This is a genomic window from Staphylococcus sp. AntiMn-1, assembly GCF_001663395.1.
In the GTDB taxonomy this organism is placed as follows: domain Bacteria; phylum Bacillota; class Bacilli; order Staphylococcales; family Staphylococcaceae; genus Staphylococcus; species Staphylococcus equorum.
On sequence record NZ_CP012968.1, the window covers coordinates 346,029 to 461,371 of the forward strand.

The 115,343-nt window shown below is 32.4% G+C and carries 119 protein-coding genes, 4 pseudogenes and 1 riboswitch (2 of these 124 cut by a window edge); of the genes and pseudogenes, 112 read left to right on the top strand and 11 right to left on the bottom strand.

Annotated elements, in window-relative coordinates:
• The 30 genes and pseudogenes from recD2 to holA all read left to right on the top strand — a co-directional run.
• Positions 1-1,728, top strand: the 3' portion of a protein-coding gene (recD2, locus tag AOB58_RS01760; RefSeq protein WP_064782872.1) for an SF1B family DNA helicase RecD2. Its footprint begins 669 nt before the window's first position; 1,728 of the gene's 2,397 nt are visible here — the last part of the coding sequence; the start codon falls outside the window, past its left edge; it ends in the stop codon at positions 1,726-1,728.
• 353 nt (positions 1,729-2,081) lie between these two features.
• Complete coding sequence (alaS, locus tag AOB58_RS01765; RefSeq protein WP_064782873.1) at positions 2,082-4,712, top strand: alanine--tRNA ligase; 2,631 nt, start codon at positions 2,082-2,084, stop codon at positions 4,710-4,712.
• 95 nt (positions 4,713-4,807) lie between these two features.
• Positions 4,808-5,068, top strand: coding sequence for an IreB family regulatory phosphoprotein (locus tag AOB58_RS01770; RefSeq protein WP_002507438.1), 261 nt, complete (start codon positions 4,808-4,810; stop codon positions 5,066-5,068).
• A gap of 3 nt (positions 5,069-5,071) precedes the next feature.
• A complete protein-coding gene (gene ruvX / locus AOB58_RS01775) occupies positions 5,072-5,500 on the top strand; it encodes a Holliday junction resolvase RuvX (protein ID WP_002507439.1) in 429 nt (142 codons plus the stop codon).
• A 16-nt stretch (positions 5,501-5,516) separates the two neighbouring features.
• Positions 5,517-5,849 (top strand): DUF1292 domain-containing protein, encoded by a 333-nt coding sequence (locus AOB58_RS01780; protein WP_002507440.1) that lies wholly within the window; start codon positions 5,517-5,519, stop codon positions 5,847-5,849.
• Positions 5,850-6,294: 445 nt separating this feature from the next.
• The gene (locus AOB58_RS01785; protein WP_021339132.1) at positions 6,295-6,936 is read left to right on the top strand and encodes an O-methyltransferase; all 642 of its coding nucleotides are present in this window, start codon (positions 6,295-6,297) and stop codon (positions 6,934-6,936) included.
• Positions 6,933-7,856: a peptidase U32 family protein gene (locus AOB58_RS01790; RefSeq protein WP_021339133.1), complete on the top strand. Its 924-nt coding sequence runs from the start codon at positions 6,933-6,935 to the stop codon at positions 7,854-7,856. The genes AOB58_RS01785 and AOB58_RS01790 overlap by 4 nt, the downstream gene beginning before the upstream one ends.
• Before the next feature lie 13 nt (positions 7,857-7,869).
• The gene (locus AOB58_RS01795; protein ID WP_064782874.1) at positions 7,870-9,138 is read left to right on the top strand and encodes a peptidase U32 family protein; all 1,269 of its coding nucleotides are present in this window, start codon (positions 7,870-7,872) and stop codon (positions 9,136-9,138) included.
• Entirely contained in the window at positions 9,138-9,761 is a 624-nt protein-coding gene (gene udk / locus AOB58_RS01800) for a uridine kinase (RefSeq protein WP_002507444.1), read from the top strand. Before AOB58_RS01795 ends, udk begins: the two co-directional genes overlap by 1 nt.
• A 27-nt stretch (positions 9,762-9,788) precedes the next feature.
• The gene (greA, locus tag AOB58_RS01805; RefSeq protein WP_064782875.1) at positions 9,789-10,265 is read left to right on the top strand and encodes a transcription elongation factor GreA; all 477 of its coding nucleotides are present in this window, start codon (positions 9,789-9,791) and stop codon (positions 10,263-10,265) included.
• A 291-nt stretch (positions 10,266-10,556) separates the two neighbouring features.
• On the top strand, positions 10,557-11,279 hold the full coding sequence (pxpB, locus tag AOB58_RS01810; RefSeq protein WP_071561810.1) for a 5-oxoprolinase subunit PxpB: 723 nt from the start codon (positions 10,557-10,559) through the stop codon (positions 11,277-11,279).
• 1 nt (position 11,280) lies between these two features.
• Positions 11,281-12,290, top strand: a pseudogene (locus AOB58_RS01815) (biotin-dependent carboxyltransferase family protein).
• Positions 12,287-12,739, top strand: a complete 453-nt coding sequence (locus AOB58_RS01820; RefSeq protein WP_064782876.1) for an acetyl-CoA carboxylase biotin carboxyl carrier protein — start codon at positions 12,287-12,289, stop codon at positions 12,737-12,739. The pseudogene AOB58_RS01815 and the gene AOB58_RS01820 overlap by 4 nt, the downstream one beginning before the upstream one ends.
• Before the next feature lie 22 nt (positions 12,740-12,761).
• Positions 12,762-14,141, top strand: coding sequence for an acetyl-CoA carboxylase biotin carboxylase subunit (locus AOB58_RS01825; RefSeq protein WP_064782877.1), 1,380 nt, complete (start codon positions 12,762-12,764; stop codon positions 14,139-14,141).
• Positions 14,119-14,904 carry a 5-oxoprolinase subunit PxpA gene (pxpA, locus tag AOB58_RS01830; protein ID WP_064782878.1) on the top strand — a complete coding sequence of 262 codons (786 nt, stop codon included), beginning with the start codon at positions 14,119-14,121 and terminating at the stop codon, positions 14,902-14,904. The genes AOB58_RS01825 and pxpA overlap by 23 nt, the downstream gene beginning before the upstream one ends.
• Positions 14,882-16,114, top strand: a complete 1,233-nt coding sequence (locus AOB58_RS01835) for an NRAMP family divalent metal transporter (protein ID WP_021339140.1) — start codon at positions 14,882-14,884, stop codon at positions 16,112-16,114. The genes pxpA and AOB58_RS01835 overlap by 23 nt, the downstream gene beginning before the upstream one ends.
• Before the next feature lie 230 nt (positions 16,115-16,344).
• Complete coding sequence (gene mtnN, locus AOB58_RS01840; RefSeq protein ID WP_021339141.1) at positions 16,345-17,031, top strand: 5'-methylthioadenosine/S-adenosylhomocysteine nucleosidase; 687 nt, start codon at positions 16,345-16,347, stop codon at positions 17,029-17,031.
• 17 nt (positions 17,032-17,048) lie between these two features.
• The gene (locus AOB58_RS01845) at positions 17,049-17,576 is read left to right on the top strand and encodes a YqeG family HAD IIIA-type phosphatase (RefSeq protein WP_064782879.1); all 528 of its coding nucleotides are present in this window, start codon (positions 17,049-17,051) and stop codon (positions 17,574-17,576) included.
• On the top strand, positions 17,577-18,677 hold the full coding sequence (yqeH, locus tag AOB58_RS01850) for a ribosome biogenesis GTPase YqeH (RefSeq protein WP_002507453.1): 1,101 nt from the start codon (positions 17,577-17,579) through the stop codon (positions 18,675-18,677).
• Between the two features lie 12 nt (positions 18,678-18,689).
• Positions 18,690-19,487, top strand: a complete 798-nt coding sequence (aroE, locus tag AOB58_RS01855; RefSeq protein WP_021339143.1) for a shikimate dehydrogenase — start codon at positions 18,690-18,692, stop codon at positions 19,485-19,487.
• A gap of 12 nt (positions 19,488-19,499) precedes the next feature.
• Positions 19,500-19,790, top strand: a complete 291-nt coding sequence (yhbY, locus tag AOB58_RS01860) for a ribosome assembly RNA-binding protein YhbY (protein WP_002507455.1) — start codon at positions 19,500-19,502, stop codon at positions 19,788-19,790.
• Positions 19,790-20,362, top strand: coding sequence for a nicotinate-nucleotide adenylyltransferase (locus AOB58_RS01865; RefSeq protein WP_002507456.1), 573 nt, complete (start codon positions 19,790-19,792; stop codon positions 20,360-20,362). Before yhbY ends, AOB58_RS01865 begins: the two co-directional genes overlap by 1 nt.
• Entirely contained in the window at positions 20,352-20,936 is a 585-nt protein-coding gene (yqeK, locus tag AOB58_RS01870) for a bis(5'-nucleosyl)-tetraphosphatase (symmetrical) YqeK (protein WP_002507457.1), read from the top strand. The genes AOB58_RS01865 and yqeK overlap by 11 nt, the downstream gene beginning before the upstream one ends.
• A complete protein-coding gene (gene rsfS / locus AOB58_RS01875) occupies positions 20,937-21,290 on the top strand; it encodes a ribosome silencing factor (protein ID WP_002507458.1) in 354 nt (117 codons plus the stop codon). It abuts the gene before it with no gap.
• Between the two features lie 2 nt (positions 21,291-21,292).
• On the top strand, positions 21,293-22,009 hold the full coding sequence (locus AOB58_RS01880) for a class I SAM-dependent DNA methyltransferase (protein ID WP_064782880.1): 717 nt from the start codon (positions 21,293-21,295) through the stop codon (positions 22,007-22,009).
• A gap of 50 nt (positions 22,010-22,059) precedes the next feature.
• Positions 22,060-22,773 carry a helix-hairpin-helix domain-containing protein gene (locus AOB58_RS01885; protein ID WP_021339146.1) on the top strand — a complete coding sequence of 238 codons (714 nt, stop codon included), beginning with the start codon at positions 22,060-22,062 and terminating at the stop codon, positions 22,771-22,773.
• Between the two features lie 84 nt (positions 22,774-22,857).
• On the top strand, positions 22,858-23,319 hold the full coding sequence (locus tag AOB58_RS01890; protein ID WP_002507461.1) for a ComE operon protein 2: 462 nt from the start codon (positions 22,858-22,860) through the stop codon (positions 23,317-23,319).
• A gap of 246 nt (positions 23,320-23,565) precedes the next feature.
• Positions 23,566-25,035, top strand: a complete 1,470-nt coding sequence (locus tag AOB58_RS01895; RefSeq protein ID WP_237283164.1) for a ComEC/Rec2 family competence protein — start codon at positions 23,566-23,568, stop codon at positions 25,033-25,035.
• 65 nt (positions 25,036-25,100) lie between these two features.
• On the top strand, positions 25,101-25,532 hold the full coding sequence (locus tag AOB58_RS13715) for a ComEC/Rec2 family competence protein (RefSeq protein ID WP_233640457.1): 432 nt from the start codon (positions 25,101-25,103) through the stop codon (positions 25,530-25,532).
• Between the two features lie 72 nt (positions 25,533-25,604).
• The gene (gene holA / locus AOB58_RS01900) at positions 25,605-26,579 is read left to right on the top strand and encodes a DNA polymerase III subunit delta (protein WP_002507463.1); all 975 of its coding nucleotides are present in this window, start codon (positions 25,605-25,607) and stop codon (positions 26,577-26,579) included.
• A gap of 157 nt (positions 26,580-26,736) precedes the next feature.
• Here the strand turns inward: holA and rpsT are convergent, their stop codons facing one another.
• Positions 26,737-26,988 (bottom strand): 30S ribosomal protein S20, encoded by a 252-nt coding sequence (gene rpsT, locus AOB58_RS01905; protein ID WP_002507464.1) that lies wholly within the window; start codon positions 26,986-26,988, stop codon positions 26,737-26,739.
• Positions 26,989-27,309: 321 nt separating this feature from the next.
• On the opposite strand from rpsT, the gene lepA reads away from it, so the two are divergent.
• The 18 genes and pseudogenes from lepA to recO all read left to right on the top strand — a co-directional run bounded on the left by lepA (position 27,310) and on the right by recO (position 44,257).
• The gene (gene lepA, locus AOB58_RS01910; protein WP_021339276.1) at positions 27,310-29,133 is read left to right on the top strand and encodes a translation elongation factor 4; all 1,824 of its coding nucleotides are present in this window, start codon (positions 27,310-27,312) and stop codon (positions 29,131-29,133) included.
• Positions 29,134-29,231: 98 nt separating this feature from the next.
• Positions 29,232-30,356, top strand: a complete 1,125-nt coding sequence (gene hemW, locus AOB58_RS01915; protein WP_064782881.1) for a radical SAM family heme chaperone HemW — start codon at positions 29,232-29,234, stop codon at positions 30,354-30,356.
• 99 nt (positions 30,357-30,455) lie between these two features.
• On the top strand, positions 30,456-31,436 hold the full coding sequence (hrcA, locus tag AOB58_RS01920; protein WP_021339274.1) for a heat-inducible transcriptional repressor HrcA: 981 nt from the start codon (positions 30,456-30,458) through the stop codon (positions 31,434-31,436).
• Between the two features lie 26 nt (positions 31,437-31,462).
• Complete coding sequence (gene grpE / locus AOB58_RS01925; RefSeq protein ID WP_021339273.1) at positions 31,463-32,077, top strand: nucleotide exchange factor GrpE; 615 nt, start codon at positions 31,463-31,465, stop codon at positions 32,075-32,077.
• 55 nt (positions 32,078-32,132) lie between these two features.
• Complete coding sequence (dnaK, locus tag AOB58_RS01930) at positions 32,133-33,977, top strand: molecular chaperone DnaK (RefSeq protein ID WP_064782882.1); 1,845 nt, start codon at positions 32,133-32,135, stop codon at positions 33,975-33,977.
• Between the two features lie 146 nt (positions 33,978-34,123).
• Positions 34,124-35,260, top strand: coding sequence for a molecular chaperone DnaJ (dnaJ, locus tag AOB58_RS01935; protein ID WP_002507470.1), 1,137 nt, complete (start codon positions 34,124-34,126; stop codon positions 35,258-35,260).
• A gap of 3 nt (positions 35,261-35,263) precedes the next feature.
• The gene (gene prmA, locus AOB58_RS01940) at positions 35,264-36,202 is read left to right on the top strand and encodes a 50S ribosomal protein L11 methyltransferase (RefSeq protein ID WP_064782883.1); all 939 of its coding nucleotides are present in this window, start codon (positions 35,264-35,266) and stop codon (positions 36,200-36,202) included.
• Between the two features lie 2 nt (positions 36,203-36,204).
• A pseudogene (locus AOB58_RS01945) lies at positions 36,205-36,956 on the top strand (16S rRNA (uracil(1498)-N(3))-methyltransferase).
• A 188-nt stretch (positions 36,957-37,144) separates the two neighbouring features.
• A complete protein-coding gene (gene rpsU / locus AOB58_RS01950) occupies positions 37,145-37,315 on the top strand; it encodes a 30S ribosomal protein S21 (RefSeq protein ID WP_002507473.1) in 171 nt (56 codons plus the stop codon).
• Positions 37,316-37,558: 243 nt separating this feature from the next.
• Positions 37,559-38,269: an NfeD family protein gene (locus tag AOB58_RS01955; RefSeq protein ID WP_002507474.1), complete on the top strand. Its 711-nt coding sequence runs from the start codon at positions 37,559-37,561 to the stop codon at positions 38,267-38,269.
• 12 nt (positions 38,270-38,281) lie between these two features.
• Positions 38,282-39,265 (top strand): flotillin-like protein FloA, encoded by a 984-nt coding sequence (floA, locus tag AOB58_RS01960; protein WP_002507475.1) that lies wholly within the window; start codon positions 38,282-38,284, stop codon positions 39,263-39,265.
• Between the two features lie 14 nt (positions 39,266-39,279).
• Positions 39,280-39,951 carry a hypothetical protein gene (locus AOB58_RS01965; protein ID WP_064782884.1) on the top strand — a complete coding sequence of 224 codons (672 nt, stop codon included), beginning with the start codon at positions 39,280-39,282 and terminating at the stop codon, positions 39,949-39,951.
• A gap of 356 nt (positions 39,952-40,307) precedes the next feature.
• Positions 40,308-41,255 carry a PhoH family protein gene (locus AOB58_RS01970; protein ID WP_002507477.1) on the top strand — a complete coding sequence of 316 codons (948 nt, stop codon included), beginning with the start codon at positions 40,308-40,310 and terminating at the stop codon, positions 41,253-41,255.
• Positions 41,256-41,717, top strand: coding sequence for an rRNA maturation RNase YbeY (ybeY, locus tag AOB58_RS01975; protein WP_021339268.1), 462 nt, complete (start codon positions 41,256-41,258; stop codon positions 41,715-41,717). It begins immediately after the preceding gene.
• 8 nt (positions 41,718-41,725) lie between these two features.
• Positions 41,726-42,061 carry a diacylglycerol kinase family protein gene (locus AOB58_RS01980; protein ID WP_021339267.1) on the top strand — a complete coding sequence of 112 codons (336 nt, stop codon included), beginning with the start codon at positions 41,726-41,728 and terminating at the stop codon, positions 42,059-42,061.
• 112 nt (positions 42,062-42,173) lie between these two features.
• A complete protein-coding gene (gene cdd, locus AOB58_RS01985; RefSeq protein ID WP_021339266.1) occupies positions 42,174-42,578 on the top strand; it encodes a cytidine deaminase in 405 nt (134 codons plus the stop codon).
• Complete coding sequence (gene era, locus AOB58_RS01990) at positions 42,578-43,477, top strand: GTPase Era (RefSeq protein WP_002507481.1); 900 nt, start codon at positions 42,578-42,580, stop codon at positions 43,475-43,477. Before cdd ends, era begins: the two co-directional genes overlap by 1 nt.
• Before the next feature lie 21 nt (positions 43,478-43,498).
• Entirely contained in the window at positions 43,499-44,257 is a 759-nt protein-coding gene (recO, locus tag AOB58_RS01995) for a DNA repair protein RecO (RefSeq protein WP_021339265.1), read from the top strand.
• Between the two features lie 202 nt (positions 44,258-44,459).
• Here the strand turns inward: recO and AOB58_RS02000 are convergent, their stop codons facing one another.
• A complete protein-coding gene (locus tag AOB58_RS02000) occupies positions 44,460-45,851 on the bottom strand; it encodes a glycine--tRNA ligase (protein WP_002507483.1) in 1,392 nt (463 codons plus the stop codon).
• A gap of 345 nt (positions 45,852-46,196) precedes the next feature.
• Here AOB58_RS02000 and AOB58_RS02005 point away from each other — a divergent pair, with 345 nt between their 5' ends.
• The 30 genes from AOB58_RS02005 to gcvPB all read left to right on the top strand — a co-directional run bounded on the left by AOB58_RS02005 (position 46,197) and on the right by gcvPB (position 73,867).
• Positions 46,197-46,820 (top strand): transcriptional regulator CcpN, encoded by a 624-nt coding sequence (locus AOB58_RS02005; RefSeq protein WP_071561808.1) that lies wholly within the window; start codon positions 46,197-46,199, stop codon positions 46,818-46,820.
• 14 nt (positions 46,821-46,834) lie between these two features.
• Complete coding sequence (locus AOB58_RS02010) at positions 46,835-47,659, top strand: pyruvate, water dikinase regulatory protein (protein WP_021339264.1); 825 nt, start codon at positions 46,835-46,837, stop codon at positions 47,657-47,659.
• 43 nt (positions 47,660-47,702) lie between these two features.
• A complete protein-coding gene (dnaG, locus tag AOB58_RS02015) occupies positions 47,703-49,487 on the top strand; it encodes a DNA primase (RefSeq protein ID WP_064782885.1) in 1,785 nt (594 codons plus the stop codon).
• Between the two features lie 137 nt (positions 49,488-49,624).
• Complete coding sequence (gene rpoD, locus AOB58_RS02020) at positions 49,625-50,731, top strand: RNA polymerase sigma factor RpoD (protein ID WP_002507487.1); 1,107 nt, start codon at positions 49,625-49,627, stop codon at positions 50,729-50,731.
• Between the two features lie 67 nt (positions 50,732-50,798).
• Positions 50,799-51,476: a tRNA (adenine(22)-N(1))-methyltransferase gene (locus AOB58_RS02025; protein ID WP_002507488.1), complete on the top strand. Its 678-nt coding sequence runs from the start codon at positions 50,799-50,801 to the stop codon at positions 51,474-51,476.
• Positions 51,477-52,580, top strand: a complete 1,104-nt coding sequence (locus AOB58_RS02030; RefSeq protein ID WP_021339263.1) for a Nif3-like dinuclear metal center hexameric protein — start codon at positions 51,477-51,479, stop codon at positions 52,578-52,580.
• 156 nt (positions 52,581-52,736) lie between these two features.
• Positions 52,737-54,077 carry a DEAD/DEAH box helicase gene (locus AOB58_RS02035; protein WP_021339262.1) on the top strand — a complete coding sequence of 447 codons (1,341 nt, stop codon included), beginning with the start codon at positions 52,737-52,739 and terminating at the stop codon, positions 54,075-54,077.
• A 9-nt stretch (positions 54,078-54,086) separates the two neighbouring features.
• Positions 54,087-54,977: a deoxyribonuclease IV gene (locus tag AOB58_RS02040; RefSeq protein ID WP_064782886.1), complete on the top strand. Its 891-nt coding sequence runs from the start codon at positions 54,087-54,089 to the stop codon at positions 54,975-54,977.
• Between the two features lie 120 nt (positions 54,978-55,097).
• Positions 55,098-55,871, top strand: a complete 774-nt coding sequence (locus AOB58_RS02045) for a metal ABC transporter ATP-binding protein (RefSeq protein WP_021339260.1) — start codon at positions 55,098-55,100, stop codon at positions 55,869-55,871.
• The gene (locus AOB58_RS02050; RefSeq protein WP_021339259.1) at positions 55,868-56,728 is read left to right on the top strand and encodes a metal ABC transporter permease; all 861 of its coding nucleotides are present in this window, start codon (positions 55,868-55,870) and stop codon (positions 56,726-56,728) included. Before AOB58_RS02045 ends, AOB58_RS02050 begins: the two co-directional genes overlap by 4 nt.
• A complete protein-coding gene (locus AOB58_RS02055; protein ID WP_002507494.1) occupies positions 56,718-57,131 on the top strand; it encodes a Fur family transcriptional regulator in 414 nt (137 codons plus the stop codon). The genes AOB58_RS02050 and AOB58_RS02055 overlap by 11 nt, the downstream gene beginning before the upstream one ends.
• Positions 57,132-57,581: 450 nt before the next feature.
• Positions 57,582-58,181: a superoxide dismutase gene (locus AOB58_RS02060; RefSeq protein ID WP_002507495.1), complete on the top strand. Its 600-nt coding sequence runs from the start codon at positions 57,582-57,584 to the stop codon at positions 58,179-58,181.
• A 122-nt stretch (positions 58,182-58,303) separates the two neighbouring features.
• A complete protein-coding gene (locus AOB58_RS02065) occupies positions 58,304-60,355 on the top strand; it encodes a peptidoglycan D,D-transpeptidase FtsI family protein (RefSeq protein ID WP_064782887.1) in 2,052 nt (683 codons plus the stop codon).
• 130 nt (positions 60,356-60,485) lie between these two features.
• Entirely contained in the window at positions 60,486-60,635 is a 150-nt protein-coding gene (gene rpmG, locus AOB58_RS02070; protein WP_002483181.1) for a 50S ribosomal protein L33, read from the top strand.
• A 149-nt stretch (positions 60,636-60,784) separates the two neighbouring features.
• The gene (locus AOB58_RS02075) at positions 60,785-61,324 is read left to right on the top strand and encodes a 5-formyltetrahydrofolate cyclo-ligase (protein ID WP_021339257.1); all 540 of its coding nucleotides are present in this window, start codon (positions 60,785-60,787) and stop codon (positions 61,322-61,324) included.
• 14 nt (positions 61,325-61,338) lie between these two features.
• Complete coding sequence (locus AOB58_RS02080; protein WP_021339256.1) at positions 61,339-62,796, top strand: rhomboid family protein; 1,458 nt, start codon at positions 61,339-61,341, stop codon at positions 62,794-62,796.
• Complete coding sequence (locus tag AOB58_RS02085) at positions 62,780-62,980, top strand: YqgQ family protein (RefSeq protein WP_002512453.1); 201 nt, start codon at positions 62,780-62,782, stop codon at positions 62,978-62,980. Before AOB58_RS02080 ends, AOB58_RS02085 begins: the two co-directional genes overlap by 17 nt.
• 589 nt (positions 62,981-63,569) lie before the next feature.
• Positions 63,570-64,556 (top strand): glucokinase, encoded by a 987-nt coding sequence (locus AOB58_RS02090; protein WP_021339255.1) that lies wholly within the window; start codon positions 63,570-63,572, stop codon positions 64,554-64,556.
• Positions 64,556-64,879, top strand: a complete 324-nt coding sequence (locus AOB58_RS02095; RefSeq protein WP_021339254.1) for an MTH1187 family thiamine-binding protein — start codon at positions 64,556-64,558, stop codon at positions 64,877-64,879. Before AOB58_RS02090 ends, AOB58_RS02095 begins: the two co-directional genes overlap by 1 nt.
• A gap of 1 nt (position 64,880) precedes the next feature.
• The gene (locus AOB58_RS02100) at positions 64,881-65,504 is read left to right on the top strand and encodes an MBL fold metallo-hydrolase (RefSeq protein ID WP_002507502.1); all 624 of its coding nucleotides are present in this window, start codon (positions 64,881-64,883) and stop codon (positions 65,502-65,504) included.
• Between the two features lie 99 nt (positions 65,505-65,603).
• Positions 65,604-66,578 (top strand): competence type IV pilus ATPase ComGA, encoded by a 975-nt coding sequence (gene comGA / locus AOB58_RS02105; protein WP_021339253.1) that lies wholly within the window; start codon positions 65,604-65,606, stop codon positions 66,576-66,578.
• A complete protein-coding gene (gene comGB, locus AOB58_RS02110; protein ID WP_021339252.1) occupies positions 66,550-67,617 on the top strand; it encodes a competence type IV pilus assembly protein ComGB in 1,068 nt (355 codons plus the stop codon). The genes comGA and comGB overlap by 29 nt, the downstream gene beginning before the upstream one ends.
• Positions 67,618-67,641: 24 nt before the next feature.
• Positions 67,642-67,959: a competence type IV pilus major pilin ComGC gene (gene comGC / locus AOB58_RS02115; RefSeq protein ID WP_031265988.1), complete on the top strand. Its 318-nt coding sequence runs from the start codon at positions 67,642-67,644 to the stop codon at positions 67,957-67,959.
• Positions 67,937-68,383 (top strand): competence type IV pilus minor pilin ComGD, encoded by a 447-nt coding sequence (comGD, locus tag AOB58_RS02120; RefSeq protein ID WP_064782888.1) that lies wholly within the window; start codon positions 67,937-67,939, stop codon positions 68,381-68,383. The genes comGC and comGD overlap by 23 nt, the downstream gene beginning before the upstream one ends.
• Positions 68,370-68,852 carry a hypothetical protein gene (locus tag AOB58_RS13720; RefSeq protein ID WP_237283165.1) on the top strand — a complete coding sequence of 161 codons (483 nt, stop codon included), beginning with the start codon at positions 68,370-68,372 and terminating at the stop codon, positions 68,850-68,852. Before comGD ends, AOB58_RS13720 begins: the two co-directional genes overlap by 14 nt.
• Complete coding sequence (locus AOB58_RS13725) at positions 68,852-69,082, top strand: ComGF family competence protein (protein ID WP_237283166.1); 231 nt, start codon at positions 68,852-68,854, stop codon at positions 69,080-69,082. The genes AOB58_RS13720 and AOB58_RS13725 overlap by 1 nt, the downstream gene beginning before the upstream one ends.
• A 206-nt stretch (positions 69,083-69,288) precedes the next feature.
• Positions 69,289-69,762, top strand: a complete 474-nt coding sequence (locus AOB58_RS02140; RefSeq protein WP_236593604.1) for a shikimate kinase — start codon at positions 69,289-69,291, stop codon at positions 69,760-69,762.
• Positions 69,759-69,865: riboswitch (glycine riboswitch) on the top strand. Its footprint overlaps the gene before it by 4 nt.
• A 75-nt stretch (positions 69,866-69,940) precedes the next feature.
• On the top strand, positions 69,941-71,032 hold the full coding sequence (gene gcvT / locus AOB58_RS02145) for a glycine cleavage system aminomethyltransferase GcvT (RefSeq protein ID WP_064782889.1): 1,092 nt from the start codon (positions 69,941-69,943) through the stop codon (positions 71,030-71,032).
• 17 nt (positions 71,033-71,049) lie between these two features.
• Complete coding sequence (gene gcvPA / locus AOB58_RS02150) at positions 71,050-72,402, top strand: aminomethyl-transferring glycine dehydrogenase subunit GcvPA (RefSeq protein WP_021339245.1); 1,353 nt, start codon at positions 71,050-71,052, stop codon at positions 72,400-72,402.
• Entirely contained in the window at positions 72,389-73,867 is a 1,479-nt protein-coding gene (gene gcvPB / locus AOB58_RS02155) for an aminomethyl-transferring glycine dehydrogenase subunit GcvPB (RefSeq protein ID WP_002507512.1), read from the top strand. The genes gcvPA and gcvPB overlap by 14 nt, the downstream gene beginning before the upstream one ends.
• A gap of 325 nt (positions 73,868-74,192) precedes the next feature.
• Here gcvPB and AOB58_RS02160 read toward each other — a convergent pair whose 3' ends face one another.
• Positions 74,193-74,579 (bottom strand): rhodanese-like domain-containing protein, encoded by a 387-nt coding sequence (locus tag AOB58_RS02160; protein ID WP_002507513.1) that lies wholly within the window; start codon positions 74,577-74,579, stop codon positions 74,193-74,195.
• 171 nt (positions 74,580-74,750) lie between these two features.
• Here AOB58_RS02160 and AOB58_RS02165 point away from each other — a divergent pair, with 171 nt between their 5' ends.
• The gene (locus AOB58_RS02165; RefSeq protein WP_064782890.1) at positions 74,751-75,581 is read left to right on the top strand and encodes a lipoate--protein ligase family protein; all 831 of its coding nucleotides are present in this window, start codon (positions 74,751-74,753) and stop codon (positions 75,579-75,581) included.
• Positions 75,582-75,702: 121 nt separating this feature from the next.
• Here the strand turns inward: AOB58_RS02165 and AOB58_RS02170 are convergent, their stop codons facing one another.
• Together AOB58_RS02170 and AOB58_RS02175 are read right to left on the bottom strand one after the other, a co-directional pair.
• Positions 75,703-75,921: an SA1362 family protein gene (locus tag AOB58_RS02170; protein ID WP_002507515.1), complete on the bottom strand. Its 219-nt coding sequence runs from the start codon at positions 75,919-75,921 to the stop codon at positions 75,703-75,705.
• A gap of 23 nt (positions 75,922-75,944) precedes the next feature.
• Positions 75,945-76,532 carry a hypothetical protein gene (locus tag AOB58_RS02175; RefSeq protein WP_021339244.1) on the bottom strand — a complete coding sequence of 196 codons (588 nt, stop codon included), beginning with the start codon at positions 76,530-76,532 and terminating at the stop codon, positions 75,945-75,947.
• A 103-nt stretch (positions 76,533-76,635) separates the two neighbouring features.
• On the opposite strand from AOB58_RS02175, the gene AOB58_RS02180 reads away from it, so the two are divergent.
• From AOB58_RS02180 to AOB58_RS02270, 19 genes and pseudogenes are all read left to right on the top strand, one after another.
• Positions 76,636-77,694, top strand: a complete 1,059-nt coding sequence (locus tag AOB58_RS02180) for a M24 family metallopeptidase (protein ID WP_064782891.1) — start codon at positions 76,636-76,638, stop codon at positions 77,692-77,694.
• Between the two features lie 28 nt (positions 77,695-77,722).
• Complete coding sequence (gene efp, locus AOB58_RS02185; RefSeq protein ID WP_002507518.1) at positions 77,723-78,280, top strand: elongation factor P; 558 nt, start codon at positions 77,723-77,725, stop codon at positions 78,278-78,280.
• 359 nt (positions 78,281-78,639) lie between these two features.
• Entirely contained in the window at positions 78,640-79,107 is a 468-nt protein-coding gene (accB, locus tag AOB58_RS02190; RefSeq protein WP_064782892.1) for an acetyl-CoA carboxylase biotin carboxyl carrier protein, read from the top strand.
• Entirely contained in the window at positions 79,107-80,465 is a 1,359-nt protein-coding gene (accC, locus tag AOB58_RS02195) for an acetyl-CoA carboxylase biotin carboxylase subunit (RefSeq protein WP_002512447.1), read from the top strand. The genes accB and accC overlap by 1 nt, the downstream gene beginning before the upstream one ends.
• 12 nt (positions 80,466-80,477) lie before the next feature.
• Positions 80,478-80,840 (top strand): Asp23/Gls24 family envelope stress response protein, encoded by a 363-nt coding sequence (locus tag AOB58_RS02200; protein WP_021339240.1) that lies wholly within the window; start codon positions 80,478-80,480, stop codon positions 80,838-80,840.
• A gap of 122 nt (positions 80,841-80,962) precedes the next feature.
• Positions 80,963-81,349: a transcription antitermination factor NusB gene (gene nusB, locus AOB58_RS02205; protein ID WP_002507522.1), complete on the top strand. Its 387-nt coding sequence runs from the start codon at positions 80,963-80,965 to the stop codon at positions 81,347-81,349.
• 14 nt (positions 81,350-81,363) lie between these two features.
• Positions 81,364-82,700: pseudogene (gene xseA, locus AOB58_RS02210) on the top strand (exodeoxyribonuclease VII large subunit).
• Positions 82,693-82,929: an exodeoxyribonuclease VII small subunit gene (locus AOB58_RS02215; RefSeq protein WP_002507524.1), complete on the top strand. Its 237-nt coding sequence runs from the start codon at positions 82,693-82,695 to the stop codon at positions 82,927-82,929. Before xseA ends, AOB58_RS02215 begins: the two are co-directional and overlap by 8 nt.
• Entirely contained in the window at positions 82,919-83,800 is an 882-nt protein-coding gene (locus tag AOB58_RS02220) for a polyprenyl synthetase family protein (protein WP_021339238.1), read from the top strand. Before AOB58_RS02215 ends, AOB58_RS02220 begins: the two co-directional genes overlap by 11 nt.
• Before the next feature lie 342 nt (positions 83,801-84,142).
• Positions 84,143-84,595 (top strand): transcriptional regulator AhrC/ArgR, encoded by a 453-nt coding sequence (gene ahrC / locus AOB58_RS02225; RefSeq protein ID WP_002507526.1) that lies wholly within the window; start codon positions 84,143-84,145, stop codon positions 84,593-84,595.
• 21 nt (positions 84,596-84,616) lie between these two features.
• Positions 84,617-86,296, top strand: coding sequence for a DNA repair protein RecN (gene recN / locus AOB58_RS02230; RefSeq protein ID WP_064782893.1), 1,680 nt, complete (start codon positions 84,617-84,619; stop codon positions 86,294-86,296).
• A gap of 52 nt (positions 86,297-86,348) precedes the next feature.
• Entirely contained in the window at positions 86,349-87,245 is an 897-nt protein-coding gene (locus AOB58_RS02235; RefSeq protein ID WP_021339236.1) for a phosphate acyltransferase, read from the top strand.
• Between the two features lie 263 nt (positions 87,246-87,508).
• A pseudogene (gene buk / locus AOB58_RS02240) lies at positions 87,509-88,569 on the top strand (butyrate kinase).
• Positions 88,570-88,579: 10 nt separating this feature from the next.
• Positions 88,580-90,001, top strand: coding sequence for a dihydrolipoyl dehydrogenase (gene lpdA, locus AOB58_RS02245; RefSeq protein ID WP_064782894.1), 1,422 nt, complete (start codon positions 88,580-88,582; stop codon positions 89,999-90,001).
• Between the two features lie 15 nt (positions 90,002-90,016).
• Positions 90,017-91,015, top strand: coding sequence for a thiamine pyrophosphate-dependent dehydrogenase E1 component subunit alpha (locus AOB58_RS02250; RefSeq protein ID WP_002507531.1), 999 nt, complete (start codon positions 90,017-90,019; stop codon positions 91,013-91,015).
• Positions 91,008-91,991, top strand: a complete 984-nt coding sequence (locus tag AOB58_RS02255; RefSeq protein ID WP_064782895.1) for an alpha-ketoacid dehydrogenase subunit beta — start codon at positions 91,008-91,010, stop codon at positions 91,989-91,991. The genes AOB58_RS02250 and AOB58_RS02255 overlap by 8 nt, the downstream gene beginning before the upstream one ends.
• Before the next feature lie 12 nt (positions 91,992-92,003).
• The gene (locus AOB58_RS02260) at positions 92,004-93,272 is read left to right on the top strand and encodes a dihydrolipoamide acetyltransferase family protein (RefSeq protein ID WP_064782896.1); all 1,269 of its coding nucleotides are present in this window, start codon (positions 92,004-92,006) and stop codon (positions 93,270-93,272) included.
• A 213-nt stretch (positions 93,273-93,485) separates the two neighbouring features.
• On the top strand, positions 93,486-93,923 hold the full coding sequence (gene brxB, locus AOB58_RS02265) for a bacilliredoxin BrxB (RefSeq protein WP_002507534.1): 438 nt from the start codon (positions 93,486-93,488) through the stop codon (positions 93,921-93,923).
• Positions 93,924-93,935: 12 nt separating this feature from the next.
• Positions 93,936-94,928 carry an aromatic acid exporter family protein gene (locus AOB58_RS02270; protein ID WP_021339231.1) on the top strand — a complete coding sequence of 331 codons (993 nt, stop codon included), beginning with the start codon at positions 93,936-93,938 and terminating at the stop codon, positions 94,926-94,928.
• A 160-nt stretch (positions 94,929-95,088) separates the two neighbouring features.
• On the opposite strand, the gene prli42 is transcribed toward AOB58_RS02270, so the two are convergent.
• A complete protein-coding gene (prli42, locus tag AOB58_RS13520; RefSeq protein WP_002512439.1) occupies positions 95,089-95,187 on the bottom strand; it encodes a stressosome-associated protein Prli42 in 99 nt (32 codons plus the stop codon).
• A 219-nt stretch (positions 95,188-95,406) separates the two neighbouring features.
• Between prli42 and AOB58_RS02275 the strand changes: the two genes are divergently transcribed.
• The 4 genes from AOB58_RS02275 (at position 95,407) to AOB58_RS02290 (ending at position 100,988) form a co-directional block, all read left to right on the top strand.
• A complete protein-coding gene (locus AOB58_RS02275) occupies positions 95,407-96,543 on the top strand; it encodes a M20/M25/M40 family metallo-hydrolase (protein WP_064782897.1) in 1,137 nt (378 codons plus the stop codon).
• A 68-nt stretch (positions 96,544-96,611) separates the two neighbouring features.
• A complete protein-coding gene (gene gndA / locus AOB58_RS02280) occupies positions 96,612-98,021 on the top strand; it encodes an NADP-dependent phosphogluconate dehydrogenase (RefSeq protein WP_021339229.1) in 1,410 nt (469 codons plus the stop codon).
• 299 nt (positions 98,022-98,320) lie between these two features.
• Positions 98,321-99,337 (top strand): LacI family DNA-binding transcriptional regulator, encoded by a 1,017-nt coding sequence (locus tag AOB58_RS02285; protein WP_064782898.1) that lies wholly within the window; start codon positions 98,321-98,323, stop codon positions 99,335-99,337.
• Position 99,338: 1 nt separating this feature from the next.
• Positions 99,339-100,988, top strand: coding sequence for a glycoside hydrolase family 13 protein (locus tag AOB58_RS02290; RefSeq protein WP_064782899.1), 1,650 nt, complete (start codon positions 99,339-99,341; stop codon positions 100,986-100,988).
• Positions 100,989-101,066: 78 nt separating this feature from the next.
• Here the strand turns inward: AOB58_RS02290 and AOB58_RS02295 are convergent, their stop codons facing one another.
• Both AOB58_RS02295 and zwf read right to left on the bottom strand, forming a co-directional pair.
• On the bottom strand, positions 101,067-101,939 hold the full coding sequence (locus AOB58_RS02295) for an AraC family transcriptional regulator (protein ID WP_002507540.1): 873 nt from the start codon (positions 101,937-101,939) through the stop codon (positions 101,067-101,069).
• 290 nt (positions 101,940-102,229) lie between these two features.
• Positions 102,230-103,714 (bottom strand): glucose-6-phosphate dehydrogenase, encoded by a 1,485-nt coding sequence (gene zwf / locus AOB58_RS02300; protein WP_002507541.1) that lies wholly within the window; start codon positions 103,712-103,714, stop codon positions 102,230-102,232.
• Between the two features lie 150 nt (positions 103,715-103,864).
• On the opposite strand from zwf, the gene rnz reads away from it, so the two are divergent.
• Entirely contained in the window at positions 103,865-104,785 is a 921-nt protein-coding gene (gene rnz, locus AOB58_RS02305) for a ribonuclease Z (protein ID WP_002507542.1), read from the top strand.
• A gap of 283 nt (positions 104,786-105,068) precedes the next feature.
• Here the strand turns inward: rnz and proC are convergent, their stop codons facing one another.
• Positions 105,069-105,884: a pyrroline-5-carboxylate reductase gene (proC, locus tag AOB58_RS02310; RefSeq protein WP_002507543.1), complete on the bottom strand. Its 816-nt coding sequence runs from the start codon at positions 105,882-105,884 to the stop codon at positions 105,069-105,071.
• Between the two features lie 142 nt (positions 105,885-106,026).
• Between proC and AOB58_RS02315 the strand changes: the two genes are divergently transcribed.
• Positions 106,027-106,785: an SDR family NAD(P)-dependent oxidoreductase gene (locus AOB58_RS02315; RefSeq protein WP_021339226.1), complete on the top strand. Its 759-nt coding sequence runs from the start codon at positions 106,027-106,029 to the stop codon at positions 106,783-106,785.
• Positions 106,786-106,923: 138 nt separating this feature from the next.
• On the opposite strand, the gene AOB58_RS02320 is transcribed toward AOB58_RS02315, so the two are convergent.
• The gene (locus tag AOB58_RS02320; protein ID WP_021339225.1) at positions 106,924-107,838 is read right to left on the bottom strand and encodes an aldo/keto reductase; all 915 of its coding nucleotides are present in this window, start codon (positions 107,836-107,838) and stop codon (positions 106,924-106,926) included.
• Positions 107,839-108,057: 219 nt separating this feature from the next.
• Between AOB58_RS02320 and AOB58_RS02325 the strand changes: the two genes are divergently transcribed.
• The 3 genes from AOB58_RS02325 (at position 108,058) to xerD (ending at position 110,080) form a co-directional block, all read left to right on the top strand.
• Positions 108,058-108,600, top strand: coding sequence for an NUDIX hydrolase (locus tag AOB58_RS02325; protein WP_064782900.1), 543 nt, complete (start codon positions 108,058-108,060; stop codon positions 108,598-108,600).
• A gap of 104 nt (positions 108,601-108,704) precedes the next feature.
• Positions 108,705-109,151, top strand: coding sequence for a ferric iron uptake transcriptional regulator (gene fur / locus AOB58_RS02330; RefSeq protein WP_002507547.1), 447 nt, complete (start codon positions 108,705-108,707; stop codon positions 109,149-109,151).
• Between the two features lie 41 nt (positions 109,152-109,192).
• Positions 109,193-110,080: a site-specific tyrosine recombinase XerD gene (gene xerD / locus AOB58_RS02335; RefSeq protein ID WP_002507548.1), complete on the top strand. Its 888-nt coding sequence runs from the start codon at positions 109,193-109,195 to the stop codon at positions 110,078-110,080.
• Positions 110,081-110,173: 93 nt separating this feature from the next.
• Here the strand turns inward: xerD and AOB58_RS02340 are convergent, their stop codons facing one another.
• Entirely contained in the window at positions 110,174-110,680 is a 507-nt protein-coding gene (locus AOB58_RS02340) for a DUF309 domain-containing protein (protein WP_021339223.1), read from the bottom strand.
• Positions 110,681-110,773: 93 nt separating this feature from the next.
• Here AOB58_RS02340 and AOB58_RS02345 point away from each other — a divergent pair, with 93 nt between their 5' ends.
• The 5 genes from AOB58_RS02345 to AOB58_RS02365 all read left to right on the top strand — a co-directional run.
• Positions 110,774-111,508, top strand: a complete 735-nt coding sequence (locus AOB58_RS02345; RefSeq protein ID WP_002507550.1) for a segregation and condensation protein A — start codon at positions 110,774-110,776, stop codon at positions 111,506-111,508.
• Positions 111,498-112,040 (top strand): SMC-Scp complex subunit ScpB, encoded by a 543-nt coding sequence (gene scpB, locus AOB58_RS02350; RefSeq protein WP_031265982.1) that lies wholly within the window; start codon positions 111,498-111,500, stop codon positions 112,038-112,040. The genes AOB58_RS02345 and scpB overlap by 11 nt, the downstream gene beginning before the upstream one ends.
• Positions 112,033-112,770, top strand: coding sequence for a pseudouridine synthase (locus AOB58_RS02355; RefSeq protein WP_002507552.1), 738 nt, complete (start codon positions 112,033-112,035; stop codon positions 112,768-112,770). The genes scpB and AOB58_RS02355 overlap by 8 nt, the downstream gene beginning before the upstream one ends.
• Positions 112,771-112,903: 133 nt before the next feature.
• Entirely contained in the window at positions 112,904-113,629 is a 726-nt protein-coding gene (locus AOB58_RS02360; RefSeq protein ID WP_021339222.1) for a response regulator, read from the top strand.
• A protein-coding gene (locus tag AOB58_RS02365; protein WP_064783577.1) for an ATP-binding protein crosses the window boundary here: on the top strand, positions 113,613-115,343 show its 5' portion. The gene runs 45 nt beyond the window's last position; the window shows 1,731 of its 1,776 coding nt (coding positions 1-1,731); its start codon is at positions 113,613-113,615; the stop codon falls past the right edge of the window. Before AOB58_RS02360 ends, AOB58_RS02365 begins: the two co-directional genes overlap by 17 nt.

The following is a 115,343-nucleotide window of genomic DNA, read 5'->3' on the forward strand; positions in this document are numbered from 1 at the left end:
CTGAAAGCTGGTTTGTTATATGTTTTAGAAGAAGAATGTATTAAACAAGGCCATACATATTTACCTACAAATAATGTTATGGAAATGACACAAGATATGTTGTCTCAACCACCAGCAGAAATGGTTGATGCACAACAACTTATAAATGTATTGCAAGATTTAGTAAATGATACGAAATTAATCCAACAAGAAAATGAAGTTGCTATACCAAGTTTGTATTATTCAGAGTTGAAAAGTGTTCAAAACTTATATCGCAATTTTACGCATACAAATAAATTAAAAGAAATTGAGCAATCAGAATTATTGCTTGAAATTGGTGAAATAGAGAACCGTAATGAAGTAACATATGCCGACTCACAAAGAGACGCGCTACAAACTGCAATCAATACTAAAATCATGTTACTAACTGGTGGTCCAGGTACTGGTAAAACGACAGTAATCAAAGGTATCGTAGAGCTATATGCAGAGATTCATGGTTTATCGTTAGACTATGATGATTACCAAAATGACGATTACCCTGTTGTGCTTGCGGCACCTACCGGCAGAGCATCAAAGCGGCTTGCAGAATCTACAGGATTAGAAGCAATGACGATACATCGGCTCATTGGTTGGAATCAAGATACACAACCTGAAGATATTTTAGAAAATGAAATATCTGCAAAACTTATTATTATAGATGAGATGTCGATGGTTGATACATGGCTTTTTCATCAGTTTTTGAGTGCAGTACCTATAGACGCACAAGTTATATTAGTAGGTGATGAAGATCAATTACCATCTGTTGGTCCTGGACAAGTGTTTAAAGATTTAATCGATTCAAAAGTTATCCCACGTGTCAATTTAACTGAAGTATACCGCCAACAATACGGTTCTAGTATTATTGAGTTGGCACATAGAATGAAATTGGGCGAAGCAATTGATATTACACAGCGTTTCCATGATCGTAACTTTATCAAATGTACGACTGAACAAATACCCACAGTAGTTGAAAAAGTAGTGACAAGTGCAGTAAATAAAGGATATGACATGAGTGATATTCAGGTATTAGCACCTATGTATAAAGGTTCCGCAGGTATTAAAAAACTAAATACGGTCTTGCAAGATATATTGAACCCTAAAGACAAAGATACTCGAGAAATTGAGTTTGGTGATGTTGTTTTTAGAAAAGGAGATAAGGTTTTACAACTTGTGAACCGACCAAGTGATAATATTTTTAATGGTGATATCGGTGTAATCGTAGGTATATTTTGGGCGAAAGAAAATGCATTAAATAAAGACATACTTGTCGTTGATTTTGAGGGCAATGAAATAACGTTTGTTCGAAAAGATTTATTAGAATTAACACATGCATATTGCACATCTATTCATAAGTCTCAGGGTTCTGAGTTTCCTATAGTCATCATGCCAATGGTCAAGCAATATTTTAGAATGTTACAAAAACCTATTTTATATACAGGGCTTACTCGAGCGAAGCAGTCGCTCATATTTTTAGGTGACCCACAAGCATTTGATATTGGATTGAAAACACACGGTCAAGTGAGAATGACACAATTATGTACATTTCTGAAAACTTATTTCAATAACGAAGTAACTGAAGATGCTGAAGATAGTATTGCAATCAGTAAAACAATTGATGCAGATATCATATTGACTGAAGATACTATCTTTAAAATTAACCCTATGATCAACATGGGAGACATTTCACCATATGACTTTGTAGAAGATTGACATTAGTAACGAAAGTAAATACAATATAATTAACTTAGCATAAAGGTGAGTAGACTGTGTTAGACAACAAGAGATGTACTGGTTGGTGGAAAGTACAGATAATACAGTTGAACGCTGCTTTATGTCAGTATAAATAATAACTAATTAAGTGATAAGTGTGAGTTAGTAAATTTTAAGAATAACTATCGTCTGATATGTAAATCTTTAAAATTTAGATAGAAATAGATTTACTAATGCTTATAACCAGGGTGGTACCGCGAAACGTTCGTCCCTTTTATGAGGATGGGCGTTTTTTATTTTCAATTTTTTCTTATAACTGTTATAACTTGATTTGAGATGGAGGAATTTTAAGGATGAAAAACTTAAAAGCTAGTGAAATTAGACAAAGTTTTATTGATTATTTCGTTGAACAGGGACACATGGTTGAACCTTCAGCGCCGTTAGTGCCTATTGATGATGATTCTTTACTATGGATTAACTCTGGTGTTGCGACATTGAAAAAATATTTTGATGGTAGAGAAACACCGAGAAAACCTCGTATCGTGAATTCACAAAAAGCGATTCGTACCAATGACATTGAAAACGTAGGCTTTACTGCACGACACCATACGTTCTTTGAAATGTTAGGAAACTTCTCAATTGGCGATTATTTTAAAAAAGAAGCAATCCAATTTGCATGGGAATTTTTAACAAGTGAGCAATGGATGGCAATGGATCCGAAATTACTTTATGTCACAGTTCATCCTGAAGATGTGGAAGCATATAGAATCTGGAATGAAGAAATGGGATTAGAAGAAAGTAGAATTATCCGAATTGAAGGTAATTTCTGGGATATAGGTGAAGGTCCTTCTGGTCCCAACACTGAAATATTCTATGATCGTGGCGATCAATTTGGTCATGATGATCCTGAAGAAGAAATGTATCCAGGTGGAGAAAATGAACGCTTTTTAGAAGTGTGGAATCTAGTGTTTAGCGAGTTTAATCATAATAAAGATCACACTTATACACCATTACCAAACCAAAATATTGATACTGGCATGGGTCTAGAAAGAATGGCTTCTATCGCCCAAAATGTACGTACAAATTATGAAACTGACTTATTTATGCCTATTATTCATGAAGTTGAAGCAGTTTCTGGCAAAAAATACTTAGAAAAAGATACGTATGATGTTGCCTTTAAAGTGATTTCTGATCATATACGTACAATTGCGTTTGCCATTGCTGACGGTGCTTTACCTGCTAATGAAGGCAGAGGTTATGTATTGCGTAGATTGTTACGACGTGCTGTAAGATTCAGTCAATCTCTAGAAATTAATGAACCATTTATGTATCAGTTGGTTGATATCGTTGCGGATATTATGGAACCTTATTATCCAAACGTAAAAGAAAAATCAGATTTTATTAAACGTGTTATTAAATCAGAGGAAGAACGTTTCCACGAAACTTTAGAAGAAGGGCTTGCGATATTAAATAATTTAGTTGCAAAAGCTAAAGATTCAACTCAGGAAATCAATGGTAAAGATGCGTTTAAATTATATGATACTTATGGTTTCCCAGTTGAATTAACTGAAGAAATCGCAACACAAGAAAACCTTTCTGTTGATATGCAGACTTTTGAAATTGAAATGGAACAACAAAGGAATAGAGCAAGACAAGCACGTCAAAGTTCTCAATCTATGCAGATTCAAAGTGAAGTATTGAAAAAAATAACTACTGAAAGTAAGTTTGTGGGTTACGACATCATGGATCAAGCAACAACGATTACTGATATTATCTATAACGGAGAATTAGTAGATACAGTTGAAGCTGGAGAAACAATTCATTTTGTATTAAGTGAAACACCTTTCTACGCTGTAAGTGGTGGACAAGTTGCAGACCAAGGCATAATCAGTAACGAACAATTTGAAGTTGCCGTGACTGAAGTAACGAAAGCACCAAATGGACAGAACTTACATACAGGTGAAGTTCAGTTTGGAACAGTTAGAAAAGATGCTGAAGTTTCTGCAAGCGTGAATCACGAAGAACGCCGTGCAATCAAGAAAAACCATAGTGCCACACACTTATTACATGCTGCTTTAAAAGAAGTGTTAGGTGATCATGTGAATCAAGCTGGTTCATTGGTTGAAGCAGACCGTTTAAGATTTGATTTCTCACATTTCGGACCTATGAGCCAGGCAGAGATTGATCGTGTTGAACAACGTGTTAATGAAGAGATTTGGAATAGCATCGATGTTAATATCCAAGAAATGCCAATTGATGAGGCTAAGCAAATAGGTGCTATGGCACTATTTGGTGAAAAATATGGTGATGTAGTAAGAGTTGTAAATATGGCACCATACTCTATTGAGTTATGTGGTGGCATCCATGTGAATAACACTTCTGAAATTGGATTGTTTAAAATTGTTAGTGAATCAGGTACAGGTGCAGGCGTGCGTCGTATCGAAGCATTTACAAGTAAATCAGCATTTCTATATTTAGAATCTGTACAAGAGAAATTTAATGCTGTTAAGACTCAAGTTAAAGTTAAAACAGATGAGCAAGTATTAGAAAAAATAGTGCAAATGCAATCTGATGAAAAAGAACTTACAAAACAATTAGAGCAAAAAAACAAGGAAGTTACAGCCTTAAAAATGGGTGATATCACTGACCAAGTTGAAGATATAAATGGCTTGAAAGTTTTAGCGACAGAAGTTGAAGTTGCAAATGCCAAAGCAATTCGTGAAACGATGGATGACTTTAAATCGAAATTACAAGATACAGTAATCGTATTAGTAAGTAACGTAGATGGAAAAGTATCATTGGTTGCCACTGTACCAAAAGAATTAACTGCTAAAGTGAAAGCAGGAGATATTATTAAAAACATGGCACCTATTGTAGGTGGAAAAGGCGGTGGCCGTCCTGACATGGCTCAGGGTGGAGGTACTCAACCTGAAAACATCACAGAATCATTACGTTTCATTAAAGATTACATTAAATCTCTATAACTTCAGTGCATAGTAATGTAGAATGTAAATAAGAACTTTTTTTACTTGATACGAAGGAGTGCTAATTTTACTTGATACGAAGGAGTGCTAAAAGAATGGAAAATTTTGATAAAACAATGAAGTTTAATTACGATGAAATTCCAAAAGAAGATGTCAAAACAGTATTGAAAAATGTCTATAATACGTTGGAAGAAAGAGGATATAACCCTGTAAATCAAATCGTAGGTTATTTACTATCAGGTGATCCAGCTTATATACCTCGTAATAACGAGGCTAGAAACCAAATACGCCGCATAGATCGTGACGATATTATGGAAGAACTTGTTTCGAATTATTTACAAGAGAATTCAAAATAATATATGTTAAAGCATAAGATATTAGGTTTAGACGTTGGAAGTAAGACTGTAGGCATTGCAGTAAGTGATTTAATGGGTTGGACAGCCCAAGGATTAGACACACTCCGTATAGACGAAGAAAACAATGAACTAGGTATTGAACAATTAGTAAAAATTATAAAAAAAGAGAATGTTGGCTCTGTTGTTATAGGTTTACCTAAAAATATGAACAATTCTATTGGATTTCGAGGCGAGGCTTCGTTACAATACAAGGAGCAACTTCAAGAAGCACTGCCATCTGTAGAGATAATTATGTGGGATGAACGATTAAGTACCATGGCTGCAGAACGTTCTTTACTGGAAGCAGATGTTTCTAGACAGAAACGAAAAAAAGTAATAGACAAAATGGCAGCTGTTTTTATATTGCAAGGCTATTTAGACTCTATTCAATAAAAAGGAGCGTTTAATAATGACAGAACAGAATAAAGATGCAGAATTAGAAATTAACAACGAAGAGGAATTATTAACACTATATGATGAAGAAGGTAATGAAGTTTTATACCGTAAAGTCCTAGAATTTTTCCACCCAGAATTCAAAAAAGAATATGTCATTCTTGCTGAAGAAGGCGCTGAATCTGATGATGAAGATTTAATTGAATTAGTACCAATGATCAACGAGCCAGACGAAAATGGTGAAGGCGGTAAATTCTTACCTGTTGAAACAGATGAGGAGTGGGATATGATTGAAGAAGTAGTTAATACTGAAATGGACGATCATGACCACGATCACGACCACGAATAAAATAACTATAAAAGCCACATATAGTCTCGTATAGGACTAATAAATAACTAAAGGATGATTTCATTAGAAATCATCCTTTCTTGCTGTCAACAAACGTGTGAAGTTTTGTTGACAGTTTTTTTTATCGTTGGCATAAGTCCCCGTCCAGTTCATATTCTAAACAGAGACTTCCATTTTGGTAAACACAACATAAAGCTCACCACAGCTTCAAAGCACAATTTACACTTATATTTTATGCTAGTTTATGGTAAAATATATAAAGTTAATTTCAATCGTACGTTATGTATATTTATGATATATCTCTGTATCAATACTTGAACGTGTACCCTTATAAAAAGCGAGTAACCAATTACTTTTATTAAAGACAATCAGTCAATTTATTCTGACTGATTTATTTTATTATTTAAATCGAAAGTATCATTTTACAACAAAGGAAGTTATGAAAATGGATAATAATCAATTATATTTGTTAAATTTGCATAAGCAAACTGATAAAGATATTGAATCATTAAGAACCTATGCAGAGGAAAATCAAGTGCCCATCGTTGATAAGCTCACTTTAGAAATGATAAAACAAATTATTAGATTACATAAACCTATTAATATTTTAGAAATTGGAACTGCAATTGGTTATAGCGCTATGCAATTTGCTTCTATTTCTGAAAAAATTAATGTGACTACAATTGAACGTAATGTAGAAATGCAAGATAAAGCGAAAGAAAATATTGAGTTATTTCAATATTATAACCAAATTAGATTAATTGAAGGCGATGCATTGGAGCAAGTTGAAAATGTGGATGATCGCAGCTATGATATGATATTTATTGATGCAGCGAAGGCACAATCCAAAAAGTTTTTTGAACTTTATACGCCTTTATTAAAAGTAGGGGGCATCGTAGTTACTGACAACGTACTTTATCACGGTTTTGTATCTGATATTTCTGTCGTTCGTAATAGAAATGTCCGACAAATGGTAAAGAAAGTACAAGATTACAATGAATGGCTAATGAACCACACGGATTATACTACTAATTTTTTAAACATGGATGATGGTTTGGCAATTTCAATTAAAGGGGAATCAAAATGACAGAATTATTAGTAACACCAAAATCTGTTGCACATATTGAAACATTAATTGGAAAAGGTGCTGATGCTTTTGTAATTGGCGAACAAAAATTCGGCTTAAGGCTTGCAGGTGAATTTAATAAAGATGACATGATAAAAGCTGTGAATTTAATACATAGTCAAGGTAAAAAAGCTTATGCTGCTGTTAATGGCATTTTTCATAATTATCATCTGAACGCATTAGCGTCTTATATTAATTTTTTGCATGAAATTAAAGTAGACCGAATTATATTTGGTGACCCGGCAGTGGTTATGTTTGTAAAAGAACAAGCACATCCAATCCCATTAAATTGGGATGCTGAAGCACTTGTTACCAATTATTTTCAATGTAATTATTGGGGAAAAAAAGGTGCTCAACGTGCTCAATTAGCTAGAGAGCTTAGTTTAGAAGAGATTATTAATATTAAGGAAAATGCTGATGTTGAGATTGAAGTTCAAGTGCATGGAATGACTTGCATGTTCCAATCTAAACGTATGCTATTAGGCAATTATTATACATTTCAAGAACGACAAATGAAAATTGAAAGAAATAAACAAGCAAATGAATTATTATTATACGATGAAGAACGTGATAATAAATATCCGGTGTATGAGGATTATAATGGTACACATATCATGTCACCTAATGATATATGTCTCATTGAAGAGTTAGAGCCACTTTTAGCAGCAGGTATAGATGCATTGAAAATAGATGGTGTATTACAATCAGAAACCTATATTAATGTATGTACAGAACAATATAGAGAAGCCATTGATTTATATAACGAAGATCCTGAAGTTTATGAAGATGAAAAATTTATGCTTGTCGACCCAATTGAAGCTATACAACCAGAACATCGTCCGTTTGACGAAGGCTTTTTATTTAAACAAACAGTATATTGATGGAGGTTTAACAGTGAAAGTTTTAGAAGAAGTTAAATTACATAATAAACCTAAAATGAATAAACCTGAACTTCTGGCTCCGGCTGGTAATTTAGAAAAATTAAAAATTGCAGTACACTATGGAGCAGATGCTGTGTTCCTCGGTGGACAAGAATACGGTTTAAGATCAAATGCAGATAATTTTACAATGGATGAAATTAAAGAAGGCGTTGAATTTGCACAACGCTATGGTGCTAAAATTTATGTTACTACCAATATCATTGCGCATGATGAAAATATAAATGGATTAGATGATTATTTGCGTAATTTAGCCTTAACTGGTGCAACAGGCATTATCGTTGCTGACCCTCTTATTATTGAAACATGTAAACGTGTGGCACCTAAATTAGAGATACATTTATCTACACAGCAATCTCTTTCAAATTATAAAGCCGTTGAATTTTGGAAAGAAGAAGGCTTAGATCGAGTGGTATTAGCTCGTGAAACTGGAGCAATGGAAATGAAAGAGATGAAGGAAAAAGTACATATTGAAATCGAATCTTTTATACATGGTGCGATGTGTATTGCTTATTCAGGAAGATGTACTTTAAGCAATCATATGACAGCGCGTGATTCCAATAGGGGTGGTTGTTGTCAAAGTTGTCGTTGGGATTATGACTTGTTACAAGTAGATCAACACGGCGAGTTAGATTTGTTCTATGACGATGATGAAGTTGCGCCATTTGCAATGAGTCCTAAAGATTTAAAACTAATCGAAGCTATACCAAAAATGATGGATATTGGCGTTGATTCTTTAAAAATTGAAGGACGTATGAAATCTATTCATTATATTGCAACAGTTGTTTCTGTGTATCGCAAAGTCATCGATGCTTATGCGGAGGATCCAGAACATTTTAAAATCAAGCCAGAATGGTTAATCGAATTAGATAAATGTGCCAATAGAGATACGGCCTCAGCGTTTATTGAAGGCACGCCAGGCTATGAAGAACAAATGTTTGGGCAACAAAATAAAAAGAATGCATCATTTGACTTTTGTGGTTTAGTATTAGACTATGATAGTTCTACCCATATAGCCACAGTGCAACAACGTAATAAATTTGAACCTGGACAAGAAATCGAATTTTTTGGCCCTGAAATTGAAACATTTAGACAAGTTGTGGATACAATTTATGATGAAGAAGGTAATGAACTTGATGCTGCACGCCACCCATTGCAAATCGTGCAAATCAAAGTCGATCATCCAATTTATACCAACAACATGATGAGAAAGGAAATTGGATAATGAATAGTACGACAATTATAGGAATTGCAGGCGGCTCCGGATCGGGGAAAACATCAGTAACAAATGAAATTATGAAGAATTTAGAAGGTCATAGTGTTGCACTATTGGCTCAAGACTATTATTATAAAGACCAATCGCATTTAACTTTTGATGAACGCTTGGAAACCAATTATGACCATCCGTTTGCATTTGATAATGATTTGTTAATCGAGAATTTAAATGATTTGAGAAATGGGAAACAAATTGAAGTTCCAACGTATGATTATTCAAATCATACGAGAAGTGATAAAACGATTGCATTTAAGCCAAAAGATGTTATTATCGTGGAAGGTATATTTGCGCTTGAAAACAAAACATTAAGAGATTTAATGGATGTCAAAATTTATGTTGATACTGATGCTGATTTGCGTATCTTAAGGCGGTTACTTCGAGATACTGAAGAAAGAGGCCGTACTATGGATTCTGTTATAAATCAGTATTTAAATGTGGTGCGACCAATGCATAATCAATTTATAGAGCCAACTAAAAGATATGCAGATATTATTATTCCAGAAGGTGGCAGTAATAAAGTAGCAATCGATATAATGACGACAAAGATTCAAACTTTAGTAAGTAAACAATAGTATGTATATGTAAAGGAAGATGACATAATGGAAAATCAAAAGCAATATCCAATGACTCGAGAGGGTTTTGAGAAGCTAGAACATGAGTTAGAAGAATTAAAAACAGTTAAACGACCAGAAGTCGTTGAAAAAATTAAAGTAGCACGTTCTTTTGGTGACTTATCTGAGAACTCAGAGTACGATGCTGCAAAAGACGAACAAGGATTTATCGAACAAGATATTCAACGTGTAGAACATATGTTACGTAATGCACAGATTATCGAAGATACTGGTGATAACAATGAAGTTAAAATTGGTAAAACAGTAACAATTGTTGAATTACCAGGCGAAGAAGAAGAAGAATACCAAATTGTTGGTTCGGCTGAATCTGATGCATTCAATGGTAAAATTTCTAATGAATCACCAATGGCTAAAAGTTTAATTGGTAAAAAATTAGAAGAAGAAGTACGTGTACCGTTACCTAATGGTGGCGAAATAAACGTTATTATTAAAAATATTAAATAAAAAAATCCCCTTAAACATATATATGTTTAAGGGGATTTTACACTATATAAAAGTAATTATATACTTGATGGTAACATTTTGTTAACTTAATGATAAGAATCAAGTTTTAGAATAATATTGCTATTTTATTTACTAATATACTTTGTTTAATAAACGTTTACTTATTATTAGTAATAACTTTTTGTATTAAACACAATTTTAAAATAAATGATATATTATCAATAGCATGTGCGCAATATAGTTTATTTGAAGATAAACTATATTGTAAATGTAATAAAGGGGGCATAATCTTTGAATTATAAATTAATTAATGAACAAACGATTATGATATATTTTGAAGAGCGTATTGATCCTGATACGTTTCAAAAGGTACAACGCGTTGAACAATATATTAAAGCACAAAACAATCCAGCGATTATTGAAGTAGTCTCTTCGTATCGCGCAATTATGTTAACCATTGATATCACTAAAAGTGATTTAACCTATATAATTAAAGCGCTTAATTTAAATCAAATGGACATAACAAAATTTAATGATACAGCTACACCAACACAAACAATTAATATACCAGTGTTATATGGTGGAAGTTATGGACAAGATATTCAAGAGGTAGCATCGCATAATAATTTAACTACTAAAGAGGTTATACGAATACATACTGAAAATACTTATTTAATTTATATGCTAGGTTTTATACCTGGCTTTCCTTTTTTAGGAGGATTAGATACGCAATTACATACGCCAAGACGTCAAGAACCGAGGACAAGCATTCATGCAGGTTCTGTAGGTATTGCTAATAATCAAACAGGTCTCTATCCAAAACAATCGCCTGGTGGTTGGCAAATTATAGGACGTACGCCTATTAGAGTGTTTGATATTCATAGAGAACCTATGTGTTTATATGGCGCAGGAGACTATATAAAATTTTATGCTATTGAAGAAGAAACATACCATCGTATATTAGATGAACAACAATATGACGATTTTGATATAGAAAAGTGGGTGAAAATTTAATATGTCTATAAAAATTTTAAATCCTGGACTATTTAGCACAATACAAGATCAAGGTAGAATTGGTTTTCAAAATCAAGGCTTTTCAAATGCAGGCGTGTTAGATCAATATGCATATAGATTAGGTCAAACACTTATTGGAAATAATGGACCTGCAATTGAATGCACAATTATTGGGCCAACACTTCAATTTTTAGAAGATAATTCTTTTATTATCACTGGTGCGCAATTTAATGCCAAGATAAATGATGAAGTGATTGATGTTCAAACAGTAACTTCAGTGAAAAAAGGGGATGTATTGGAACTAGGTGCTGTAGTTAATGGTGCAAGAGGTTATATTTTGTTTGGTAAACCGATAGATGTTCCAATTGTAGCTGGTAGTTATGCAACGCATACACGTAGTCATATCGGAGGATATAAAGGACGTGCCTTAAAAGGATACGATGTAATTTTGTGTAAACAAGACGATACATACCTTTCCCAAATAGGGTACAGTTTAGAATTAAATACTGAATCATTTAATAAAGATACAATTCAAATAATCGAAGGACCACAAATAAATCGATTCACTCAAGATGCGCAAGATAAATTAACAACAGTTGATTTTAAAATTTCAGAAAAATCAGACCGCATGGGATATCGATTACAAGGTGAGATAATTTCACCAATTAATTCTGCGGATATCATTTCTGAACCAGTAGCTTTAGGTAGCATTCAAGTTCCGAACGATGGCAATCCAATTATTCTATTGAATGATAAACAAACAGTTGGTGGTTATACAAAAATTGCTACTGTATGTGCTTCAGATTTACATATTTTAGCACAGAAACAACCGGGGACGTGCTACATTTTGAATGGACAACGATTGAAGAAGCAACAAATAAATTAAAACAACAAGAATTAGATTTCAAGAAAGTATTAGAAAATACAATCGATACACCTATTTATAATACGGCGCAATTCAGACCAACGGCTTCACGTATCAAAAAATTATTAAAAGGGGAATTAAAATGAATCTTGAAAAAATCGAGCAATTAATAAAATTAGTAAAAGAAAACGAAGTTAAAAAATTTGAATACAAAGATAGCAAAAGTGAAATATCTATAGATTTTAATGACAATAAATTACATTCATTTTCTTCCGATCATAGTTCACAAACTTTAGCCAACCAAGCATTCAATCAAAATCAAAGTGTAGCGGACGGCCAAACAAAGGAGCATGACAACTTTAAAGAAGTTAAATCACCAATGGTAGGTACGTTCTTCCAACAAGATGAAAAGGAGCTTACTGAGCCAATCATTCGTGTTGGTGATGAAATAAATAAAGGTGATACGATTGGTTTTATTGAAGCGATGAAAGTAATGAATGAAGTGAAAAGTGACATAGATGGTGTAGTGGAGGAAATCGTAGTAGCACATGGTGAGAATGTCGAATATAATCAGACGATTATTAAAATAAAATAAGTGAAAGAAAGGGGCGTTTGCTGTGTATCGTTGTTTAATAGCAAACAGAGGAGAGATAGCTGTTAGAATTATCCGAGCATGTAGAGAGATGGATGTTGAAACAGTAGCTATATATGCATTAGGGGATGAAACGAGTTTACATGTGAGTTTAGCTGATCAAGCTATTTGCATAGGTGAGGCAAATCCACTAGAGAGTTATTTGAATCAAGATCGAATTATTAGCGCCGCCAAAATCAGTGGGGCTACTGCAATACATCCAGGGTATGGCTTTTTATCAGAGAGTACTTCTTTTGCACAAAAAGTAGAAGAAAATAATATTGATTTCATTGGCCCAACACAATTGACGATGGAAATGATGGGTGATAAAATCACCGCTCGTCAAACAGTTGATGATGCGGGCGTGCCAATTATTCCTGGTTCTACGAATGCTGTGGAGTCAATTGAAGAAGTGAAGAAAATATCAAAAGATATTGGTTTCCCTCTAGTTTTAAAAGCTGCTAGCGGTGGCGGTGGTAAAGGTATTAGAATTGTTAAAACAGTTGGTGAATTAGCTAAAGCTTTTAAAGAAGCCAAGAGTGAGGGAGAAAAGTATTTTGGTGATGATCGTATTTATGTTGAATCGTTCATTCCCGTAGCGAAACATGTAGAAGTTCAAGTCATTGGTGATGGTAAGAATAATTACATACATTTAGGGGAAAGAGATTGTTCTGTACAAAGAAAAAACCAAAAATTAATTGAAGAATCACCATGTGCAGCAATAACAGAAGAGACTAGAAATGCAATGTGTACTGATGCTGTCAAAGTCGCAAATGCTTCTAATTATAGAAGTGCAGGCACAATCGAATTTTTAGTAACAGACGAAGCATATTATTTCATTGAAATGAATGCGCGTATTCAAGTAGAACATACGGTGACTGAAATGAGAGCGAATAGGGATTTACTACAAGCTCAACTATACTTGATGATAAATGGTGAATTGCCTTTTACACAGGAAGATATAGTTTTTGATGGACATGTAATCGAAGCACGAATTAATGCAGAGAACCCAGAACGACAATTCCAACCTTCACCAGGTAAAGTAGAAGCATTACACTTACCACAAGGATTTAACGTACGTGTAGATAGTTTACTTTACCAAGGTTATACTGTTTCTCCTTACTATGATTCTTTAGTAGCAAAAGTGATTGTAAAAGCACCCGACAGACAACGTGCAATCAATAAATTAAAAGTCACTTTAGATGAAATGGTGATAGACGGTTTTACAACAACTGCTGACTTTTTATACGCAGTATTATCATATCCATTGTATGCAGATGGAGATGCAAAAGAAGTAGATATAAAATTTTTAGATAGACATCAAATTATCAAGGGGTATCTTAATGCAAGTAGACTTAAATTGTGATCTCGGTGAAGCATTCGGTAATTACTCATTTGGAGGGGATGAACAAATCATCCCACTAATTACTTCAGCAAATATCGCTTGTGGTTTTCACGCTGGTGACCAACATGTAATGAATGAAACAATTAAATTAGCCAAAGCACATGGTGTAGGAATCGGTGCTCATCCAGGATTGCCAGATTTACAAGGATTTGGACGTAGAAATATGGATTTATCACCAAATGAAATTTATGATATTGTTGTTTATCAAATTGGTGCATTAAGTGGATTTTGTAAAATTCATAACGTGAAGATTAATCACGTAAAACCGCATGGTGCCCTTTATCAAATGGGAGCTAGAAATAAAGATATAGCTCGTGCAATCGCACAAGCAGTATTTGATATTGACAAGACCCTAATATATGTGGGATTATCTAACACGTCATTAATTTCTGAAGCTAAATTAGTTGGTTTAACAACAGCTTCAGAAGTCTTTGCAGATAGACGTTACGAAGACGATGGCCAACTTGTAAGTAGGAAAGAACACGATGCACTAATTACGGATACAAATGAAGCAATTGAGCAAGTAGTTAACATGGTGAAATCTCAAACCGTTGTCGCAAAAAGCCAAAAGACCATCAGCATAGAAGCTGATACAATTTGTGTGCATGGCGATGGTGCACATGCTCTCGAGTTTGTAACACAAATTAGAGAAAGATTAACGAAAGAAGGCGTTTCTATAAAAAGTCTAGGGGGGCTAACCTATGAAAGAAAGATTAAGTTCTGAAGAAAAAGGTTTTGAGTTCACAAAAAACCATAAAAGGTTATTATTAGGTTCGGTATTTTTAATGGCAACATCTGCTATAGGACCAGCATTTTTAACTCAAACCGCAGTATTTACTGCACAATTTACTTCAAGTTTCGCATTTGCTATTCTATTATCTATTATTATAGATATTGGAGCGCAAATAAATATTTGGAGAGTATTAGTAGTTACCGGTAAACGTGGTCAAGAAGTAGCAAATGAGATATTCAATGGGCTAGGTACAATTATTTCAATACTGATAGCCATTGGAGGATTAGCTTTCAATATCGGTAATATAGCAGGCGCTGGGCTTGGTTTAAATGCCATTTTCGGTTTAGATGTGAAGATTGGTGCTGCGATTACAGCAGTTCTAGCGATCGGTATCTTTATTAGTAAAAGTGGTCAAAAGATTATGGACTTTGTCACAATGTGTTTAGGTATGCTCATGATTGTAGTCATAGCATTCGTAATGTTCAAGGCCAATCCGCCATATGCAGAAGCGGCTAAACATTTAGTTATGCCAGAACAACCATTGGCGCTTGTATTACCGATTATTACTTTGGTAGGTGGAACAGTTGGTGGTTATATTACTTTTGCAGGGGCGCATAGAATTTTAGACTCTGGAATTAAAGGCAAAGAATATTTACCATTTATTAACAAAGCCGCCATCTCTGGCATATTGACTACCGGCGTTTTAAGAGCTTTATTATTCTTAGCGGTACTGGGTGTAGTTGTTACAGGTGTTACTTTAAGTTCAGAAAACCCACCAGCTTCAGTCTTTGAACATGTACTTGGACCAGTTGGACGTAGTATCTTTGGTGTCGTATTATTCGCAGCTGCAATGTCATCTGTAATTGGTTCTGCTTATACGAGTGCGACATTTTTAAAAACACTACATAAATCGATATACAATAAAACCAATATAATCGTAATTAGTTTTATTGTTGTTTCTTCACTAGTATTTTTATTCATAGGTCAACCAGTCACTTTATTAATTGTTGCTGGCGCACTTAACGGTTTTATTCTACCAATTACGTTAGGTACGATTTTAATAGCTAGTAAACGAAAATCAATTGTCGGAGATTATCATCATCCAACGTGGATGTTACTCTTTGGTATATTGGCAGTAATAGTTACCATTGCTGCAGCATTATTCTCTCTACAAAGCTTATCAGGTTTATTTGGTAGTTAATATATCAATATTTTAATACTCTGAACGATACATACTGCTAATGTATTGTTCAGAGTTTTTATATGGAAAAAAATAAAGAATTCAAATGTATAAAAAAATTAATATTACTAACTTAAAAATAGGGAAAATAACATATAGAATTTAATATAAAAAGTTGAACAATGATCGAGCTCTGAACATAAATGTGGTAGAATAACTAAGGCTAGGATTTTAATATGAGGTGAATTATAATGATAGGTATTATAGGTGCTATGGAAGAAGAAGTAGCAATCTTAAAAGATAAACTTGAAACATTAGAAGAAATAAAAATTGCGCATGTAATATTCTATAAAGGTCGTCTACATGATAAAGAGATAGTACTTACACAAAGTGGTATTGGTAAAGTGAATGTTGCAATTTCTACGACATTATTAATTGAGAAATTTAAACCTGATGTAATTATTAATACAGGCTCTGCAGGAGCTTTAGACAAAACATTAAATGTTGGTGATGTTGTTGTCAGTGATATGGTTGCTTATCATGATGCAGATGCAAGAGCGTTTGGTTATCAGTTAGGACAAATACCGCAAATGCCAGCACAATTTATTGCTGATGAGCATTTAATTAAAAAGGCAACAGATGCAATAAATGAACAACAACTTGTAGCTAAAACTGGGTTAATTGTGAGTGGAGATAGCTTTATTGGTACAACTGAGCAACGTACGACGATTAAAACGAACTTCCCACAAGCAATGGCTGCAGAAATGGAAGCTACTGCAATTGCACAAACCTGCTATCAATTTAATTTGCCATTCATAATTACGCGTGCAATTTCAGATTTAGCTGACGGCGATGCTGGTATTACGTTCGATGTATTTTTAGAAAAAGCAGCAATATCTTCTAGTGAAATTGTTGAGCGTTTAATTAAAACTATATAAAAAGGTGAAAATAAATAATGGGTATAATAAAAAGCTATTTTATGCCAAATGAATATGTGCAGTCCGTTTTTCAAATAGATATTGATAAACTAGCAGCATCTGGCGTGAAAGGAATTATTACAGATTTAGATAATACACTTGTAGGATGGGACGAAGCAGACCCGACTGCAGCAGTAAAACAATGGTTTGAGAAAGCAAATGCATTAGGTATCACAATTACGATTGTTTCTAATAATAATGAAAAACGTGTTGGTAGTTTTTCAAAATCATTGAATGTTGATTATATTTTCAAAGCAAAAAAACCAAGAGGTCGTGCTTTTAATCAAGCCGCACAATTAATGCACTTAAAACCTTCTGAAATTGTTGTGATTGGTGACCAAATCCTTACAGATGTATTTGGAGGTAATAGACGTGGCCTCTTCACAATTATGGTGGTACCCGTGAAACAAACGGATGGTTTTATTACGAAATTCAACCGAATGATAGAACGAAGATTATTACAACACTTTAGAAAAAAAGGCTATATCAAATGGGAGGAAAATTGATTGACTGAAATTTTAAAATGTATCGGATGCGGTGCGCCACTTCAATCTGAAGATCCAGATGCGGCAGGCTATGTGCCAGAACATAATTTACATCGTGAAGATGTCATATGTAAAAGATGCTTTAGACTAAAAAATTACAATGAAGTTCAAGATGTTGGTTTAGATAGTGAAGACTTTTTAAATTTATTGAACGGTTTAGCAGATGAAAAAGGAATTGTAGTAAATGTTGTAGATGTCTTTGATTTTGAAGGATCTTTCATTAATGCAATCAAACGTATTGTAGGTAATAAAAAAATCATTTTAGTAGCCAATAAGTTAGATTTATTGCCTAAACAGATTAATAAACGTCGAGTTAAAGAATGGTTGAAGAAAACAGCAAGAAAATATGGTTTAGAAACTGAAGATGTTGTATTGATATCTGCAGAAAAAAATGAAGGAATAGATGATTTATTAGCATCTATTAACACATTACGTAATAACGACAATGTTTATATTGTAGGAACTACAAATGTTGGTAAATCTACGCTTATAAATAAATTAATTGAACGCAGTGTTGGTGAAAAAGATGTTGTTACTACATCTAGATTCCCAGGAACAACGCTAGACATGATTGACATACCGTTAGATGATACATCATTTATGTTTGATACTCCAGGCGTGATTCAAGAACATCAAATGACACATGTGGTAACGGACGATGAACTTAAAACGATTATGCCTAAAAAAGAAGTTAAGCAACGTGTATATCAATTGAATGAAGGTCAAACTTTATTCTTTGGTGGTATAGCGCGTATTGACTATGTTAGTGGTGGCAGACGTTCATTAGTATGTCATTTTTCAAACGAACTCAATATTCATAGAACTAAAACTGAAAATGCTAATGAATTGTGGAAAAATCAGTTAGGTGCATTATTGTCACCACCTCATAATCCTGATAATTTTGATTTACAAAATGTTAAAGCAGTAAGATTAGAAACAGGTAAAGAGAAGCGAGATGTGATGATTTCTGGATTAGGTTTTATCACGATTGATGAAGGTGCCAAAGTTATAGTTCGAGTACCTAAAAATGTAGATGTTGTATTAAGAAATTCAATAATGTAAGGTGTGTTTAGTATGAAATATGCAGTAATAGGCAATCCTATTGATCATTCTTTGTCACCAGTTATGCATAATGCGAACTTTGAGACTTTAAATGATGATTCAACATATGAAGCGATTAATATTCCTGAAGCACATTTTCATCTTATTAAAGAAATCATAGAAGACAAAGCGCTCTCTGGATTTAATGTTACAATACCTCATAAAGAACGTATTTTACCTTATTTAGATGAAATTGATGACCAATCTAAAACAGTTGGTGCAGTTAATACAGTGAAAATTGAAGGCGGAAAATGGATAGGCTACAATACAGATGGCATAGGCTATGTTACAGGACTTAAACAGGCTTATCCGGATTTACAAAATGCGTATATACTCATTTTAGGTGCAGGCGGTGCCAGTAAAGGTATTGTAAACGAACTGAATAAACACGTTCGACCTAAATTAACTGTTGCTAATAGAACTATGAGTCGCTTTGATAACTGGGATTTAGATATCAATAAGATTAGTTTATCAGACGCAGAAAAATCATTGGCTGAATTTGATATTATTATTAATACTACACCTGCAGGTATGAATCAAAACAAAGATGTAGCCATAAGTCTCGACCAATTAGCTTCACATACATTAGTGAGTGATATTGTTTATATTCCTTTTAAAACGCCAATTTTAGAAATAGCAGAAGAAAAAGGCAATCCTATACACAATGGATTGGACATGTTTGTTTACCAAGGCGCAGAAAGTTTTGAGATTTGGACCGAACAAACACCAGACATTCAAGTAATGAAAGAAGCAGTACTAAAACATTTATAAAAGGAGCATATTATGCTAACAGGTAAACAAAAAAGATTTTTAAGAAGTAAAGCAAATAACGTAGACCCAACTTTCCAAATTGGGAAATCAGGTATAAATGATAACATGGTTAGTCAAATTAACGATATTTTAGAAAATAGAGAGTTAATTAAAGTACATGTTTTACAAAATAATTATGAAGATAAAAATGATTTAGCACAAAGCTTAAGTGATGCGACGAGAAGTGATGTCGTACAAGTAATCGGGTCTATGATTGTATTGTACAAAGAATCTCAAGATAACAAACAAATACAATTACCATAATGACTAAGTCAATTGTATTATATGGTGGGCAGTTTAACCCGATTCATACAGCTCACATGGTTGTTGCAAGTGAAGTGAATAACGTAATAAAACCTGAGAAGTTCTATTTTATACCGAGCTATATGTCTCCATTAAAAGAGCATAATGATTTTTTAGACGTGCAGTATAGAATAGATATGATTCAGTGTGCGATTAATGAACTTGGATTTGGAACAATTTGTCTTGATGAAATTGAACGAAAAGGGCAAAGCTACACTTATGATACAGTAGAGCATATTTTAAAGCAGCATCCTCAATCTAAGCTATACTTTGTTATAGGTACTGACCAATACAATCAACTTGAAAAGTGGTATAAAATTGATGAGTTAAAATCATTAATTACTTTTGTAATTGTTAATAGAGATAAATCAGCTCAAGAAGTAGAGCCTGGTATGTTAGCGATAAATATACCGCGTATTGATATTAGTTCAACATTAATCAGAGATAGAATTAAAAACGACGAAAATATTCAAGTTTTAGTTCCTCCTAGTGTAGAACAATATATCCGAGAGGAAGGTTTATATGAAAATTGATCAAGCAGTTAGTTTAGTTAAAGATAAATTACCCGAGAAAAGGTTTAACCATTCATTGAGAGTTGCTGAAACAGCTGTGAAATTAGCAGAAATCTATGATGGCGACAAAGACAAGGCTGAACTTGCAGGTATATTACATGATTACTGTAAATATGATGATTTAGGATCAATGTATCAAATCGTTACACAGAATGAATTAGATAGTAATTTACTGAGTTATGGTTCCGAAATATTACATGGACCAGTAGCAGCTATAATAATGAATCAACAGTTTGATGTCACTGATGAAGAAGTCTTATTAGCGATTAAAAATCATACAACTGGACGCGCTCAAATGACAAAAACTGAGAAATTGATATTCATAGCTGATTATATAGAGCCAGGTCGTCAGACCCCAGGCGTTGAAGAAATTAGAGATTTAGCATACAATCAAGGTAGCTTAGATAAAACCATTTATGAAATTTCTAAGCGAACAGTTCTATATTTAATTAATAAAGATATTAATGTTTATGATGCCACGATTGCATGCTTGAATTATTACAATTACAGTGACGAAAGAGTAAAGGATGATTAAATGAATTCAGATCAATTATTAAACATTGCTGTCGAAGCAACAGAGAATAAAAAAGCAGAAGATATTATTTCTTTAAAAATGAAAGGCATTAGTGACATGACTGATTATTTTGTAGTTTGTCATGGTAATAACGAAAAACAAGTTCAAGCTATAGCTCGTTCGGTAAAAGATGCAGCAAGCGAAGCTGAAATCGAAGTAAAACGAATGGAAGGCTTTAATGATGCCAGATGGATTCTTATTGATCTATCTAATGTAGTTGTTCACGTATTCCATAAAGATGAACGTGATTACTATAATATTGAGAAATTATATCGTGATGCGCCTCTTGAGAGTTATAGACAGGTTGTTTATTAATTATGGTGCAATATGAAGAAATGAGCTTGTTCTATGATCAACTAACGTTAGATCAACCCTATGAATCATGGTTAGAAATTGTAAACCATTTTGCTGAAAATAAGACGTCTATATTAGATATTGGTTGTGGCACAGGCAGCTTAACATCATTGCTAACAGACTTTGACCAAATCACAGGTATGGATTTAAGTGTTGATATGCTTTCAATAGCAACTCAGAAATCTAACAAAGTGAATTGGATAGAAGGTGATATGACTGAATTTGAATTGAATCAGAAATTTGATGTAATTACGATTTTTTGTGATTCTTTAAATTATTTACCTGAAAAAGATAATGTCTTCACCACATTTAGTCATGTTTTTAACCATTTAGAAACAGAAGGTGTGTTTATGTTTGATGTTCATACACCTTTTAAAATGAATACATTATTTAATAACCAAAGTTATATCGATGAATCTGAAAAGGTTTTTCTTGCTTGGGAAGCTGTACAAGGCGAGGAACCACTGAGCGTTTGGCATGATATGTCATTCTTTATTAAACAAGACGACAATCAATATGCAAGGTTCGATGAATCTCATTATCAACGCACATACGCAGAAGCAGATTATATTGAAATGCTTAATAATGTAGGGTTTAGCCAAATTACTACGTTTGTCGATTTTGATATTAAGAATAATAGTCATGAAGGACATCGATTGTTTTTCATTGTCAAAAAATAAAAGTAAAATCACTCCTTTATACGTGTATAGTATAAAGGAGTGATTTTTTATTGCTAGATCAGTGGAATAATCTAAAAGAAATCATTTGTAAATACAAAGCAGTAGCTATAGCAATTTTAATTATCGTGGTCATTTTAATCGCTTGGTTGCTACAAAGTACTTTTACAAACGAAAATGATCATAAAATAGTAAATTCGAATGATGATATTACCACAAATACAGAAACACAACTAGAAACCAATGCAAAGCATACAAAAAATAGTACTGAACAAGCTAAAAAGATTAAAACAGAAGATATTTTTGTGGACATCAAAGGTGCTGTGAAGCATCCTGATATTTATATGATGAAATCTTCTGATAGAATTAAGCAACTTTTAGATAGAGCAATCGTTACTGAGGATGCTGATTTGTCAAAAATAAATTTAGCTGAAAAGTTGGTGGATCAAAAGTTGATTTATATTCCAAAGAAAGAGGAAACGATAAATTCAAATCAACAAATCAATGAAACTAATACCACAAATAAAAATGTAAGTTCAAATTCAACAAAAGTTACTGACAATAGCGCTAATCAGGAAAAAATAAATATTAACACTGCTTCAGAACCAGAGCTATTAACAGTTCCTGGCATCGGTCCTTCAAAAGCTAAATCTATTTTAGAATATAGAGAGCAAAATGGTGCTTTTGAATCTATCGAACAATTAACTGAAGTTAAAGGAATTGGAGCAAAGACGCTTGAAAAATTAGGCTCATATTTTACAACATAGATTTTTATTGCAATATAACTCAATACAAATTAACCTATAGTTACTCATAAAATAAATAATTACTATTAACGGAGGTATAACATCATGGATCGCATTAAATGGGAAGAATACTTTATGGCTCAAAGTCATTTATTGGCGTTACGTTCCACTTGTCAACGTTTATCTGTTGGCGCAACAATTGTTAAAGATAATAGAATCATTGCTGGTGGTTACAATGGCTCAGTTTCGGGCGAAGTTCATTGTATTGATGAGGATTGTTTGTTAGAGGATGGTCATTGTATACGTACAATACATGCTGAAATGAATGCATTACTACAATGTGCCAAACAAGGGGTGTCAACAGACGGAGCAACGATATATGTCACACATTTCCCTTGCCTAAATTGTACGAAATCAATCATCCAAGCTGGTATTCAAACAATTTATTACGCTGAAGACTATCACAATCATTCATATGCATTAAAGTTACTAGACCAATCAGGTATCGATTATAAAAAAATAGCATTTAATCAAGAGCATGTAGCACAATACCTTACCAATAAATAGGCACTGATTTACTATGCAATTGCTTATTTAGTTGGTCTTTTATGGCTACATGTTAAATTATTATCGATATTTTTATGTGGTATCTTAATTTTTTTAGTGATACTTAAAAGGTTAAAGTGGTTCCAAATTTTATTTGTTTTAATCATACCATTCATTAGTTATATGATGTTTCAGAGTAATTTAATAAGTGAGAATAAAGCACGTGCAGCCTACTTAAATCAAAATATCGAAGTAGGTGCACAATTTGTGACTAAACCTATTCTGGAACATCAAAAGCTACATGGTAAAGTTAAAATTAATAATAAAAAATATAACTATTACTTTTATGTTAATAACAACATTAACAGTAATAAATACATACAGCTATATCAAAAGACATGTAACGTGAAAGCAATATTAAAACCATTAAATCAGTCCTCATATAGCCCGGTTTCACTTTTTATTAATACAATTGATTTTGAAAGTTGCAAAGTAAACAATTCGAATTGTCATGCTATTTTAGATAGGCATAAACAATATATTTTCGAACGTTTAAGTCACACCAAGATCAAACATCCAGAGAAAATTATTGCATTAATTAGTGGAGATACCTCAAAAATTAATAATAATGAATTAGATAAATTCAAAGAAATTGGTATATATCATTTATTAGCAGTAAGTGGCACTCATATTGCAGCGATCATAGGCATTTTAATATACGTATTAAATATTTTTAAGTGTCCGTTAGCCTATATCAAGATGATATTATTTATTATTCTCCCGATATATGCTCTTTATACTGATTTAGCTCCTAGTGCTGTGAGATCAATTTTAGCAGCCTTAATAATTATTATAATTCCTAAAGCAATTATAAAAAATCCAATGAATGTACTCGCACTTTTATTTATAATCTTAACGATTATTTCTTATGCTTACGCCTATAATATAGGCTTCCAATTTTCTTTTTTAATTACATTCTTCATACTTTTTACATTGCCATTAATATCTCAATCCTCACCGATAAAATCGCTACTAATTATTACTATAATAGCTCAGTTAGGCTCATTTATGATTAGCGCTATTTATTTTAACCAGATTCAATGGCTTGGTTTTTTAGCAAATCTTATTTTTGTTCCTTTTTACACTATTGTACTATTTCCACTTGTAATTTTCTTTTTTATTATAAGCCACTTTCCATTTGAAATAATGACTTTAACTTATTTGCTTAATTTAATTTTAAAGTTACATGATTTTCTTTTGGAAATATTTATTAATTTAAGTTCATACAAATGGTATATACCAGAGTTAAATGATTTAAATATCACTTTAGGATTTGTGCTCATATTTGGGTGTTTAATATTATTTGCACATAAATTTTATAGTCTATTTATTTGTTCATTTGTTTTATTGTATATAGTCGTTACGATATTGCCATTATCTAATGATTATAAATTGACAATGCTTGATGTTGGGCAGGGAGATGCTATTTTATTTGAGACAAATAGACAAGAGAGTTTATTGATTGATACGGGTGGCAAGTTATTGCAAGAAGGAGAGTCAAGCCAACACAATATCTCAAAGTTTCATATACTACCGACTTTGAAAAAACATGGTATTAAAAAAATAGATTATTTAATTGTTACTCACCCACATATAGATCATATGGGAGAACTTAATTTTTTGATTGAAAAATACCCTGTAAAAAATATAATAATTAATAAAAAAGTTACCATTTGAAAGAACTAAAATCATTAGTTAATATATGCAAAAGCTATAACATAAAATTATTGGACTTTAAATCAATGCAAAGTTTTTCACTTAACAAAGCGAAAATTAAATTATTAGATGCCACAATTACAACATCGAATGATCTAAATGAACAATCAATTATTACATTAATTGAATATGATAAATTCAAGATTTTACTTATGGGTGATGCTTCAAAAAATAACGAACAGTTATTGTTAAATAAGTATCACCTTGAAAATATTGATATTTTAAAAGTAGGACACCATGGTAGTAAAACAAGTTCTAGCGCATCTTTTATAGATACACTTCAGCCGAAAATAAGTCTGATTTCTGTTGGTCGAAATAATAGATATAAATTACCCAACAAAGAAATAGTAGAATGCTTAAAAAGCATTAATTCTCAAGTTCTACAAACAAGTGAAAATGGAGAAATTTCTATTACATTAAATCCTAATTTTGAACTTAGTGCTAATCTGAAACAATGATTTTATGTAGAGAGATAAAGCACTGCATGATATAATGATTAAATGTGTAATAGTGATGAAAGGGTGCTACATATGAGCAATAATATAATTACAATATACGGAGAAGTGCCTGAATTAATTGAAAAGAAATCTACAGAAGTAATTGAAAAATATTTAGATACTCCAAAAGATGATTTCAATTTTGTTAAATACAACCTATATGAAAGCGATTTATCGCCAATTATAGAAGAAGCTTTAACGATGCCATTTTTCTCAGATAAAAAGGCAGTATTAGTTCAAAATGCATATGTATTTACTGGTGAAAAAGCGCCTAAAGATGTAAATCATAATATAGATCAACTCATGGAATTTATAGAAAAATACGATGGTGAGAGCATGATTGTCTTCGAAGTTTATCATTCTAAACTTGATGAACGAAAAAAATTAGTGAAGTCTCTGAAGAAGCATGCTCAATTAAAAAAAATTGAACAAATGTCTGAAGATGAAATTAAAAATTGGATTAAAAATGAATTGCATGGAAATTATAAAGATATAAAACAAGATGCTTTAGATTTATTTATAGAATTAACTGGTATTAATTTCAATATAGTAAAGCAAGAAATTGAAAAATTGATTCTTTTTCTAGGAGATAGACCAACGATAAACAAACAAGATGTCCAACAAATTGTAAACAGGAGTCTTGAACAGAATGTGTTTTTACTGACAGAATACATCCAAAAAAATAATAAGGCCAAAGCAATACGATTAGTAAAAGATTTAATTGCAATGAAGGAAGAACCTATTAAATTATTAGCACTTATTACGAGTAATTATCGTTTATTTTATCAAAGTAAAATATTGAGTCAAAAGGGTTATAGTGGACAACAAATTGCAAAAACAATAAATGTACACCCTTATAGAGTGAAATTAGCATTAAATCAGGCAAGACATTATCAATTAGAAGGTTTATTGAATATTATTGATAATTGTGCGGAGACAGACTATAAATTAAAATCTTCTTATATGGATAAACATTTAATATTAGAATTATTTATTCTATCACTTTAATTTTAAATGTTTGAGCTAATATTATTTGAAAGTTAATACAAGTTTAAATTCTTTAATAATACAAAAAAGCCTGAAGCCACAGTGGCTCAGACTTCTTTGTTATTCGTATATTTATTTACGCAAATAAAAAGTTCAAGCCATGGCTTGAGCTTTTTTATTATTTAGCAGCTGTCATAAGTGAAGATTTGATACGATCAGCTTTGTTTGAGTGGATTAAGTTGCGTTGAGCAGCTTTATCTACTTTTTTCAAAGCGAAGTTTACTAAGTCAGCTTTGTTGTCAGCATTTGATTCAATTGCTGTGTGTGCTCTTTTAACTGCTGTACGCATTTCATTTTTTTGTGAAATGTTACGCTCTTCAGCAGTACGGTTTGTATTAACACGTTTAATTGCAGATTTGATGTTTGGCATGTGTGTCACCTCCTAATAATGATTTCGCTATCAAAATGAATTTGATTACAACAAGAAATATTTTATCAAAATGAGCGCCTTTCTGCAATCATTTATTTATCGCAGGCGCATAGAATCGATGAAAATGGTACAATACTATTTGGAAAAGAAGAACATTCACTCTATAATGCAAAGTAGAATACAATATCAAGTATATCAATTATTTACGGAAAATAGTAAAAAATCGTAGTAAATTTGCAATTACCTACTAAAAACGTTATTATATCAAAGAATGTCATACATATTTACGGGCTAGAATTATGAAAGTGAGAAGGATAATACATGGATAAACAAGACCGTTTCAATAAACGCGAAAATATTAGAAACTTTTCTATTATCGCACATATAGACCATGGTAAATCTACGTTAGCTGATAGGATTTTAGAAAACACGAAATCAGTTGAATCGAGAGATATGCACGCGCAATTGCTAGATTCCATGGATTTAGAACAAGAACGTGGTATTACAATTAAATTAAATGCTGTTCGCTTAAAGTATGAAGCTAAAGATGGTGAAATATACACATTCCATCTTATTGACACACCTGGACACGTAGATTTTACATACGAAGTGTCTAGATCATTAGCTGCTTGTGAAGGAGCAATCTTAGTAGTTGATGCAGCGCAAGGAATTGAAGCACAAACATTAGCTAACGTTTACTTAGCTCTAGATAACGAATTGGAGTTATTGCCTGTAATTAACAAGATAGATTTACCTGCAGCAGAGCCAGAACGTGTGAAGCAGGAATTAGAAGATGTCATCGGTATCGATAAAGACGAGGTTGTGCTAGCAAGTGCAAAATCTAATATTGGTATAGAAGATATACTCGAAAAAATTGTTGAAGTTGTTCCTCCACCACAAGGCGATCCTGAAGCACCGTTGAAAGCACTTATCTTTGATTCTGAGTATGATCCTTATAGAGGCGTTATTTCATCTATAAGAGTTGTGGAAGGTACGGTTAAACCTGGAGACCGCATTAAAATGATGGCTACAGGTAAGGATTTCGAAGTTACTGAAGTTGGTATTAATACGCCAAAACAATTAGCTGTAGAAGAACTTACTGTTGGTGATGTAGGGTACATTATAGCTAGTATTAAAAATGTTGACGACTCACGTGTTGGTGATACAATCACGCATGTCAGACGTCCTGCAGAACAAGCACTACAAGGTTATAAAAAAATGAACCCGATGGTATTCTGTGGTTTATTCCCTATAGATAACAAAGATTACAATGACTTGCGTGAGGCATTAGAAAAATTACAATTAAATGATGCCTCATTAGAATTCGAACCTGAATCATCACAAGCATTAGGCTTTGGTTATCGTACTGGTTTCTTAGGTATGCTTCATATGGAAATTATTCAAGAACGTATTGAACGTGAATTTGGTATTGCACTTATTGCAACAGCACCGTCAGTAATCTATCAATGTATTATGAAAACAGGCGAAGAAGTTACTGTTGATAATCCAGCTAATATGCCTGAAAGAGATAAAATTGATACGATTTATGAACCATTTGTTAGAGCTACTATGATGGTACCTAATGATTATGTTGGTGCTGTAATGGAATTATGTCAGAGTAAACGTGGACAATTTGTAAATATGGAATACATGGATGATATTCGCGTAAATATTATTTACGAAATTCCATTATCAGAAGTGGTTTTTGATTTCTTCGACCAACTTAAATCTAATACTAAAGGTTATGCTTCTTTTGATTATGAATTTATTGATAACAAAGAAAGTGACTTAGTAAAAATGGACATATTGCTAAATGGCGAAAAAGTAGATGCTTTAAGCTTTATAGTACATAAAGAATTCGCATATGACCGTGGCAAAATGTTAGTTGAAAAATTAAAAACACTAATTCCAAGACAACAATTTGAGGTCCCTGTTCAAGCAGCAGTTGGCCAAAAGATTGTTGCACGTACAAATATTAAATCGATGGGTAAAAACGTATTGTCTAAATGTTACGGCGGAGATATCAGCCGTAAGAAAAAATTATTAGAAAAACAAAAAGCCGGAAAAGCTAAAATGAAATCTGTAGGTAACGTTGAGATTCCTCAAGATGCATTCCTAGCAGTTCTTAAGATGGATGAAGATTAATATAAATTAAACATTGGGGCCTTAAATCCATTCGATTTATGCCCCAGTTTTTTGTTGTGTTCTCACATCTTCAAAAAATGAAAGTAGGTGAACGCAATATGGAAGTGAAAAGTGCTTATATCCATATTCCTTTTTGCGTGAGGATTTGTACGTATTGTGATTTCAACAAGTACTTTATACAAAACCAACCAGTTGATACGTATTTAGATTGTTTAATCACTGAAATGCAGCAAAGTGAAGTCAGAAAATTAGAAACAGTTTTTGTTGGCGGCGGTACGCCTACAGCACTTGATTATCAACAACTCGAAAAATTATTAGTAGCTATTACAGATACTTTTGAAATAAAAGGAGAATTTAGCTTTGAAGCAAACCCCGATGAATTAACAATTGAAAAAGTTCAATTGCTTAAAGATTATGGTGTTAATAGGTTGTCTATGGGTGTTCAAACATTTAAACCAGAATTATTAGACATACTCGGTAGAACACACAAAACAGAAGATATTTATCAATCGGTTGCTAATGCTCGTCAAGTTGGCATTCCATCTATTAGTTTAGATTTAATGTATCATTTACCGAACCAAACTCTAGAAGATTTTCAAGATAGTCTAGAAAAGGCTTTGTCGATGGATATTGATCATATATCGAGTTACGGTTTGATATTAGAACCCAAAACAAAATTTTATAATATGTATAGAAAAGGCCAATTGAAAGTTCCTAATGAAGATATTGGTGAAGAAATGTACGAATATCTACTAGAAAGAATGGAACAATCAGAGATGCATCAATATGAAATATCTAATTTTGGTAAAGTTGGACATGAATCCGAACACAATAAAGTGTATTGGAAAAATGAAGGCTATTATGGCTTTGGTGCTGGCGCAAGTGGTTATGTAAATGGAGAGCGCTATAATAATGTAAATCCAGTAAACCATTACATTAAAAAAGTACAAAACAATGAACGCCCCTTATTAGATTCAACATTTCCTACCGAAACAGAGCAAATGGAAGAAGAAATGTTTTTAGGCTTACGGATGAATATAGGTGTGGATAAAGACAAGTTTTCACAGAAATTTGGAAAAACATTAGAAGAAGTCTATGGTCAAACTATAGAAGACTTAATTCAACGTGAACTTTTAATTGAGCAAAACGGACATATCACGATGACTGAACGTGGAAAAGTCATTGGAAATATTGTCTTTGAAGCATTTTTATTAAATGTATAAAAAAAATTAAAATTGAATGCTTTAACATTGACTTACTTTGACCAATTTGATAAATTATAATTAGCACTTGGAACAAAAGAGTGCTAATGAGGTGAAAACATGATTAGCGATAGACAATTGAGCATACTTAATGCAATTGTTGAAGATTATGTTGATTTAGGTCATCCAATTGGTTCAAAAACGCTGATTGAACGACACAAATTGAATTTTAGTCCTGCAACTATTCGAAACGAGATGAAGCATCTCGAAGACCTTGAATTGATTGAGAAGACACATACTTCATCAGGGCGATCACCATCACAGTCAGGCATCAGATATTATGTGAATCAATTATTGCAACAAACATCTCATCAACAGCAAACAAAAATTCAACGTTTGAGTGATTTACTAGTTGATAATCATTATGACATTTCCTCAGCACTGAGCGAATTTGCAAATGAACTTTCAATTGCATCTCAATATACAACGTTGGTAATGCGTCCAAATCACAAAAAAGATATAATTAATAACATTCATTTGATTCGAGCAAATGCCTATTTGGTTATAATGGTAGTCGTGTTCACATCCGGTCATGTAGAACATCTGCATTTAGCATCCGATGTTCCGTTATCTAATGACGAACTAACAAAAATTTCGAATTTTGTTACTGCTAAATATGATGAATGGAATCATCATCGTTTTGAAAATGAGTTAGATGCTTTTGTTAATTCTGAATTAGAGAAGCATTTTATCAAAGATATGCTAAGTACAATCGAGATTCATTTTGATAATCAAAGTAATGGCATTTTTATGGGCGGAAAGGTTAAACTAATTGATGCGTTGAATGAAACGAACGTGTCATCGATTCAACCTATTTTGCAATATATAGAATCGAATAAAATTACACAATTACTTGATGATATGTCTAATTCGACAATAAACGTCAAAATTGGACATGAAATAGAATCAAGTTTGAGTGGTATTTCTATCGTCACAAGTCAGTATCACATTGACGATAGATTAAAAGGGCAAATTGCGGTTATCGGACCAACAGCAATGAATTATCAGAACGTAATACGATTACTAAATACGATTTGGTAATTAAGTATTGTATTGGAGGGCGGAAAATGACAGAAAAAAATGAATCAGTATTTGATCAAGAAGCAAATGAAGATGTAACAGATAACGAGCAAAATACATCTGCTGTAAATACTGATGAAACTACAGATGCATCACAAGATAATCTGCAGGAGGACGATTCACAAGAAACTACTGAAGATGTGGATCCTAAAGATGAAGAAATTCAACAATTAAAACAAGATGTTCAAGAAAATGAAGAAAAGTATTTAAGATTATACGCAGAGTTTGAAAATTACAAGCGTAGAATCCAAAAAGAAAATCAAACAATGAAAGCATATAAAGCGCAAGATGTGCTTAATGATATTTTACCAACAATAGATAACATTGAGCGTGCGCTACAAATTGAAGGCGAAAATGAACAATTCCAATCACTTAAAAAAGGTGTGGAAATGATTCATGAAAGCTTAATTAATGCATTAAAAGAAAATGGTTTAGAATTAATTGAAACTGAAGGTCATCAATTTGACCCGAACGTTCATCAAGCTGTAGTTCAAGATGATAACCCTGATTTTGAATCAGGCGAAATCACTCAAGAGCTACAAAAAGGTTATAAACTAAAAGAACGTGTATTAAGACCTTCAATGGTTAAAGTAAATCAATAGGTTTTAATATTGATGAAAACACCAATTTATACAAACAAACAGGAGGAAATTATTTATGAGTAAAGTAATAGGTATTGACTTAGGTACAACAAATTCATGTGTTTCAATTTTAGAAGGCGATGAGCCAAAAGTAATTCAAAACCCTGAAGGTGCAAGAACTACACCATCAGTAGTTGCATTTAAAAATGATGAAACTCAAGTAGGTGAAGTTGCTAAACGTCAAGCAATCACAAACCCTAATACAATCCAATCAATTAAACGTCACATGGGTACGAATTACAAAGTTGATGTTGAAGGTAAATCATACACACCTCAAGAAATCTCAGCAATGGTATTACAAAACCTTAAAAGTACAGCTGAAGATTATCTTGGTGAAAAAGTAGAAAAGGCAGTTATTACTGTTCCTGCATATTTCAACGACAGTGAACGTCAAGCAACTAAAGATGCTGGTAAAATCGCTGGGTTAGAAGTAGAACGTATTATTAACGAACCAACTGCAGCAGCTTTAGCATACGGTTTAGACAAAACAGAACAAGAAGAAAAAGTATTAGTTTTTGACTTAGGTGGCGGTACATTTGACGTTTCAATCCTTGAATTAGGTGACGGCGTATTCGAAGTGCTTTCTACTGCAGGTGACAACAAACTAGGCGGAGATGACTTTGATGAAGTAATCATTAACTATTTAGTTTCTGAATTCAAAAAAGAAAACGGCGTAGATTTATCAAAAGATAAAATGGCTTTACAACGTCTTAAAGACGCTGCTGAAAAAGCTAAAAAAGATTTATCTGGCGTTTCTCAAACTCAAATTTCACTACCATTTATTTCAGCTGGAGAAAATGGTCCATTACACTTAGAAATTAATTTAACTCGTGCTAAATTTGAAGAATTGGCTGATGATTTAATCAGAAGAACAATGGTACCAACTCGCCAAGCAATGAGCGATGCAGGTTTATCAAGTTCAGACATTGATGAAGTTATCTTAGTTGGTGGTTCTACAAGAATCCCAGCAGTTCAAGAAGCTGTTAAAAAAGAAGTAGGTAAAGAACCTAATAAAGGCGTTAACCCTGATGAAGTTGTTGCTATGGGTGCAGCAATCCAAGGTGGCGTAATCACTGGTGATGTTAAAGACGTAGTATTATTAGACGTTACACCATTATCATTAGGTATTGAAATCATGGGTGGACGTATGAACACACTTATCGAAAGAAATACGACAATCCCAACATCTAAATCACAAGTATACTCAACAGCAGCAGATAACCAACCAGCAGTTGATATTCACGTGTTACAAGGTGAACGTCCAATGGCATCAGACAATAAAACACTTGGTAGATTCCAATTAACTGATATTCCAGCAGCTCCACGTGGCGTACCTCAAATCGAAGTTACTTTCGATATCGATAAAAATGGTATTGTAAACGTTACTGCTAAGGACTTAGGAACAAATAAAGAGCAAAATATCACAATCCAATCTAGCTCTTCACTATCAGATGATGAAATCGATCGTATGGTTAAAGATGCTGAAGAAAACGCTGACGCTGACCAAAAACGTCGCGAAGAAAGTGATACAAGAAACGAAGCAGACAGCTTAGTATTCCAAGTTGAAAAAACGATCACTGATTTAGGTGAAAACATCAGCGAAGAAGACAAACAAAATGCTGAAGAGAAAAAAGAAGCATTAAAATCAGCACTTGAAGGCGAAGATATTGAAGATATCAAAGCTAAAAAAGAAGAATTAGAAAAAGTAGTTCAAGACTTATCAACAAAAGTATACGAACAAGCTGCTCAAGCTCAACAACAAGCACAAGGTGAAGAAGCAAATGCTTCTCAAGATAGTGATGTTGAAGATGCTGATTTCAAAGAAGTAAAAGACGACGACAACCAAGACAACCAAAAATAAGTATAGTCATTGACTAATTAATTGTTATTAATAGAAAAATATGACACAATTGCTTAGCCAAATTAAGTCAAAGTCAATTGAACATTGGCTTTGACTTTTTCCTTTTTTTAAAATGATTTAATAAAACTGTAAAAGGAGAGATATTAGTGGCCAAAAAAGATTATTATGAAGTCTTAGGTGTCAGCAAAGGCGCTTCTAAAGATGAAATTAAAAAGGCTTATCGTAAATTATCAAAGAAGTATCACCCAGATATTAATCAAGAAGAAGGTTCTGATGAGAAGTTTAAAGAAATCTCTGAAGCCTATGAAACATTAAGTGATGAAAATAAACGCGCAAATTATGACCAATTTGGACATGATGGTCCTCAAGGTGGCTTTGGCGGCCAAGGATTCGGTGGCCAAGACTTTAGTGGCTTTGGTGGCGGCGGTTTCGAAGATATATTCAGTTCATTCTTTGGTGGCGGACGTCAACAACGTGATCCTAACGCTCCAAGAAAGGGCGATGACTTACAGTATACGATGACAGTTACGTTTGATGAAGCTGTTTTCGGTAGTGAAAAAGAAATTTCGATCCGTAAAGATGTGTCTTGTCACACTTGTGATGGTGCAGGTGCTAAACCAGGAACTAAAAAGAAAACTTGTCAATACTGTAGTGGTGCTGGACATGTGTCTGTAGAACAAAATACAATACTTGGTAGAGTTAGAACTGAAAAAGTTTGTCCAGTATGTAGTGGTTCTGGCCAAGAGTTTGAAGAACCATGTCCAACATGTAAAGGTAAAGGTACTGAGAATAAAAATGTTAAAATCAGTGTGACAATCCCTGAAGGTGTAGATAATGAACAACAAATTAGATTAGCTGGTGAAGGTGCTCCTGGAGAAAATGGTGGCCCTCAAGGTGATTTGTATATTGTATTTAGAGTCAAACCTTCAGAAAAATTTGAAAGAGATGGCGATGATATTTATTATTCACTTGATATTAGTATCGCTCAAGCATCACTAGGTGACGAGGTTAAAGTGCCGACGCTTAATAGTAGCGTGATGTTAACAATTCCAGCAGGTACGCAAACTGGAAAACAATTCCGTCTAAAAGAAAAAGGAATTAAGAATGTTCATGGCTACGGCTATGGCGACTTATTTATCAATATAAATGTCGTAACACCAAGTAAAATGAGTGATCGACAAAAAGAATTATTAAGAGAATTTGCCGAAATTGATGGTGAAGAAATTTCTGAACAAGCATCAAATTTTAGAGACAAAGCTAAAAGATTCTTTAAAGGAGATTAGAATATGAATTGGACCGAGATATCAATCATCGCTAATCATGAAGCAATGCCTATAATTACTAATATATTGGAAGATTTTGGTTCAAATGGTGTCGTTATAGAGGACTCTCATGACTTAAATCACGACTTTGAGGATAAATATGGCGAGCTATATGCGCTTAATGCTAATGATTATCCTAAGCAAGGGGTCAGGCTTAAAGCGTATTTCAATGAACTGAAATATACTGAAACGTTTAGAAAAGCGCTTTTAAATGAAATTTCGCAAGTTGAATCTCTAGATAACTCTAGTTTTAACTACGAAGAGCAAATGCTTCAAGAACAAGATTGGGAAAATGAATGGAAAAATTATTTTCATCCATTTCGTGCATCAAAACAATTTACGATAGTCCCTAGTTGGGAAACATATCAAAAAGAAGATGATAGTGAATTGTGCATAGAATTGGACCCAGGTATGGCATTCGGTACAGGCGATCATCCTACAACGAGCATGTGTTTAAAAGCAATTGAAACTTATGTGGAGCCGAGTGATTCAGTTATAGATGTTGGTACAGGTTCAGGGATATTAAGTATTGCTGCACATCTTTTAGGTGTTAAACGTATTAAAGCATTAGACGTTGATGAAATGGCAGTGAAAGTTGCTAAAGAAAATTTTATGAAAAATCATTGTGATAAGGCAATTGAAGCAGTTCCTGGAAATTTACTAACAGAGGAAACTGAAAAATTTGATGTTGTTGTCGCCAATATTTTAGCTCATATTATTGAAGAAATGATCGAAGATGCTTATAACGTTTTAAATAAAGATGGTTATTTTATAACTTCTGGTATTATAGAAGAAAAACATGAATCTATTGTAAATCATATGAAGCGTAGTGGTTTTGAAATTGTTTCTATTAATCACGATAACAGTTGGGTTTGTATCGTTGGACAGAAAGTGAGCGAATAACAATGCAAAGATACTTTATTGACCAAAACGCTGATGTAAATCAGCGTTTTTTCATTACTGATAAAGGTGACATACATCATATATCCAATGTGATGCGTCATCAAACTGGTGAAAAAATAATTATTACATTTGTGGATCAGAATGTTTATAAGTGTGAAATTATCGATATAGCTACTGAAGGTATTGAACTTTCATTAGTAGAAAAAATTGATATTGATACTGAATTACCTCAACATATTACGATTTGTAGTGGTTTAATTAAAGCTGATAAATATGAGTGGATGCTCCAAAAATCGACAGAGTTAGGCGCAAATCATTTCATAGCTGCTGGTATGAAACGTTCAGTGGTTAAATTAAATGATAGTAAGATTGATAAAAATTAGAGCGCTGGCAAAAGATTATTAAAGAAGCAGCTGAACAAAGCTATCGTTTAGCAATACCATCCATAACTTATGAAGCGAGTTTAAAAGTAGTTTATGATTATATCGATGAATACGATTATGTACTCATCGCTTATGAAAATGCTGCGAAAACTGGTGAAACACACAATTTTAAGTCTGTAGTTCGTGAAATGAAATCTGGTGACCATGTATTAGTTATATTTGGGCCAGAAGGTGGTTTATCAGAAGATGAAGTGGCATTGTTCGATGGTAAGGCGTATCAAATTGGTCTAGGGCCAAGGATTTTAAGAGCAGAAACTGCACCACTTTATGTATTAAGTGCTGTAAGTTTTGAAAAAGATTTATTAGATTAACATTAAAAATTATCATGTATTAAATTATACGATGTCTACATTTCAGTACAAATTTATGCTTTAAATTAAAAAAATGTAAATTTTACTAATTGACCACTTTAATCAGATATATTATACTGATTAATACATGGTCATAACCATGAAATGATAATAAAGTTTCGTTGATATTTGGAGGGAGGGAAATACACATGTCTAAAACAACAGTTAAGAGTAATGAATCACTTGAAGATGCGTTACGTCGTTTCAAACGTACAGTTTCTAAAAGCGGTACAATTCAAGAAGTTCGTAAGCGTGAATATTACGAAAAACCTAGTGTTAAACGTAAGAAAAAATCAGAAGCTGCGCGTAAACGTAAATAGTATTTACTAACAGTAGCTTGCACGTAAACGAATATTCTAATAATTAATTGTGTCGTTGACTCCCTCAACACCAACATTAATTATAAATAGTAATAGTCTTAGTTGTTCAACAGCTAAGGCTATTATTTTTTTATAAATTCAGGTTCATGATTTGAAAAAATTAATATAATTAACATTTATGCTATAAACGCTATAATCATACATTCATTTCATGTATAATCAAGTTGAGAGCGAGGTGATAGAGTGATTCCTTCGAGTAGTATACATACAATATTTTCAGTCAACTTTGTTGAACAAGGAAATTGGATTGATAATGTTGCAAGCGTTATCGTCAGTCCGTTTGGAGCTTTAATTTTAACTTGTATTATCTTCCTAGGATTTTTATATCAATTATACTCTAATAAGATAAATATTGTGGGTATCGTTGCCACATTAGCCTTATTAATACTCTTTTTAGGGTTTTTTGTAAAAGGCGATGTCAACTTGTATTCAATCATCTTATTTGGAATCGGTGTCATATTGGTAATAATAGAACTTTTTGTTGTTGGTGCGATTATCGGTATTATCGGTATGGGGCTAATAATTTTTAGTATTATTACTTTAGGTGACAATTTAATTTATATGATTGCTAGTGTAGTTGTAGCATTGATATTATCAATCATAGAGTGGGTGATACTAGTGAAAATTTTCAAACGTAAGATACCGTTTTTAGATAAAGTAGTTTTGAAGGATTCTACAAATGCAGAGGCAGGCTACACTTCACATGAAGATCGCTCTCATTTAGTTGGTCTTACTGCTACTACGTTAACAGATTTAAGACCAGCAGGAATCATTACACTCAACAATGAACGTATCGACGCAGTTTCTGATGGATCATTTATTTTGCGAAATAAAGCAGTAACCATTTTAGAAGTTGAAGGTACTAGAGTTGTTGTTAGAGAAAACGAATCATAAAGGAGAGAAAGTATGATCGGATTAGTTGTTATCGTCGTCATAGTAGTAATAGCTTTATTATTACTATTTTCATTTGTTCCAGTCGGATTATGGATTTCAGCAATAGCTGCTGGTGTTAAAGTAGGTATTGGTACATTAGTTGGTATGAGACTTCGTAGAGTTTCACCACGAAAAGTTATCTCACCATTAATTAAGGCACATAAAGCTGGTTTGAATTTAACAACAAACCAACTTGAATCACATTACTTAGCAGGAGGAAACGTTGACCGTGTAGTTGATGCTAACATTGCAGCACAAAGAGCGGACATCAACTTACCATTTGAACGTGGCGCAGCTATTGATTTAGCTGGCCGTGATGTATTAGAAGCTGTTCAAATGTCTGTTAATCCTAAAGTAATAGAAACTCCATTTATCGCAGGTGTTGCGATGAACGGTATCGAAGTAAAAGCTAAAGCACGTATTACTGTTCGTGCTAACATCGCTCGTTTAGTAGGTGGTGCTGGTGAAGAAACAATTATTGCACGTGTTGGTGAAGGTATCGTTTCAACAATTGGTTCTAGTGAACACCATACACAAGTTCTAGAAAATCCAGATAATATTTCTAAAACAGTACTTAGCAAAGGTTTAGATTCTGGTACAGCGTTTGAAATCTTATCAATCGATATTGCTGACGTTGATATTAGCAAAAACATTGGTGCAGACTTACAAACTGAACAAGCGCTTGCTGACAAAAACATTGCACAAGCTAAAGCAGAAGAACGTAGAGCAATGGCTGTAGCTCAAGAACAAGAAATGAAAGCTAAAGTTCAAGAAATGCGTTCTAAAGTTGTTGAAGCAGAAGCAGAAGTTCCACTTGCTATGGCAGAAGCTTTACGTTCTGGTAACTTAGGCGTTAAGGATTATTATAATCTTAAGAATGTTGAAGCAGATACAGGTATGAGAAATTCAATCAATGAACGTACGAACCAAAAAGATGATGAATCACCGGAAAATTAATTAGGGGTGATTAAATGAATATAGCTATTATTATCTTTGTAATATCTGTGATTGTTACAATAGTCAGCGCTATTAGCGATAATAGCCATAAAGATAGAAAAAACCAAAAACCACCAATAAAAAATCAACCTAACCGAAATGGTGAGCAACCTAAAAGAGGCGGTTTCCTAGATGAAATTGGTAAAGCATTCAAAGAAATAGAACAACAAATGAATGAAGGACCAACGAGGAAAGATATTGAACAGCAACCGCAAAAAACTACAGAACCTGCAAGACCAGTTGAAACTAGAGCTGAAAAAATGGAATCGCCTAATCCTCAACAATCGACTCGAACAATGCGTACAGACAACGAGACTGAAGCAGAAAAATTAAAACGTTCGCAAGAGCAAGAAGAGGATAAACTGCAGAAAGAACTTGAAGCAGATTTAATGGGCGAGTTACAAGATGTGCGTACAGAAATAGATCGTGAAAACGAGAAAAAACTGAAGAGAACTGAAAGAAGAGCACGTGCTATTATTTCAGATAAATATTTATCTGAGAGAACAAAACGTTTCCGTTTAAAACAGTTAATGGACGCACAGGCAATTCAGAGTCCAGTTGGTAATGAAAAATACAGGTTTGCAGAAGATGAAGTTGTAAATGGTATTATTTGGTCAGAAGTATTAGAAAGACCCAAAAGATTATAGCACAGTATAGTCTATGAATTAAACGCCTTATGGAGTCGATATATAATGACTCTGTAAGGCGTTTTTGTGTTTCTTTTGCAATAATTTCAATGAATAAATAACCATAATAAATTTAACTAATAGTTTACGACTAATAAGAATGTAAACATCATGTAAAATTTGATAAATGAGCTTCTATTTAATACACTTTGAAATAATATATAGTTAATTCGTGATATAATGATGGTGTAATCATCATTATATGATTGATTTGTTAAATGCTTAAAATAATTTAATGAACGATAATAATTTTTGTAAGTTAAAATCTAATAGGATAAAATAAGATGAAACGAATATATTTGTAAAGGAGCACCTATATGCCTGGAATTATTCAAATAGATGACATCAATGAAGCTCAAGCGCTCATTGGAAATAACGATGAACACCTTAAATTAGTTGAGGAAGGGTTTGATGTCATTGTACATGCTCGAGGTCAAGAAATCTCCGTAAAAGGAGAGCAAGTAGAGCATGTTAAAAAAGCAGAATCAGTACTCATTAACCTTTTGAAAGTCATTCAACAAGGTATTTCAATCTCTTCAAAAGATGTTGAAGCAGCAGTGAAAATGGCAAATAATGGTACGATTCAATACTTATTAGATTTATATGATGAAGAAATAACTAAAGATGCATACGGAAAGACCATCCGTGCAAAAACAATGGGTCAACGTATGTATGTAAATGCTATGTATCATAATGATTTAGTATTTGGCGTAGGGCCAGCTGGTACTGGTAAAACCTTCTTAGCTGTTGTGTATGCTGCGAAACAGTTAAGAAAAGGCAATGTTAAGCGTATTGTGCTAACAAGACCTGCAGTGGAAGCAGGAGAGTCACTAGGCTTCTTGCCAGGAGATTTAAAGGAAAAGGTAGATCCATACTTAAGACCTCTGTATGACGGTTTAAATACTGTTCTAGGAAGAGAACAAACAGCTCGCTTTATAGAAAGAGGTATCATAGAAATTGCGCCTCTAGCTTATATGCGCGGTAGAACATTAGATGATGCTTTTGTTATTTTAGATGAAGCACAAAATACTACACAAGCACAAATGAAAATGTTCTTAACTCGACTAGGTTTTGATTCGAAAATGGTAGTTACTGGAGACCAAACTCAAGTAGACTTACCAAAAGGAGTTAAAAGTGGTCTTAAAGAAGCTGTTAAAAAGTTAAAAGAAGTTAAAGGCTTAAGTGTGCATTATCTGGATCAAAGTGATGTTGTCCGTCACCCATTAGTAAGTAAAATTATTGACCGTTATGAAGGAGAAGAGTAAATGTTTACAATAGACTTTAGTGATCATACTGAGATAGTTAAAAGTGAATGGTTAACTCAGATTGACAAACTCCTCACTTTTGCAAAAGAACAAGAACAAATTGATAGCGATGCGGAGTTATCTGTAACTTTTGTAGATAAAACTGAAATACAAGAAATTAATAAAATGTATCGCGATAAAGATAAAGTAACAGATGTTATATCATTTGCTTTAGAAGAAGATGAACCAGAAATTATTGGACTTGATATGCCAAGAGTATTAGGCGACATTATTATTTGTACTGACGTAGCTCAGGAACAAGCTGATTCTTATGGTCATTCTTTTGAAAGAGAATTAGGCTTCCTTGCGCTCCATGGTTTCTTACATTTATTAGGTTATGATCATATAGATGAACAAGACGAAAAAGAAATGTTTGGACGACAAGATCAAATTCTAAATGCTTATGGTTTAACAAGAGATTAGAGGTAGTCATGAAACGTTTTAAATACGCTTTTCAAGGTATGTTAGTATTACTAAATAAAGACAGCAAATTTTTAATGCATCTTTTATTAGGACTTGCCACTGTTATTTGTGGTGTTGTTTTTGGTATTAGTCAATTAGAATGGCTTTTTATTATTATAGCGATAGGTATTGTACTTGCTTTTGAAGCTATCAATACAGCAGTAGAATATGTGGTTGATTTAGTTACAGGTGAATATCATATATTAGCCAAAAAGGCTAAAGATATCGCTGCTTTTAGTGTTGTGCTAGCTTCTATTACAGCATTTGCAATTGGACTCGTGGTTTTTTTACCATATGTGTTCTAAATTGTAGTGCAATTTTATAGAATTTGTTTATACTTAAAGAACAAAGTAATTAAACAGATAATAAAGTGGATTTTTTTAATAACACTTAATATTGAATAGGAGCGTGTTAACTATGGCTTATCAACCACACTATTTTAAAGAAGTAAGAAATGCTCAAGCCAATTCATATTCACCATATAGTAATTTTAAAGTTGGTGCATATTTAAGAACGAAAGACGGTAAAGTTTATCATGGAGCAAATGTTGAAAACGCAGCATACTCAATGGCTATTTGTGCAGAGAGATCAAGTTTGGTTGCTGCAATATCAGATGGTTATAAACCAGGTGATTTTGAATCAATTACAGTTACTGTTGATGCAGATGCGCCATCTTCACCCTGTGGCGAATGTCGTCAGGTGTTAAAAGAACTATGCGATGATGATATGCCAGTATATATGACTAATCATAAGGGCGATATGATAGAATCAACCGTAAATGACTTATTACCATTAGGATTTTCTGGAAAGGATTTAAATTAATGACAGGACATAAATCAGGATTTATATCAATTATAGGTAGACCCAATGTTGGGAAATCTACATTTGTTAACCGTGTAATCGGACATAAGATAGCTATTATGTCTGATAAAGCACAAACGACAAGAAACAAAATTCAAGGCGTTATGACACAAGAAGATGCTCAAATCATTTTCTTAGATACACCTGGTATTCATAAACCGAAACATAAATTAGGCGACTATATGATGCGTGTCGCTACGAACACGTTATCTGAAATAGATGCTATTATGTTCATGGTAAATGTAAATGAAGATATAGGTCGTGGTGATGAGTATATTATGGATATGCTTAAAACAATTAAAACACCTGTCTTTTTAGTATTAAATAAAATTGATTTAGTACACCCAGATGAACTTATGCCAAGAATTGAAAAATACAAAAAATATATGGATTTCACTGAAATTGTACCGATTTCAGCATTGGAAGGCTTAAATGTAGATCATTTTATAAATGTAATAAAATCTTATCTACCAGAAGGACCGAAATACTATCCAGACGACCAAATCTCTGATCACCCAGAACAATTTGTTGTAGGCGAGTTAATTCGTGAAAAGATTTTACATTTAACGAGTGAAGAAATCCCTCATGCTATTGGTGTAAATGTAGATCGCATGGTTAAAGAAGATGAAGACAGAGTTCGAATTGAAGCAACAATATTTGTTGAACGAGATTCACAAAAAGGTATTGTTATTGGCAAAGGCGGTAAAAAGCTTAAAGAAGTTGGTAAACGTGCGCGTCAAGATATCGAAATGTTACTAGGATCTAAAGTTTACCTAGAACTTTGGGTAAAAGTCCAAAAAGATTGGCGAAATAAAGTTAACTTTATTCGTCAAATGGGTTATTTAGAAGATAGAGATTAATTTGGGAGTCGGTGAGCTAATGTGTTAATCAAGCAAAAAGGTATTATTATTAAAACGGTTGATTATGGCGAATCCGATAAAATTATCACAATTTTAAATGAACATGGTGCAAAAGTGCCGCTTATGGTTCGAAGAGCTAAAAAAAGCAAAAGTGGTTTACAAGCTAATACACAATTATTTGTGTATGGCTTATTTATTTATTCTAAATGGAAGGGTATGGGAACACTGAGTTCTGTGGATGTAATAGACCAAAATTACAACCTTCGTTTAGACATTTATGAAAGTAGTTTTGCGAGTTTAAGTGCTGAAACAATTGACCGCTCGATTGAAAGTGATGAAATTTCTCAATATAGTTATGATTTATTACATTTTGTATTGTCGAAAATTAAAGACGGTGTATCTGCCCAACTCATGTCAGTCGTTGTTTTATTGAAATGTATGACAAAGTTTGGCTTTAATGCAATTTTTGATAAATGTGTAATCACAGATAATGACGATCAATCTCGTTTAATTGGCTATAGTTTTAAATTTGATGGTGCTATTTCTGCGAATGTGAGACATCAAGATCCACATGCACTCATTTTAATGAATAAAACGCTTTATCTATTGGATATATTGCAAAAATTGCCAATTAGTCAAATGAGTTCTTTGAGTATTCATGATGATGTGGTAGATGAAATGTCAGAGTTAATGATTATGTTATATAGTGAATATGCAGGTATGTTTTTTAAAAGTCAAAAGTTAATTAACCAACTACATAGGTTAGATAGTAATCTTTAATGATTTGAGGTAATAGGGTAATAGAATAATGTATATTTCAAAAAAGAGTGCATCTTGGATTTTAAATTCAAGGTGCACTCTTTTTATATTAATAACATGGATTATTTCAGTTTTAATAATTAAGGCTGAGACATGTATTTTGTCTCAGCCTTATCATTTATTAGTTATTTGTTAAATCGTAGATGTATATTTTATTAATAGATTAGAATTTTACTTTTTCAGTTAAAAATGCTTCTAGTTCTGAAATTGGCATACGTACTTGTTCCATTGAATCACGGTCACGTACTGTAACTTGTTGATCTTCTAATGAATCAAAGTCAAATGTAATACAATAAGGTGTGCCGATTTCATCTTGACGACGGTAACGTTTACCAATAGATTGTGATTCGTCGAAATCTATTGCAAAGTTAGCACTTAGTTCTTCAAATATTTTGATAGCTTCGCCAGATAATTTTTTGCTTAAAGGTAAGATAGCCGCTTTATATGGCGCTAGAGCAGGGTGGAAGTGTAGTACAGTTCTAGAATCTTTACTTCCTTCAACGCCTTCCTCGTTGTATGCATCACATAAGAAAGCTAATGTGACACGGTCAGCACCTAATGAAGGTTCGATACAATATGGAATATATTTTTCGCCTGATTCTTGATCGTGGTATTGGAAATCTTCACCTGAATGTTCACTGTGTTGTTTCAAGTCGAAGTCTGTACGACTTGCAATTCCCCATAATTCACCCCAACCAAATGGGAAACGATATTCAATATCTGTTGTAGCATTAGAATAGTGAGATAATTCATCTGCGTCATGATCACGTAAACGTGTAGCTTCTTCGCTTAAGTTTAAATCTTTTAACCATTGACTTGCAAATGTTTTCCAGTAGTTATACCATTCAATTTCTTCACCAGGCTTACAGAAGAATTCTAATTCCATTTGTTCAAATTCACGTGTTCTGAAAATGAAGTTACCAGGTGTGATTTCGTTACGGAATGATTTACCAACTTGGCCAATACCAAATGGTAATTTCTTACGCATTGTACGTTGTACATTTTTATAGTTAACGAAAATACCTTGTGCAGTTTCTGGACGTAGGAAAATTTCATTTGTAGAACTTTCTGTTACACCTTGGAACGTTTTGAACATTAAGTTAAATTGACGAATATCAGTCCAATTGGCTGTACCACTTACAGAACAAACAATACCTTCTTCATCGATAATGCGTTTCATTTCGTCAAAACTTAAGCCATCAGCTACAAAGTTTTCATCGCCTTTAACATTTGCCATGTGATCTTCAATAATTTTGTCAGCACGATAACGAATCTTGCTGTCTTTGTTATCAATCATAGGATCATTAAAGTTACCTAAGTGACCTGAAGCTTCCCAAGTTTTTGGATTCATTAAAATAGCTGCATCAATACCAACGTTATAGGGTGATTGAGTAATGAATTTTTGCCACCAAGCTTTTTTAATATTATTTTTTAATTCTACACCAAGTGGACCGTAATCCCATGTATTTGATAAACCACCATAAATATCGCTACCAGGGAATACGAAACCTCTATGTTTCGCTAATGAGACAATTGTTTCCATATCTTTTGTCATAAAAAACTCTCCTTTTTAACATAAAAACGCCCCAAGACAAAGAAAAAGCCAAAAAAACTTAATCATTGTCTTGGGACGAGTTAATGATTTTAATCACATATAAAAAATACGTGCTTATTTAAATTATTCTTGATAACCCGCGGTTCCACCCAACTTAGTGTGTACACTCGCTTTTGTCTATCATTTAGTTGTGGCCAATAGTTCTTGTTAGGCTTTCACTATCCCCAACTCGCTTTAATTTCAATATTAATGTATTGTGCGTTTATTAGCAAGTAATTATATGTATTTGTAGCAATTAAAAATTCCATGTATAATTAAGAAGAATGAGTGAAGGGGTGAAGTCCAATAGAACTAAGTAAAAGACAACAGCAAATAGTTGAAATTGTCAAAAACAACGGTCCTATAACTGGCGAGCATATAGCAGAAAGACTTAGTTTGACACGTGCCACATTAAGACCTGACTTAGCCATTTTAACAATGTCCGGTATTTTAGAAGCTAGGCCACGTGTAGGCTATTATTATTCTGGTAAACCAAAGAATAAATTATTAGCTGATCAATTAAAACAATATATAGTAAAAGATTATGCATCACATCCTGTTGTGGTCAAAAATGAAATGTCAGTTTATGATGCAATATGTACAATATTTTTAGAAGATGTCAGTACATTATTCGTAATCAATAGTAATGGAGATTTTATTGGTGTTTGTTCACGTAAGGATTTATTACGAGCATCTATGATTGGTGAGGATATACACACTATGCCTGTGAATATTATTATGACACGCATGCCGAATTTAAGCTTTATTCTTGAAGATGAAAGAGTCGTTTTTGCAGCGAATTTAATGATTGAAAAAGAGATTGATTCGTTACCCATCGTAACAAAAAAAGAAAATGGCAAGTATGAAGTCAAAGGACGTATATCAAAAACTACAATTACAAAAATCTTTGTCTCATTATTAAACGAATAGGTGGTATTTAACTTATGGAAAATATAAAAATTATAGTCGCATCAGACTCGGTAGGAGAAACAGCCGAACTTGTTGCAAGAGCATGTATTTCACAATTTAATCCAAATCAATGCGATAGTGAAATTAATAGATATCCATATATTGAGGCTTTAGAAAACGTAGATGAAGTTATCCAAGTAGCTAAAGATACAGAAGCTATTGTTGTTTACACACTAGTTAAACCGGAAATAAGAAAATATATGGAAGCAAAAATTAAAGAGTATGAAATCAAATCTGTAGATATCATGGGACCATTGATGAATATTCTTTTAGATAAAATTGATGAACAGCCTTATTTCGAACCAGGTTTAGTACATCAATTAGATGAGGCTTACTTCAAAAAAATTGATGCAATTGAATTTGCCGTAAAATACGATGATGGTAAAGATCCTAAAGGCTTATCAAAAGCAGATATCGTATTACTAGGGATTTCTAGAACGTCCAAAACCCCACTTTCACAATATCTTGCACATAAAAGTTATAAAGTGATGAATATACCTATTGTTCCAGAAGTAACCCCACCAGACGACTTATTTAGTGTTGACCCATCAAAATGCATTGCCTTAAAAATAAGTGAGGAAAAGCTAAACCGTATTCGTAAAGAACGTTTGAAACAACTCGGTTTAGGTGACAGTGCAAGATATGCGACTGAACAACGTATTGAAGAAGAATTAAATTACTTCCATGAACTTGTGGATAAGATAGGTTGTCCGGTTATTGATGTTTCTGATAAAGCGATAGAAGAAACTGCAAATGATATTATTAGCATTATTGAGCAAAATAGTTTCAAAAATCAATGAAAAAAGCTATAATATTGTAATTAATGTCTAATAGGTGATTAAGTTGCGAATAGAACAATCCACAATAAATGAAATAAAAGATAAGACTGACATACTCGACTTAGTTAGCGAGTATGTCAAATTAGAAAAAAGGGGACGCAATTACATTGGTTTGTGTCCTTTTCATGATGAAAAAACACCGTCATTTACAGTGTCAGAAGATAAACAAATTTGTCATTGCTTTGGTTGTAAAAAAGGTGGTAATGTTTTTCAGTTTACTCAAGAAATAAAAGATATATCTTTTACAGAAGCAGTAAAAGAATTAGGTGAACGTGTAAATATTGAAGTTGAAACTGACCAAAGTGCTTCAGGGCAAGATGATACACACCAAGTCGCATCTGAAGATTTGCAAATGATTGAAATGCATGAACTTATGCAAGAATATTATCACTATGCACTGAAGAAAACAGTTGAAGGTGAAGCAGCTTTAACTTATTTAAAAGAACGTGGCTTTACAGATGCATTAATTGATGCCAGAAAAATTGGTTATGCACCAAAGAATTCTCATTTTTGCCATGATTTTTTACAAAAGAAAGGGTACGACATTCAATTAGCCTATGAAGCGGGTTTATTGTCAAGAAATGAAGAGAACTTTAGTTACTATGATCGCTTTCGAGATCGAGTTATGTTTCCACTGATGAACGCTCAAGGTAGAACTGTAGGGTATTCCGGTAGAACATATACAAATCAAGAGCCCAAATATCTTAATAGTCCTGAAACGCCCATCTTCCAGAAACGAAGATTGTTATACAATGTTGATAAGGCGCGAAAATCGATAAGAAAAAATGATGAAATTATATTATTAGAAGGATTTATGGATGTCATTAAAGTTGATCAAGCTGGAATCAAACAAGTCGTTGCCAGCATGGGTACACAAATTTCACAAGAACATATTGCCTTCATCAAGAAACTCACATCTAATGTAACTTTAATGTTTGATGGTGACTTTGCAGGTAGTGAAGCAACATTAAAATCAGGTCAAGCATTATTGGAACAAGGATTTAATGTATTTGTGGTCCAACTCCCAAAAGATATGGATCCAGATGAATATATTGGTAAACACGGCGCCAATGCATTTAACTATTATGTAGAACATGAAAAGAAATCATATATTTTATATAAAGTGCATATACATCAAGATGAAATAGACAATAATGATTTATCTTATGAAAGATATTTAAAAGAGATAACGAATGATATATCACTCATGAAGTCATCAATACTTCGTAAAAAGATATTGCAAGAAGTATCGGAATTGTTTAAAGTTAGCTTGGATAGTCTAAATAATGAAGTAGGACACCAACAAGATTATTATCAACCTCAATCCTATCAATTACCAACAGTCCCACAATTTAATAACTTAAACAAAAACGAAAAAGCAGAACGTGCTTTATTAAAACATTTTATGAATGATAAAGACACTTTCTTGAATTATCACAAATTACTTCAAGTAGAAGACTTTACAAATGAGTATTTTAAGCGTATATTTAATGTTTTACACCAGTTTTACTCTGAGCATGATACATTTAATATTAGTGACGTTTTACAGTACATTGATTCCAATGAAATTAAGGAAGCATTTATATCATTAGATAACTATATGATAAATGAAGAACCATTTGAATATGAAATTGATGACTATGTAAATACACTAACATCTAATAGAAATGAAGAAACGATAGAATCGCTTAATCATAAGCTACGGGAGGCTTCGAGGTTAGGTGATTTAGAATTGCAAAAATATTATTTAGAAAAAATTGTAAATCATAATAAAAATAGGATGAATTAATTCAATAATGAATGTATGTGTATATTAATAGGATTAACAGCCTGTATACTAGAATGTTATTTTAATTCAGTTTTATAAATTTTGACTATAAAATATTTTGGTATCAAGTTGATATTATATATTCGGGAGGCCTTTTCATGTCTGGAAATAAAGTTAAAGTTAAAAAGCAAACCATCGACCCATCTCTAACTTTAGAAGATGTAAAAAAACAATTGATTGAAAAAGGTAAAAAGCAAGGACACTTGAGTCATGAAGAAATTGCTGAAAAAATGCAAAACTTCGAAATGGATTCTGATCAAATGGACGAACTTTTTGACCAATTAACAGATAATGATATAAGTTTAGTTAATGAAAAAGATAGTTCAGACAAAGATTCAAAATTAAATCCAAATGATTTAAGTGCACCTCCAGGTGTCAAAATAAATGATCCAGTCCGTATGTATTTAAAAGAAATCGGACGAGTAAATTTATTAAACGCACAAGAAGAAGTTGAATTGGCTAAAAGAATTGAAAAAGGCGATGAAGTTGCTAAATCACGTTTAGCTGAAGCAAATCTACGTCTTGTAGTAAGTATAGCCAAAAGATACGTAGGACGCGGTATGCTGTTTCTTGACCTGATACAAGAAGGTAATATGGGACTTATTAAAGCCGTGGAAAAATTCGATTTCAATAAAGGCTTCAAATTCTCAACATATGCAACATGGTGGATACGTCAAGCTATCACGCGTGCGATTGCTGACCAAGCACGTACGATACGTATTCCGGTTCACATGGTTGAAACAATTAATAAATTAATTCGTGTGCAAAGACAATTATTACAAGATTTAGGCCGTGATCCAGCACCAGAAGAAATTGGTGAAGAAATGGATTTACCACCTGAAAAAGTAAGAGAAATACTGAAAATAGCTCAAGAGCCAGTTTCCTTAGAAACACCTATTGGTGAAGAAGATGACAGTCATTTAGGTGACTTCATAGAAGACCAAGAAGCCCAAAGCCCATCAGATCATGCAGCTTATGAGTTGTTAAAAGAACAGTTAGAAGATGTATTAGATACACTAACTGACCGTGAAGAAAATGTATTACGTTTACGTTTTGGATTAGATGACGGTAGAACTCGTACATTAGAAGAAGTTGGTAAAGTGTTTGGTGTAACTAGAGAACGTATTCGTCAAATCGAAGCTAAGGCACTTAGAAAATTAAGACACCCAAGCAGAAGTAAACGTCTAAAAGACTTTATGGACTAACTTTTTAGCTCTTTTGTACAACGATGTACAAAAGAGCTTTTTACATATACATAGAGGAGAACTTTTTATGATTACATTAAATCAAAGATTAAAAAAAGTAAGTACTTATATACAAGGCGATTGTCTAGCGGACATCGGTTCGGACCATGCATATTTACCAATTTTTGCAATTGAAAACAACTTAACGCAAAAGGCAATTGCTGGTGAAGTGATCAAAGGACCGTTTGAAGCATCAAAGCGCAATGTCATTGATCAACAACTAAATTCAGTTATTGATGTTAGATTCGGTGATGGTTTATCTGTCATACAAAATAGTGATGATATTTCATCGATTACTATTTGTGGTATGGGCGGGCCTTTAATTGCTAAAATACTGGATGAGGGTTCTGAAAAATTAACAAATCAACCAAGACTAATTTTGCAAAGTAACATCCAATCTGGTGCCATACGAAAACAACTTGTGAAAATGAATTACAATATTATAGCTGAGGATATATTAGAAGAAAAAGGTCATATATATGAAATTATTGTTGCAGATTATTTAGAAGATGTTGAACCGTTATCATCACAAGCATTAAAATTTGGTCCTGAATTATTGAAAAATAAAAATAATTTATTTTTCAAAAAATGGGAACGCGAACGCGATGCATTATATAAAATACAACAGAATTTAAATCCACAACATCACGCCGAACGCTTAAATGAAATCAATAATGAAATTAATTTAATTAATGAGGTGATATAAATGAATATCGAACAATTACTTCGCATTATTAATAAGCATGTACCATTGAATACGGCTGAATCATGGGATAATGTAGGCTTACTTATTGGTGATACATCTTCTACAGTTACAGGCGTTTTGACTGCGCTTGACTGTACTGATGATGTAGTTGAGGAAGCAATGACGAATCAATGTAATACAATAGTTTGTCATCACCCGCTTATATTTAAAGGGGTTAAAAACATTACACAACAAGATGGCTATGGTGCTATCATACGTAAGTTAATTCAAAACAACATTAATCTAATTGCCTTGCATACAAATTTAGATGTTTATCCAAAAGGTGTTAATGCGATGCTCGCTAATAAAATCGAATTACACAATCAACATATTTTAAACCCAGAAACAATTCCATATTTTAAAGTCCAAGTATTTATTCCAAAAGTAAATTTAGAGACTTTCAAAAAACGTCTGAGTGAAGCAGAATTAGCACAAGAAGGCGAATATGAATATTGCTTCTTTGAAAGCCCAGGTAACGGACAATTTAAACCTGTAGGTCATGCAAATCCACATATTGGAGAATTAGGTTCTGTAGAACATGTTGAAGAGTATAAATTAGAATTTATGATAGAAGCCAATCAACGCGATCTAACGCAACAATTAATCACGCAACATCATCCATATGAAACACCTGTCTATGATTTTATAAAAATGGAAAAAGAATCAAATTATGGTTTAGGTATGATTGGTGAACTTAAAGCATCTATGTCAGCAAATTCATTTGTGAAGCACGTTAAAAAACAATTGCATATGCCTAGTGTTCGATTTACTGGTGACTTAAACTCACAGGTTAAAACGGTTGCTGTAATTGGTGGCTCCGGTATTGGTTTTGAGTATGCTGCAGCTAAAAAAGGCGCAGATATATTTGTAACTGGAGATATTAAGTATCATGATGCTTTAGACGCTAAAATTGCAGGTATTAATTTATTAGATATTAACCATTATAGCGAATATGTGATGAAAGATGGGTTGCGTCAACTTTTAATTACATGGTTAGACGATGAAGAAATTGATTTCAACATAAATGCATCTCAATTAAATACAGACCCATTTGAATATATATAATACGTGAATAACTCGAATTTACTTATGACAGGTAGGTTCGAGTTATTATTATTTACAACGAATGAATGCGATATGCAATATGATTAAATAATTTAGTTCAAAATTTTAAGCTAATGCTTTATAATAGATAAGATGAAGATTTAAGGAGGCCAAGACATGGCGAATCACCCATTTGAGAAATTTAATTTAGAACCAAGTCTATTAGACGCTGTGAAGGATTTGAATTTTACTCAACCAACTGAAATACAAAGTCGAGTAATTCCAAAAATAATGAAGCAGGTAAATTTAATAGGTCAATCACAGACTGGTACAGGAAAATCACATGCATTTTTATTACCACTAATGAATGCAATCAATACAGAATATAAAGAACCACAAGCAATTATCGTAGCCCCTACAAGAGAGCTAGCACAACAATTATTTGATGTAGCTAGTCACTTAGCCAAATTTAAAAACGAAGTCTCTGTAAAGCTATTTATTGGTGGTACAGATATAGAAAAAGACCGTAATAGAGCGAAAAACCAACCACAACTTGTTATTGGTACGCCAACACGCATAAATGATTTAGCTAAAAATGGGGATTTACATGTTCATTTAGCTTCTTATTTGGTTATTGATGAAGCAGATTTAATGATTGATTTAGGTTTAATCGAAGAAGTAGATTATGTGGCTACAAGATTAGATGAAAATGCGCATATTGCAGTTTTTAGTGCCACTATACCAAAATCATTGCACCCATTTTTAAACAAATACTTAGAAAATCCCGAGTATGTTGAAATCGAAAATACTCAAAAAAATAAAAAGAATATAGAGTTCTATTTAATTCCAACAAAAGGTGAAGCGAAAGTTGAAAAAACCTTAAAACTTATTGATATTTTAAATCCCTATCTATGTATTATTTTCTGTAATAGTCGCGATAGTGCAGACGAATTAGCAAAACAATTAGCTGCGTCTGGTTTGAAATTAGGGATGATTCATGGTGGTTTAACACCAAGAGAACGTAAACAACAAATGAAACGTGTTAGAAACTTAGAATTCCAATTTGTTATAGCGAGTGACTTAGCTTCACGTGGTATAGACATAGATGGTGTGAGTCATGTAATTAACTTTGATGTGCCGAGAGATATTGATTTCTTTACCCATCGTGTTGGACGTACTGGACGCGGCCAATATAAAGGTGTCGCAATTACATTATATAGCCCGGATGAAGAAGAAAATGTTACTTTGATTGAACAACGTGGTTATGAATTTGAAAATGTCGACATCAAAGATGGTGAATTAAAAGCTGTAAAAGCACACAATACCCGTCGAAAACGTAGAAATAAAGATGATCATTTAACAAATGAATTAAAACATAAAGTGAAAAGTAATAAGAAAAAAGTTAAACCTGGTTATAAAAAGAAATTCAAACGTGATTTAGATGATTTAAAATTAAAAGAGCGTAAACAATATAGCAAACAACAAAGTCGACAACAAAGGAAAAATAAAAAAGGATAGGTGACTACTATGTTATTGGGATCTCATGTATCTATGAATGGTAAAAAAATGTTAGAATGTTCAGCAGAAGAAGCATATAAATTAGGCGAATCTACTTTTATGATTTACACAGGTGCGCCTCAAAACACTAGAAGAAAGCCCATCGAAGAATTAAATATTGAAAAAGGTCATGAAATTATGGAACAACATGGCCTTTCAAATATTGTTGTTCATGCGCCATATATTATTAATATTGCTAATACTATAAAACCACATGTTTTTGATTTAGGTGTGGAATTCTTACAAAGTGAAATTGAACGTACACAAGCGTTGGGTGCAAAAGATATTGTGCTTCATCCTGGGTCACACGTGGGTGAAGGCGCTGACGTAGGTATTAAAAAAATTATTGAAGGCCTTAACGAAGTGCTAACTAATGATAATAATGTAAGAATTGCATTAGAAACAATGGCCGGTAAGGGTTCAGAAATCGGAAGAAATTTTGAAGAAATAGCTCGAATTATTGATGGCGTCAATCATAATGAAAGATTATCAGTGTGTTTTGACACTTGCCATACGCACGATGCAGGTTACAATGTTAAAGAAGATTTTGATGGTGTACTAAATGAATTTGATAAAATAGTTGGTGTGGATAGAATTAAAGTTGTACACGTGAATGATAGTAAAAACGATATTGGTGCTCATAAAGATAGACACGAAAACATTGGTTTTGGTTATATCGGATTTGACGCTTTAAATTACATCGTTCATCATGATAGTTTTAAAGACGTTCCTAAGATTTTAGAAACGCCTTTCGTAGGGGAAGATAAGAAAAGTAAAAAGCCACCTTACAAACTTGAGATTGAAATGTTAAAGCAACAACAATTTGATCCTGAATTGCAAAACAAACTTTTAAATCAATAAAATTAATATAAAGCACGAACACTTTTTATCAATAAAAAGTGTTCGTTTTTTTGATAAGTCGTAAAGATTACTATTTACATAATGACATCTACGTTGTATAGTATAAAATGAGGTGAAAACATGTCTACGCCAGTATTCGAATTAAAAAATATTGATTATTATTTTGACAATAAACAAGTACTTGAAAATATAAATATCAAAATTAATCGTGGGGAGTTTCTAGCAATCGTAGGCCCAAATGGGGCAGGTAAATCAACTTTGCTAAAAATTATACTTGGATTATTGCCCATACAAAAAGGACAAATTTATGTTGATGGTAAAGATTACAATGGAAAACAATCTATGCTAAAAATCAGTTATGTTTCCCAGAAAGCGCAAGCTTTTAAAGCTGGGTTTCCAGCAAGCGTTAAAGAGGTCGTAATTAGTGGACTAACTAAACGTAAAAAAATGATTCAATGGTTTAATAAAACCGATGAAGGAAAAGTGAAAAAAGTATTACAAAGATTGAATATTGAACACTTGATAGATAAAAACATAGCTGAGCTCTCAGGAGGACAACAGCAACGTGTATTAATAGCTAGAGCATTAATTAGCGAGCCATCAGTGTTGATATTAGATGAACCTACAAGTGGTATCGATGCCAAGCATGTAAGTGAATTTTATGAAACTCTAGAAACACTTAAACATGAAGGTGTAACAATAATTTTAGTGACACATGATATAGGTGTTGTTGCTGATACAGCTACTGAAGTTGCGTGTTTGAATAAGCATTTACATTTTCATGGTTCTACTGAAGATTTTAAATCACTGGATGAAGTTGAAATATCGAAAATATATGGACACCCTATCCAATTTGTAGATCACCAGCATAGTAGGGAGTGTTGTTCATCATGATAGAAGCATTACTTAATTTTGATTTCATGCGATACTCCTTAATTAGTGGTGTACTTATTGGTCTTATTGCACCATTAATCGGTGCTTTTATTGTTGTACGAAGGTTATCACTTATTGCTGATGCATTAAGTCATGTCACTTTAGGTGGTATTTCATTTGGTATGTTTGTCATTACAATTATACCAGCCTTCACATTTATAAATCCTATGTGGTTTGGTATTCTTTTTGCTATTATAGGAGCACTATTAATTGAAAACCTTAGAACTTCATACAGTAATTATCAAGAAATTGCGATTCCTATCATTATGAGTGCAGGTATAGCACTGAGTGCGATTTTTATATCTCTTGCCGATGGTTTTAATCAAGAGATTGTTGGTTTACTCTTTGGTTCGATTAGTGCAGTAACTGAAAGTGATCTAGTTACTATTATCGTTATTGTGATCATTGTGATTACCTTTATATTATCTTTTTATAAAGAATTATTTATATTGTCATTTGATGAGGAGTACAGTAAAGTCATTGGCATTCCTAAATGGATACAGTTTCTATTTATAATTATTGTGGCTATGGTCATATCAGCTTCAATGCGTGTTGTAGGCATCTTATTGGTAAGTGCATTAATCACATTACCTGTAGCTATCGCAATGCGCATGACGAAAGGTTTTAAACAGTTAATCATCTTAAGTGTTGTTATTGGAGAACTGTCAGTTATCAGTGGATTGGTCTTAGCGTTTTATATGAACATTTCTCCTGGTGGTGTGATTGTAGTATTACTAGTGCTTATTCTCGCAATAACGATGATGTATCAGAAATTTAAAATAAGAGCGGTAAAAGGGGCTGTTAAAAATGAAAACTGAAGAAGCTATTGACATAATCAAAGCAAACGGTCATAAATATACAAACAAAAGACGAGAAATGGTAGATATTTTTGTTGCTGAAGATAAATATATTAATGCAAAACATATTCAACAAAAAATGGATGAAAATTATCCTGGTATTTCTTTTGATACAATATATCGAAACCTACACCTTTTTAAAGATTTAGGAATTGTGGAAGGTACAGAACTTGATGGAGAAATGAAATTTAGAATCGCTTGTACAGATCATCACCATCATCATTTTATTTGCGAATCATGCGGTGATACTAAAGTGATTGATTTTTGCCCAATTGAACAAATTAAAGCTTTTCTACCACAAGTAGATATTCATACACATAAATTAGAGGTTTATGGTGTTTGTGAATTATGCCAAAAAGCTTAAGTTCTTTTAAACTAAGCGCAGAACATATAAAATAAGCCGACGTTCATAAACACGTTTGGCTTATTTTTACGTTTAAAATTAACAGGTTAAGCTGTTTTATATAAATGTAATGGACTACTTATTTAAGTACTAAGTAAACATGCATGAATAAGTTGCATAATAGATAAGTACACAAAAACCTTTCTTTACAACTTGTAAATCACCACAAAATAATTCTTTCTACAAAAAATGAGATAATTAAACATAGGTCATTAGTATGAATTAAATTGAATTTTTAAAATAGTTCGTCAAATATGTTTAAATAGGTCTGATTTGAGATATACTAATAAAGGAACTAAAGATGACAAATATTATTTTATGACTATTAATTGCTTCCACAAGCATATTAATTGTTGTCACTAATATAACTTGTTATGCTTTATTTAAGATTAATTAGGAGGATGATTATTTATGGCTTTTGAATTACCAAACTTACCTTATGGTTTTGATGCATTGGAACCACACATTGATCAACAAACAATGGAGATTCACCATGACAAACACCATAACACTTATGTAACTAAATTAAACGCAGCAGTTGAAGGAACTGATTTAGAATCTAAATCAATCGAAGAAATTGTTGCAAACTTAGACAGTGTACCAGAAAACATTCAAACAGCTGTTCGCAATAATGGTGGAGGACACTTAAACCATTCATTATTCTGGGAATTATTAACTCCAAACTCTGAAGAAAAAGGTACTGTTGTTGATAAAATTAAAGAACAATGGGGTTCTTTAGATGCATTCAAAGAAGAGTTTGCTAACCAAGCTGCAGCACGTTTCGGTTCAGGTTGGGCATGGCTAGTTGTAAACGATGGTAAATTGGAAATCGTTACTACACCTAATCAAGATAACCCATTAACTGAAGGTAAAACACCTATCCTAGGCTTAGATGTTTGGGAACATGCTTATTACCTTAAATACCAAAACAAACGTCCAGACTATATTAGTGCTTTCTGGAACGTTGTAAATTGGGAAAAAGTTGACGAATTATATAGCGCTGCTAAATAATTAAACAGTAGATTATGACGGCCTTTTCGAAGGTCGTCATTTTTTTTAACTAAAATAATAGAAATATTGTCTGATTTCATATATCATTTGTAGTGAGAACTTTTGAATAGAGGTATGTTGTTTTGCTAAAAAGACTAAAAGAAAAATCAAATGATGAAAAGATTAGAAATACAATGAATAAAAGAATTAGTTTTGTTTTTGGTGTTATTGTATTCATTTTCGCAGTAATTGTTTTAAGATTGGGTTATTTACAAATTGCTGAAGGATCTCATTATGAGCAACTTATTAAAAATAGTGAAAATTTAACTGTTAATGAAGCTGTGCCAAGAGGCCGAATTTTAGATAGAAATGGTAAAGTTCTCGTTGATAATGCATCTAAAAAGGCGATTACATATGCAAGAGGCAGAAAAACATCCCAATCAGAAGTTTTAAAAATTGCTAAAGATTTGTCTCGCTTAATTGAAATGGATACAGATAAAATTACAGACAGAGATAAGCAAGATTATTGGATTCAAATTCACCCTAATAAAGCTGAAGATTTGATGAAAGAAGAGCAAGCGTTATTAGAAGATGGCAGTATTTCTCAAGATGACTATGATGAAGCATTATATAAAAAGATTGGTGCTAAACAAACCGATACATTAACTGATGAAGATTTGCAGATACTATCTATTTATAGAGAAATGATGTCTGGATCAGCTTTAGATCCACAAATGATTAAAAACGAAGACGTTAGTGACGAAGAATATGCAGCAGTATCTCAAAAATTATCAGAATTGCCAGGAGTCAATACTACAATGGATTGGGATAGAAAATACCCATATGATGATACCTTGAGAGGTATATTTGGTGACGTTTCTACAAGTGAAGAAGGCATACCAAAAGAATTAACAGAAAAGTATTTATCTAAAGGGTATTCACGTAATGATCGAGTAGGTAAATCTTATTTAGAATATCAATATGATGACATTCTAAAAGGTAAGAAGAAAGAAATGAAATATACTACAGATAAATCTGGAGATGTTATTGACTCGAAAGTTATAAATCCAGGCTCACGTGGTGATGATTTAGTTCTTAGTATTGATATAGAACTCCAGAAAAAAACTGAAGAGTATCTAGAAAAACAAATTGACAAATTGCGCAGTGAAGGTGCTAAAGATATGGATAATGCAATGATTGTAGTCCAAAATCCAAACAATGGCGATATCTTAGCAATGGCAGGTAAACAAATTGATAAGAATGGCGATTTAACAGATTATGATATCGGTACATTTACTTCACAATATGCAGTAGGTTCTTCTATAAAAGGTGGTACACTGTTAGCCGGATACCAAAACGATGCAATTGATGTAGGCGATGAGATGGTCGACCAACCATTAGAATTTGCTGGCGGACTTAAGAAAAGTTCTTATTTTAATAAAGATGGTAAAGTGACTATTGATGATAAAGAAGCATTGATGCATTCTTCTAACGTTTATATGTTTAAAACAGCATTGAAAATCGCTGGATCTGCTTATACACCAAATATGACATTGCCATCAGATATTTCAGAAGCAGGTCAAAAATTACGTAAAGGTTTAAACCAAGTTGGATTAGGCGTTAAAACAGGTATTGATTTACCTAATGAGACAAGTGGACAAATTGAACCATTAACTGATAATCCAGGTAACTTTTTAGATTTAGCAATTGGTCAGTACGACACATATACACCGTTACAATTATCACAATACGTTTCTACCATTGCTAATGATGGCTATAGAGTACAACCGCATATCGGTTTGGAAGTAAGAGATGCTACTAATAAAGACACTCTTGGTCCAGTAAAAGAGAAATTCAAAGGTGATGTACTTAATAAGGTTAATAACACTGAAGAGGAAGTTAACCAAGTGCAAGAAGGATTTGAAATGGCCTTTAATGAAGAAGAAGGAACAGGATATGAAAGCTTTAATGATACTGAAGTGCCTTCTGCAGGTAAAACAGGAACAGCAGAAGTATTCCAAGATGGCGATCCTAAAGTAAATGCAACATATGTTGGCTATGCACCAATTGAAAATCCACAATTAGCATTTTCAATCGTATATACCAACCAACCTGTACCTGAACCTTGGTTAAACGGCGGAGATTTAGGTAAAGATGTTATAAATTATTATTTTAAAGAAAAAGACAAAGATTAAATCATTTTAAGGTACTATTTATTAAAAATACCGACATAGTGGTGTTTATTGAAAAATTAATACTTTTCAATTTTATAACTAAATGGTATGATTAGTAGGTCGTATTTTGAAAAGGTAAGGAGGAATTAGCATGCGCGTAAACGTAACTCTAGCTTGTACTGAATGTGGAGAAAGAAACTACATTACTACAAAAAATAAACGTACTAATCCTGAACGTATAGAAATGAAAAAACATTGTGCTCGTGACAACAAACACACTATGCACCGTGAAACAAAATAATTTATATTTTGAACCAGATTCTTTTATTAGAATCTGGTTATTTTTTTATGAAAATTAAATTGACCAATCTTTTAAAATTGCAGTTTAATGACATTGTAATTCATTAACGTTATAATAATAAGAGTATAATTAAAGGGAAGGTGCATGTTATGAGTAAAAAAGCGTTACGCCATGATAAAATTGAATTAATGAAATCTTTTATGTCAAATGATAAAAAACAATCTTCAGATCAATATCTTGCAAATCATTTATTTGATACAAGTGAATATAAATCAGCAAAGCGTGTAGGCATTGTATTATCTATGCCACATGAAGTAAATACATATTCTATCATTGAGCAAATGATTAATGAAGGTAAGACTGTTTTTGTACCTGAAACAAACTATCAAAGTAAAGAAATGGCATTTAAACATGTAGATAGTCTTGATCATATCGGACCAGATGATAAAGGTATTAATCATGTCGAAGCTGATACAGAAATTTCAAATCAATTAGATTTATTAATTGTTCCTGGAGTGGTCTTTAATCATAGTGGATATCGCATTGGATACGGTGGGGGATATTTTGATAAGTTTTTAAGTCAAAATACACAACCGACGATAAGTTTGCTTTATGATTTCCAACTTGGTGACTTTGAGGTTGAATCACATGATCAGCCCGTTGAAAAATTAATAATAGCAACAACTTAATTATGGAGGCAGAAATGATTACAGAAAAACATTATTGGAAGTGTATCTACACTTGGATTAAATATTTTAATTATCATGTTGTTCATCGTAATCAAGATGATAGTGAAATTTGGTTAGCAAACAAGAAAAAACAGTCTGTTGCTATCTTTGAATTTGGTGCTAATTCCACTCAAGAAGTTAGATTTGCTAAAAGTAGAATTCAAGAAAACGAAGAAAATATCGTTTCATTTTTAGATTTTTCACCTAAAAATTATGAATTATATATATTCACTGATAAAACTTTTACTGATGAAAATTTAAATGAAATACAACCACTGAAATTTAAAGTGAAAATTATTAGAGAAGCAAGTCACGCTGAAAGAATAATGCCAAATTTCATAATGAAGAAAATTTATAATCGAGATACTAAACTTACAAAATATCAATATAAACAACGTGCGTTAAATAATAATCCCATTGAGAAACATATGTTAAAGTTTTCTCCTGTAACCTACACATTAATTGCAGTCAACATTATCATCTGGCTTGCAATGGTGCTGTTTTTAAATCGATTTTCAGATTTGAAAATGTTAGATGTAGGAGGGCTTGTGCACTTTAATGTTGTGCATGGTGAATGGTATAGATTGATTTCATCTATATTTTTACATTACGATTTTGAACATATTTTAATGAATATGCTGAGTTTGTTCATTTTTGGTAAAATTGTGGAATCAATCGTAGGTCATTGGCGAATGCTTGTCATCTACATTGTTGCTGGATTATTTGGTAATTTTGCATCATTGTCATTCAATATTGACACTGTTTCTGCAGGTGCAAGTGGTGCAATATTCGGTTTGATTGGTGCAATATTTGGATTTATGTATGTAGGTAAACAGTTTAATCGTAAACTTATTGGTCAGTTACTAATTGTTCTTGTAATAATGATAGGATTATCCTTATTTATGCAAAATATTAACATTGTCGCACATATTGGTGGCTTTGTAGGTGGTCTATTAATTACATTAATCGGCTATTATTTTAAAGCGAATAAAAACAGATTTTGGTTCTTATTAATTCTAATGCTTGTATTATTTATTGCAGCACAAATTCGTATTTTCACGATTAATGAAGATAATATATATAATACAATTATTTCAAATGAAATGAAGCAAGGTCAATATAATGAGGCTAAAGACATGGTTGAAGATACGATAGATAAGAACTATGCAGATGATGAAACATATTATCTGCATGGACTAATTAATGCAACCTTAAACTCAAAATCTGAAGGTGTAGCAAGTTGGGAAAGGGGCTTAAGGTATTTTCCTGACTCTGGTCTATTAAATTATCAACTAGCGATTGCAAGTAGGTCTCTTGAAGATGATGATAAAGCAAAAAAATATATAAAAGCTGCGTTAAAGGCAGACCCTAGCAATAATGATTATATTAATTTAAATAAAGAATTGAGCGATAATAGTGAACCAAAAGATTAATAATTTTTATGATGTACTTCAGCTTTTAAAAAAGTTTGGTTTTATTATATATTTTAAAGACAAAAATGATATGTATGAAATGATGGAACAAGAAATAAAATCATTATACGATTATAAATTATTAACAAATGATGAATATTTGAAATGTATATTAATTATTAATCAAAGAAGAATGAATAAATAAAATTTCCCCCTTATAACATTTGTGTTTACAGGGGGAAATTTATTTTGAGGATTAAAAAGACCAAAATTTCATGCTAGATCATACGCCTAGAAAGGGCTAGCATGATTGATTATGAAATGCTGATGGTTGTGTTATAAACCATTAGTTTAGTAAAATAACCATCGCTAACTTAGGTAGGTTCGATGGTTATTACGTATATAATTTAAGAATAATGCCACGGTTTTTTTAACGGGCTTAATTGGATGATGCACGTATGTGTGTTGCCTTTTTCTATTTATAAGTCACCACAATATAAAATTATAATCAGATTTTATGAAATTAGATAAATATTAGTAAAGTCCTAACTAGATAAACAGGGGTTTATTGTTCATTATAATTGCAATTGATAATTGATTAAGATTAAAATGTACATAAGGAAATATCTAGTAATATTTTAAGGGTAAAAAGGACGTATTATTTTAAAAACACTAAAAAAATATGAAGTACTTATTGATGTAAAATCTCCAAACCCCTTGATATATAAGCGTTTTTGAACTACAGTGAAAGATAGCATACCATTTCAAAAAAACAGAGAAGGATGAATAAATTAATGAATAAAATCATATTAGCAGCAGATATTGGTGGAACAACATGTAAATTAGGTGCTTTTGACGAAAAACTTGATCGTTTAGCAAAATGGTCAATTGATACAGATACGTCTGATGCTACTGGCTATTTACTATTAAAAAAGGTTTATGATTCTTTCGTAAATTACATAGATGAATCTGAATATACTTTTTCAAACGTCCTTGGTGTCGGCATAGGTGTCCCAGGTCCCGTGAATTTCGAAACGGGTGAAGTAAATGGAGCAGTTAATTTATATTGGACTGAAAGTGTTAATGTGCGACATATATTCCAACAGTTTGTAGATTGTCCAGTATACGTTGATAATGATGCGAACGTTGCAGCCTTAGGTGAAAAACATAAAGGCGCTGGAAATGGTTCAGATGATGTTGTGGCTATAACACTAGGAACCGGATTAGGTGGCGGTATTATTTCTAATGGAGAAATTGTTCACGGTCATAACGGTTCTGGTGCAGAGATTGGACACTTTAGAGTAGATCAGGATCAGCGTTTCCGTTGTAATTGTGGCAAGTCAGGTTGTATTGAAACCGTAGCGTCTGCAACTGGTGTAGTTAATTTGGTCAATTTTTATTATCCTAAATTAACTTTTAAATCATCAATTTTGCAGTTAATTAAAGATAATGAAGTAAGTGCAAAAGCAGTATTCGATGCGGCTAAGGCTGGAGATCAATTTTGTATTTTCATTACGGAACGTGTAGCAAATTATATTGCCTACTTATGTAGTATTATTAGCGTTACAAGTAACCCTAAATATATTGTTTTAGGTGGAGGCATGTCTACAGCTGGTTTGATATTAATTGAAAATATTAAAACAGAGTATCATAATTTAACATTTACACCAGCACAACAAGGTACAGAAATAGTTCAAGCACAACTTGGAAATGATGCTGGCATTACCGGAGCAGCCGGGTTAATTTATACTTATATAATTGAAAAGGATGGTGTTAAATAATGGCTATTGTTGATGTAGTTGTTATACCAGTTGGTACAGATGGTCCGAGTGTTAGTAAATATATTGCAGAAATACAAACAAAATTAAAAGAATATAAAGCACAAGGCAAAATAGATTATCAATTGACACCTATGAACACATTAATCGAAGGTGACTTAAAAGATCTATTAGAGGTTGTTCAAGTAATTCATGAATTACCTTTTGATAAAGGTTTAGACCGTGTCTGTACGAATATAAGGATTGATGATCGTCGTGATAAATCTCGCAAAATGAATGATAAGGTAAAAGCTGTCCAAAATCATTTGGAAAATGGAGGCAACTAGGGTGAGGATTTCGAGTTTAAGCTTAGGTTTAGTTGATACTAACACATATTTTATTGAAAATGATAAGCAAGTCATTTTAGTAGATCCTGCTAGTGATAGCGAGTTAATTATTAAAAAACTAAATCAAATTAATAAATCACTAAAAGCGGTATTGTTAACACATGCACATTTTGATCATATTGGTGCTTTAGATGATATTATAAAAAAATATGATGTGCCAGTTTATATGCATAAATCAGAATTTGATTTTTTAACAAATACAGAAAAAAATGGTTCTGAAAAATTCAAACAATACGGCATGCCAATTATAAAAAGTAAAGCGACACCAACAGAACTTAAAGAGGGTAAAGCACAAATTGCTGACTTTAATTTCGAAGTGCTTCACACGCCAGGACATTCTCCAGGTAGTTTATCATTCGTCTTTAATGAATTTGCAGTTGTTGGTGATACATTATTTAATCAAGGTATAGGCAGAACTGATTTATATAAAGGTGATTATGAAACTTTGGTTAATTCAATATTAGATAAATTGTTCAAATTAGACGCTGATTTACCACTATTCCCGGGTCATGGGCCGCACACTACAGTAGAGGATGAGCAATTAAATCCTTATTTACACGGTTAATATATCGTCACGTCAATTCAAATTATAAAAACGATTGAAAATAAAATAGGTAAAGTAATTCTATCACCTCCTACGTGTTTATAAGTAGGAGGTGTTTTTTTGAAGCTATTATTTAACAACATAATTGAGAAAGCAATTCAGAGAAATGCTACTGATATACACTTTATACCTTCTGAAAAGGAAGTGTATATCAAATTTAGAATTCAGGATGATTTAACTTTTATTGAATCAATTCGGACACATGTTTATAGAAAGCTGCTTACTTATATGAAATATCAAGCTGGATTAGATGTATCAAAACATAATTCGGCACAAAGTGGAAGATACATATATAAACTAAAACAAATATTTTATTTAAGAATCTCTACGTTACCATTGTCTCTCGGTAATGAAAGTTGTGTTGTAAGAATCATTCCTCAATATTTTCAAAAGCAAAATATCACTCATGATATTGAAAAACTGTATACATTAATGAATAAAAAGCAAGGTTTAATACTATTTAGCGGTCCAACTGGATCTGGTAAAAGTACTTTAATGTATCAAATGGTTATGTATGCAAAGGAAAAGTTAGGTTTAAATATCATAACTGTAGAAGATCCGGTGGAACAATTAGTTGAGGGCGTTACTCAAGTTTCTATCAATGAAAAGGCAGGTATTAATTATGAGAGTTCTTTTAAGGCAATACTAAGGTGTGATCCAGACATTATACTTATTGGAGAAGTTAGAGATCCTACGATAGCAAAATACGTTATACAAGCAAGTTTAAGTGGTCACTTAGTATTAACTACAATACATGCTAACAATTGTAAGGGCGCGTTATTAAGATTATTAGAAATGGGCATAACAAAACAAGAAATTAACCAATCTATTTTGAGTGTGTTAAACCAAAGACTAATCACAATATATAACAGTGAAAGAAAATTAATTTATGAACAGTTACTACAACACGATATAAGTTATTTTTTAAATAATGATTACACATTACCAAACCATTTTCATAATTTATCCTTTCATTTAAAGCAAATGTCTAAAGCAGGTGTTATTTGTGAAGAAACTGTTGATCGCTATATTTAAAATACCCAAACAAAAGATAATAGCAGAAAAAAATCAAATAGAACTTTTAATAAGATTGAAAGATTTACTAGAACATGGATTTACACTTTCTGAAGCCTTTAGGTTTTTATTAAAACATATTAAAGTTAAATCATCTAAAGTAACTGCATTAATTGAAGAAGAATTAAAAAATGGTGCAAACTGTCATCAAATCCTTCGAATATTAAAATATCCACAACCTGTTGTGATGCTTATTTATTTCTCAGAGCTATTTAGTGATTTACCTGTGAGTTTAGCCCATGCACATGATTATTTATTGAGAAATTATAATGCTAAAAAAGCCTTATTAAAAACACTTCAATATCCATTATTATTATTAACGTTATTCATAACTATGTTGATCGTTTTAAATCATACGATTATTCCAGAATTTCAAAATTTATATAACAATATGGATGTCCAAATATCGACTTTACAACAATTTTTGTCAACATGTATTCTCTGTTTTCCTACTTTCATATCTTACCTTATTATATTACTGTTCATTACTACAATAGCATTTATCCTTTATTACAATACTTTATCAATACAGCATAAACATAAGCTTGTTTTAGCATTGCCTATCATACGTAAATTTTTCAAACTTTATAAAACGTATCGAATTGCTTCTGAATTCTCTTTATTTTATAAAAATGGCGTGAATTTGCAAAAAATAGTGCAAATTTATGCTGAACAACGCAATGATAAATATCTAAATTTTTTAGCTGATCGCATAACACTTGGAACACAAAATGGATTAACACTCAGTGAAATTTTAACTAACATCGCATGTTTTGAAAAAGAATTAACAGAATTTATAGAAGAAGGCGAGAAAAAAGGTAGAGTTGAAATAGAATTGAAATTATATAGTGAGATAGTCATTGCACAAATAGAACGTTATTTACAACTCCTCATAAAATTCATTCAACCTTGTATTTTCACATTATTAGCTTTTCTCATCGTATCTTTATATCTCGTTATTATGTTACCAATGTTTGATTTAATGCAAACAATTAAATGAAAAGGAAAGGAGCCTATGCATTTTTTGAAAAACTTAAAAAAACTATTTAATAAAGAAGCATTTACACTTATAGAAATGTTGCTTGTTTTATTAATCATAAGTTTATTGCTTATTTTAATCATACCTAACATTGCAAAACAATCATCACATATACAAACTGCTGGTTGTGAAGCTCAAATAAAAATGATAAACAGTCAAATTGAAGCTTATTCATTAAAATATAATAAAAAGCCAACATCAATCGATGAACTCGTCTCAGAAGGATATATTAACGAAAGTCAAAAGCGATGTAAAACTGGTTCGACAATTTCAATAAATAATGGTGAAGCAGTTGCTAACTAATAAAGCTTTTACTTATATAGAAATGTTAATGGTTTTAGGTATAATAAGTTTATTATTATTTTTACAAGTAAGATATATCTCTATAAATAATTCCGCAGCCCAATCAAATAATCACTCTATGACTAATCTAATTATGCAATTTAATTTTTTAAAATCGAAAGCAATTAAAGATAATAAACCAATTACTTTAATATTCAATACTTTTTCCTCGAAAATTATTGTTAGAGAACCCCAACATGAAAATCCTCATATAAAATTAACTAAAAATACTTATATTCATCCGAGAACAAATATAAATTATTTAACTTTTGATAAAAATGGTGATACTAATAAATTCGGAACACTTTACCTATCTACAAACGGTCGACTATATAAAATCATTTTCCATATTGAAAAAGGAAGGATGAGATTTGAAAAAATATAATGTCACGGCTTCTTTATTTTTAGATGCTATTATTTCTTTCTCAATCATCACTACTATCTGTTTAGTGTTTTTACCAATGCTATTACAATTAAATCAAGCTACAAAAGAAAAGTTATCAGAAATTGAATTGAAAAGAATCCTATTACTTTCATTGCATAATTACAGTGAACCTGAATTGAAAAGAGGTTTGATTTTGGATGAATATAGTTTAACTCTTAAAGAAAATAAAATTTGTATAATAAAAAGGGAAACAAAAAATGGAATTTGCTATTATAAAAAGATTAAAGCTTTCACTTATATCGAAGTGCTTTTTGCATTAATGATAACTGTATTGTTACTAACTATAATTCCTTCATTATTCAAATCAACTACAGCCTTAAGTGTTCTAGCAAATGATCATCTAAATATAGAAAGTGAATTTTTTGCGAGAGATTTAACGCAAGATTTAATGAATAACAAGGGGATATAATGATAGATAAATCTAAAGGAACTCAACTTTCTATTAAAGACAAAAATAAACTTATATCTTATAGCTTTAAAAATAATAAAATTGTTAAGTCTATTAATGGGAAGGGAAATATCACATTACTTAATAACGTAAAGGCTATAAAATTTCGAATTCTAAAAAATAAATCTTTACTTGTTAACTTAAAAATTTTTGATAAGGATAAGACATTTGAAAAACAAATTCAATTTTAATATATCTGGCTATATATATCCTTTTGTGATGGTCATATTTGTGCTATATTTATCTTTAATAACAAACTACACGTTCCAATTTAGCGCTCAGCTAAAAACGTTAGATAATATTGAATCTTATTATGAAAAACAAATCAACTTATTTATAAAAAAGGAAGATATTTTTGAAAAATAACATTTTAGAGCCAATTATTCTTATAGGATTTATGGGGACTGGCAAAACAACTTTAGGTAAATATCTTGCTAAAGCTAATCACCTCTCTTATGTCGATTTAGATGCCTATATCGTTCAACAAGAGAACAATACAATCCCTGATATTTTTGAGCAACTAGGTGAAAGTGGTTTTCGATCACTAGAATATAAATATTTAACAGAGTGTATTGATCGTTTTGATATCATTTCTACTGGTGGTGGCATTATAGAAGGCGAGAAGTCATATGCCTTGTTAAAGCAACAAACTAAAATTATCTGGTTAGATTGTGATTTGACAATTGTTTACAATAGAATTAAGAATGATAATAATAGACCGAATGCTAATAATAAATCACTTTTTGATTTAAAAAGCTTGTATTCATCTAGGGTTTCAAGATATAATGAAATCGCATTCAAAAAAGTAAATAGTAGTAATCCTCTTTCAGATTTACACAAAGAAATCATGAAAGAGCTAACATGCGAATGACCAGTATTAGAGAGAATGGTAGGTTATATTATATATAACATTAGACCATCGCCGAAGGTGCAAGTTCAACGAAACTCTCAGGCAAAAGGATAATACTGTGACGCATTCCTGGAGTATCATAAACAGGGTAGCTTAGTCTACTCTGTTTTTTTTTATAAAATTTTTAGGAGGTTTCTTCATGTCTAACGAACTTAAACATACACCGCTTTATCAAAATTTTGTTGATAGCGGGGCTAAAATTGTGGAATTTGGTGGCTGGGCAATGCCAGTTCAGTTTTCAAGTATAAAAGAAGAACATAATGCCGTAAGAACTGACATTGGCTTGTTTGATGTAAGCCATATGGGAGAAATTATTATTAAAGGTTCTGAAGCAGATGAATTAGTACAATATCTTCTTTCAAATGATATTGAAAACTTAACTACTACTAAAGCTCAATATACTGCGCTATGTAATGAAAATGGTGGAATTATTGATGATTTAATTACTTACAAATTAGATGAAAAAGTTTATTTATTAGTAGTAAATGCTGGAAATACAGATAAAGATTTTGAATGGATGAAAGAACATGCCAAAAATTTTGATGCAGAAGTAATTAATGCTTCAAATGATTATGGTCAATTAGCAGTTCAAGGTCCGAAAGCACGTGATTTAGTTAAACAACATGTTAACGTTGACGTAGCAGAAATGAAGCCTTTTGATTTTAAACAAAACGTTGAATTCTTTGGAAAGAATGTAATCCTTTCACAGTCAGGTTATACAGGTGAAGATGGATTTGAAATTTATTGTAATGCAGAAGATACACCTTACTTATGGGAAAAAATTCTTGAATTTAATGTACAACCTTGTGGACTAGGTGCAAGAGATACATTAAGACTTGAAGCTGGACTGCCACTGCATGGTCAAGATTTGACTGAGTCTATAACACCATATGAAGCTGGTATTGCATTTGCTGCAAAACCATTGATTGAATCTGACTTTATTGGTAAAAGCGTACTCAAAGACCAAAAAGAAAATGGTTCTAAACGCAGAACTGTTGGTTTAGAAATGATAGACAAAGGTATTCCAAGAACTGGTTACACAGTCTATGATTTAGATGGCCATGAAATTGGTGAAATCACTTCTGGTACACAGTCTCCATTGAGTGGTAAATCAATTGGGTTAGCTTTAATCAATCGCGATGCTTTTGAAATGGGTAAAGAAGTAATTGTACAAGTTAGAAAAAGACAACTTAAAGCTAAAATTGTTAAGAAAAACCAAATTACTAAATAATTCAAAGGGGTGTTACTATGAGTCATCGTTATATTCCATTAACAGAGCAAGATAAAAAGGAAATGTTAGATACTATTGGAGCCAATTCTATTGAAGAACTTTTTGGAGACGTTCCAAAAGATATCTTACTGGGAAGAGAATTAGCTATACCTGATGCTGAATCAGAAACAACATTAAGTAAGCGATTAAGCAGAATTGCAAACAAAAACATCACTAAAGAAACGCATTCATCATTTTTAGGTGCAGGGGTATATGATCACTATGCTCCAGCTGTTGTTGATTCAATGATTTCACGTTCAGAATTTTATACTGCCTATACACCTTATCAACCAGAAATTTCTCAAGGTGAATTACAAGCGATTTTCGAATTTCAAACGTTAATTTGTGAATTAACGGATATGGATATAGCAAACTCGTCAATGTATGATGGTATTACAAGTTTTGCAGAAGCATGTATTTTAGCTTTCAATCAAACACGTAAAAACAAAGTTGTTGTATCAAAAGGGCTACATTATCAAGCTTTACAGGTATTAAGAACTTATGTTAAAACACGTGAAGAATTTGAAATCGTTGAAGTTGATTTAGATGGTACGATTACAGATTTAGACAAGCTTGAAGCAGCAGTTGACGATGATACAGCAGCAGTTGCTGTACAATATCCAAACTTCTATGGTTCTGTTGAAGATTTAGAAAAAATCAATTCATTTATTGAAGACAAAAAGGCTTTAATGATTGTATACGCAAACCCGCTTGCATTAGGTTTATTAACTCCTCCAGGTAGTTTCGGAGCGGACATTGTTGTCGGAGATACACAACCATTTGGTATACCTGCTCAATTTGGTGGGCCTCATTGTGGGTTCTTCGCAACAACTAAAAAATTAATGAGAAAAATACCTGGTCGTTTGGTAGGACAAACCGAAGATGGAGATGGCAATCGTGGTTTTGTATTAACTTTACAAGCACGTGAACAACATATTCGTCGTGATAAAGCGACATCAAATATATGTTCAAACCAAGCATTAAATGCTTTGGCGTCCTCAATTTGTATGTCAGCTTTAGGTAAACAAGGTATTTATGATATCGCGGTACGAAACTTTGAAAATGCTAACTATGCTAAAGATCAATTCAAACAAGCTGGTTTTGAAGTTGCTAACGGTACATCTTTTAATGAATTTGTAGTTAAATTCGACAAATCAGTAAAAGAAGTTAATGATGCTCTAATTGAAGAAGGAATTATCGGAGGATTTGACTTAAGTGAAGCTTCTGAAGACTTTAATAATCATATGTTAATTGCAGTAACAGAATTAAGAATGAAAGATGAAATAGACACATTTGTTAAGAAAGCAGGTGAATTAAATGGTAGTAAGTAAATCTAGTCCACTAATTTTTGAACGTTCTAAAAAGGATCGTTATGCGTACTCGTTACCACAGAAAGAAATTGATAATGGTGCTGTAGATAAATTACTAGATGATAAATTCATCAGAAAAAACAAAGCAGAATTACCAGAAGTTGCAGAATTAGATTTGGTTCGCCATTATACCGAACTCTCAAACAAAAATTTTGGCGTTGATTCAGGATTTTATCCATTAGGTTCATGTACGATGAAATATAATCCTAAAATAAATGAAAAAATTGCAAGAATACCAGGATTTGCAGAATCACATCCATTACAAGATGAATCACAAGTTCAAGGCTCATTAGAAATTATTCATAGTCTGCAAGAAGAGTTAAAAGAGATTACAGGTATGGATGAAGTTACATTACAACCAGCTGCTGGTGCACATGGTGAATGGACTGCATTAATGATTTTCAAAGCCTATCATCAAAAAAATGGTGAAGGACACCGTGACGAAGTTATTGTTCCTGACTCAGCTCACGGTACCAATCCAGCTTCAGCTGCATTTGCAGGATTCAAAGCAGTTACTGTGAAATCAAATGAGCGCGGCGAAGTTGACATTGATGATTTGAAACGCTTAGTTAATGAAAAAACAGCAGCAATTATGCTAACTAACCCTAATACTTTGGGGATTTTTGAAAAGAATATTATGGATATCAGAAATATCGTTCATGAAGCAGGCGGCTTATTATACTACGATGGTGCAAATTTAAATGCAATTATGGATAAAGTAAGACCGGGGGATATGGGATTTGACGCTGTACACTTAAACTTACACAAAACATTCACAGGCCCTCACGGTGGGGGTGGACCAGGTTCAGGTCCAGTAGGTGTTAAGAAAGAACTTGCTAGTTTCTTACCAAAACCTATGGTTATCAAAGAAGATAATGAATATAAATATGATAATGATATTGAAAACTCAATTGGTCGCGTTAAACCGTTCTACGGTAACTTTGGAATCTATTTAAGAGCATATACTTACATTCGTACGATGGGTAATAAAGGTCTTGAAGAAGTTTCAGAAGCTGCTGTGTTAAATGCTAACTATATTAAAGCTCGATTAAAAGACCACTTTGAAATACCATATGAACAATATTGTAAACACGAATTTGTGTTAAGTGGTTCAAAACAAAAAGAACACGGTGTGCGTACATTAGATATGGCTAAACGTTTGCTAGACTTCGGTGTTCATCCACCTACAATTTATTTCCCACTTAACGTGGATGAAGGTATGATGATTGAACCGACAGAAACTGAATCAAAAGAAACTCTAGATTATTTCTGTGATAAAATGATAGAAATAGCTAATGAAGCTAAAGAAGATCCGGACAAAGTCTTGGAAGCACCACACACTACAATTATAGATAGATTGGATGAAACGAAAGCTGCACGCCATCCAGTATTGAAATTTGAAAATTTACGTTCAGAAAAAGAATAGAACGTCTGAGTAATGCATTCTTATTTCTATAATATAAATACTACTCCTTTAAAATTATAATAGGAGTAGTATTTTTTTATATTAAATTCTTATGATTAATCAAAAGCTTTTCATTACAAAGTATCTTATATCAAATAATAATAGTCATTTTAAAAAGTAATAAATCCAGTAAAGAAACGACGACTAAATTTTTTGATACATTTATATATATATTAAAAATAGCGGATTATTCACCCAATAAGGTCAATAATCCGCTATAAAAATGATTATGTAGAGTTAAGCTAATGCACATCAAGTTTTATAAACGCAATACTTATTTATACATTTATTTTTTCGACTTAATTTTTCCAGTCCATTTTTTATATCCACCTTTTAACATGTAGATATCTGTATAACCATTCTTCTTTAATGTTCTAGCAGCACGATAACTTGCAATGCCATTTGCATCACATAGATAAATAGGTTGATCTGTTCTCAATCCCTGATATCTTTGCTTAAACATTGTGATTGGAATGTTACGTGCACCGTTAATGTGCCCGTAATCATAATCCACTTTTTCTCTTACATCAATAACTTGAGCTTTACGCAAACCATTATGAAATTCATTTTGGTTTAATTCTGTGACTGCTCTCTTGTTAAGAAGATAATTGATTAGCATGTAAGCGATGATTATTATTAATGCTGCTAACGCTATAAACCAAAAATTACTCATCTTGCATCCTCCCTAATTAACCGATATTATATATTATAAGACTGTTAGCACAATTTATCAAAATTTTTCATTTAATTTATTGGATAATGCTGACAAACTTAGACAATTATTGCAAACGATAACATAAAATGAGGATTAAAACAATTTAATTTATTGATTGGGGTTTTTAGTGTGACTGAATCTTGGAATTTTATAAATACAGGAAGTAATGATCCATATTTCAATATGGCAATGGATGAAGCGCTGCTTAATTTTGTTTCTAGAGGAGAAATTGATCCAGTTATAAGATTTTACACGTGGAATCCAGCAACATTATCTGTCGGTTATTTCCAAAGACTGACTAAAGAAATAGATATAGAAAAAGTACAAGAAAAAGGATATGGTTTAGTCAGACGTCAAACAGGTGGCAGAGGCGTGCTACATGATAAAGAACTTACATATAGTGTTATTGTACCAGAATCACATCCGGAGATGCCCTCGACCGTAACAGAAGCATACAGAGTGATATCTGAAGGTTTGTTAGAAGGATTTCAAGCTTTAGGCTTCGAAGCATCTTTTTCAATTCCTCGTTCAAAGGAAGAACGTGAGAAATTAAAACAACCAAGAAGTGCTGTGTGTTTTGATGCTCCTAGTTGGTATGAGTTAGTTGTAGAAGGTCGTAAAATAGCGGGTAGTGCGCAGATACGTCAAAAAGGAGTCATTTTACAACATGGTTCCTTGTTACAAGACGTCGACATTGATGATTTATTCGATATGTTCATTTTTAAAAACGAGCGTTTAAAAGATAAAATGAAACAATCTTTTCTAGAAAAAGCAGTGGCGATTAATGATATCTCAGACCGACATATTACAATACCCGAAATGGAAGAGGCTTTTGAGATGGGGTTTAAGAAAGGATTGAATATTGATTTTAAACCACTAAATCTAACGCATAAACAACAAGAAGAAGTAAATGTACTCATTGAAAAATATAAAGCTGACGAATGGAACTATCGTAAATAATATGTTTAGACTCAAAAAATGTGAGGGTACAGTCTTTAACGACTGCATCCTCACATTTTTTATACATATAAAGTTAGATAGATTTAAATAAAAGTTTTAAGAGTAAGATAGCGCAATAAAATTATTTTTTTCTATTGCGTCTTTTATACTTTCTTTGTGCGCGTTTATACTTTCGTTGATCTTCTGTTAAAAAGAAGAAGTAATATATCGCATATATAATCCCTGCAAATACAGCAAAACTAATTGCCATACTAACAAAACTGAATATAAACGCATCTAAATTGAGAATTAACCCAATTGCTGCGATTGCGATTATTATATAAAAAATTGCTCGTTTCAATTTATAACACTCCTATTTAGTTGTTAACTCTGTTTATTATCAATACTAATAGTTGATAGGGTTTTTTGTCCTTTTTTAAGTTTTTTCTTATCTTTCTCACTATAACCATCTCTAATATCATTCATTGCTGAGCTAAGGTCTTTATTTAATTTAGTGATGTTTTTCTTTTTACTCTTATCTTCATCACTCATTTTATCTTTATCAATATCATTTTCATATGTAGTGTGTGCAGAATCGATTTTATTCGTTATGTCAGTCAACTTGCTAAGAACCTTTTTATCATTTTTATTTTTTGATACATCACTTTCAATATCATTATATTGATCAATTGCTTTTGCTATATTTTGATAATATTTAGATGATGCTTTTAAATTTGTTACTTTCGTTTTATTACTTTTAGCCTGTTTAATGTTTTCTTTGTCTTTCTTTAGTGAGGCGACGTTTGTTTTTTCTTTGTCGATAGTTTGTTTTAATTCTTGAATATTACTTTTTAATTTATGATTTTCATCACGGAGTTGTGTGGTCTTTTCTTCTAAAGGACCTAAATTTTGACTACCACAACCTACTAGTAAACATGAAGCACTTAATATAGCTACAATTTTTTTCTTCATAACTCTCTCCTAATTCAAAAACTATATATTCACATAATAATTATGCTATCATTTTAATGTATAAAAAGAAAATGTACAAATTTATTGAATAGGAGGAAGACAGATGACTAGAATAGATAAACTGAATTCTGCCTTAGAAACAAAACATTTGGAAGCAATTGTTGTATTAACCGATTTTAATAGAAGGTATTTATCAGGATTTACAGGTACGAGCGGCGCGCTCGTTATTACAAAAGATAAAAACTTATTAATTACAGATTTTAGGTACATAGAGCAAGCAACATCCCAAGCCACTCAATTTGAGATCATTAAACAAAAAGGTGGTCTCATAGAAGAAGTAAAAGCACAATTAGAAAAGTTAAACGTCCAGAATGTAGGCTTTGAAGGTGATTTAGTCAGCTATGATACATACTTACAATTAAGTAAATCCTACATCAGCTTAATCAGCGTTTCTGGTCTAATTGAAAAAATCAGAGAAGTAAAAGATGATAGTGAAATTAAACTTATTCAAAAAGCTGCTGAAATTGTTGATGAGACATATGAGTACATCTTAACTGTTGCAAAAGCAGGTATGACTGAACAGCAATTAAAAGCTAAATTAGAAAGTAAAATGTTAGAACTTGGCTCAGAAGGTACTTCGTTTGATACAATTGTTGCCTCAGGAGCCAGAGGTGCATTACCACATGGTGTCGCAAGTGAAAAAGTTATTAATCAAGGCGAACTGATTACTTTAGATTTCGGTGCATATTATAAAGGCTACTCATCTGATATCACACGTACATTTGCTATAGGTGAACCAGATCCTAAACTCAAAGAAATATACAATATTGTCTTAGAAGCTAATATTAAAGGTATTGAAGCCGCTAAACAAGGTATTACAGGCAAAGCTTTAGATGCTATTGCTAGGGATTATATTACTGAACAAGGATATGGAGAAGCGTTTGGCCATTCACTGGGACATGGTATAGGGTTAGATGTACACGAGGGACCCAATTTATCTAGAAAATCAGAAGCTAAATTAGAGGTAAATAACTGTGTTACAATTGAACCTGGTATTTATTTAGACGGATTAGGTGGCGTTCGCATTGAAGATGACGTTTTAATTACAGAAAATGGTTGTGAATGCTTTACTAAATGCGCTAAAAACCTTATTATTTTATAGAAGACCTTATAATTGAGGAGGAAACTGAATGATTTCGGTTAATGATTTTAAGACAGGCTTAACAATTGCAGTAGATAATGGTATATGGAAAGTATTAGATTTCCAACACGTAAAACCAGGTAAAGGATCTGCATTTGTGCGTTCAAAATTACGTAATTTAAGAACTGGTGCTATTCAAGAGAAAACATTCAGAGGCGGCGAAAAAGTCGAAACTGCTATGATTGAAAATCACCGCATGCAATATTTATATGCAGATGGTGATACACATGTTTTCATGGATAATCAAACTTTTGAACAAACAGAATTAGCAGCCGATTATTTAGAAAATGAATTGAATTTCTTAAAAGCTAATATGGAAGTTCAAATTCAAACTTACGAAAGTGAAACACTTGGCGTTGAATTACCAAAAACTGTTGAACTTACAGTAACAGAAACAGAACCTGGTATCAAAGGTGATACTGCTAACGGAGCAACTAAGTCAGCTACAGTAGAAACTGGTTACACATTAAATGTGCCGTTATTTGTAAATGAAGGCGACACACTTATAATTAACACAGGCGACGGTAGCTATATTTCAAGAGGTTAATACTTATAAAAATAATCATAGTTATTATTTTTTAGTTTATCTCATACCTATTAATAACCTTTCCAATTCACGAAGCGTTGGAAAGGTTATTTTATTTTTTTCATTTTATATTAAACAAACGACTGTTATAGTAGTGTTATTCAAAAAAATTAAACTTTATATCAATTAATTACAATAACATAGCCCCATTCCGTTAAAAAAACGTTATAATAAATAGAATTCTCATTAAATTATATCTATATACAACTACATAAAGGATAAACACTTTATTATTGAAAGCATGTATATGCTTGAATTGAACATTTCACTAAAGTAAAATAAACTAGGTAAATGAAAACAATCTGAAGGAGTCAGTACTTATGAATTTTAAAGAAATTAAAGAATTAATAGAAATTCTTGATCAATCTAGCTTGACTGAAATCAATATAGAAGATAAAGGCAACGTTGTTAATTTAAAAAAAGAAACTGAAATCATTACACCTCAAATTTCACAACAACCAATGCAACAAGGTTCACCGCAACAAGGTGTAATGTCAGCTCCTGTAAGCACGCAAAGTTCAGAGGAAGTAAATACAAACGCAGTGGAAGACAACTTACAAACAATTAACGCACCAATGGTAGGGACATTTTATAAATCACCATCACCTGAAGAAAGTGCATATGTACAAGTTGGAGATTCAGTTACAAACGAATCAACAGTGTGTATATTAGAAGCAATGAAATTGTTTAATGAAATACAAGCTGAAGTAACTGGAGAAATTGCTGAAATTCTAGTAGAAGACGGTCAAATGGTAGAGTATGGCCAACCGTTATTCAAGGTGAAATAATGAATAAAATATTAATTGCAAATAGAGGAGAGATTGCGGTAAGAATCATTCGTGCATGTCACGATTTAGGATTACAAACTGTGGCTATTTACTCTGAAGGAGATAAAGACGCTTTACATACTCAAATTGCTGATGAAGCATATTGCGTTGGCCCAACACAATCTAAAGATTCTTATTTAAATATCCCAAACATTTTATCTATCGCAACATCGACAGGTTGTGACGGTATACATCCTGGCTACGGATTTTTAGCGGAAAATGGTGATTTCGCTGAACTATGCGAAGCCTGTCAACTGAAATTTATTGGTCCAAGTTACGAATCTATCCAAAAGATGGGTATTAAAGACGTTGCTAAGGAAGAAATGAAACGCGCGGAAGTACCTGTTGTCCCAGGTAGCGAAGGTCTTGTAAAGGATATCAACGATGCAAAAGGCATTGCTGATAATATCGGTTACCCAGTTATTATTAAAGCAACTGCTGGCGGTGGTGGTAAAGGTATCCGTGTGGCTCGTGATGAAAAAGAATTGGAAACTGGCTTTAAAATGACACAACAAGAAGCGGAAACTGCATTCGGTAATGGTGGACTTTATCTCGAGAAATTTATTGAGAATTTCAGACATATAGAGATTCAAATCATGGGTGATAGTTTTGGTAATGTTGTCCATTTAGGTGAACGCGATTGTACAATACAACGTAGAATGCAAAAACTTGTGGAAGAAGCACCATCTCCAATTTTATCTGAAGAAAAACGTCAAGAAATGGGTAATGCTGCAGTCAGAGCAGCAAAAGCTGTTAATTATGAAAATGCAGGTACAATTGAATTTATATATGATTTGGATTCTAATGATTTTTACTTCATGGAAATGAATACACGAATCCAAGTTGAGCACCCAGTAACAGAAATGGTTACAGGTGTAGATTTAGTTAAATTACAATTGAAAGTTGCGAGAGGCGAAAAATTGCCATTCAAACAAAAAGATATCAAAATAGAAGGTCATGCAATGGAATTCCGTATCAATGCTGAAAACCCATATAAAAACTTCATGCCTTCACCAGGTCAAATCACTCAATATTTAGCACCAGGTGGCTTTGGCGTTAGAATTGAATCAGCATGTTATACTAATTATACGATTCCACCATATTATGATTCTATGGTTGCTAAGCTCATTGTACATGAGCCAACTAGAGAAGAAACGATTATGACAGGTATACGCGCTTTAAGTGAGTATCTCGTTTTAGGTATAGATACTACGATTCCATTCCATATTCGTTTGTTAAATAATGACATTTTCAAAAGCGGAGAGTTTAATACTAAGTTTCTTGAAAAATATAATATCATGGATGATCAAACTAAATAGGAGGTATGTGAAATGGTCAAAGTATCAGAAACCTCACATTCCAATTTAGGAAAAATAGAAATTGCACCTGAGGTATTAACAGTTATAGCAAGTATTGCAACAGCTGAAATAAAAGGTATACAAGGTCATTTTAAAGAATTAAAGAATAGTAGTATTGAAAAATTCACTAGAAAGCAACTGAGCAAAGGTGTTAAAGTTGATACAAGAGAAGATGGTATCTATATTGATATATATTGTTCATTGTCTTACGGTATCAATATTTCAGAAACAGCGAAAACAATCCAAAGTACTATTTTTAATTCTGTAACAACGATGACTACAATTGAACCTAGCCAAATCAATGTTCATATTACACATATTGAACCAACCAATTAAAATTATATAAGCAAATTTACTTTAAATACATTTTGTAGATATGTAATAACGAATATTTTAATGTATTTGTTATTACGTTTCTCAAATGATTTATAAAAATACAATGCTTGAAGGAGTTTATAATGAGTCGAAAAGAATCCAGAACACAAGCCTTTCAAACTCTTTTTCAACTTGAAATGAAAAATAGCGAATTAACAATTGAAGAAGCAATTAGTTTTATTAAAGATGAAAACCCAGACTTAGAATTCGATTTTATCAACTGGTTAGTAACTGGAGTAAAAGATCATGAAACGATTTTAGATGAAAAAATCCAACCACATTTAAAAGATTGGACACTAGACCGTTTATTGAAAACAGATCGCATTATCTTAAGAATGTCTACTTTTGAATTGTTACATAGTTCAACACCACAAAAAGTGATTATAAATGAAGCTGTTGAGTTAGCGAAACAATTCAGCGATGATGATCATTATAAATTTATCAATGGTGTATTGAGCAATATTGAATAAAAGAGTGATATAAAATGGCAGACTATTTAAGTGTTTCCGCATTAACTAAATATATTAAATACAAATTTGACCAAGACCCACATTTACAATCTGTATTGATTAAAGGGGAACTGTCTAACTTTAAAAAGCATAGCAGTGGTCATCTTTATTTCAATGTCAAAGATAAAAACAGTGTCATTAGTGCAATGATGTTTAAAGGCAATGCTTCTAAAATTGATTTCGATCCTAAAGAAGGTGATGAAGTACTATTAGAAGCACGCGTTTCTGTTTATGAGCGTAGAGGGAATTATCAAATCTATGTTAATAAAATGCATATTGACGGGGTAGGTAATTTATATCAAAAATTAGAACAATTAAAAAAGAAATTAACTAAAGATGGTTTTTTTGATCAAAATCATAAAAAGTTAATCCCTAAATTCCCCAAAAAATAGCAGTGTTAACTGCAGGTACTGGAGCGGCAATTAGAGATATTCATACAACGATAAATAGTCGATATCCACTAGCTGAACAAGTTCAAATTAATACTTTAGTACAAGGTGAACAAGCTAAAAATGATATAGTCGAAAAGATACAACAGGCTGATCAATTAAATGTTGATACAATTATCATAGGTCGTGGTGGTGGTTCTATAGAAGATTTATGGAACTTTAACGAAGAAGATGTTGTGAAAGCAATATATTTTTGTGAAACACCAATCATATCCGCTGTTGGACATGAAACTGATTTTACATTAAGTGACTTCGTAGCTGATGTGCGTGCTGCTACACCAACACAAGCAGCAGTAATGGCTACACCAGATCAATATGAATTACGTCAATATTTAAAGCAAACGAACCTTTCACTCACCCGTTTTATCAAACAACATATGCAACAACAAAGAAAACACTTAGAACATGTATCTTCATATTACAAATTTCAAACACCAACTTTGTTATATGACCAACAAATTCAAAAACGTGATGACTTAGAAAAGCAGTTAAGCCTATCAATGAATTTGAGAATTAAAAATGAACAGCAACAATTACAACTATTAACTAATAAATTTAACTTGAAGAATTTCAAACAAAATATTAATAGAGAACAATTAACAAATAATCAAAAGCGCATAGATTTAAATAAAGTCATGAATAATTTTATTACCAATCAACAAAATAAACTTACTAGTAAACTAGAAAGCTTAAATAATCTCAGTCCAACAAACACAATGTTACGTGGCTATACAATTGTGAATAAAGATGATGATGTAATAACGAGTACGAATGACTTAGCTGAAAATGATAACATTGTATTAACGATGAAAGATGGCGTTGTTGATGCACAAGTTAAGAAAGTAAGGTGTAAAGATGAGTAATAGTAATTCACAAAGTTTTGAAGAAATGATGAAAGAACTCGAAGGCATCGTTCAAAAACTTGATAATGAAAATGTTTCATTAGAAGAATCATTAAATTTATATCAACGTGGTATGAAATTATCTGCCACTTGTGATGAAACATTAAAAGATGCTGAAAAGAAAGTTAATGAGCTCATGACTGATGAAAATGTTGAAAATGAGGAGACGATTGATAACGATGGCGAATAACAAAATGAATAATTTAATAGAAGAAATTAATCAAAAGTTATCTACAACTGTTCCAGAGTCTTCACTCAACACTAATATTGAAGAAAGTATGCGTTATTCTTTAGAAGCAGGCGGTAAACGAATAAGACCTGTCTTATTATTACTAACTTTAGATATGTTATCAAATGAATATAAATCCGGATTATCATCTGCCTTAGGTTTAGAAATAGTTCACACATATTCATTAATTCACGATGATTTGCCACCGTTAGACAATGATGATTATCGTAGAGGAAAACCTACAAATCATAAAGTTTTTGGCGAATGGAAAGCGATACTTGCTGGAGATGCGCTACTTACCAAAGCCTTTGAAATCATTACCAATGACACTAGTCTAACTGATACAGTTAAAATCAAACTGGTTAAACGTTTATCTTATGCGAGTGGGCACTTAGGTATGGTGGGTGGACAAGCATTAGACATGCAAAGTGAAGGCTCATCTATAGATTTAAATACACTCGAAAAAATTCATAAAGCTAAGACTGGTGAGTTACTTAAGTTTGCGGTTATGGCTGCAGTAGATATTGCAGAACCAGAGCAAGCTGTGGCAGATTTGTTAGAAACATACAGTGAACATTTAGGTTTAATGTTTCAAATTAAAGATGATTTACTGGATATCTATGGCGACGAAACAAAATTAGGCAAAGCAGTAGGTAGTGATATTGAAAATGATAAAAGTACTTACGTATCTTTATTAGGTCAAACTGGCGCAGAAGAGAAGCTGAAATTTCACTCTGATGCTGCATATCAGTGCTTAAATGAATTGCCAGAATCATATAATACTCAAGATCTTGAAAGTATTATTGAATTATTTAATAATCGTGAATCATAATACGACACTTTAGATAATTATTTATAACGTTTTCTACCTTTAAATATTGCTCAGTAGAAGAAAACAATTAACTGCTCAAGAAATCATGCTACGTATATGTAGTGTGATTTTTTATTGATTAAATATATATTATTCAATAATTATTCATCAATTCAATAATTTCTTTACATAATATACTAAATTTTCACAACAATTATATGTATGCTTTATAGTGACATTTTACTGATATATAGCATAATTAACGTAATATATTTAACGATATTTCGAATTAACTTTAGTAGTAGAATTCACATGCTTGTGGTAAAATAAATGTATAAATATTCGTTTATAGAGGTGCTATACATGGCTAAAAAATCAGTGAGACATATAAAGATACGAGAAATTATTTCAAATGAAAAGATAGAAACACAAGATGAATTGGTAAAGCGTTTAAATGAGTACGAGTTGAATGTAACTCAAGCAACAGTTTCAAGAGACATTAAAGAATTACAACTTATAAAGGTACCGACGCCTGCAGGACAATATGTCTATAGTTTGCCAAATGATCGAAAATATCATCCTTTAGAAAAATTAGGTCGATATTTAATGGATTCTTTTGTAAACATTGATGGAACAGGCAATTTACTAGTTCTAAAAACATTACCTGGTAATGCTCAATCAATCGGTGCAATTTTAGACCAAATTGACTGGGAAGAAGTTTTAGGGACTATTTGTGGTGATGATACTTGTTTAATTATCTGTAGAGATGATTCTGCGAGCGAAAAAATTAAGACACGCATCTTTAATTTATTATAAGTATAAGGAAGTGATATAAGGATGCTACAAACTTTATCTATTAAGCAATTTGCAATCATTGATGAATTAGAAGTGCATTTTGGTGAGGGCTTAACAGTATTAAGTGGTGAAACAGGCGCAGGAAAATCTATCATCATTGATGCAATTGGTCAACTCATTGGCATGCGTGCTTCTTCAAATTATGTAAGGCATGGTGAAAAGAAATCAATTATTGAAGGTATCTTTGACATCGATGAAAGTAAAGAAGCTATTTCCATTTTACGTGATTTATCAATTGATATAGACGAAGATTTTTTATTAGTTAAAAGAGAAATCTTTAGTTCTGGAAAAAGTATGTGTAGAGTTAATAATCAAATTGTTACACTACAAGACTTGCGAAAAATAATGCAAGAATTGTTAGATATACATGGTCAACATGAAACGCAATCATTATTAAAGCAAAAATATCATTTACAATTATTAGATAATTATGCAGAGGATACATATAAACCTTTGCTTGATGATTATGTATCTACTTTTGATCAATATAGAGCTAAAAAGAAAGAGCTTGAAGATTTGGAAACTGCAGATCAAGCACTACTTCAGCGACTAGATTTACTTAAATTTCAATATGAGGAATTACAGGAAGCACAATTAACTGATGGAGAAGTTTCACAACTTGAAACAGACATTAAACGCATTCAAAACTCTGAAAATTTAAGCTTAGCTCTAAACAATGCACATCTAACATTAACTGATGAACATGCAATTACCGATCGTTTGTATGAGTTAAGTAATCAACTTCAGTCAATTAGTGATATCTTACCTGATAAATATGATCGACTTAAAGAAGATGTAGATCAATTTTATTACACCTTAGATGATGCGAAACATCAGCTATATGATGAACTCACAAATACTGAATTTGACGAACAATATCTTAATGAACTAGAAGCTAGAATGAACGTATTAAATAGCTTGAAACGTAAATATGGTAAAGATATTAGTGAACTCATTGTCTATCAAGATAAATTGGACGATGAAATCAACAAAATTGAGAATTATGAAGAGAGTACGTCACAATTACGTGAAGAAATAGAATCACTTTATGATAAAGTTTTCAGATTAGGTAAAAAATTATCTCAAGAACGTCGTGTTGTAGCTCAGTCGCTGCGAGACAATATTGTGGATGAAATTCAAAACTTACAAATGAAGGACGCGAACTTAGAAATTTCCTTTAAACCTTTAGATGCACCTAACCGTGAAGGCATTGAATTTGTAGAATTTTTAATTAGTCCTAATAAAGGTGAACCGCTTAAAAACTTAAATAAAATCGCTTCTGGAGGAGAATTATCTAGAATTATGCTGGCGCTCAAAACAATCTTTGTAAAAACAAGAGGTCAAACAGCTATTTTATTTGATGAAGTAGATTCTGGTGTTTCAGGTCAAGCAGCACAAAAAATGGCTCAGAAAATGAAAGACCTAGCACAACACATACAAGTAATCTGCATTTCTCATTTACCACAAGTAGCTACAATGAGTGATCAACATTTATTTATTAGTAAAACTTCTAAAGATGATAGAACTACTACTCATGTTAAAGAATTATCCGGTGAAGAACGTATTGATGAAGTAGCAAGAATGATTTCCGGAGCTAGTGTTACTGAGCTTACGCGTCAAAATGCTAAGGAAATGATAGAACAAAATCATCTTAATGATTAATAATGCGAACGTATAAATACTACTTTACTTATATGGAAAGGTGTTGGTTTTCATGCAATATCAACATTTAATTAATCCGACTACAACTTTAAAGGGTAATATAGCCATTTTATATGCAAATGATGAAAAGATGCTCTCAGTCGTGACAGAAGCACTAACTTTAACAGATATAGAAGTGTTCTTATATGATACACATGATTTAACTGAAATCATAAGATCTTTTAATATAGATGCACGATTATTAAACAGAATTCACATTTATACATTTGAAGATGAAAATGAATTATTTAAACAATGTGCACAAGATTTATCACGCGGAAAAGTTTCGATATTAATGAAAGGTAATTTAACGTCTTCCTCATTATTATCTTTTGTTTTAAGTAATAAAAATTTCTTAGAAAATCATGGTTTTCTAAGTCATGTCGCATGTTTCGATATACCGAATTATCATAAAACATTAATGATGAGTGATGTTGCTTTAAACATTTCACCTTCAGTAGAAGAAAAGAGACAAATCATTAAAAATTTATCGCTATTTAGTAAGGCATTGGGTTATGAACAGTTTAAAGTAGGTTTATTATCATCTGTCGAAAAAGTTACAAGAAAAATATCATCTTCTACAGATTCTGAAAAAATCAAAAATATTTTTAATAGAGATTGGGATGATTATTTAATTGTTGACGGTCCTCTAGCTTTAGATAACGCGATAAGCATGGAAAGTGTTATTAAGAAAAATATTAAGTCTACAGTAGCTGGTGACGTAGATGCATTGCTTGTATCGCATATTGATGTTGGTAACGCGTTATACAAATCATTCACATACTTTGCTGATGCACGTGTAGCAAGTCTAGTTTTAGGCGCAAAATTCCCAATTGTACTTACTTCTAGAGCTGATAATAAACAAAATAAACTCGATTCATTGTTGTTAGCCCTAAAAGTTTTAAATTAACCTTGCTATGAAAGCCTCCTTTTACTTGTTGCGATTAAAAATAGGTTATTAATTTTATATTTTGTCTATTTGATGTAAAATATAAGTGGATATTATAAATAGTTTAATATAATCCTTTTATGTGCGATGACTTTTCAATATTGACTACTTATTTCAAATTTGAATCTTGTAAACTAGCCGTTGCATAATAATAAATAAACTATGTTCTCTTAGCAGATAGAGTTAATACTTTCTATTTTATTTTCAATAAAGAAGGTGAGGCAATGTCTCAAATTTTAGTGCTTAATTTAGGAAGCACATCTTCTAAGGTTGCTATTTACACAGATGCGTATTGCAATTATAACGAAACAATACGGCATGATTTTGAAATTACTTCCTTAAATCTGATAGAGCAAATCAAACATCGACGATTTGAAATTGAACATTTTGTGAAAAAAGTAGCTGACGTAAATTTTAGCGACTTTGATGGAATTGCGTGTAGAGGAGGATTATTAAAACCTATACGTGGCGGTGTCTATACAATTAACGAAACAATGTATAATGATCTTCGAACATTTAAATACGGCAACCATGCATCTAATTTAAGTGGTGTTATCGGTTATGAATTAAGTCAAGATCTTCAAATACCTGTTTTTACAATTGACCCTGTAGTTGTAGATGAATTAATGGATATTGCTAGAGTTACAGGTATTAAAGGTATAAAACGAAGGTGTATTTTTCATGCATTAAACCAAAAAGCTGTTGCAAGCTTATATGCAAATACATCCAATAAAACATATAAACAAGTTAACGTTATTGTTGCGCATATGGGTGGTGGTATAACTGTTGGAGCACATAAACAGGGTCTTGTCGTTGATGTGAATGTACGCTTGCTAGGCGAAGGTCCTTTTAGTCCTGAACGTGCAGGTTCGATACCAAATGATTTGTTATATGAATATGGCTATAAACGCAATTTTACACCACAAGAAATGAATCACTTTTTGAGCAAAAAAGGTGGTTTTGTTAATATGTTTAATACAAATGATTTAAAAGGGTTGTCACATAAATATGAATCAGATAATGATGTAAAACTAGCGTTTGATGCTTTAGCATATCAAGTCGCGAAGGCGATTGGCGAACGCGCAATCGTTTTTAAAGGAAACGTTGATCAAGTCATCCTTACTGGAGGACTGAGTTATAATAAAACACTAACATCCTTAATCAATCTTATGTCGATTGGATAGCACCAGTAACAATTTATCCCGGTGAAAAAGAAATGGATGCTTTAGCGACTCGCACATCGCTTGTTTTAGAAGGTATAGAAAGTGCTAAAGTTTATAGTTAGGAGTGCAAGCATGTCAGAAGAAAAATATGATTTAGTAATATTAGGCGGAGGTACAGCCGGTTATGTCTCGGCAATCCGAGCATCTCAACTTGGCAAAAAAGTTGCACTTGTAGAAAAGTCATTACTTGGAGGCACTTGTTTACATAAAGGATGTATCCCGACAAAAGCACTTTTAAAATCAGCAGAAGTTATGCATACAGTTAAAAATTCAAGTGAATTTGGCGTTGATATAAACGATTTTAAATTGAACTTTTCACGCGTTCAGGAACGTAAACATGAAGTCGTAAATCAAATGTTTAACGGTGTGAAACATTTAATGGACCATAATAAAATAGATGTATTTAATGGTACGGGTCGTTTATTAGGACCTTCAATATTTTCACCACAAAGTGGTACTGTTTCAGTAGAATTTGAAGATGGTGAGTCAGAGTTAATCCCTAATAATAACGTGTTGATTTGTACTGGTTCTCAACCAATGGAACTACCATTTTTGCCATTTGATCATAATGTCGTCCTATCTAGTGACGATATTTTAAATCTTGAGCATCTACCAAGTTCTATCGCAATTGTTGGAGGTGGTGTAATTGGTTTAGAATTTGCATCATTACTTGTAGATTTTGGTGTCGATGTATCAGTGATTGAAGCTGGAGAACGTATTCTACCAACTGAAAGTAAATCAGTAGCAAAAGTATTAAAGCAAGAATTAACTGAGCGCGGCGTAATGTTTTATGAAAATACGCAACTAGGTGAAGAAAATATTATAATTGATGAAAATAAAATTACAATAACCCTGAATGATGCATCAATTACATTCGATAAGGCTCTTGTTTCGATAGGTCGTAAACCGAATACTGATGATATCGGACTAAACAATACTAAAATCAAGCTGACTGATAAAAACCATATCACCGTCAATGAATATCAACAAACTGAAGATAAGCATATTTACGCTGCTGGTGATTGTATTGGTAAATTGCAACTTGCACACGTGGGTTCAAAAGAAGGGATCACCGCTATCGAACATATGTTTGAATCATCGCCACTACCGGTAGATTATCTAAAAATGCCAAGATGTGTTTATAGTAAACCTGAAGTAGCGAGTATTGGCAAAAATATAGAACAAGCCAAAGCAGAAAATATTAAAGCACGTGCAGTAAAAGTGCCGTTTAAAGCAATTGGTAAAGCGGTAATTGAGGAAACAGGAAATCAAAGTGGTTTTTGTGAAGTCGTAATCGATCAAGAAAATGATACTGTATTAGGACTGAATATGATTGGACCTCATGTTACAGAACTGATAAATGAAGTATCATTATTCCAATTTATGAATGGTTCAACATTAGAACTTGGTTTAACAACCCATGCACATCCTTCTCTTTCTGAAGTACTAATGGAATTAGGATTAAAAGTTGAGAATAGATCGATTCACGTTTAATAAGGAGGCAATAAAATGTTTGATTATAAATCAGTAGGCTTAGAAAAAGAAGACCTACAAGCAATGTACAAATGGATGGACTTAGGTCGTAAAATAGATGAACGTATGTGGCTACTAAATCGTGCAGGCAAAATCCCCTTTGTCATTAGCTGCCAAGGACAAGAAGCAACACAAATAGGTATGGCTTACGCTATGCAAAAAGGTGATATTTCGTCACCTTATTATAGAGATTTAGCACTTGTAACTTATTTAGGTATGACACCACTAAATTCTATGTTAGCTGCTTTTGGTAAACGTGATGATATCAACTCGGGTGGAAAACAAATGCCTTCTCATTTTGGTCAAAGTGACATAGGCATGCTTTCTCAAGGTTCTCCAGTAGGAACTCAAATTTTACACGCTGTTGGTGCTGCTTTATCCTTGAAAATGGATAAGAAACCGAACATAGCAATGACAACTGTCGGTGAAGGCAGTTCAAACCAAGGTGATTTTCACGAAGGTTTGAACTTTGCAGGAGTACATAAATTACCGTTTATTTGTGTAATCGAAAATAATAAATACGCGATTTCAGTACCTGATTCACTTCAATATGGTGCTGAAAAACTTTCTGACCGCGCCATTGGCTATGGAATACATGGTGAGCATGTGGATGGAAATGATCCAATAGCTATGTATAAAGTAATGAAAGAAGCTAGAGAACGCGCTTTAAATGGTGGTGGGTCAACACTTATTGAAGCTATGTGTACAAGAATGACTGCTCATTCATCTGATGATGATGATAAGTATCGTCCAAAAGAAGAGCGTGATGAACTTAAATCTTTAGATTGTAACCTTAAATTTAAAGCATTTTTACTTGAAGAAGGTTTTATTGATGAAGACTGGTTAGATGATTTAGAGAAAGAACATAAAGAAATAGTCAATCAAGCAACTAAAGAAGCTGAGCAAGCACCTTATCCATCAGCAGAAGAAACTTATACGCATGTTTATGAAGAAGGAGGCTCAAACAATGGCTAAATTATCCTATTTAGAAGCCATCCAACAAGGGCTAGACCAATCAATGGAAAAAGATAATGGCGTTTTCGTATTAGGAGAGGATGTTGGCAAAAAAGGTGGTGTATTTGGCGTCACTTTAGGATTACAAGAAAAATATGGTGAAGCGCGTGTATTAGACACACCATTAGCAGAATCTAATATAGTTGGTACAAGTATAGGTGCTGCAATGTTAGGTAAACGTCCTGTTGCTGAAATTCAGTTTGCTGATTATATTTTACCAGCTACAAACCAAATCATTAGTGAAGCTGCTAAGATGAGATACCGTTCCAATAACGATTGGCAATGTCCGATTACAATTCGTGCGCCGTTTGGTGGCGGAATTCATGGTGCGCTTTATCATTCGCAAAGTGTTGAAGCGATATTTGCATCGACACCTGGTTTGACTATTGTTATTCCTTCTACACCTTATGATGCAAAAGGTTTACTATTGTCATCAATTGAGACGAATGATCCAGTGCTCTTCTTTGAACATAAAAAGGCATATCGCTTACTAAAAGAAGAAGTACCAGAAGACTATTATACTGTACCTATAGGTAAAGCGGATGTTAAACGTGAGGGCGATGATATTACTGTGTTCACTTATGGCTTATGTGTAAATTACTGTATTCAAGCAGCAGATATGTTATCTGAAGATGGAATTAATGTAGAAGTTGTTGACTTGCGAACAGTTTATCCTTTAGATAAAGAAACAATTATTGAACGTGCTAAATTGACTGGTAAAGTATTATTAGTCACAGAAGATAACTTAGAAGGTAGTATTATTTCTGAAGTATCTGCGATTATATCTGAAAACTGTTTATTTGATTTAGATGCACCTATAATGAGACTTGCTGGACCAGACGTTCCATCAATGCCATTTGCACCAACTCTTGAAGACGAGTTTATGATCAATCCAGATAAGATAAAAATTAAAATGCGAGAACTTGCAGAATTTTAAGGAGGCACAATCATGGAAATTAAAATGCCTAAACTCGGTGAAAGTGTGCATGAAGGAACAATAGAACAATGGCTTGTATCTGTAGGCGACACAGTTGAAGAATATGATCCATTATGCGAAGTCATCACTGATAAAGTGACAGCAGAAGTGCCGTCTTCATTTTCTGGAACAATTAAAGAAATTATAGTAGAAGAAGGCGCAACAGTAGCAGTAAATGAAGTCATATGTCTTGTTGATATAGATGATGAATCTCAGGAAACGAACAACCCAATTACACATCAAGCAACAGAATCTAATGAAGCTCAAGATGTTGCTTCAAATGACATAGATGATAATGTGAATAATGCTTCAAATGAAAATAAACCTAAAAACAATGGTCGCTTTTCACCAGTGGTATTTAAACTTGCTTCAGAAAATCAAATCGAGTTATCTGAAGTGATTGGTACTGGGTTTGAAGGTCGAGTTACGAAAAAAGATATTGAAAAAGTAATTAAAAAAGGCACAAACAAAACGCCTTCAACAGTTGTAGCACCTAAAGATTCACCTAAAGTTACAAAACAAGCGTATTACAATGAACCTTCTCCAGGATCATCAATTCCAGTTAATGGCGTTCGTAAGCAAATCGCTCAAAACATGGTAAATAGTGTTAATGAAATACCACATGCATGGATGATGGTAGAATCGGACGCTTCAAATTTAGTGAAAACACGTAATTATCATAAGCAAAGCTTCAAAGATAGCGAAGGATATAATTTAACTTTCTTTGCATTTTTCGTAAAAGCTGTTGCAGAAGGCTTAAAAGCGTATCCACTGTTAAATAGTAGCTGGTTAGATTCAGAAATTGTTATGCATAAAGATATAAATATTTCTATAGCTGTCGCAGATGAAGACAAATTATATGTTCCTGTAATTAAAAATGCAGACGAGAAATCAATTAAAGGTATTGCCCGTGAAATTAATGAGCTTGCTAATAAAGCGCGTAACAAAAAATTACGCTCTGACGATATGCAAGGTGGTACGTTTACTGTGAATAATACAGGCACATTTGGTTCTGTTTCATCTATGGGTATCATCAACCATCCTCAAGCAGCAATATTGCAGATTGAATCTATTATTAAAAAACCTGTCGTAATTGATGATATGATTGCAATTCGCAATATGGTTAATTTATGTCTATCGATTGATCATCGTATTTTAGATGGCCTTCAAGCAGGTAGATTCATGAATTTTGTAAAAACACGTATTGAACAATATTCAATTGAACATACAAGCATATATTAATATATTTAACTCTGTAGAATGAGTGTGAGACTAAAGTTTCACACTCATTTTTCATTTAATTTGCTGAATTAACATATGTTTTATCAATCGTTCACGATATAATTTTTATGAATTTAAGCAATATTATTATATATAATAATCACACATGTTGAAGTATTGCGCATATATTAGTAGAATAAAAGTAATAATTCAGAAATGAAAGGTGACGTTAATATGGATTTAAATTTTGATTTATATATGACTGATGTTGTTAATCAAGCAAGAAATGAAATAGAACAAGCTGGATATGAGCAATTAACATCTCCAGAAGAAGTAGATAAAGTATTACAGCAAGAAGGAACGACACTTGTGATGGTTAACTCAGTATGTGGTTGTGCTGGAGGTATCGCTAGACCAGCAGCAACACATGCTCTACATTACGATAAAACACCTGACCGCCTTGTAACTGTATTCGCTGGTCAAGACAAAGAAGCAACACAACAAGCAAGAGATTATTTTGAAGGTTATGCACCATCAAGTCCATCATTTGCATTAATCAAAGATGGTAAAATTGCTCAAATGGTAGAACGTCACCAAATTGAAGGTCATGACGTAATGGATGTCATCACTCAATTACAAAACACATTCGACACTTATTGTGACGAAAAATAGAGGGACTAACACATGACACGTTTGAATCCATACCGCATCGGATTTAGAACGATAAAGACTGCAATTGGAATGGCACTAGGTATTATTATTGCAAAATTAATCGGTTTAGATAATTTTGCATCTAGTGCCATTTTAGTGGTTCTTTGTATTAAACATACAAAGGTTCATTCGCTACAAGCAATTGTATCTCGTTTTGTATCTTGTCTTATGATACTAGCACTTGGCTCTATTGTTTTTAATTTATTAGGACAAAACGCAATTGTTTTAGGTATTATTGTACTACTTTTTATTCCTTTAACTGTTGTATTTAAAGTTCAAGAAGGTGTTGTTACAAGTTGTGTTATCTTACTTCATGTTTTCAATGCTAAAACGATTGACATGGATTTATTTTTCAATGAAATTATCTTATTAATTGTTGGGCTCGGCATCGCATTCTTAATGAACGTTATTATGCCAAGCTTAGATAGTAATTTAAAACAATATAAACAACAGATTGAAAATCAATTTACTGAAATTTTTCAAATGTTCAGTAAAGCTTGTAAAAATCCAAATCCCAGCTTAGATATATCTTTTGAAAAGTTAAAAGTTACGATTCGCAAAGCTAAATCAATCGCATTTAGAGATGTTAAGAATCACTATGTTAGAAATGAAAATTCTTATTATCATTATTTTGATATGCGGGAAGAACAGTTAGAACTATTACGAAGAATGGCTCTAATCCTTCAAAATATTGAAACCAAAGATTGCTTATTATCCAAAATATCTAATTTATTTGCTGAAGTAGGAACAAATGTAAATAGTAATGATTATACTGCGTTAAGATTGCATTCGTTATATGAAATTCGAATAGAATTAAATGAATTAGACTTACCTACATCACATGAAGCTTTTCGAACGCGTGCAAACCTATTACAACTTTTAAATGAACTTGAATCATATTTATTATTAAAATCACAATTTGGATCATTAAGATTACATAATGATTCTAAAATCACAACAACCTAAATATAAAAGCCATACAAAATTCTTATAATTTAAGGATTTTGTATGGCTTTTATTCATTTTTGTAACTGTATTCTTCGACTATGCATATATTAGTGATTTATCGCTTTAAATAATAAAATAACGTTTAGTTAAAAATTGATGCTTTCAAAATCCATTATGATTAATTCACTAATGGAACAACGCTTGTCAATACCAGTGCAAGAATAATAGCTACTAACATAACTATAATAATAACTCTTAAAACTTTGTTGTTACTCACAGATGATTCCTTCAAATCTAGAATATGGAATTAAAAAATAGATAAAGCACACTGTAAATATCAATATAATTCAATTACAACATATTTAATTTTAAACTATTTTATAATAATATTATATCATATGAATCCTCTAGAATTGAAACATATTAGTTTTGCTTACGGACACATTTCGTTACACTTAAACATAAAGCATATAAAAAATGGAATGGGGATTTTCAAATGATAAATAAACAACGACTCCTAGCTACTTTTTTGGAATTAGTGCAAATTGATTCTGAGAGTGGGAATGAGATTGAAATTCAACAGTTACTCAAATCTAAATTTGCAAACTTAGGGTTAAAGGTAGTTGAAGACAATGCTGGGCAACATGAAAATTTGGGAGCAAATAATTTAATTTGCACATTAGAAGCAACGACAAATGATGACAATATAGATAATATCTATTTCACAAGTCATATGGATACAGTTGTGCCGGGGATTAATGTAAAGCCAATAGTTAAAGATGATGGTTATATCTATTCAGATGGAACTACGATTTTAGGTGCTGATGATAAAGCTGGATTAGCTACTATTTTAGAATTAATTTACATATTAACTGAACAAGACATAGCACATGGTAAGATTCAATTTGTACTTACTGTTTCGGAAGAATCTGGTTTGGAAGGGGCAAAAGCATTAGATACATCTTTACTCGATGCTAAATACGGCTATGCTATCGATGCAAGTGTAGACGTAGGAACAACTGTTATCAATGCTCCCACACAAATGAAAATCAATACTACAATTCATGGCAAAAAGGCTCACGCGAGTGTACCTAACAAGGGTGTAAGCGCGATTAATATTGCCGCTAAAGCTATAAGTGCGATGAAATTAGGTCAAATAGATGAATATACGACAGCTAATATAGGACGTTTTGAAGGCGGGTCTGCAACAAACATTATAGCTGACAAAGTAACACTTATGGCTGAAGCTCGATCACATTCAGACGAAAGTATAAATGCTCAAGTAGCTCATATGAAATCTGTTTTTGAAGAAACAGCAGAAAAATATGGTTGCTCAGCTACAGTTGAAATTATTAATAGTTATCCTGGCTTTAAAATTTCACAAGATGCCATAGTTACTAACGTAGCTAAAGCCAGCGCAATTGCATTAGGATTAACACCGAACACAGTTATGGCTGGCGGGGGATCTGATGGTAATATAATTAATCAATTGGGTATACCTACTGTCATCTTAGGTGTAGGTTACGAACACATACATACAACTGAAGAACGTATGTCAATTAATGCTTTAAATCTTCTAGCAGAACAGCTTATAAAAATAGTTGAAATAACTACTCAAAAATCTGAAAACTGATTAAGTGAATATGAGTGATGCTTTGTGATACAATATATGAGAAAACTTTAATAAGAGAGGTTAGTTAAATGACACAACAAATTGGTGTAGTAGGTTTAGCCGTAATGGGTAAAAACCTTGCTTGGAATATTGAATCACGAGGATATAGCGTTTCAGTTTTTAACCGTTCATCTTCTAAAACAGATGAAATGGTAACAGAATCTGAAGGTAAAAATATACATCCGACGTACTCTATAGAGGAGTTTGTGAATTCTCTAGAAAAACCCCGTAAGATTTTATTAATGGTGAAGGCAGGACCAGCAACAGATGCAACAATCGATAGCTTATTACCATTACTAGATAATGATGATATTTTAATCGATGGTGGTAACACTAATTATCAAGATACAATCAGACGTAATAAAGCACTAGCTGAAAGTGGTGTTAACTTCATCGGAATGGGCGTTTCTGGTGGTGAAGTTGGTGCGCTTACTGGTCCTTCATTAATGCCTGGTGGACAACAAGAAGCATTTGATAAAGTTAAAGACATTGTAGAAGCAATCTCTGCTAAAGCTGAAGATGGCGCTGCATGTGTAGCTTATATTGGACCTAATGGTGCCGGTCACTACGTTAAAATGGTACACAATGGTATTGAATATGCAGATATGCAATTAATTGCTGAAAGTTACGCAATGATGAAAGACTTACTTGGTATGTCACATGAAGAAATTTCACAAACATTCAAAGACTGGAATGCTGGTGAACTTTCAAGTTACTTGATTGAAATCACTGGTGACATCTTCACTAAATTAGATGATGATGGTAATGGTCCATTAGTTGAAAAAATCATGGATACTGCTGGCCAAAAAGGTACAGGTAAATGGACTTCTATTAACGCTTTAGAATTAGGTATTCCATTAACAATTATTACTGAATCAGTATTTGCACGCTTTATTTCTTCAATTAAAGAAGAACGTGTGAATGCTTCGAAACAATTAAATGGACCAAGTACTAAATTTGAAGGAAACAAAGAAGAATTCCTTGAAAAAATCCGTAAAGCACTATATATGAGTAAAATTTGTTCATACGCACAAGGCTTTGCTCAAATGAGAAAAGCTAGTGATGACAATGAATGGAATTTAAAACTTGGAGAGCTTGCTATGATTTGGCGTGAAGGTTGTATTATTCGTGCACAATTCTTACAAAAAATTAAAGAAGCATATGATAATGATACAGAATTACAAAATTTATTATTAGATCCATACTTCAAAGATATCGTAACAAACTATCAAGATGCATTACGTGATGTTGTAGCTACTGGTGTACAAAATGGTGTTCCAACACCAGGTTTCTCTGCAAGTATTAACTATTATGATAGTTATCGTTCAGAAAACTTACCAGCTAACTTAATTCAAGCTCAGCGTGATTATTTTGGTGCGCATACTTACGAACGTAAAGACCGTGAAGGCGTATTCCATACACAATGGATTGAAGACTAATTCACATCTTCATATAACATTATAAAAGACGTGAAGCTACTTCGCGTTTGAAACTACTAGCAAAGTCTACGGACTTTACTAGTAGTTTTTTTATGCAGATTTTCAAAATCAGGCTTACTATTACATTGAGTTAGCAATTAATGTAATTTCTAAAAAATTTAATCCATAATTACAAAAAACACCAACTATGTGCACTCGTTTGCACAAATCCTTTGACTTTCCTTTTATACTTACTTATCATTATAATTATAGACTTGAAAACGCTCCACTTATACACATTAGCAAAGGATGACTTAATCTTGATAACTATAAAGGATGTTGCGAAAGCAGCAAATGTAGCTCCATCGACAGTTTCACGTGTCATCAGTGGTAACAATCGTATAAGTGATACCACTAGAGGAAAAGTATTGTCGGTGATGAAAGAACTAGGCTACCAACCAAATCATGCAGCTAGGACCTTAGTTACAAAAAAATCTAAAACAATAGGTATCATTCAAAAAAGCGGACGTAATGAAACAAGACAAAATCCATTTATCATAGATGTCCTTTCAGGTATATATAAATCATGCAAAGCACATGGTTATGCAACAATATCAACCACAAATGAACAATACGAAAATATAGAATTAGAAGTAAGTCACATGATTTCTTATCATGCAGTAGATGGGTTTATTTTATTATACTCAAAAGAAAACGATGTGATAGAACAGATACTCACTCAACAAAGTATGCCATACGTCGTGGTGGGGAAACCTTTATTAGATAAACAAATCATTCATATAGATAACAATAATGTTGAAGCATCTGAGCAATTAACACGCTATCTCGTAAGTCTAGGGCATACTAAGTTCTTATTTTTAGCTGAACGTGGAAATTATGAAGTTGTTAAAGATCGAATCGAAGGATTTACCAATGTTCTTAAACAACATACACAAAAAGGCCTTATTGAATATTTTGATATGAATTACCAAAGCATAAAATCATACTTTCATCATTTACTCACACATAACGAACTACCTTCAGTCATTATTACATCAGATACGATGTTCAACCATATTGTTCTTAGCGTATTGTATGAATTACAAATTCGTGTACCAACAGATTTACAAACAGCAACCTTCAATGATTCATACTTAACTGAATTTGCAGCGCCACCACAAACTGCAGTCAATATTCATCCTGACTTATTAGGTGAATCAGCAGGCGACGCAATCATTCAATTAATTAGTGGAGAACATATTGTCGATTTTAACAAAGTTATTCCAACAGATATTATCAAAAGGGAATCAACTCAATATTTAAAAAAGGAGCAATAATATGAATAAACAGTGGTGGAAAGAGGCAGTAGCTTATCAAGTTTATCCTAGAAGCTTTAACGATTCAAATAACGATGGGATTGGTGATTTACAAGGGGTTATTGAAAAACTAGATTATATACAAGATTTAGGTATCGATATCATCTGGTTAAGTCCGATGTATAAATCACCAAATGATGATAATGGTTATGATATTAGTAATTATCAAGATATCATGGATGAATTCGGAACGATGGAAGATTTCGATCAATTGTTAGATGGTGTACACCAACGCGGTATGAAACTCATTCTAGATTTAGTAGTCAACCATACATCGGATGAACATCCATGGTTTATAGAATCTAAATCTAGTAAAGATAATCCAAAACGAGACTGGTATATCTGGAAGGATCCAAAAGCTGATGGATCTGAACCTAATAATTGGGAAAGTATATTTAATGGTTCTACATGGGAATATGATAAAACAACTGGTCAATACTATTTCCATTTATTTAGTAAAAAACAACCTGATTTAAATTGGGAGAATAAAGACGTTAAAGCAGCTGTTTTTAACATGATGAACTGGTGGTTTGAAAAAGGGATTGATGGCTTCAGAGTGGATGCAATTACCCATATTAAGAAAACATTCGAAGCTGGGGATTTACCAGTTCCTGAAGGCAAAACATATGCACCCGCGTTTGACGTAGATATGAACCAACCTGGCATACATGATTGGTTACAAGAAATGAAGGATGAATCCTTAAGTCATTATGATATTATGACAGTAGGTGAAGCAAATGGTGTGAATCCTGATAATGCTGATGAATGGGTCGGTGAAGACAAAGGTAAGTTTAATATGATTTTCCAATTTGAACACTTAGGTTTATGGAATACGGGGGATATTAAATTTGATGTTAAAGCATATAAAGATGTGTTAAATAGATGGCAAAAAAAACTTGAAGATATAGGCTGGAATGCATTGTTTATAGAAAATCATGATCAACCTAGACGTGTATCTACATGGGGTGATGATGAAAGATTTTGGTATGAGTCAGCTACAAGTCATGCGGTTGTATATTTCTTACAGCAAGGCACACCATTCATATATCAAGGACAAGAAATCGGTATGACAAATTATCCATTTGAAAGTGTGGAAACATTTAACGATGTTGCAGTAGTGAATGAATATAATATTGTTAAGGCTCAAGGTGGCGATTTAACCGAACTATTAAACAAGCATAAAATGGAAAATAGAGATAATTCTCGTACACCAATGCAATGGTCTAACGGTATAAACGGTGGTTTTTCTGAACATGAGCCTTGGTTCCGAGTTAACCCTAATTACACTGAAATTAATGTATCATCACAGCAACAGGATTCAAATTCAATATTGAATTTTTACAAATCTCTTATACAACTGAAAAAATCACATGATATTTTTACGTATGGTACGTTCAATCTGATAGATGCTGAAAATGAACATGTATTTGCTTATATTAGAGAATTAGATGGGAAACGTGTACTTGTAGTAGGAAACTTAACTGATAAGTCTGCCACATTGGAATTCAATGAAACGATAAATGAAAATAATATTGAATTGCATAATTACAAAGACAACAAATTAAATTTAAATGCATTACGTCCATTTGAAGCTTTTGTAATAGCTTTATAAAAAATTATTATATTTAAGTCTACAAAAAACCTCTAACGATATTTGAATTATTTTGAATTCAAATTATGTCAGAGGTTTTTATAGTTCGTTGTCATGATATTGTTCTTGATCTACAGGCATCCATAGCTGAACTTTAGTCACAGCATCATCAAAAGATAATTCCAAGGGATAAACTTCCACATACAAGCTGTTATGCTCATATGGCAAGGTCATTTGAAGACTTGTTTCGATGTAATACCAAGCTTCGTTAATGACATAGTCTAAATCACCTTGTAAGTTAAATTTAGCATATTGTCTTTCAGGTAGGAAACGGCTTTCTAAGTGAGCAGGGTATCTTTCACTTGGTACACCCACAAATATTTCCATGCCTTGATCTAGTGGACAGTTAACTACGAATAACTCATGTGGACTTACATCATTATAACGTTCAAGCTCTTTTATTTTTCCATCGACTAATAAATCTTCTAAAAAATCAGGCACTTTATATGGATTTTCTAATTCATCTGCATCTAAAAATTGATTGTAACCTACTAATGACAAGCCTTGCGTATCTTCTAATCTGTAATTATAAGGTGCAGTTTCTGTTGTTGTCAGTTTTATATAAAGTCTTGGTTGCATTTTAAGTTCTTCGCGTTTGGTATTAACTTGGATGGGTGACACCCCATGAAAATCACTGAAATCATTGGCGAAGGCGTTTGTATCACTATAATTGTATTTTTTAGCTACATCCACTAAACGACTTGAACCACTAATAATCTCTTTTGCTGCTAAAGTCATTCTACGTGACCTCGCATATTCACTTGGAGACTGACCAACAATCATTTTAAATGATTGATCAAGATGATAAGGTGAAAGACCAACGTAATCACTGAGTTCTTGCAAATGAAAAGGCTCTAGCAAATGATCTTCTATAAAAACAATTGCCTGTTGTATTTGCTTGATAACGTCCAAAACTTTCACTCCTAATTTTCAAATGACTCATTCGTCATCATTGCTTTTAAATTTATTGTTGGAAAACGTTAGCATTGTTTACCTAATTAATTATATTCTACATCATTTCACTTATACTTACATCTCAAAAATATTGAATAGAGTAAAATGTAAATAAGTAAAGTTGTAAAATTTATGTAATTTACTCAATAGATTAAATCATAACACAAAAAAAGGTTAAGAAAAAAGCAACAACACAAGTGATGTTTTACACTTGTGCTGTTGCCTTATGTTATAGAAATATAAACATCTTAATGAATATCGTCCCACCAATGGAAACCATCTCTACTTAAGAGTAATTCACTTTCTAATGGACCGTTTGATCCCGCTTCATAGTTCGGGAATTCAGGTTCATTTTGGTTCCATTCTTCTTGTATTGCATCTACAAATTTCCAAGTAGATTTTAACTCTTCCCAATGGGTAAAGTTAGTAGCATCACCATTTAGACAATCAAATAATAAATTCTCATACGCATCGACAGTATTCATTTTATCTTGTGCACTCATTGCATAAGATAATTGAACAGGTTCTGTTTCAATCCCCTGAACATTTTTCTTCGCATTTAAATGTAATGATACACCTTCATTAGGTTGGATGTTGATGACAAGTAAATTTGAATCTAATTTTTTATCTGTTTCATAATATAAATTCATAGGAACTTCTTTAAACTCTACAACGACTTGAATCGTTTTACTCTTCATTCGTTTACCTGTTCTAATATAAAATGGCACGCCAGCCCATCTAAAGTTATCGACAGTCAATTTACCTGAAACGAAAGTAGGGGTTGTGGAATCTTCAGCAACACGTTCTTCATCTCTGTAACGTTTTACTTTTTGACCATCAATTGTACCTTCGTCATATTGACCGCGAACAAAGTTTTGACGAACTTCTTCTGATTCTAATTTACGCAATGATTTGAGCGCTTTAACTTTCTCAGCTCGTATATCTTCACTGTGTAAACTAATTGGTGCTTCCATTGCTAATAATGCAACCATTTGTAACATATGGTTTTGAACCATATCTTTTAAAGCACCACTTGATTCATAGTAACCACCCCTATCTTCAACACCTAATACTTCTGAAGATGTTACTTGAATGTTAGAAATGTACTTATTATTCCATAAAGGTTCGAACATCGCATTTGCGAAACGAAGTACTTCTATATTTTGTACCATGTCTTTACCTAAGTAATGGTCAATACGATAAATTTCTTCTTCTTTAAAAGAACGACGTAATTGTTCATTAAGTTGCTCTGCTGACTCTAAATCTGTGCCGAATGGTTTTTCGATAACTAAACGTTTGAAACCAGTAGTATCGGTTAATCCAGATGATTTCAAATAATCAGAAATCACACCAAAGAAATTAGGAGCCATAGCAAGGTAGAATAATCTATTACCTTGAAGTTGGAACTCAGTATCTAATTTATTACTCACTTCTAGTAATGATTGATAACTTGCTTCATCACTGACATCATGTTTATGATAAAACACATGTTCCATAAATTTATCAAGATGTTTTGTATCTTTAACATGTTCTTGAATTGATGATTTCACTTGACTACGGAAATCATCGTTTGTTAAGTCTCTTCTACCTATCCCAATGATTGCAACTTGTTCATTTAAGTTTTCTTGTTGATACAAATGGAATAATGATGGAAATAATTTTCTGTGACTAAGATCACCAGTTGCTCCAAAAATTGTTATTAAGCATGGAATATCTTTGTTTCTAGTATTCAAGATCAAAACCTCAATTCTTTTTATAAATCTCTATTTATTATAGACCAATATTCAGTATTGTTCCTACAATTTTGCTCGGAAGTATTTAATTTTAATATATTTTTTATTCTTTTGTGTGATAAAATGTGAACAAGAAGAGGAGGCATATGCATGGAAATCACATTTTTTGGCACGAGTGCAGGTCTACCAACCAAAGAAAGAAACACCCAAGCAATTGCATTAAATTTAGAACCATACTCAAATAATGTTTGGTTATTTGATGTGGGTGAAGGGACTCAACATCAAATACTGCATCATTCAATCAAATTGGGTAAAGTTGATCATATTTTTATTACACATATGCACGGGGATCATATATTTGGTTTGCCCGGACTACTAACGAGTCGTTCATTTCAGGGTGGAGAAGGTAAGCCACTCACTGTAGTTGGACCAAAGGGTATTCAACAATTTATAGAGACGGCCTTACAACTATCTGAATCCAGATTAAATTATCCAATCACATACATAGAAATTGAAGAACAATTAAACTACCATCACAACGGTTTTAATGTGAACGCGCATCTATTAAATCATGGGATTACATCTTATGGCTACAGAATTGAAGCGCCTTATACCCCGGGGAAAATTGATGTTCAAGCCTTAAAGGATATTGGTTTGGAACCGGGACCTAAGTATCAAGATATTAAAATTAATGAAACTTTTGAACATAATGGATTAATTTATGATTCTAATCAATTTAAAGGCGATGCTGTTAAAGGTCCTGTTATCGCTATATTTGGCGACACGATGCCTTGTAAAAATGAGTTGTTAATTGCTCAAGATGCAACAGTAATGGTACATGAAAGTACTTATATAGAAGGAGATAAAATGTTAGCAAACAATTATCACCACAGTCATATTGACGATGTATTTGATTTAATTGATGAAGCTCAAGTTGAATATAGTTTAATTACACACATAAGTAATCGCTATACAAAAGAAGAAGTAGAAACGATCAGTCAGTCATTAAAATCACGAGACACAACACCACCATTCATGTTTGTTAACGATTTTGATTCATGGTCATTTTAATTACAGCTAATTTAAAATAGTAATATAGATATATAACGAAAGCGCAAGTTCTTAATTTAGGAACTTGCGCTTTCAAGATATCAACAGTGCCTTTAATATATATTGACATTATGTTACTCCATGTTTTGTGCACACTTTCCACGAGTTTAGTTGTAAAATAAAGTGATGAAATATTACGAAATTAAAATAACACTAATTCATATGCAACATACAATGAATTAGTGTTATTATTTTATATTTATAAATGAGTTAAAATAGCACTTGTATTTATACTTTAATTTAACTAATCGTCATCTTGACTTGATAATTCAATACTTCTATTAACAGCAGCGCGTAAACAATCTTCGAACACACCTTCAATATCATGTTCTGATAACGCATTTAAGCCTGCTTGGGTAGTACCACCTTTAGAAGTTATATTTTTTCTCAATTGTTCCATACTCAATTCAGATCGTTCAATCATTTTACTTGTCCCTATAATTAAATTACGGATAGATTCTTCGACTTGAGATTTCTCTAAACCTAGTTGCGTGCCCGCAGTAACATATTGTTCGAATACGTGATATAAAAAGGCTGGACCGCTTCCTGTAATCGCAGTAACTTGATGCAAGTTATCTTCAGAAACTTCTATTGCTGAACCAAATGCATTGATTAAATCATCAACTTCTTCTTTAGATTTTGGTCCAAAATTATTAGAAAAACTAATACCTGTTACAGAATGACCTACATGCGCATTTGTATTTGGCATAATACGAGCAATTGGATTATCAGCACCAATTTTTTCGCGAATATAGCTTATTGGTAAACCAGCCATAATAGAAATGAATTTATTATTTTCTGTTACATTAGGTCTAATACGCTCAGATAATACATCAAAATCATAAGGTTTTGTACCTAAAAATACATAATCAGCATCTTTTAATAATGCTTCATCATCATAACTATAATTCACACCTAATTTTTCTGCATAATCTTTAAGTGCAACTTCGTTAGAACGATTTGTTAAATAAATATTGTTAGAATCAATCACTTTTGAATTAACGATACCTGTAAAAATGGCATGAGCCATGTTACCAGCACCATAAAATACTAGTTTCATGTGAATATTTCACTTCCTCTTAGTTTTTATGTTTCTATACTAACATAGATTTATAATATAACTAATATTTATATTATATACATGACATACCATAGCCATTTCAATTATACTAACTGTACATTGACAAAGGGTAGGGATAATTATGATTGGCAAACATTATATTTTAACTGGAGGAACGAGTGGTTTAGGTAAAGCAATATTAAAAATACTATTAAAAAAAAGAGTGTTTGTGACAGTAATCGTACGTAATCCACAAAAATTAGATGATATTATTGCGCAATATGGTACAGAACATTTATCAATCATACAATGCGACTTACAATCACAAGCTCAAATTCTAAAGCTTAAGCATCATCTTCAAGACCAATCAATCGATGGTTTAATTTATTCATCTGGGTTAGGTTATTTTAAATCAATAGAACAACATAGTATTGATGAAATGTTAGAAACGTATACTTTAAATATAATGAACTTCAATATACTTATGACTGCAATACAACCATTTCTAAGCACTCATCCATCTATCGTTGGTATTGGCAGCCAGTCTGCTTTTTTAACACAAGCTTATGCTGCACATTACGGGGCAAGTAAAGCAGCTTTTAACCAAGTCTTGAATGCACTTCGCATTGAAAAGCCCAACTATCATGTCTTAACTGTAAATACTGGTCCCATTGCTACACCATTTCATGAAAAGGCAGATCCATCTTTAGCATTTGCACAAAAATATAAAAGTATCATGCTAGATTCAGATAAATTGGCTCAGCAAGTCGTAAAAGGGATGCTCACGAACAAAACAGAAATTAACGAACCTAAATGGATGCATTTTATGTTAAAACTGTATCAACTTGCACCACGCTTTATCGAAAAACATTTCACTATGTTGTTTAAAAATAAAGCTTAATTACTACTATTCTATTTATCTATTATGAACTTAAATGGCAATATAAAAAGAGTTAGCTGTACTTTAACGATAATAGATGAAGAACATGACATCTACTTTCACAAGCATCAAACTAACTCTTTTTAGTGTTGTGATTTATTATTTTAAATGTTGTGTATATTCCAAATTCTTAACACGATTACGTGCAGCTTTTAATTTTTCTAAACTTATTTCTTTTGATAATTCGTAATTCTTCACATTTTCATCTAATTGATCAACACTGCTAGCTCCCATAATAATAGATCCTAGAGCATCATGTGACGTAAGATAGTTAAATGTTAAACCAGTTAAATTATTTTCGATTTCTTTAATAGAAGCTATCGTTTCACCTAACTCTTGGTAAGTGTAATCAAATATACCTTCTGCAAATTTTGAATCTAACGCTTGATTACTATTAGTAGTTAACAATCCTTTGAAAATAGGACCACGCGCAAGTACTTTAACCTTTTTAGCATGCACATCATCTAATAATACTTCTGGTCTATTATCAATTAAGTTAAATTGAGACATTAAAGTTTCGATATCGCTGTGTTTTAAATAATAATCGATCACATTAGGTCGAATTGACGATATGCCATACGCACGCACAATACCTTCTTTTTTCAATTCATCAAATGCACTAATTGTTTCATCTAGTGGATCGTCGATTGTGCCACCATGTAATTGATATAAATCTAAGTGATCTAATCCTAATCTTTGTAATGAGTCCTTCACAGCATCTTTGATATAGTTTTTAGAAGGATCCCAAAATGTAGTACCATCATCAGCTAAATGATTACCCACTTTTGTGCCAATCACAATATCATCTCTATTTTGATATTTTTTCAAGGCTTTTCCAACAATATCTTCGTTTACACCTTTATCATAAATATCAGCCGTATCAAAATATGTGATGCCTTGTTCAATCGCACGTTCTATAATTGGTTCTGCTTTTTTATAATCAGTGCCTAAACTCATACAACCTAAACCTAATTCTGAGATTTCGATACCACTTTTTAAAATGTTTTTTTGCATGTCGTTTCTCCTTTCGATACACTTAATGATAGGGCATAGATGTAATAAAGTAAGTCGTTATGAATTACTTTATTACATTGCGCAAAAACTTTAGATAGAAATGAAATATTAGCACTTAGATTTCTATAAATATCGCTTTTATCGCTTTCGCTATCGCCTGAAACACTATCGTGTTAATCTTAACAATAACCTAATTCAAATAAAAGGAACGTGATTATAATGAATCTATTCGAGAAAACATTACATAAAGAGTCCATTTACAAAGGCGCAATTATTGATTTAGAAGTCCATGATATAGAATTACCCGATGGACAAACGTCAAAACGTGAATTGGTCTACCATAATGGGGCAGTTGCAGTATGTGCAATAAATCCAGATAATCAAGTTATTCTCGTCAGACAGTATCGCAAACCTGCTGAAAAAACATTATTAGAAATACCAGCTGGTAAATTAGAAATTAATGAAGAAAGAGAATCGGCTGCCAAAAGAGAATTAGAAGAAGAAACGTGCTATATTGCCGAAAATTTGGAATTGATTACTGAAATGTATGGTTCTCCTGGTTTCTCTAATGAAAAGATTTCTATTTATCTTGCCAAAGACCTTAAAATAGGTGAAATGAATTTAGATGATGATGAATTTATTGAAATCGAAACATATAATATTGAAGAAATAACAATCATGCTCCAAAACAAAGAAATCGAAGATGCTAAAACGATTATTGCTTTACAATATCTATTACTTAATTATAATCATTATAAATAACTCGCCTACAAACTTGCGTATTTTATCAATTATTGGTATTTTATATATATAATCATTATGTAAATTGAAATGATTATAATTATTAGTAGGGGAGTGAGGCTTCCGTGGAAGAACGATTAAATCGCGTGAAGCAACAATTACAACAATCATCTTATAAATTAACTCCGCAGCGCGAAGCAACTTTAAGAGTTTTAATTGAAAATGAGAAAGATCATTTAAGCGCTGAAGACGTTTATTTAAAAGTTAAAGATAAAGCACCTGAAATAGGACTTGCGACTGTCTATCGGACGCTAGAATTATTAGCAGAATTAAAAGTTGTGGATAAAATTAATTTTGGTGATGGTGTTGCCCGTTTTGATTTACGTAAAGAAGGCGCTAAACATTTCCACCATCATCTTGTTTGTATGGAATGCGGTAAAGTAGAGGAAATCGAAGAAGATTTATTGCCTCAAGTGGAAGAAAAAGTAGAGCAAGATTTTAACTTTAGAATTTCAGACCATCGCTTAACATTCCATGGTGTATGCTCAGATTGTCAAGCTCTAGGCAAATAAGCTCAACATCATACACTATTTAATAAATAGAGGTGGTACCATTGGATACTATAATTGAAGAATATTTGAGATTTATCCAACTAGAAAAAGGGTTGAGTTCGAATACAATTGGCGCATATAGAAGAGATTTAAAAAAATATGCCACATTTTTAGAAGAACAAAAAATAGGACATATAGATTTTGTAGATAGACAATTAATTAACCAATGTCTTGGTTATTTACACGACGAGGGTGCTTCAGCAAAATCATTGGCACGTTTCATATCTACAGTACGAAGTTTTCATCAATTCGCATTACGAGAGAAATATGCTGCAAAAGATCCAACTGTATTAATTGAAACACCAAAATATGATAGGAAATTACCGGATGTCTTAGAAATAGATGAAGTACTTGCTTTGCTAGAGACTCCGAACTTATCAAAAATTAACGGTTATAGAGATCGTACAATGTTAGAATTATTATATGCTACAGGCATGCGCGTTTCTGAACTTATACACATAGAACTTGAAGATATCAATTTAATCATGGGCTTCGTCAAAGTATTTGGTAAAGGGAACAAAGAACGCATTATCCCATTAGGTGATGCAGTTATAGAATATTTAAATACATATTTAGATACAACGCGCCCTCAATTATTGAAGCGTACTGTGACAAATGTATTGTTTTTAAATATGCATGGTAAACCTTTATCAAGACAAGCTATTTGGAAAATGATTAAACAAAATGGTGTGAAAGCGAATATCAATAAAACGTTGACACCACATACATTAAGACATTCGTTTGCTACACATTTACTTGAAAATGGTGCTGATTTACGTGCTGTACAAGAAATGTTAGGTCATTCTGATATTTCGACAACACAACTTTACACACATGTTTCAAAATCACAAATCCGCAAAATGTATAATGAATTTCATCCACGTGCATAAACACAAACCAGTTTATTCGTTGAATAGCTAGCTTGTGTTTTTTTGTTTGCGCCATCATTTTAATAGGACTTGTTTTATTCATTTGACTTAAATTTATTCTTTGTTTGCATGGCGTATATCAAGTGCCTGTTGTCGCGCTTTGTCAACTTCTGAACGATCTCTTTCTAAATGATGATTTACAATATAACTATCTTCTATCACATGTGGCATTTTGACAAAATTAGGGTATTTTTTTAAAATATCCTGTTCCATTTCTTTGGTTATTGGTAATTGAATAGGCACAAATTGCTTAGCATTAGCCACAGACTGAATTAATTCTAAAATAATTTTTATATATTCATCTGTATAGATACCTAAATCAATGGATTGTTCACTTTGTTCTATAACACTTAATGCTTTTTTAAAAGAACGTAACGCGCCAACATTGTTATGTCTACGATAATGATAGCAACCGGTTGCTAACAAAATCAAACTTACAATCGCATCATCTTTACTGAATTGCGGATTCTCTTTCCAAGCTTCTTCTAAAATGTCGTGACACAAAAAATAATGTTGTTCCGTATGAAATTGATAATAAAAATCTTGCAATGCATTTTCCATAATTAAAACCGCTCCAAATTTAAATGTTTTCATTAAACATGCTATAATATTTTAGTGAAATACGCACATAACTTGCTATATGAGGTAGATACTATGTATGAAGTAAAACTAGATGCTTTTAATGGTCCCTTAGATTTATTATTGCATCTCATTCAAAAAATTGAAATTGATATTTATGATATTCCCATGAAAGAATTAACAGAACAATATATGCAATATATACATGCGATGAATCAATTAGAGATTAATGTCGCTAGTGAATATTTGGTTATGGCCTCTGAACTACTTATGATTAAAAGTAAAATGCTGTTGCCTCAAACAGAAGAATCCGACGAATTAGAAGAGGATCCACGTGAAGACCTAGTGGGACGATTAATTGAATATCAAAATTATAAAGAATATACTGAGATTCTAAACGAAAAAAAATCTGAGCGTGCTTTTTACTTTTCAAAGCATCCAACTGATTTAACACACCTAGAATCTAATGAAACTTGGGATTCAAATAACACAATTGATTTAACAGATTTAATCATCGCTTATCAAAAAGTTAAAAATCGCGTTGAATTCAATACACCAAAAACTGTAGATATCCGTAAAGAAACATTTACGATTCAACAAGCAACTTCTCAAGTTAATGCGCGTTTACAACAACATGATTCGTTTAATTTTTTTAGTTTGTTTAATTTTACAGAACCTGTTGAAATGGTAGTCACACATTTTCTAGCAATACTTGAAATGTCTAAATCAGGCATTGTAAATATAGAACAACTCAAAAATTTCGACGATATCAATATTATAAGAGGTGTAAACTATGGCATTGAACGATAAAGGTATACTAGAAGCATTACTTTATACAGCAGGTGACGAAGGTTTAGATGAAAAACAATTACTCGAAATTTTAGACATAGACCAAACACAATTGTCACAACTCGTTTCTGAATACATATCAGATGGCTTAGAAATTCAACATTTTGGTCAAACTTATGTACTTACAACAAAAAAGGATGCAGCAAATTATATTGAAAAATTAATAGAACAAAAATCAAAAATGAAATTATCTCAAGCAGCAATGGAATCATTGTCTATTATTGCCTACAATCAACCTTTATCACGAAGCGATATCGAGATGATTAGAGGTATAAATTCTGACGGTGCTGTTAAAACTTTAATCGCTCGAGGATTAATAGAAGCTAAAGACGAAGCGGATTCCAGAAGTCAACAACTCTATACTACAGAACTATTTTTAAACGTATTTGGCATTGAACATTTAGATGATTTACCAACAACTGATGAGGAAGATGAAGAAATAGAAGCTTTCTTCAGTAATTTAGTAAATCAAAAAGGAGAAAATAATGAATAAAGAGACAGAAAGATTACAAAAGCGTATTGCAAACAGTGGTCACACCTCACGTAGAAAAGCTGAAACATTAATCACAGAGGGCAAAGTGTTAGTTAATGGCTCAGTTGTAACAGAATTAGGTACGAAAGTTAAACCTTCTGATACGATTGAAGTTGAGGGTATTAAATTGGAACAACAAGATAAACTATATATTTTATTTTATAAACCAGCACAAGTTATCACTAGTGTATCTGATGATAGAGGTAGAAAAGTGGTTACAGATTACTTTAAACAAATTAAAACAAGAATTTATCCAGTGGGTCGTTTAGACTATGATACATCAGGTTTACTTTTATTAACTAACGACGGCGAATTCACTAATTTAATGACACATCCGAGTTATAAAATTAAGAAAAAATATGTCGTTAAATTGAAAGGCTATTTAATGCGTGAAGAAGTTAAAGCTTTAGAACATGGTGTTGAACTGGAAGATGGTCATACACAACCAGCTACTGTAAAAGTAAAAAACCAAGACAAAGATAAAAATTCAACACTTGTTGAAATTACAATTACAGAAGGACGCAATAGACAAGTCCGTCGCATGTTTGAACACTTTGGTCACGAAGTTACAAAATTACAACGTATTGAAGTTGGACCACTTAATCTTAAAGGGCTTAATGCAGGTGAGGGCAGAGTCTTAACACCTCATGAAGTAAAAGTGATGCGTCAACTTGCAGAACACGGTAAATAATAGTTATTACGTTTAGCTTGATTCAAACTATGAGAAAAATTTCACAATCTTTTCCTTCGTAATCACTTTTCCTGCTAAACGTATGATATAATGTGATTAAATTGAAAGTTAGCAGTGTGGGAGGTACATACGTATGTCAAATGAAATACTTATCGTAGATGATGAAGATCGAATCAGAAGATTATTAAAATTATACCTTGAAAGAGAATCTTTTGAGATATATGAAGCAAGTGATGGTAATGAAGCATATAAAATGGCGATGGAACATGATTATTCATGTATTTTATTAGACCTCATGCTTCCAGAGATGGATGGTATCACTGTAGCCTCACGTCTCAGAGAACACAAAGAAACACCAATTATTATGTTGACTGCTAAAGGTGAGGAAACAAATAGGGTAGAAGGATTCGAATCTGGTGCAGACGATTATATCGTGAAACCATTTTCTCCTCGTGAAGTGGTATTACGTGTCAAAGCGTTGTTAAGACGTACACAAGTAGCGCATACAGAACAAAGTGAACCACATGCACGTGATTTAATTGAATTTGACCACCTTGTCATTGATAACGATGCACACAGAGTATTAGCAGATAATAACCAAGTTAATTTAACACCAAAAGAATACGAACTGTTAATATTTCTAGCTAAAACACCTAACAAAGTCTTTGATCGTGAACAACTTCTAAAAGAAGTATGGCATTATGAATTCTACGGTGACTTGCGTACTGTAGATACTCACGTTAAACGTTTAAGAGAAAAGTTAAATCGAGTATCTGATGCGGCAGCTCAAATGATTCAAACTGTTTGGGGCGTCGGTTATAAATTCGAGGTTAAGTCCAATGATGAATCGGCTAAATAATGTAGTGATAAAACTGTGGTTAACTATTATTTTAATAGTAACGACAGTTTTAATTTTACTAAGTGCTGCACTCATAACATTTATTCAGTCCTATTTTACGCAAGAAACTGAAGATTCATTACTCAAAGATGCACAGCGTATCAGTCAATTGGTGGAAAGCGCTGATGACAAAGCTACAGCTATTGAATACAGTCGTAAATTGATAGAAAATCCAGATGGACTTATTATTATGAATGATAAGCATATGGTGAGCCAACATAAAGATAAAATTAAAGACAAGATGTTTAAAGAAATTAAAAACAATAAAGATTATAACCAAGTGTTTGATAAAGGAAAACAAATTTCGGAACATGTTACTGTTAAAATCAATGGGCAACAGCGAACTTATGTGTTAATTGGTTATCCTGCTAAAAACTTGACTGAACAAGATAATAATCAAAATAATAACTACAGTGGCGTATTTATATATCAAGATTTAAAAACTGTTGAAGAAACCAATAACGTAATTACAGTTATTATTTTAATTATAGCTATTATCTTCTTAGCTATTACAACCGTTTTTGCCTTTTTCTTATCATCTCGTATAACAAAACCGTTACGAAATTTACGGACACAGGCCTTGAAAGTTTCTAAAGGAGATTATGCGCAAGTTGTACCTGTCAATACACGTGATGAAATTGGTGAATTATCTCGTACGTTTAATACGATGAGTTCAGAAATTCAACAACATATAGATGCCTTATCATCTTCTAAAAATATTCGTGATAGCCTAATCAATTCTATGATTGAAGGTGTATTAGGATACAATGATAAAAAAGAAATTATAATTTCTAATAAGATGGCTCAAAATACACTTCAAATACTGGATGAACATGAACTGAAAAAGCTTGATAAACAAAATGAACGTACTTTCAAAAACAAGCAAACACAATTTGAAGAATATGAAATAAACACACGTTATTTAGTAATAATAACAAGTTATATTGATCAAATTCAGCCAGATGGTCGTAGTGGTATTGTCGCTATTATTCGTGATATGACAAACGAACATAACATAGATCAAATGAAAAAAGATTTTATTGCTAATGTTTCACATGAATTACGTACGCCTATTTCATTATTACAAGGGTATACTGAGTCTATTGTGGATGGAATCGTCACAGAGCCTGATGAGATACATGAATCACTTTCTATTGTACTAGATGAAACTAAACGCTTAAATCGACTCGTAAATGAGCTACTCAGTGTTGCACGTATGCATGCTGAGGGTCTATCAGTAGAAAAATCTGTTCAGCCTATCGATACATTACTAAATAAAATGCAACAAAAATACCATAGTCATGCAGAAAGTTTAGGTTTAAGCATCAATTTAAATCCAAATACGCACGAACAGTTGTGGTATTATGATTTAGATCGAATTGAACAAGTATTAACTAATTTGATAGACAATGCAACAAGGTATACCGAAACAGGAGATGCCATCACTATCAGTTATGGAGAGTCAGAAACAGAAAATATATTATATATTACTGACACGGGCTCTGGTATTGCGCCAGAACATCTACAACAAGTGTTCGAACGTTTTTATAAAGTTGATTCTTCACGTAAACGTGGTAAACAAGGTACAGGTCTAGGTTTATTTATATGTCGAATGATTGTAGATGAACATGGAGGCAGTATTGACGTTAAAAGTAAACTAGGTCAAGGAACAACC

What these genes read in the sequence shown, in the direction of transcription:
- alaS (WP_064782873.1), top strand. Translation starts at nt 2,082, where the DNA reads ATGAAAAACTTAAAAGCTAGTGAAATTAGACAAAGTTTTATTGATTAT.
- AOB58_RS01770 (WP_002507438.1), top strand. Translation starts at nt 4,808, where the DNA reads ATGGAAAATTTTGATAAAACAATGAAGTTTAATTACGATGAAATTCCA.
- ruvX (WP_002507439.1), top strand. Translation starts at nt 5,072, where the DNA reads ATGTTAAAGCATAAGATATTAGGTTTAGACGTTGGAAGTAAGACTGTA.
- AOB58_RS01780 (WP_002507440.1), top strand. Translation starts at nt 5,517, where the DNA reads ATGACAGAACAGAATAAAGATGCAGAATTAGAAATTAACAACGAAGAG.
- AOB58_RS01785 (WP_021339132.1), top strand. Translation starts at nt 6,295, where the DNA reads ATGGATAATAATCAATTATATTTGTTAAATTTGCATAAGCAAACTGAT.
- AOB58_RS01790 (WP_021339133.1), top strand. Translation starts at nt 6,933, where the DNA reads ATGACAGAATTATTAGTAACACCAAAATCTGTTGCACATATTGAAACA.
- udk (WP_002507444.1), top strand. Translation starts at nt 9,138, where the DNA reads ATGAATAGTACGACAATTATAGGAATTGCAGGCGGCTCCGGATCGGGG.
- greA (WP_064782875.1), top strand. Translation starts at nt 9,789, where the DNA reads ATGGAAAATCAAAAGCAATATCCAATGACTCGAGAGGGTTTTGAGAAG.
- AOB58_RS01820 (WP_064782876.1), top strand. Translation starts at nt 12,287, where the DNA reads ATGAATCTTGAAAAAATCGAGCAATTAATAAAATTAGTAAAAGAAAAC.
- pxpA (WP_064782878.1), top strand. Translation starts at nt 14,119, where the DNA reads ATGCAAGTAGACTTAAATTGTGATCTCGGTGAAGCATTCGGTAATTAC.
- AOB58_RS01835 (WP_021339140.1), top strand. Translation starts at nt 14,882, where the DNA reads ATGAAAGAAAGATTAAGTTCTGAAGAAAAAGGTTTTGAGTTCACAAAA.
- mtnN (WP_021339141.1), top strand. Translation starts at nt 16,345, where the DNA reads ATGATAGGTATTATAGGTGCTATGGAAGAAGAAGTAGCAATCTTAAAA.
- AOB58_RS01845 (WP_064782879.1), top strand. Translation starts at nt 17,049, where the DNA reads ATGGGTATAATAAAAAGCTATTTTATGCCAAATGAATATGTGCAGTCC.
- aroE (WP_021339143.1), top strand. Translation starts at nt 18,690, where the DNA reads ATGAAATATGCAGTAATAGGCAATCCTATTGATCATTCTTTGTCACCA.
- yhbY (WP_002507455.1), top strand. Translation starts at nt 19,500, where the DNA reads ATGCTAACAGGTAAACAAAAAAGATTTTTAAGAAGTAAAGCAAATAAC.
- AOB58_RS01865 (WP_002507456.1), top strand. Translation starts at nt 19,790, where the DNA reads ATGACTAAGTCAATTGTATTATATGGTGGGCAGTTTAACCCGATTCAT.
- yqeK (WP_002507457.1), top strand. Translation starts at nt 20,352, where the DNA reads ATGAAAATTGATCAAGCAGTTAGTTTAGTTAAAGATAAATTACCCGAG.
- rsfS (WP_002507458.1), top strand. Translation starts at nt 20,937, where the DNA reads ATGAATTCAGATCAATTATTAAACATTGCTGTCGAAGCAACAGAGAAT.
- AOB58_RS01880 (WP_064782880.1), top strand. Translation starts at nt 21,293, where the DNA reads ATGGTGCAATATGAAGAAATGAGCTTGTTCTATGATCAACTAACGTTA.
- AOB58_RS01890 (WP_002507461.1), top strand. Translation starts at nt 22,858, where the DNA reads ATGGATCGCATTAAATGGGAAGAATACTTTATGGCTCAAAGTCATTTA.
- AOB58_RS13715 (WP_233640457.1), top strand. Translation starts at nt 25,101, where the DNA reads ATGCAAAGTTTTTCACTTAACAAAGCGAAAATTAAATTATTAGATGCC.
- holA (WP_002507463.1), top strand. Translation starts at nt 25,605, where the DNA reads ATGAGCAATAATATAATTACAATATACGGAGAAGTGCCTGAATTAATT.
- rpsT (WP_002507464.1), bottom strand. Translation starts at nt 26,988, where the DNA reads ATGCCAAACATCAAATCTGCAATTAAACGTGTTAATACAAACCGTACT.
- lepA (WP_021339276.1), top strand. Translation starts at nt 27,310, where the DNA reads ATGGATAAACAAGACCGTTTCAATAAACGCGAAAATATTAGAAACTTT.
- hemW (WP_064782881.1), top strand. Translation starts at nt 29,232, where the DNA reads ATGGAAGTGAAAAGTGCTTATATCCATATTCCTTTTTGCGTGAGGATT.
- hrcA (WP_021339274.1), top strand. Translation starts at nt 30,456, where the DNA reads ATGATTAGCGATAGACAATTGAGCATACTTAATGCAATTGTTGAAGAT.
- grpE (WP_021339273.1), top strand. Translation starts at nt 31,463, where the DNA reads ATGACAGAAAAAAATGAATCAGTATTTGATCAAGAAGCAAATGAAGAT.
- dnaK (WP_064782882.1), top strand. Translation starts at nt 32,133, where the DNA reads ATGAGTAAAGTAATAGGTATTGACTTAGGTACAACAAATTCATGTGTT.
- prmA (WP_064782883.1), top strand. Translation starts at nt 35,264, where the DNA reads ATGAATTGGACCGAGATATCAATCATCGCTAATCATGAAGCAATGCCT.
- rpsU (WP_002507473.1), top strand. Translation starts at nt 37,145, where the DNA reads ATGTCTAAAACAACAGTTAAGAGTAATGAATCACTTGAAGATGCGTTA.
- floA (WP_002507475.1), top strand. Translation starts at nt 38,282, where the DNA reads ATGATCGGATTAGTTGTTATCGTCGTCATAGTAGTAATAGCTTTATTA.
- AOB58_RS01965 (WP_064782884.1), top strand. Translation starts at nt 39,280, where the DNA reads ATGAATATAGCTATTATTATCTTTGTAATATCTGTGATTGTTACAATA.
- AOB58_RS01970 (WP_002507477.1), top strand. Translation starts at nt 40,308, where the DNA reads ATGCCTGGAATTATTCAAATAGATGACATCAATGAAGCTCAAGCGCTC.
- ybeY (WP_021339268.1), top strand. Translation starts at nt 41,256, where the DNA reads ATGTTTACAATAGACTTTAGTGATCATACTGAGATAGTTAAAAGTGAA.
- AOB58_RS01980 (WP_021339267.1), top strand. Translation starts at nt 41,726, where the DNA reads ATGAAACGTTTTAAATACGCTTTTCAAGGTATGTTAGTATTACTAAAT.
- cdd (WP_021339266.1), top strand. Translation starts at nt 42,174, where the DNA reads ATGGCTTATCAACCACACTATTTTAAAGAAGTAAGAAATGCTCAAGCC.
- era (WP_002507481.1), top strand. Translation starts at nt 42,578, where the DNA reads ATGACAGGACATAAATCAGGATTTATATCAATTATAGGTAGACCCAAT.
- AOB58_RS02000 (WP_002507483.1), bottom strand. Translation starts at nt 45,851, where the DNA reads ATGACAAAAGATATGGAAACAATTGTCTCATTAGCGAAACATAGAGGT.
- AOB58_RS02010 (WP_021339264.1), top strand. Translation starts at nt 46,835, where the DNA reads ATGGAAAATATAAAAATTATAGTCGCATCAGACTCGGTAGGAGAAACA.
- rpoD (WP_002507487.1), top strand. Translation starts at nt 49,625, where the DNA reads ATGTCTGGAAATAAAGTTAAAGTTAAAAAGCAAACCATCGACCCATCT.
- AOB58_RS02025 (WP_002507488.1), top strand. Translation starts at nt 50,799, where the DNA reads ATGATTACATTAAATCAAAGATTAAAAAAAGTAAGTACTTATATACAA.
- AOB58_RS02030 (WP_021339263.1), top strand. Translation starts at nt 51,477, where the DNA reads ATGAATATCGAACAATTACTTCGCATTATTAATAAGCATGTACCATTG.
- AOB58_RS02035 (WP_021339262.1), top strand. Translation starts at nt 52,737, where the DNA reads ATGGCGAATCACCCATTTGAGAAATTTAATTTAGAACCAAGTCTATTA.
- AOB58_RS02040 (WP_064782886.1), top strand. Translation starts at nt 54,087, where the DNA reads ATGTTATTGGGATCTCATGTATCTATGAATGGTAAAAAAATGTTAGAA.
- AOB58_RS02045 (WP_021339260.1), top strand. Translation starts at nt 55,098, where the DNA reads ATGTCTACGCCAGTATTCGAATTAAAAAATATTGATTATTATTTTGAC.
- AOB58_RS02050 (WP_021339259.1), top strand. Translation starts at nt 55,868, where the DNA reads ATGATAGAAGCATTACTTAATTTTGATTTCATGCGATACTCCTTAATT.
- AOB58_RS02055 (WP_002507494.1), top strand. Translation starts at nt 56,718, where the DNA reads ATGAAAACTGAAGAAGCTATTGACATAATCAAAGCAAACGGTCATAAA.
- AOB58_RS02060 (WP_002507495.1), top strand. Translation starts at nt 57,582, where the DNA reads ATGGCTTTTGAATTACCAAACTTACCTTATGGTTTTGATGCATTGGAA.
- rpmG (WP_002483181.1), top strand. Translation starts at nt 60,486, where the DNA reads ATGCGCGTAAACGTAACTCTAGCTTGTACTGAATGTGGAGAAAGAAAC.
- AOB58_RS02075 (WP_021339257.1), top strand. Translation starts at nt 60,785, where the DNA reads ATGAGTAAAAAAGCGTTACGCCATGATAAAATTGAATTAATGAAATCT.
- AOB58_RS02080 (WP_021339256.1), top strand. Translation starts at nt 61,339, where the DNA reads ATGATTACAGAAAAACATTATTGGAAGTGTATCTACACTTGGATTAAA.
- AOB58_RS02090 (WP_021339255.1), top strand. Translation starts at nt 63,570, where the DNA reads ATGAATAAAATCATATTAGCAGCAGATATTGGTGGAACAACATGTAAA.
- AOB58_RS02095 (WP_021339254.1), top strand. Translation starts at nt 64,556, where the DNA reads ATGGCTATTGTTGATGTAGTTGTTATACCAGTTGGTACAGATGGTCCG.
- comGD (WP_064782888.1), top strand. Translation starts at nt 67,937, where the DNA reads ATGGTGAAGCAGTTGCTAACTAATAAAGCTTTTACTTATATAGAAATG.
- AOB58_RS13725 (WP_237283166.1), top strand. Translation starts at nt 68,852, where the DNA reads ATGATAGATAAATCTAAAGGAACTCAACTTTCTATTAAAGACAAAAAT.
- AOB58_RS02140 (WP_236593604.1), top strand. Translation starts at nt 69,289, where the DNA reads ATGGGGACTGGCAAAACAACTTTAGGTAAATATCTTGCTAAAGCTAAT.
- gcvT (WP_064782889.1), top strand. Translation starts at nt 69,941, where the DNA reads ATGTCTAACGAACTTAAACATACACCGCTTTATCAAAATTTTGTTGAT.
- gcvPA (WP_021339245.1), top strand. Translation starts at nt 71,050, where the DNA reads ATGAGTCATCGTTATATTCCATTAACAGAGCAAGATAAAAAGGAAATG.
- gcvPB (WP_002507512.1), top strand. Translation starts at nt 72,389, where the DNA reads ATGGTAGTAAGTAAATCTAGTCCACTAATTTTTGAACGTTCTAAAAAG.
- AOB58_RS02160 (WP_002507513.1), bottom strand. Translation starts at nt 74,579, where the DNA reads ATGAGTAATTTTTGGTTTATAGCGTTAGCAGCATTAATAATAATCATC.
- AOB58_RS02175 (WP_021339244.1), bottom strand. Translation starts at nt 76,532, where the DNA reads ATGAAGAAAAAAATTGTAGCTATATTAAGTGCTTCATGTTTACTAGTA.
- AOB58_RS02180 (WP_064782891.1), top strand. Translation starts at nt 76,636, where the DNA reads ATGACTAGAATAGATAAACTGAATTCTGCCTTAGAAACAAAACATTTG.
- efp (WP_002507518.1), top strand. Translation starts at nt 77,723, where the DNA reads ATGATTTCGGTTAATGATTTTAAGACAGGCTTAACAATTGCAGTAGAT.
- accB (WP_064782892.1), top strand. Translation starts at nt 78,640, where the DNA reads ATGAATTTTAAAGAAATTAAAGAATTAATAGAAATTCTTGATCAATCT.
- accC (WP_002512447.1), top strand. Translation starts at nt 79,107, where the DNA reads ATGAATAAAATATTAATTGCAAATAGAGGAGAGATTGCGGTAAGAATC.
- AOB58_RS02200 (WP_021339240.1), top strand. Translation starts at nt 80,478, where the DNA reads ATGGTCAAAGTATCAGAAACCTCACATTCCAATTTAGGAAAAATAGAA.
- nusB (WP_002507522.1), top strand. Translation starts at nt 80,963, where the DNA reads ATGAGTCGAAAAGAATCCAGAACACAAGCCTTTCAAACTCTTTTTCAA.
- AOB58_RS02215 (WP_002507524.1), top strand. Translation starts at nt 82,693, where the DNA reads ATGAGTAATAGTAATTCACAAAGTTTTGAAGAAATGATGAAAGAACTC.
- AOB58_RS02220 (WP_021339238.1), top strand. Translation starts at nt 82,919, where the DNA reads ATGGCGAATAACAAAATGAATAATTTAATAGAAGAAATTAATCAAAAG.
- ahrC (WP_002507526.1), top strand. Translation starts at nt 84,143, where the DNA reads ATGGCTAAAAAATCAGTGAGACATATAAAGATACGAGAAATTATTTCA.
- recN (WP_064782893.1), top strand. Translation starts at nt 84,617, where the DNA reads ATGCTACAAACTTTATCTATTAAGCAATTTGCAATCATTGATGAATTA.
- AOB58_RS02235 (WP_021339236.1), top strand. Translation starts at nt 86,349, where the DNA reads ATGCAATATCAACATTTAATTAATCCGACTACAACTTTAAAGGGTAAT.
- lpdA (WP_064782894.1), top strand. Translation starts at nt 88,580, where the DNA reads ATGTCAGAAGAAAAATATGATTTAGTAATATTAGGCGGAGGTACAGCC.
- AOB58_RS02250 (WP_002507531.1), top strand. Translation starts at nt 90,017, where the DNA reads ATGTTTGATTATAAATCAGTAGGCTTAGAAAAAGAAGACCTACAAGCA.
- AOB58_RS02255 (WP_064782895.1), top strand. Translation starts at nt 91,008, where the DNA reads ATGGCTAAATTATCCTATTTAGAAGCCATCCAACAAGGGCTAGACCAA.
- AOB58_RS02260 (WP_064782896.1), top strand. Translation starts at nt 92,004, where the DNA reads ATGGAAATTAAAATGCCTAAACTCGGTGAAAGTGTGCATGAAGGAACA.
- brxB (WP_002507534.1), top strand. Translation starts at nt 93,486, where the DNA reads ATGGATTTAAATTTTGATTTATATATGACTGATGTTGTTAATCAAGCA.
- AOB58_RS02270 (WP_021339231.1), top strand. Translation starts at nt 93,936, where the DNA reads ATGACACGTTTGAATCCATACCGCATCGGATTTAGAACGATAAAGACT.
- AOB58_RS02275 (WP_064782897.1), top strand. Translation starts at nt 95,407, where the DNA reads ATGATAAATAAACAACGACTCCTAGCTACTTTTTTGGAATTAGTGCAA.
- gndA (WP_021339229.1), top strand. Translation starts at nt 96,612, where the DNA reads ATGACACAACAAATTGGTGTAGTAGGTTTAGCCGTAATGGGTAAAAAC.
- AOB58_RS02290 (WP_064782899.1), top strand. Translation starts at nt 99,339, where the DNA reads ATGAATAAACAGTGGTGGAAAGAGGCAGTAGCTTATCAAGTTTATCCT.
- rnz (WP_002507542.1), top strand. Translation starts at nt 103,865, where the DNA reads ATGGAAATCACATTTTTTGGCACGAGTGCAGGTCTACCAACCAAAGAA.
- proC (WP_002507543.1), bottom strand. Translation starts at nt 105,884, where the DNA reads ATGAAACTAGTATTTTATGGTGCTGGTAACATGGCTCATGCCATTTTT.
- AOB58_RS02315 (WP_021339226.1), top strand. Translation starts at nt 106,027, where the DNA reads ATGATTGGCAAACATTATATTTTAACTGGAGGAACGAGTGGTTTAGGT.
- AOB58_RS02320 (WP_021339225.1), bottom strand. Translation starts at nt 107,838, where the DNA reads ATGCAAAAAAACATTTTAAAAAGTGGTATCGAAATCTCAGAATTAGGT.
- AOB58_RS02325 (WP_064782900.1), top strand. Translation starts at nt 108,058, where the DNA reads ATGAATCTATTCGAGAAAACATTACATAAAGAGTCCATTTACAAAGGC.
- AOB58_RS02340 (WP_021339223.1), bottom strand. Translation starts at nt 110,680, where the DNA reads ATGGAAAATGCATTGCAAGATTTTTATTATCAATTTCATACGGAACAA.
- AOB58_RS02345 (WP_002507550.1), top strand. Translation starts at nt 110,774, where the DNA reads ATGTATGAAGTAAAACTAGATGCTTTTAATGGTCCCTTAGATTTATTA.
- AOB58_RS02355 (WP_002507552.1), top strand. Translation starts at nt 112,033, where the DNA reads ATGAATAAAGAGACAGAAAGATTACAAAAGCGTATTGCAAACAGTGGT.
- AOB58_RS02360 (WP_021339222.1), top strand. Translation starts at nt 112,904, where the DNA reads ATGTCAAATGAAATACTTATCGTAGATGATGAAGATCGAATCAGAAGA.